The sequence below is a fragment of the Streptomyces sp. NPDC029169 genome (genome assembly GCF_055563935.1).
The window spans coordinates 169,829-281,565 of record NZ_JBVHXA010000005.1; the positions used below are offsets into that span (position 1 = coordinate 169,829).

101 protein-coding genes, 3 tRNA genes and 1 pseudogene (2 of these 105 running past the window's edge) are annotated in these 111,737 nt (G+C 72.1%); 56 read left to right on the forward strand and 49 right to left on the reverse strand.

Annotated features, from left to right (window positions below; genetic code table 11):
* Both ACZ4VI_RS12105 and ACZ4VI_RS12110 read right to left on the reverse strand, forming a co-directional pair.
* Positions 1–2,115, reverse strand: the 5' portion of a protein-coding gene (locus ACZ4VI_RS12105; RefSeq protein WP_467999083.1) for a phosphoribosyltransferase. Its footprint begins 417 nt before the window's first position; only the first 2,115 of its 2,532 coding nucleotides appear in the window; it begins with the start codon at positions 2,113–2,115; the stop codon falls past the left edge of the window.
* Between the two features lie 18 nt (positions 2,116–2,133).
* Positions 2,134–3,321, reverse strand: coding sequence for an HpcH/HpaI aldolase/citrate lyase family protein (locus ACZ4VI_RS12110; protein WP_467999084.1), 1,188 nt, complete (start codon positions 3,319–3,321; stop codon positions 2,134–2,136).
* Positions 3,322–3,544: 223 nt separating this feature from the next.
* Between ACZ4VI_RS12110 and ACZ4VI_RS12115 the strand changes: the two genes are divergently transcribed.
* Positions 3,545–4,474, forward strand: coding sequence for a TerD family protein (locus ACZ4VI_RS12115; protein WP_467999086.1), 930 nt, complete (start codon positions 3,545–3,547; stop codon positions 4,472–4,474).
* 9 nt (positions 4,475–4,483) lie between these two features.
* On the opposite strand, the gene ACZ4VI_RS12120 is transcribed toward ACZ4VI_RS12115, so the two are convergent.
* From ACZ4VI_RS12120 to ACZ4VI_RS12145, 6 genes are all read right to left on the reverse strand, one after another.
* A complete protein-coding gene (locus ACZ4VI_RS12120) occupies positions 4,484–5,221 on the reverse strand; it encodes a TerD family protein (protein ID WP_467999088.1) in 738 nt (245 codons plus the stop codon).
* 96 nt (positions 5,222–5,317) lie between these two features.
* Positions 5,318–6,463, reverse strand: coding sequence for a DUF475 domain-containing protein (locus ACZ4VI_RS12125; protein ID WP_467999089.1), 1,146 nt, complete (start codon positions 6,461–6,463; stop codon positions 5,318–5,320).
* Between the two features lie 30 nt (positions 6,464–6,493).
* Positions 6,494–7,069, reverse strand: a complete 576-nt coding sequence (locus ACZ4VI_RS12130; RefSeq protein ID WP_352192240.1) for a TerD family protein — start codon at positions 7,067–7,069, stop codon at positions 6,494–6,496.
* Positions 7,070–7,211: 142 nt separating this feature from the next.
* Positions 7,212–7,787, reverse strand: a complete 576-nt coding sequence (locus ACZ4VI_RS12135) for a TerD family protein (RefSeq protein WP_467999090.1) — start codon at positions 7,785–7,787, stop codon at positions 7,212–7,214.
* Between the two features lie 113 nt (positions 7,788–7,900).
* The gene (locus ACZ4VI_RS12140; RefSeq protein ID WP_467999091.1) at positions 7,901–8,359 is read right to left on the reverse strand and encodes a peroxiredoxin; all 459 of its coding nucleotides are present in this window, start codon (positions 8,357–8,359) and stop codon (positions 7,901–7,903) included.
* A gap of 200 nt (positions 8,360–8,559) precedes the next feature.
* Positions 8,560–8,982, reverse strand: coding sequence for a DUF3052 domain-containing protein (locus tag ACZ4VI_RS12145; protein ID WP_467999092.1), 423 nt, complete (start codon positions 8,980–8,982; stop codon positions 8,560–8,562).
* A gap of 411 nt (positions 8,983–9,393) precedes the next feature.
* On the opposite strand from ACZ4VI_RS12145, the gene aceE reads away from it, so the two are divergent.
* Entirely contained in the window at positions 9,394–12,126 is a 2,733-nt protein-coding gene (gene aceE, locus ACZ4VI_RS12150; RefSeq protein ID WP_467999093.1) for a pyruvate dehydrogenase (acetyl-transferring), homodimeric type, read from the forward strand.
* A gap of 122 nt (positions 12,127–12,248) precedes the next feature.
* Entirely contained in the window at positions 12,249–13,004 is a 756-nt protein-coding gene (locus tag ACZ4VI_RS12155; RefSeq protein ID WP_467999094.1) for a potassium channel family protein, read from the forward strand.
* On the opposite strand, the gene ACZ4VI_RS12160 is transcribed toward ACZ4VI_RS12155, so the two are convergent.
* Together ACZ4VI_RS12160 and ACZ4VI_RS12165 are read right to left on the reverse strand one after the other, a co-directional pair.
* Entirely contained in the window at positions 12,985–13,380 is a 396-nt protein-coding gene (locus ACZ4VI_RS12160; protein WP_467999095.1) for a peptidase inhibitor family I36 protein, read from the reverse strand. The two genes, ACZ4VI_RS12155 and ACZ4VI_RS12160, sit on opposite strands and share 20 nt — an antisense overlap.
* A gap of 161 nt (positions 13,381–13,541) precedes the next feature.
* On the reverse strand, positions 13,542–15,146 hold the full coding sequence (locus ACZ4VI_RS12165) for an MFS transporter (RefSeq protein ID WP_467999309.1): 1,605 nt from the start codon (positions 15,144–15,146) through the stop codon (positions 13,542–13,544).
* A gap of 144 nt (positions 15,147–15,290) precedes the next feature.
* Between ACZ4VI_RS12165 and ACZ4VI_RS12170 the strand changes: the two genes are divergently transcribed.
* From ACZ4VI_RS12170 to ACZ4VI_RS12200, 7 genes are all read left to right on the forward strand, one after another.
* On the forward strand, positions 15,291–15,920 hold the full coding sequence (locus ACZ4VI_RS12170) for a TetR family transcriptional regulator (protein WP_467999096.1): 630 nt from the start codon (positions 15,291–15,293) through the stop codon (positions 15,918–15,920).
* A 140-nt stretch (positions 15,921–16,060) separates the two neighbouring features.
* Entirely contained in the window at positions 16,061–17,272 is a 1,212-nt protein-coding gene (locus tag ACZ4VI_RS12175) for an alpha/beta hydrolase (protein WP_467999097.1), read from the forward strand.
* A gap of 86 nt (positions 17,273–17,358) precedes the next feature.
* The gene (locus ACZ4VI_RS12180; RefSeq protein WP_467999098.1) at positions 17,359–18,225 is read left to right on the forward strand and encodes a DUF4429 domain-containing protein; all 867 of its coding nucleotides are present in this window, start codon (positions 17,359–17,361) and stop codon (positions 18,223–18,225) included.
* 325 nt (positions 18,226–18,550) lie between these two features.
* Positions 18,551–19,780: a sensor histidine kinase gene (locus ACZ4VI_RS12185; protein WP_467999310.1), complete on the forward strand. Its 1,230-nt coding sequence runs from the start codon at positions 18,551–18,553 to the stop codon at positions 19,778–19,780.
* Positions 19,777–20,463, forward strand: coding sequence for a response regulator (locus ACZ4VI_RS12190; protein WP_467999099.1), 687 nt, complete (start codon positions 19,777–19,779; stop codon positions 20,461–20,463). The genes ACZ4VI_RS12185 and ACZ4VI_RS12190 overlap by 4 nt, the downstream gene beginning before the upstream one ends.
* A 675-nt stretch (positions 20,464–21,138) precedes the next feature.
* A complete protein-coding gene (locus ACZ4VI_RS12195) occupies positions 21,139–22,119 on the forward strand; it encodes an alpha/beta hydrolase (RefSeq protein ID WP_467999100.1) in 981 nt (326 codons plus the stop codon).
* A complete protein-coding gene (locus tag ACZ4VI_RS12200; protein WP_467999101.1) occupies positions 22,116–23,312 on the forward strand; it encodes an acyltransferase family protein in 1,197 nt (398 codons plus the stop codon). The genes ACZ4VI_RS12195 and ACZ4VI_RS12200 overlap by 4 nt, the downstream gene beginning before the upstream one ends.
* Here ACZ4VI_RS12200 and ACZ4VI_RS12205 read toward each other — a convergent pair.
* Both ACZ4VI_RS12205 and ACZ4VI_RS12210 read right to left on the reverse strand, forming a co-directional pair.
* Entirely contained in the window at positions 23,309–24,325 is a 1,017-nt protein-coding gene (locus ACZ4VI_RS12205; RefSeq protein ID WP_467999102.1) for an aldo/keto reductase, read from the reverse strand. The genes ACZ4VI_RS12200 and ACZ4VI_RS12205 overlap by 4 nt on opposite strands.
* The gene (locus ACZ4VI_RS12210) at positions 24,322–24,714 is read right to left on the reverse strand and encodes a MerR family transcriptional regulator (protein WP_467999103.1); all 393 of its coding nucleotides are present in this window, start codon (positions 24,712–24,714) and stop codon (positions 24,322–24,324) included. Before ACZ4VI_RS12210 ends, ACZ4VI_RS12205 begins: the two co-directional genes overlap by 4 nt.
* A 52-nt stretch (positions 24,715–24,766) precedes the next feature.
* Here ACZ4VI_RS12210 and ACZ4VI_RS12215 point away from each other — a divergent pair, with 52 nt between their 5' ends.
* Positions 24,767–25,594: a serine hydrolase domain-containing protein gene (locus ACZ4VI_RS12215; protein ID WP_467999104.1), complete on the forward strand. Its 828-nt coding sequence runs from the start codon at positions 24,767–24,769 to the stop codon at positions 25,592–25,594.
* Positions 25,595–25,604: 10 nt separating this feature from the next.
* Here ACZ4VI_RS12215 and ACZ4VI_RS12220 read toward each other — a convergent pair whose 3' ends face one another.
* The 3 genes from ACZ4VI_RS12220 to ACZ4VI_RS12230 are packed head-to-tail and all read right to left on the reverse strand — an operon-like array spanning position 25,605 to position 28,317.
* Positions 25,605–26,213, reverse strand: a complete 609-nt coding sequence (locus ACZ4VI_RS12220; RefSeq protein WP_467999105.1) for a hypothetical protein — start codon at positions 26,211–26,213, stop codon at positions 25,605–25,607.
* The gene (locus ACZ4VI_RS12225) at positions 26,210–27,733 is read right to left on the reverse strand and encodes an ATP-binding protein (protein ID WP_467999311.1); all 1,524 of its coding nucleotides are present in this window, start codon (positions 27,731–27,733) and stop codon (positions 26,210–26,212) included. Before ACZ4VI_RS12225 ends, ACZ4VI_RS12220 begins: the two co-directional genes overlap by 4 nt.
* Entirely contained in the window at positions 27,634–28,317 is a 684-nt protein-coding gene (locus tag ACZ4VI_RS12230) for a response regulator (protein WP_467999106.1), read from the reverse strand. Before ACZ4VI_RS12230 ends, ACZ4VI_RS12225 begins: the two co-directional genes overlap by 100 nt.
* Before the next feature lie 190 nt (positions 28,318–28,507).
* Between ACZ4VI_RS12230 and ACZ4VI_RS12235 the strand changes: the two genes are divergently transcribed.
* Complete coding sequence (locus ACZ4VI_RS12235) at positions 28,508–28,717, forward strand: hypothetical protein (RefSeq protein WP_467999107.1); 210 nt, start codon at positions 28,508–28,510, stop codon at positions 28,715–28,717.
* A 35-nt stretch (positions 28,718–28,752) separates the two neighbouring features.
* On the opposite strand, the gene murJ is transcribed toward ACZ4VI_RS12235, so the two are convergent.
* Both murJ and ACZ4VI_RS12245 read right to left on the reverse strand, forming a co-directional pair.
* The gene (gene murJ, locus ACZ4VI_RS12240; protein WP_467999108.1) at positions 28,753–30,582 is read right to left on the reverse strand and encodes a murein biosynthesis integral membrane protein MurJ; all 1,830 of its coding nucleotides are present in this window, start codon (positions 30,580–30,582) and stop codon (positions 28,753–28,755) included.
* Positions 30,579–31,751 (reverse strand): lipid II:glycine glycyltransferase FemX, encoded by a 1,173-nt coding sequence (locus ACZ4VI_RS12245; RefSeq protein WP_467999109.1) that lies wholly within the window; start codon positions 31,749–31,751, stop codon positions 30,579–30,581. Before ACZ4VI_RS12245 ends, murJ begins: the two co-directional genes overlap by 4 nt.
* 189 nt (positions 31,752–31,940) lie before the next feature.
* Between ACZ4VI_RS12245 and ACZ4VI_RS12250 the strand changes: the two genes are divergently transcribed.
* Positions 31,941–33,107 (forward strand): L,D-transpeptidase, encoded by a 1,167-nt coding sequence (locus ACZ4VI_RS12250; protein WP_467999110.1) that lies wholly within the window; start codon positions 31,941–31,943, stop codon positions 33,105–33,107.
* A gap of 280 nt (positions 33,108–33,387) precedes the next feature.
* On the opposite strand, the gene ACZ4VI_RS12255 is transcribed toward ACZ4VI_RS12250, so the two are convergent.
* The gene (locus tag ACZ4VI_RS12255; RefSeq protein ID WP_467999111.1) at positions 33,388–34,050 is read right to left on the reverse strand and encodes a pirin family protein; all 663 of its coding nucleotides are present in this window, start codon (positions 34,048–34,050) and stop codon (positions 33,388–33,390) included.
* 194 nt (positions 34,051–34,244) lie between these two features.
* Between ACZ4VI_RS12255 and fasR the strand changes: the two genes are divergently transcribed.
* From fasR to fabF, 5 genes are all read left to right on the forward strand, one after another.
* Positions 34,245–35,426 (forward strand): fatty acid biosynthesis transcriptional regulator FasR, encoded by a 1,182-nt coding sequence (gene fasR, locus ACZ4VI_RS12260; RefSeq protein WP_467999112.1) that lies wholly within the window; start codon positions 34,245–34,247, stop codon positions 35,424–35,426.
* An 89-nt stretch (positions 35,427–35,515) separates the two neighbouring features.
* Positions 35,516–36,433 (forward strand): ACP S-malonyltransferase, encoded by a 918-nt coding sequence (locus ACZ4VI_RS12265; protein WP_467999113.1) that lies wholly within the window; start codon positions 35,516–35,518, stop codon positions 36,431–36,433.
* Positions 36,434–36,449: 16 nt separating this feature from the next.
* Entirely contained in the window at positions 36,450–37,481 is a 1,032-nt protein-coding gene (locus tag ACZ4VI_RS12270; protein WP_467999114.1) for a beta-ketoacyl-ACP synthase 3, read from the forward strand.
* Positions 37,482–37,538: 57 nt separating this feature from the next.
* Positions 37,539–37,787: an acyl carrier protein gene (locus tag ACZ4VI_RS12275; RefSeq protein ID WP_467999115.1), complete on the forward strand. Its 249-nt coding sequence runs from the start codon at positions 37,539–37,541 to the stop codon at positions 37,785–37,787.
* Between the two features lie 78 nt (positions 37,788–37,865).
* Positions 37,866–39,128 carry a beta-ketoacyl-ACP synthase II gene (gene fabF, locus ACZ4VI_RS12280; RefSeq protein WP_467999116.1) on the forward strand — a complete coding sequence of 421 codons (1,263 nt, stop codon included), beginning with the start codon at positions 37,866–37,868 and terminating at the stop codon, positions 39,126–39,128.
* A 135-nt stretch (positions 39,129–39,263) separates the two neighbouring features.
* Here the strand turns inward: fabF and ACZ4VI_RS12285 are convergent, their stop codons facing one another.
* On the reverse strand, positions 39,264–39,758 hold the full coding sequence (locus ACZ4VI_RS12285) for a DUF3145 domain-containing protein (RefSeq protein WP_137989482.1): 495 nt from the start codon (positions 39,756–39,758) through the stop codon (positions 39,264–39,266).
* A gap of 282 nt (positions 39,759–40,040) precedes the next feature.
* On the opposite strand from ACZ4VI_RS12285, the gene ACZ4VI_RS12290 reads away from it, so the two are divergent.
* Positions 40,041–40,931, forward strand: a complete 891-nt coding sequence (locus ACZ4VI_RS12290) for an SGNH/GDSL hydrolase family protein (RefSeq protein ID WP_467999117.1) — start codon at positions 40,041–40,043, stop codon at positions 40,929–40,931.
* A gap of 11 nt (positions 40,932–40,942) precedes the next feature.
* Entirely contained in the window at positions 40,943–41,884 is a 942-nt protein-coding gene (locus tag ACZ4VI_RS12295) for an aldose epimerase family protein (protein ID WP_467999118.1), read from the forward strand.
* Positions 41,885–41,932: 48 nt separating this feature from the next.
* On the opposite strand, the gene ACZ4VI_RS12300 is transcribed toward ACZ4VI_RS12295, so the two are convergent.
* Positions 41,933–44,404, reverse strand: coding sequence for a glycoside hydrolase family 3 protein (locus tag ACZ4VI_RS12300; RefSeq protein WP_467999119.1), 2,472 nt, complete (start codon positions 44,402–44,404; stop codon positions 41,933–41,935).
* A 121-nt stretch (positions 44,405–44,525) separates the two neighbouring features.
* On the opposite strand from ACZ4VI_RS12300, the gene ACZ4VI_RS12305 reads away from it, so the two are divergent.
* Both ACZ4VI_RS12305 and ACZ4VI_RS12310 read left to right on the forward strand, forming a co-directional pair.
* Positions 44,526–45,134, forward strand: a complete 609-nt coding sequence (locus ACZ4VI_RS12305) for a TetR/AcrR family transcriptional regulator (protein WP_467999312.1) — start codon at positions 44,526–44,528, stop codon at positions 45,132–45,134.
* Positions 45,135–45,212: 78 nt separating this feature from the next.
* Positions 45,213–46,436: a pyroglutamyl-peptidase I gene (locus ACZ4VI_RS12310; protein WP_467999313.1), complete on the forward strand. Its 1,224-nt coding sequence runs from the start codon at positions 45,213–45,215 to the stop codon at positions 46,434–46,436.
* Here ACZ4VI_RS12310 and ACZ4VI_RS12315 read toward each other — a convergent pair.
* Positions 46,433–47,314, reverse strand: coding sequence for an NAD(P)-dependent oxidoreductase (locus ACZ4VI_RS12315; RefSeq protein ID WP_467999120.1), 882 nt, complete (start codon positions 47,312–47,314; stop codon positions 46,433–46,435). The genes ACZ4VI_RS12310 and ACZ4VI_RS12315 overlap by 4 nt on opposite strands.
* A gap of 58 nt (positions 47,315–47,372) precedes the next feature.
* Here ACZ4VI_RS12315 and ACZ4VI_RS12320 point away from each other — a divergent pair, with 58 nt between their 5' ends.
* Both ACZ4VI_RS12320 and ACZ4VI_RS12325 read left to right on the forward strand, forming a co-directional pair.
* Complete coding sequence (locus tag ACZ4VI_RS12320) at positions 47,373–48,293, forward strand: LysR family transcriptional regulator (RefSeq protein WP_467999121.1); 921 nt, start codon at positions 47,373–47,375, stop codon at positions 48,291–48,293.
* A gap of 43 nt (positions 48,294–48,336) precedes the next feature.
* Complete coding sequence (locus ACZ4VI_RS12325) at positions 48,337–49,059, forward strand: carbon-nitrogen hydrolase family protein (protein WP_467999122.1); 723 nt, start codon at positions 48,337–48,339, stop codon at positions 49,057–49,059.
* 8 nt (positions 49,060–49,067) lie between these two features.
* Here the strand turns inward: ACZ4VI_RS12325 and ACZ4VI_RS12330 are convergent, their stop codons facing one another.
* The 3 genes from ACZ4VI_RS12330 to ACZ4VI_RS12340 all read right to left on the reverse strand — a co-directional run bounded on the left by ACZ4VI_RS12330 (position 49,068) and on the right by ACZ4VI_RS12340 (position 51,476).
* Complete coding sequence (locus ACZ4VI_RS12330) at positions 49,068–49,877, reverse strand: EI24 domain-containing protein (RefSeq protein WP_467999123.1); 810 nt, start codon at positions 49,875–49,877, stop codon at positions 49,068–49,070.
* 93 nt (positions 49,878–49,970) lie between these two features.
* Positions 49,971–50,393: an organic hydroperoxide resistance protein gene (locus ACZ4VI_RS12335; RefSeq protein ID WP_467999124.1), complete on the reverse strand. Its 423-nt coding sequence runs from the start codon at positions 50,391–50,393 to the stop codon at positions 49,971–49,973.
* A 63-nt stretch (positions 50,394–50,456) separates the two neighbouring features.
* Complete coding sequence (locus ACZ4VI_RS12340; RefSeq protein WP_467999125.1) at positions 50,457–51,476, reverse strand: NADP-dependent oxidoreductase; 1,020 nt, start codon at positions 51,474–51,476, stop codon at positions 50,457–50,459.
* 98 nt (positions 51,477–51,574) lie between these two features.
* On the opposite strand from ACZ4VI_RS12340, the gene ACZ4VI_RS12345 reads away from it, so the two are divergent.
* Positions 51,575–52,009 (forward strand): MarR family winged helix-turn-helix transcriptional regulator, encoded by a 435-nt coding sequence (locus ACZ4VI_RS12345; protein ID WP_467999126.1) that lies wholly within the window; start codon positions 51,575–51,577, stop codon positions 52,007–52,009.
* Positions 52,010–52,037: 28 nt separating this feature from the next.
* On the opposite strand, the gene ACZ4VI_RS12350 is transcribed toward ACZ4VI_RS12345, so the two are convergent.
* Positions 52,038–53,033, reverse strand: a complete 996-nt coding sequence (locus ACZ4VI_RS12350) for an SCO2400 family protein (protein ID WP_467999127.1) — start codon at positions 53,031–53,033, stop codon at positions 52,038–52,040.
* A gap of 122 nt (positions 53,034–53,155) precedes the next feature.
* On the opposite strand from ACZ4VI_RS12350, the gene ACZ4VI_RS12355 reads away from it, so the two are divergent.
* The 6 genes and pseudogenes from ACZ4VI_RS12355 to ACZ4VI_RS12380 all read left to right on the forward strand — a co-directional run bounded on the left by ACZ4VI_RS12355 (position 53,156) and on the right by ACZ4VI_RS12380 (position 60,127).
* Positions 53,156–53,719 (forward strand): hypothetical protein, encoded by a 564-nt coding sequence (locus ACZ4VI_RS12355; RefSeq protein WP_467999128.1) that lies wholly within the window; start codon positions 53,156–53,158, stop codon positions 53,717–53,719.
* 384 nt (positions 53,720–54,103) lie between these two features.
* The gene (locus tag ACZ4VI_RS12360; RefSeq protein WP_467999129.1) at positions 54,104–55,147 is read left to right on the forward strand and encodes a rod shape-determining protein; all 1,044 of its coding nucleotides are present in this window, start codon (positions 54,104–54,106) and stop codon (positions 55,145–55,147) included.
* 38 nt (positions 55,148–55,185) lie between these two features.
* Positions 55,186–56,670 carry a GAF domain-containing protein gene (locus ACZ4VI_RS12365; RefSeq protein ID WP_467999314.1) on the forward strand — a complete coding sequence of 495 codons (1,485 nt, stop codon included), beginning with the start codon at positions 55,186–55,188 and terminating at the stop codon, positions 56,668–56,670.
* Between the two features lie 162 nt (positions 56,671–56,832).
* Positions 56,833–57,230 (forward strand): annotated as a pseudogene (locus ACZ4VI_RS12370) (MFS transporter); the annotation flags it as partial.
* A gap of 49 nt (positions 57,231–57,279) precedes the next feature.
* Positions 57,280–58,770 carry an acyl-CoA synthetase gene (locus tag ACZ4VI_RS12375; protein ID WP_467999130.1) on the forward strand — a complete coding sequence of 497 codons (1,491 nt, stop codon included), beginning with the start codon at positions 57,280–57,282 and terminating at the stop codon, positions 58,768–58,770.
* Positions 58,763–60,127, forward strand: a complete 1,365-nt coding sequence (locus tag ACZ4VI_RS12380) for a carboxyl transferase domain-containing protein (protein WP_467999131.1) — start codon at positions 58,763–58,765, stop codon at positions 60,125–60,127. Before ACZ4VI_RS12375 ends, ACZ4VI_RS12380 begins: the two co-directional genes overlap by 8 nt.
* Before the next feature lie 50 nt (positions 60,128–60,177).
* Here the strand turns inward: ACZ4VI_RS12380 and ACZ4VI_RS12385 are convergent, their stop codons facing one another.
* The 5 genes from ACZ4VI_RS12385 to ACZ4VI_RS12405 form a co-directional block, all read right to left on the reverse strand.
* Positions 60,178–60,360 carry a hypothetical protein gene (locus ACZ4VI_RS12385; RefSeq protein ID WP_467999132.1) on the reverse strand — a complete coding sequence of 61 codons (183 nt, stop codon included), beginning with the start codon at positions 60,358–60,360 and terminating at the stop codon, positions 60,178–60,180.
* 177 nt (positions 60,361–60,537) lie between these two features.
* A complete protein-coding gene (locus ACZ4VI_RS12390) occupies positions 60,538–64,206 on the reverse strand; it encodes a S8 family serine peptidase (RefSeq protein ID WP_467999133.1) in 3,669 nt (1,222 codons plus the stop codon).
* A 123-nt stretch (positions 64,207–64,329) separates the two neighbouring features.
* Positions 64,330–65,592, reverse strand: a complete 1,263-nt coding sequence (locus tag ACZ4VI_RS12395; protein ID WP_467999134.1) for an MFS transporter — start codon at positions 65,590–65,592, stop codon at positions 64,330–64,332.
* Positions 65,589–66,035 (reverse strand): GNAT family N-acetyltransferase, encoded by a 447-nt coding sequence (locus ACZ4VI_RS12400; RefSeq protein WP_467999135.1) that lies wholly within the window; start codon positions 66,033–66,035, stop codon positions 65,589–65,591. The genes ACZ4VI_RS12395 and ACZ4VI_RS12400 overlap by 4 nt, the downstream gene beginning before the upstream one ends.
* A gap of 90 nt (positions 66,036–66,125) precedes the next feature.
* Positions 66,126–66,617, reverse strand: a complete 492-nt coding sequence (locus tag ACZ4VI_RS12405) for a MarR family winged helix-turn-helix transcriptional regulator (protein WP_467999136.1) — start codon at positions 66,615–66,617, stop codon at positions 66,126–66,128.
* A 109-nt stretch (positions 66,618–66,726) separates the two neighbouring features.
* On the opposite strand from ACZ4VI_RS12405, the gene ACZ4VI_RS12410 reads away from it, so the two are divergent.
* The 4 genes from ACZ4VI_RS12410 (at position 66,727) to ACZ4VI_RS12425 (ending at position 68,851) form a co-directional block, all read left to right on the forward strand.
* Positions 66,727–67,143: an organic hydroperoxide resistance protein gene (locus ACZ4VI_RS12410; RefSeq protein WP_467999137.1), complete on the forward strand. Its 417-nt coding sequence runs from the start codon at positions 66,727–66,729 to the stop codon at positions 67,141–67,143.
* Positions 67,144–67,334: 191 nt separating this feature from the next.
* Positions 67,335–67,649, forward strand: a complete 315-nt coding sequence (locus ACZ4VI_RS12415; RefSeq protein ID WP_467999138.1) for a hypothetical protein — start codon at positions 67,335–67,337, stop codon at positions 67,647–67,649.
* A gap of 157 nt (positions 67,650–67,806) precedes the next feature.
* A complete protein-coding gene (locus ACZ4VI_RS12420; protein ID WP_467999139.1) occupies positions 67,807–68,196 on the forward strand; it encodes a DUF2267 domain-containing protein in 390 nt (129 codons plus the stop codon).
* A gap of 241 nt (positions 68,197–68,437) precedes the next feature.
* Complete coding sequence (locus ACZ4VI_RS12425) at positions 68,438–68,851, forward strand: DUF5133 domain-containing protein (protein ID WP_467999140.1); 414 nt, start codon at positions 68,438–68,440, stop codon at positions 68,849–68,851.
* 26 nt (positions 68,852–68,877) lie between these two features.
* Here the strand turns inward: ACZ4VI_RS12425 and ACZ4VI_RS12430 are convergent, their stop codons facing one another.
* Positions 68,878–71,769: an AfsR/SARP family transcriptional regulator gene (locus ACZ4VI_RS12430; RefSeq protein ID WP_467999141.1), complete on the reverse strand. Its 2,892-nt coding sequence runs from the start codon at positions 71,767–71,769 to the stop codon at positions 68,878–68,880.
* A gap of 155 nt (positions 71,770–71,924) precedes the next feature.
* Between ACZ4VI_RS12430 and ACZ4VI_RS12435 the strand changes: the two genes are divergently transcribed.
* From ACZ4VI_RS12435 to ACZ4VI_RS12450, 4 genes are all read left to right on the forward strand, one after another.
* Complete coding sequence (locus ACZ4VI_RS12435) at positions 71,925–72,461, forward strand: carboxymuconolactone decarboxylase family protein (RefSeq protein ID WP_467999142.1); 537 nt, start codon at positions 71,925–71,927, stop codon at positions 72,459–72,461.
* A gap of 87 nt (positions 72,462–72,548) precedes the next feature.
* Positions 72,549–73,133, forward strand: coding sequence for an NADPH-dependent FMN reductase (locus tag ACZ4VI_RS12440; protein WP_467999143.1), 585 nt, complete (start codon positions 72,549–72,551; stop codon positions 73,131–73,133).
* Positions 73,130–73,561: a nuclear transport factor 2 family protein gene (locus ACZ4VI_RS12445; protein ID WP_467999144.1), complete on the forward strand. Its 432-nt coding sequence runs from the start codon at positions 73,130–73,132 to the stop codon at positions 73,559–73,561. The genes ACZ4VI_RS12440 and ACZ4VI_RS12445 overlap by 4 nt, the downstream gene beginning before the upstream one ends.
* A gap of 46 nt (positions 73,562–73,607) precedes the next feature.
* The gene (locus ACZ4VI_RS12450) at positions 73,608–73,940 is read left to right on the forward strand and encodes a hypothetical protein (protein ID WP_467999145.1); all 333 of its coding nucleotides are present in this window, start codon (positions 73,608–73,610) and stop codon (positions 73,938–73,940) included.
* A gap of 411 nt (positions 73,941–74,351) precedes the next feature.
* Here ACZ4VI_RS12450 and ACZ4VI_RS12455 read toward each other — a convergent pair.
* The 3 genes from ACZ4VI_RS12455 to ACZ4VI_RS12465 all read right to left on the reverse strand — a co-directional run bounded on the left by ACZ4VI_RS12455 (position 74,352) and on the right by ACZ4VI_RS12465 (position 74,751).
* Positions 74,352–74,425 (reverse strand) — tRNA-Ile (locus ACZ4VI_RS12455).
* 175 nt (positions 74,426–74,600) lie between these two features.
* Positions 74,601–74,673, reverse strand: a tRNA-Asn gene (locus ACZ4VI_RS12460).
* 5 nt (positions 74,674–74,678) lie between these two features.
* Positions 74,679–74,751 (reverse strand) — tRNA-Asn (locus ACZ4VI_RS12465).
* Between the two features lie 169 nt (positions 74,752–74,920).
* Here ACZ4VI_RS12465 and ACZ4VI_RS12470 point away from each other — a divergent pair.
* From ACZ4VI_RS12470 to ACZ4VI_RS12485, 4 genes are all read left to right on the forward strand, one after another.
* A complete protein-coding gene (locus ACZ4VI_RS12470; protein WP_467999146.1) occupies positions 74,921–75,232 on the forward strand; it encodes a YtxH domain-containing protein in 312 nt (103 codons plus the stop codon).
* Positions 75,233–75,317: 85 nt separating this feature from the next.
* Entirely contained in the window at positions 75,318–76,757 is a 1,440-nt protein-coding gene (locus tag ACZ4VI_RS12475; RefSeq protein ID WP_467999147.1) for an FGGY family carbohydrate kinase, read from the forward strand.
* Positions 76,758–77,087: 330 nt separating this feature from the next.
* A complete protein-coding gene (locus ACZ4VI_RS12480) occupies positions 77,088–78,821 on the forward strand; it encodes an ABC transporter ATP-binding protein (RefSeq protein ID WP_467999148.1) in 1,734 nt (577 codons plus the stop codon).
* On the forward strand, positions 78,821–80,752 hold the full coding sequence (locus ACZ4VI_RS12485; RefSeq protein WP_467999149.1) for an ABC transporter ATP-binding protein: 1,932 nt from the start codon (positions 78,821–78,823) through the stop codon (positions 80,750–80,752). Before ACZ4VI_RS12480 ends, ACZ4VI_RS12485 begins: the two co-directional genes overlap by 1 nt.
* Here the strand turns inward: ACZ4VI_RS12485 and ACZ4VI_RS12490 are convergent.
* The 6 genes from ACZ4VI_RS12490 to ACZ4VI_RS12515 form a co-directional block, all read right to left on the reverse strand.
* Positions 80,749–81,951 (reverse strand): RNA polymerase sigma factor, encoded by a 1,203-nt coding sequence (locus tag ACZ4VI_RS12490; protein ID WP_467999315.1) that lies wholly within the window; start codon positions 81,949–81,951, stop codon positions 80,749–80,751. The two genes, ACZ4VI_RS12485 and ACZ4VI_RS12490, sit on opposite strands and share 4 nt — an antisense overlap.
* 84 nt (positions 81,952–82,035) lie before the next feature.
* The gene (gene dnaG, locus ACZ4VI_RS12495) at positions 82,036–83,961 is read right to left on the reverse strand and encodes a DNA primase (protein ID WP_467999150.1); all 1,926 of its coding nucleotides are present in this window, start codon (positions 83,959–83,961) and stop codon (positions 82,036–82,038) included.
* Between the two features lie 22 nt (positions 83,962–83,983).
* Positions 83,984–85,246, reverse strand: coding sequence for an NAD(P)/FAD-dependent oxidoreductase (locus tag ACZ4VI_RS12500; RefSeq protein ID WP_467999151.1), 1,263 nt, complete (start codon positions 85,244–85,246; stop codon positions 83,984–83,986).
* Positions 85,247–85,370: 124 nt separating this feature from the next.
* On the reverse strand, positions 85,371–86,720 hold the full coding sequence (locus ACZ4VI_RS12505; RefSeq protein ID WP_467999152.1) for a deoxyguanosinetriphosphate triphosphohydrolase: 1,350 nt from the start codon (positions 86,718–86,720) through the stop codon (positions 85,371–85,373).
* Positions 86,721–87,208: 488 nt separating this feature from the next.
* Positions 87,209–88,300: a sirohydrochlorin chelatase gene (locus ACZ4VI_RS12510; RefSeq protein ID WP_467999153.1), complete on the reverse strand. Its 1,092-nt coding sequence runs from the start codon at positions 88,298–88,300 to the stop codon at positions 87,209–87,211.
* An 89-nt stretch (positions 88,301–88,389) separates the two neighbouring features.
* Positions 88,390–89,076 carry a hypothetical protein gene (locus ACZ4VI_RS12515; protein ID WP_467999154.1) on the reverse strand — a complete coding sequence of 229 codons (687 nt, stop codon included), beginning with the start codon at positions 89,074–89,076 and terminating at the stop codon, positions 88,390–88,392.
* Between the two features lie 66 nt (positions 89,077–89,142).
* Here ACZ4VI_RS12515 and ACZ4VI_RS12520 point away from each other — a divergent pair, with 66 nt between their 5' ends.
* The 3 genes from ACZ4VI_RS12520 (at position 89,143) to ACZ4VI_RS12530 (ending at position 93,116) form a co-directional block, all read left to right on the forward strand.
* Positions 89,143–89,871: an aquaporin gene (locus tag ACZ4VI_RS12520; protein ID WP_467999155.1), complete on the forward strand. Its 729-nt coding sequence runs from the start codon at positions 89,143–89,145 to the stop codon at positions 89,869–89,871.
* A 31-nt stretch (positions 89,872–89,902) separates the two neighbouring features.
* Entirely contained in the window at positions 89,903–90,631 is a 729-nt protein-coding gene (locus ACZ4VI_RS12525; protein WP_467999156.1) for a SanA/YdcF family protein, read from the forward strand.
* Between the two features lie 97 nt (positions 90,632–90,728).
* Entirely contained in the window at positions 90,729–93,116 is a 2,388-nt protein-coding gene (locus ACZ4VI_RS12530) for a molybdopterin oxidoreductase family protein (protein WP_467999157.1), read from the forward strand.
* Here ACZ4VI_RS12530 and ACZ4VI_RS12535 read toward each other — a convergent pair.
* The 5 genes from ACZ4VI_RS12535 to ACZ4VI_RS12555 are packed head-to-tail and all read right to left on the reverse strand — an operon-like array spanning position 93,070 to position 97,969.
* Positions 93,070–93,465 carry a gamma-glutamylcyclotransferase family protein gene (locus ACZ4VI_RS12535; RefSeq protein WP_467999158.1) on the reverse strand — a complete coding sequence of 132 codons (396 nt, stop codon included), beginning with the start codon at positions 93,463–93,465 and terminating at the stop codon, positions 93,070–93,072. The genes ACZ4VI_RS12530 and ACZ4VI_RS12535 overlap by 47 nt on opposite strands.
* Positions 93,462–93,785: a divalent-cation tolerance protein CutA gene (gene cutA / locus ACZ4VI_RS12540; RefSeq protein ID WP_467999159.1), complete on the reverse strand. Its 324-nt coding sequence runs from the start codon at positions 93,783–93,785 to the stop codon at positions 93,462–93,464. Before cutA ends, ACZ4VI_RS12535 begins: the two co-directional genes overlap by 4 nt.
* A 15-nt stretch (positions 93,786–93,800) precedes the next feature.
* A complete protein-coding gene (locus tag ACZ4VI_RS12545) occupies positions 93,801–95,636 on the reverse strand; it encodes an ABC transporter ATP-binding protein (protein WP_467999160.1) in 1,836 nt (611 codons plus the stop codon).
* Positions 95,633–97,366, reverse strand: a complete 1,734-nt coding sequence (locus ACZ4VI_RS12550) for an ABC transporter ATP-binding protein (RefSeq protein ID WP_467999161.1) — start codon at positions 97,364–97,366, stop codon at positions 95,633–95,635. The genes ACZ4VI_RS12545 and ACZ4VI_RS12550 overlap by 4 nt, the downstream gene beginning before the upstream one ends.
* 9 nt (positions 97,367–97,375) lie before the next feature.
* Positions 97,376–97,969 carry an NADPH-dependent FMN reductase gene (locus ACZ4VI_RS12555; protein WP_467999162.1) on the reverse strand — a complete coding sequence of 198 codons (594 nt, stop codon included), beginning with the start codon at positions 97,967–97,969 and terminating at the stop codon, positions 97,376–97,378.
* Positions 97,970–98,054: 85 nt separating this feature from the next.
* Here ACZ4VI_RS12555 and ACZ4VI_RS12560 point away from each other — a divergent pair, with 85 nt between their 5' ends.
* The 3 genes from ACZ4VI_RS12560 to ACZ4VI_RS12570 all read left to right on the forward strand — a co-directional run bounded on the left by ACZ4VI_RS12560 (position 98,055) and on the right by ACZ4VI_RS12570 (position 100,319).
* Complete coding sequence (locus ACZ4VI_RS12560; RefSeq protein ID WP_467999163.1) at positions 98,055–98,813, forward strand: aminotransferase class IV; 759 nt, start codon at positions 98,055–98,057, stop codon at positions 98,811–98,813.
* Positions 98,814–99,082: 269 nt separating this feature from the next.
* Entirely contained in the window at positions 99,083–99,598 is a 516-nt protein-coding gene (locus tag ACZ4VI_RS12565; protein WP_467999164.1) for a hypothetical protein, read from the forward strand.
* Positions 99,599–99,698: 100 nt separating this feature from the next.
* Positions 99,699–100,319, forward strand: a complete 621-nt coding sequence (locus tag ACZ4VI_RS12570) for a class F sortase (RefSeq protein WP_467999165.1) — start codon at positions 99,699–99,701, stop codon at positions 100,317–100,319.
* 4 nt (positions 100,320–100,323) lie between these two features.
* On the opposite strand, the gene ACZ4VI_RS12575 is transcribed toward ACZ4VI_RS12570, so the two are convergent.
* Positions 100,324–101,106 (reverse strand): sulfite exporter TauE/SafE family protein, encoded by a 783-nt coding sequence (locus ACZ4VI_RS12575; RefSeq protein WP_467999166.1) that lies wholly within the window; start codon positions 101,104–101,106, stop codon positions 100,324–100,326.
* A 170-nt stretch (positions 101,107–101,276) separates the two neighbouring features.
* Here ACZ4VI_RS12575 and ACZ4VI_RS12580 point away from each other — a divergent pair, with 170 nt between their 5' ends.
* The 5 genes from ACZ4VI_RS12580 (at position 101,277) to ACZ4VI_RS12600 (ending at position 106,954) form a co-directional block, all read left to right on the forward strand.
* Positions 101,277–102,542: an NAD(P)/FAD-dependent oxidoreductase gene (locus ACZ4VI_RS12580; RefSeq protein ID WP_467999167.1), complete on the forward strand. Its 1,266-nt coding sequence runs from the start codon at positions 101,277–101,279 to the stop codon at positions 102,540–102,542.
* A gap of 1 nt (position 102,543) precedes the next feature.
* Entirely contained in the window at positions 102,544–105,066 is a 2,523-nt protein-coding gene (gene nirB / locus ACZ4VI_RS12585; RefSeq protein ID WP_467999168.1) for a nitrite reductase large subunit NirB, read from the forward strand.
* A 6-nt stretch (positions 105,067–105,072) separates the two neighbouring features.
* Positions 105,073–105,405: a nitrite reductase small subunit NirD gene (gene nirD / locus ACZ4VI_RS12590; RefSeq protein WP_467999169.1), complete on the forward strand. Its 333-nt coding sequence runs from the start codon at positions 105,073–105,075 to the stop codon at positions 105,403–105,405.
* A 97-nt stretch (positions 105,406–105,502) separates the two neighbouring features.
* The gene (locus ACZ4VI_RS12595; RefSeq protein ID WP_467999170.1) at positions 105,503–106,087 is read left to right on the forward strand and encodes a TetR/AcrR family transcriptional regulator; all 585 of its coding nucleotides are present in this window, start codon (positions 105,503–105,505) and stop codon (positions 106,085–106,087) included.
* 105 nt (positions 106,088–106,192) lie between these two features.
* Entirely contained in the window at positions 106,193–106,954 is a 762-nt protein-coding gene (locus tag ACZ4VI_RS12600; protein WP_467999171.1) for an SDR family NAD(P)-dependent oxidoreductase, read from the forward strand.
* 43 nt (positions 106,955–106,997) lie between these two features.
* Here ACZ4VI_RS12600 and ACZ4VI_RS12605 read toward each other — a convergent pair whose 3' ends face one another.
* Positions 106,998–107,408: a VOC family protein gene (locus ACZ4VI_RS12605; RefSeq protein ID WP_467999172.1), complete on the reverse strand. Its 411-nt coding sequence runs from the start codon at positions 107,406–107,408 to the stop codon at positions 106,998–107,000.
* Between the two features lie 278 nt (positions 107,409–107,686).
* On the opposite strand from ACZ4VI_RS12605, the gene ACZ4VI_RS12610 reads away from it, so the two are divergent.
* The gene (locus tag ACZ4VI_RS12610) at positions 107,687–108,109 is read left to right on the forward strand and encodes an SRPBCC family protein (protein ID WP_467999173.1); all 423 of its coding nucleotides are present in this window, start codon (positions 107,687–107,689) and stop codon (positions 108,107–108,109) included.
* A 165-nt stretch (positions 108,110–108,274) separates the two neighbouring features.
* Complete coding sequence (locus ACZ4VI_RS12615) at positions 108,275–109,435, forward strand: alkaline phosphatase PhoX (RefSeq protein WP_467999174.1); 1,161 nt, start codon at positions 108,275–108,277, stop codon at positions 109,433–109,435.
* Here the strand turns inward: ACZ4VI_RS12615 and ACZ4VI_RS12620 are convergent.
* Together ACZ4VI_RS12620 and ppdK are read right to left on the reverse strand one after the other, a co-directional pair.
* Positions 109,405–110,451, reverse strand: a complete 1,047-nt coding sequence (locus tag ACZ4VI_RS12620) for an ArsR/SmtB family transcription factor (RefSeq protein ID WP_467999175.1) — start codon at positions 110,449–110,451, stop codon at positions 109,405–109,407. The two genes, ACZ4VI_RS12615 and ACZ4VI_RS12620, sit on opposite strands and share 31 nt — an antisense overlap.
* Positions 110,452–111,039: 588 nt before the next feature.
* Positions 111,040–111,737, reverse strand: partial view of a pyruvate, phosphate dikinase gene (ppdK, locus tag ACZ4VI_RS12625; RefSeq protein ID WP_467999176.1) — the 3' portion only. 2,014 nt of this gene lie beyond the right edge of the window; the window shows 698 of its 2,712 coding nt (coding positions 2,015–2,712); the start codon falls outside the window, past its right edge; the stop codon is at positions 111,040–111,042.

The following is a 111,737-nucleotide window of genomic DNA, read 5'->3' on the forward strand; positions in this document are numbered from 1 at the left end:
CTCGCGGTAGAACTTGCCGCCGTGGAAGTCGTGCGGTCCGACGAGGTCGGCCCGCAGGACCGTACGCGATATCAGGCCGGACACGGTCGAGTTGAGGCAGGCGGAGGGGATGAGGAAGTCCTCGCGGGTGCCGTAGGTGCGCACGCAGGAGCCGGGGTCGGCGAGGACCGCGATCTCCGGGTCGAAACCGGCGATCCCCTCGCCGCGCTCGAACTCCTCGATCGCCTCGGCCAGTTCGCGGGTGATGGCGCCCTTGCCGGTCCAGCCGTCGACGAAGACGACGTCGGCCGGGTCGTGGTGGGCGGCGAGCCAGCGCAGCGCGTTGGCGTCGATACCGCGGCCGCGGACGATGGAGACGGCGTAGTGGGGCAGTTCGAGGCCGTGGCGGGCCTGGGCCCAGCGGCGCATCAGGACGCCGACGGGGGTGCCGGCCCGGGCGAGCGAGACCAGCACGGGCGTGCCGCTCCCCCGGCCGGACTTCTCGGCGAGGACGGTCTCGGTGACGGTGCCGACGGCGCGGGCGATCCGGGCGGCCGAGGTCTCCAGGGCGGCGTGGAAGAGCTCCTGGTACCGGTCGCTCGGCTGGTACTCGACCGGCAGCGACTCCGCGTAGTGGGCGCCGCCGCTCTGGATCGCCTCCTCGCGCTCCTCGGTCGGCGCCTCCAGCTCGACGTCCGAGAGGTCCTGGAGCAGCCAGCCGACCTCCTCGGGGGCGTACGAGGAGAAGGCGGGGCCGCGGAGGGGCTCGGGCAGCATGGAGCTCCTTTCGGGAGCTTCGAGGGCATGAAGAGCTTCGAGGGCGTGGGGAGCTTCGACGTCTTCGAGCGCTTCGGTGACGGGCACGGAGTCGTACGAGGGCACGGACGGCGGCACGTACGACGGGACGACCGCAAGGACCACGTGCGGGATGTGCGCCGCGAGCTGGGCCAGCAGGCCGTCCTGGGCGTGCAGCTCCGGGGTGTCGCCAACGGAGTCGACGACGGCCACGACCGCGTCGAAGCCGGCGCCCGCGACGTTGTACGCGTACCGCTCGCCGGGCCCGTCGGCCGGCGCGTCGTGGGCCGGGAAGACGAGCCGGGTGCGTATCGCGTAGCCGGGGTCGTCGACGGCGAGGACGGGCGAGCGGGTGGTGGTGGAGTACGAGACGTCCCGCCCGGCGCGCTCCAGGGCGACGGCGAGCCGCAACGGCGCGTACATCAGCTCCTCGAAGCCGAGGACCAGGATCCGCTGGGCGTCGCCGAGGGCCGCCGTCAGGCGCTCGGTCATGGCAGGCAGGGCGTCGTCCAGGGCGACGGCGTGGGGCGCGCGGAAGCCGTGGCGGCCGCCGTCCGGGACGGCGGTGGGCCAGCCGAGCTCGACCCGTACGGGGGCCGTGCGGGGCGTCCGGGGCGGCGGCACCGGAGCGGACCGGTACGCGGTCTCGTGCGCGGCGACCAGCGCCTGGCCCTTCTCCAGGACCCCGTCCGGCAGTCGTACGGTGCCGGCGGCGCCGGTCACCAGGTCGACGCGGGCGCCGATCTCCTGGGCGAAGCCCTCCAGGCGTCCGAGGTCGGCGGCCGAGCGCATGTCGACCAGGGCCACGATCACGTACCGCTCGCGCGGGAAGCGTTCGTGCAGGTCGCGGATGGTGTTGAGGACGGTGTTGCCGGTGGAGAACTCGTCGTCGACGAGGACGAGCGGGCCGTCACCGGCCAGCAGCTTCGGGTCCTCGGGGAGGAGAAGGTGCGAGGTGGCGTGCGAGTGGGACTCCTCGAAGCCGCCCGCGCTCGGCACGCTGTCGACGGGCCGCCGGGTGGAGTGCAGGTAGGGCGCGAAGCCGAGACCGTCGGCGACCGAGTGCCCAAGGCCGGTGGCCGTCTCCGCGTAGCCGACGACGACGCTGCGCGCGGCCTCCTCGCGGCCGAGCAGGTCGCGCACGCGCAGGCCGAGCGAGAACCCGGAGCCGTACACGACGCTCGGCCGCTGCGGCACGTGCTTGCCGAGCACGTTGGAGACCAGCAGGTGCGCCCGTCTCGGGTTGCGGCGCAGCGCGAGGCCCAGCAGGCCAGGAAGCCGCTCGTCGCCGTCCAGTTCGACGCCCAGCCGCTCGGCGACCCACGTTCCCGACCACACCACGTCGTCATACACCCTTCGTCAGCCGGACAGTCCGGCGGTGAGCAGATCCACGAAGCCGACGTCCTCCTTGGCGACGCCGAAGACCTCGGCGCGCAGGAGGGTCCGCTCGGCCCACGCGCGATGCGGCTTCACTTCGTTCATTTTGTTCGTATATGCGGAGCGCATCACTCCGCCACCGCCCCGCTCGGGCCGCACGATGTCCTGCGCGTCGCTGAACTCCTCGTGGCTGACCACGGAGAGTGCGTGCACCGGCACCACGTGGGTGGGGTGGATGCAGGTCTTGCCGAGCAGTCCGTTGGCCCGGTCGAGCTCGATCTCGCGCAGCAGCCCGTCGAGGTCGTGCTCGATGAGCGCGGTGCGCAGGTCCTCGGCGCGGCCCTCCAGGAAGGGGCTGCGGCGCAGCTGTGGCTTGAACATGCGCTCGCCGAGCCGGAAGTACTCCCAGACCGGTCCGGTGATCGTGAAGCCGGTGCCGTCGGAGCGGCCGAGGACGTTGACGACGTCGGCGATGACGTGGGCGACGAGCTGGACGTCGTACGCCGTCATGTCGGGCGAGCGGCGCAGCCCGTAGGCGGAGCAGAAGTCGGTGACGCCGAGGCGCAGGGCGAGGACCCGCTGCCGGTACTTGTCCACGGTCGTGGCGATGCCGGCGAGGGTCTCGGCGCGGGTCTCCAGGTGGAGCAGTTCGGGCGACTCGAGGACGGGCATGGCGAAGAGCCGCCGTCCGCTCGCCTTCTCGGCGACGGTGAGGGCCTCCAGGAAGGCCCGTCCGCGGTTCTCGGTGAACTTCGGCAGGACGAATCCGGACAGCAGGCGGACGGTGTCGCCGAGCCGCGCGACCAGATCGGTGATCTGGTGGGGCTCACGGACCCGGATGAAGAGCAGGGGCACATCCTGGGGGGCCTGTCCGTCGGCCGCGCCGCGGCCCCGCGCCAGCTCGGCGAACTGGTGGACGAGGTTGGCCTCGGCCGCCTCCACATCGGCGTCGGCGATGGAGTCCTCCAGGCACAGCACCATGGAGACGACCCCGCGTGCGGCCTGTTTGCGCACGTCGTCGGCGAGCCGCGGCCGGGTGGCCGGGCTGTAGAGGGTGGCCCCCAGGGCCACGGCGAGCGTGCTCGCGGGCGAGTCGGCCGTGAACTCGGCCGGCTCCTGGTGGAACAGCCCGGCCCGCGCGGCGGACGAGACGTGCCCGAAATGACGCATGTAACTCCCTCGACTGCCTCTGCGGGCCTGACGACATGTGGCCGGTAATAGTACGTAGGTGCGGGTGTCCTTAGTTCCCCTCACGTATGAAATCCAGGTAACCCGTCCGCATCGGTCGTATGCCTCGTACTTCGCGAGGTGCCTCGACGTACTTCGCGAGGTGCCTCGACGCGCACATCTGTTGCGGCCCCCGCGTTGTCCGGCGGTCGGCCGGGAAGGCAGGATGACCGTCATGACGCACGCGATGCTGAAGGGCTCCAACGTCCCTCTCGACACCGCGGCCGTACGGGCCGTGCTCCGCTGGACCCCGGGCCCCGGGGTCCCCGACGTGGACGCCTCGGCGCTGCTGCTCGGTGCCGACGGGCGCGTGCGCTCCGACGAGGACTTCGTCTTCTACAACCAGCCACGCCACCCCTCGGGGCTTGTGCGCCGGCTGCCGAAGAAGCGGGTGGCGGAGGGGCTGACCGACACGGTCGAGGCCGATCTCGGCGGGCTCGACCCGTCGGTCGACCAGGTAGTGATCGCCGCCTCCTCGGACGGGGACACCTTCCGCTCCGTCTCCGACCTGCGGATCCTGCTGTACGACGCGGGTGCGACGGACGGTGAGCCGCTGGCCCTGTTCGACGTGAAGGCGGAGACCGGCGAGGAGACGGCGATCATCTGCGGCGAGCTGTACCGGCGCGGGGACGGCTGGAAGTTCCGCGCGGTGGGGCAGGGCTATCCGACCGGGCTCGTCGGTCTCGCCACCGACTTCGGGATCTCGGTGGACGAGGACGCCGCGGCCGGTGCAACGCCGGACACCGGCGCGGTCCCGGACGCCGGTACGCCTGACACCGGTCGGCCGGACGTCGGCGCGGTCCCGGGGCAGGATCGCGGCCAGGACCGGGGGCCGGTTCCGGCCACCCCGGACCTCGACGCGACGGTCGTCCACGCGCCCCTGCCCGGCCCCGGCCCCGTAGCAGGTCCCGTACCCGTGTCCGTACCGCCCCGGCCGAGCACTCCCCCGGCTCCCGTACCGGCCTACGGGTATCCGCAGCCGGTCTCCTCCGACCGGCCCGGTTACGGCTATCCGCAGCCCGCCGAGGCCGCCGCGCCCGCCCCTGACCCGAACTTCCGGCTGCCGCCGATGGGCCCGCAGTTCGTCCGCCCGTAACCCCACGGGTCACGCCTTGGTTTTGTAGCCGCGCCCCCACTGCAGGCCCCATCCGTACAGCCGGTCCAGCTCCGCCTGGAAGCCGTACACGAACTTCACCTCACGGCGGACGATCAGTTCGTCCTTGACCTTCTCGACGGTGAAGACGGCGCAGGAACGGGCCTGCGGGGCGCGCTCGTCCAGTTCGATCTCGATCCGCGGCCCGTTGCTGGGGTAGAGCGTCACCTTGGCGTGGGTGCGGTCGAAGGCCGGGGTCTGGTCGTAGATGTAGACGAAGAACAGCAGACGCTTGATCTCGTCGCGGTGGTCGAGGTTGACGAAGATCGTCTCGCCGGACGATCCGCCGAACCGGTCGTCGCCGCTCAGGTTCACGTACGGCGGCGCGTTCAGGGATCCGAAGAAGCTGCCGAGCGGCTGCACGACGCCCTTGCTGCCGTCCGTCAGCTCGTACATGCAGCCGAGGTCGAGGTCGACGTTGACCATGCTCTGGGTGTGCGCCTGGACGACCTCGGGCTTGAAGAGCTTCGAGGGGTGGCGCAGCAGCTGCCCGCTCTGGCGGGAGCGGCCCTCGATGTCGGAGGTGCGCATCCGCCAGGAGAGGTTGACGCGCAGATTGCCGGTGGCGGCGCCCTGCTTGGTCAGGGAGACCGTCGGGCGCCGTTTGGTCAGGTCGATGGCGTTGCTGGAGGCGCTGCCCGAATCGAACTGCGCGGCCCTCCCCGGAAACAGGCCGTCGAAGAAGCCCATGTGCCCCACCCCCCACTCGAAACCTGGCCGTACGCCCGCGGGGCGGCCGGGTGCACCGGCCGCCCCGCAGTGAAGCGTTCCTCATTGCCGGGGGTGTCACACCCCGGACGACACCTCGGTCTTGTCCGAGGAGTCAGCTTTTCCCTCGGCCGCCGCCATGGCCTTGTTGCGGCGGACGGAGGACCAGAAGGACCAGGCGATGAGGGCGACACCGATGAGGCCGGTGACGACCTCGGGGATCTCATACCGGATGGTGATCATGAGGAGCACGGCGAGCGCGCCGATGGCGTAGTGGGCGCCGTGCTCCAGGTAGACGTAGTCGTCGAGGGTGCCCTGGCGGACCAGGTAGACCGTCAGCGAACGGACGTACATCGCGCCGACGCCGAGGCCGAGCGCCATGAGGATGATGTCGTTGGTGATGGCGAAGGCGCCGATGACACCGTCGAAGGAGAACGACGCGTCGAGGACTTCGAGGTAGAGGAACATGAAGAAGGCGGCCTTGCCGGCCATCTGCACGGCGGAGACCTTCTTGCCCTTGCGCTTGGCCTCCTCCTCGAGCTCGTGCTCGTGCTCCTCTTCCTCCTCCAGCTTGTTCTCGAAGTAGCCGGAGAGGCCGCCGACGACGAGGTAGGTGATGAGACCGAAGACGCCGGAGAGCAGGACGGTCGCCGCCTTGTCGACGTGGACGCCGCCGTGCTGGTGGGCCTGGGTCGCGAAGGTCATGGCGCTGACCGCCAGGACGATCAGGGCGATGCAGACCGAGAGCATGTCGATCTTGCCGAGCTTTGCCAGCGGGCGCTCCAGCCAGCCGAGCCACTTGATGTCACGGTCCTCGAAGATGAAGTCGAGGAAGATCATCAGCAGGAACATGCCACCGAAGGCCGCGATCGACGGGTGCGCGTCGGTCACGAGCTGTTCGTAGCGTTCGGCGTCGTTGAGCGCGAGATCGACGGCCTCGATGGGGCCGATCTTGGCGCTGATGGCGACGATCACGACGGGGAAGACCAGCCGCATGCCGAAGACGGCGATGAGCACACCGATGGTGAGGAAGATCTTCTGCCAGAAGGCATTCATCTTCTTCAGGATTCCGGCGTTGACCACCGCATTGTCGAAGGACAGCGAGATCTCGAGGATGCACAGGATCGCGACGATCCCGAACGCTTCCCACCCCCCGTAGAGCACCGCTGCGACCAGTCCGAGCGCCGTGATGGCGAACGACCAGCCGAAGGTTTTCAGAACCACTGTCTACCCCATCGTTTTTAGTACGCGGCTTTACGAAACGTTGACCCCGAAGTCTAGAGCGATGCCCCGGAGGCCGGACGCGTACCCCTGCCCTACCGCCCGGAACTTCCATTCACCCCCGTACCGGTACAGCTCGCCGAAGATCATCGCGGTCTCGGTGGAGGCGTCCTCGGAGAGGTCGTAGCGGGCCAGCTCCTGGCCGTCCGCCTGGTTCACCACGCGAATGAAGGCGTTACTGACCTGGCCGAAGGTCTGGCCGCGATTGTCGGCCTCGTGGATCGAGACCGGGAAGACGATCTTGTCGCAGTGGGCCGGGACCTTGATGAGGTCCACGATCAGCGACTCGTCGTCGCCGTCGCCCTCGCCGGTGAGGTTGTCGCCGGTGTGCTCGACGGAACCCTCGGGGCTCTTGAGGTTGTTGTAGAAGACGAAGTACTCGTCGCCGAGCACCCGTCCCGACTGGCACAGCAGGGCGCTGGCGTCGAGGTCGAAGGGCGCTCCTGTGGTGGAGCGCGCGTCCCAGCCGAGGCCGACCAGCACCTGGGTCAGGTTGGGTGCGGCCTTGGAGAGGGAGACGTTGCCTCCCTTGGCGAGCGTGACGCCCATGTGTGGTTCCTCCCCGGTGAAACTGCGATCGTGCTGCTGATGAGGCACGTCCGGCGCCGCACGGTGTGTGCGGCGCCGGACGATTCGACTGCCTGTCGGTGACTCAGACCTGTCGGTGCCGAATGACTCAGAACCGGGTCACTCAGACGTTGACGCCGAAGTCCTGCGCGATGCCGCGCAGGCCCGAGGCGTAGCCCTGGCCGACAGCGCGGAACTTCCACTCTTCGCCGCTGCGGTACAGCTCGCCGAAGACCATGGCCGTCTCGGTCGAGGCGTCCTCGGAGAGGTCGTACCGGGCGATCTCGGCTCCGCCGGCCTGGTTCACGACGCGGATGAACGCGTTGCGCACCTGGCCGAAGGACTGCTGACGGTTCTCGGCGTCGTAGATCGACACCGGGAAGACGATCTTGGCTACGTCGGCGGGCACCGTGGCCAGGCTGACCTTGACCTGCTCGTCGTCGCCCTCGCCCTCGCCGGTGAGGTTGTCACCGGTGTGCTCGACCGAGCCGTCCGCGCTCTTCAGGTTGTTGAAGAACACGAAGTCCTGGTCGTTGCGGACCTTGCCCTCCGTGTTGACCAGAATGGCGCTGGCGTCGAGGTCGAAGTCCGTCCCGGTGGTGGTGCGGACGTCCCAGCCCAGACCGACGGTGACGGCGGTCAGGCCAGGGGCCTCCTTGGTCAGCGAGACGTTGCCGCCCTTGCTGAGGCTGACTCCCACGAGTCCCTCCATATGGTTTCCAGGGGCAGCGCCCCCGTCGTGCGTTGGCATCGGATCAACGAGTGGATCCTAGTGAGGGGTTCCCGGCCTGGACAGGCGATTCGCCCCGATGTTCAGAGAGTGTCGAGCGCCTTGAGGTAGTCGTCGAGGTCGCGGGCGTCCGGCAGGGCGTTGACGACGCTCCAGCGGACGACGCCCTCCTTGTCGATGATGAACGTGCCGCGCACGGCGCAGCCCTTGTCCTCGTCGAAGACTCCGTAGGCGCGGGAGGCCTCGCCATGCTTCCAGAAGTCGGACAGGAGCGGGTACTCCAGGCCCTCCTGGTCGGCGAAGACGCGCAGGGTGTGGATGGAGTCGGTGGAGACGGCGAGGAGCTGGGTGTCGTCGTTGACGAACTTCGGCAGGTTGTCGCGCAGCTCGCGCAGCTCGCCGGTGCAGACGCCGGTGAAGGCGAAGGGGTAGAAGAGCAGGACCACGTTCTTCTCGCCCCGGTAGTCGGAGAGCCTCACGGTGCGGCCGTGGTTGTCCTTGAGCTCGAACTCCGGAGCCTTCGCGCCGACCTCGATCGCCATGGCGTGCGCGTCCCTTCACTGGACCGAACAGGTGAAGGCCCAGCTTAGGACCCTGCGGTGCGGACGTGCCGGGGGCAGGTGAGGACCTGCTGGGGGGCAGGTGAGGACCTGGCGGCGGGCGGGTGAGGACTGCCGGGGCCCACCACGCACAACGGCCCCCGCCGGTTTGCACCGGCGGGGGCTCCTGCTTGCTCGTTGGATCAGCGCTTGGGGGCGATGAGGCGGCTGCCCACCCAGTCCTTGGCCACGCTGATGCTCTTGGTCTGGGAGAGGCCGGCAGTCTGCGCGGCGTCGCTGATGTCGCTGGGCTCGACGTAGCCGTCACGGCCCGTCTTGGGCGTCAGCAGCCACATGAGCCCGCCGTCCTCCAGCAGGCCAATGGCATCGACCAGGGAGTCCGTCAGGTCTCCGTCCTCGTCGCGGAACCAGATCACGACAGCGTCGGCGACGTCGTCGTAGTCCTCGTCAGCGAGGTCCGACCCGATGATGGACTCGATGCCTTCGCGGAGATCGAAATCGACGTCGTCGTCGTAACCGATCTCCTGGACCACCTGTCCGGGCTCGAACCCCAGCCTCGCTGCCGGGTTGGTCCGCTCCTCCGCGTGGTCCGCGGTCGCGCTCACGGCTTGCCTCCTGATCATGTATCGGAAAATGCTTCGGCCACGCGCGTACGCGCAGCGCTGGCCGTAGTCCACACGGGCTGGGCGGATCGCGCAAGTACCCGGCCGCCGAGACCGCCGAAACGGTGACGTTTGGGGCCGTCTCGCCGCATCTTCCGGGCCGGTTCCACTCCGCTCCGTGACATACGGCACACGCTTCGTCCTGCTTTGCGGGGTTCCGCGACTTCAGTCTGCCGAACGTCCTGACGAAACGCATGCGCGGGTTGGGCGTAAGGTTGCGATTTGACCCAACCAGGCGTCCAGCGGGGGTTACCCCTCGGTAGAGATGACGTTTGACGCCGAGGGGGTACACGATGGACATCCCCGGCCGGCGTCCCGGCCTCCGTGGGCTCCACCGAACAGCGAAGGAACAGCGTGGCTTCCGGATCCGATCGCAACCCGATCATCATTGGCGGCCTTCCCAGCCAGGTCCCGGATTTTGATCCCGAAGAGACCCAGGAATGGCTCGACTCCCTCGACGCGGCGGTCGACGAGCGGGGCCGAGAGCGGGCCCGCTACCTGATGCTCCGCCTGATCGAGCGCGCCCGCGAGAAGCGCGTCGCCGTGCCTGAGATGCGTAGCACGGACTACGTCAACACGATCGCGACCAAGGACGAGCCGTTCTTCCCGGGCAACGAGGAGATCGAGCGCAAGGTCCTCAACGCGACCCGCTGGAACGCGGCCGTGATGGTCTCGCGCGCGCAGCGCCCGGGCATCGGGGTCGGCGGCCACATCGCCACGTTCGCCTCCTCCGCGTCGCTGTACGACGTCGGCTTCAACCACTTCTTCCGCGGCAAGGACGAGGGCGACGGCGGCGACCAGATCTTCTTCCAGGGCCATGCCTCCCCGGGTGTGTACGCCCGCGCCTATCTGCTGGACCGGCTGAGCGAGACGCAGCTCGACGCGTTCCGCCAGGAGAAGTCGAAGTTCCCGAACGGCCTGTCCTCGTACCCGCACCCGCGGCTGATGCCGGACTTCTGGGAGTTCCCGACCGTCTCGATGGGCCTGGGCCCGATCGGCGCGATCTACCAGGCCCGGATGAACCGCTACATGGAGGCGCGCGGTATCGCCGACACCTCCAAGTCGCACGTCTGGGCCTTCCTCGGCGACGGCGAGATGGACGAGCCGGAGTCGCTCGGCCAGCTCTCCATCGCCGCCCGCGAGGGCCTGGACAACCTGACCTTCGTCGTCAACTGCAACCTCCAGCGCCTCGACGGCCCCGTGCGCGGCAACGGCAAGATCATCCAGGAGCTGGAGTCGCAGTTCCGCGGCGCCGGCTGGAACGTGATCAAGCTCATCTGGGACCGCTCCTGGGACCCGCTGCTCGCCCAGGACCGCGACGGCATCCTGGTCAACAAGCTGAACACCACGCCCGACGGCCAGTTCCAGACGTACGCCACGGAGACCGGCGCGTACATCCGCGACCACTTCTTCGGCGACGACCAGCGGCTGCGCTCGATGGTCGAGTCCATGACGGACCAGCAGATCCTGCACCTGGGCCGTGGCGGCCACGACCACAGGAAGATCTACGCGGCCTTCGCGGCGGCCAAGGCCCACAAGGGCCAGCCGACCGTCGTCCTCGCGCAGACCGTCAAGGGCTGGACCCTCGGCCCGAACTTCGAGGGCCGCAACGCGACCCACCAGATGAAGAAGCTGACGGTCGACGACCTCAAGCGCTTCCGCGACCGGCTGCACATCCCGGTCACGGACGCGCAGCTGGAGAACGGCCTGCCGCCGTACTACCACCCGGGCCGGAACTCCGAGGAGATCCAGTACATGCACGACCGCCGCAAGGCGCTCGGCGGGTACGTCCCGACCCGTGTCGTGCGGTCGAAGCCGCTGATCCTGCCCGAGGACAAGACCTACGCCCCGGTGAAGAAGGGCTCCGGCCAGCAGTCGATCGCCACCACGATGGCCTTCGTCCGGCTGCTCAAGGAGCTGATGCGGGACAAGGAGATCGGCAAGCGGTTCGTGCTGATCGCCCCCGACGAGTACCGCACGTTCGGTATGGACTCGTTCTTCCCGAGCGCCAAGATCTACAACCCGCTGGGCCAGCAGTACGAGGCCGTGGACCGCGAACTGCTGCTCGCGTACAAGGAGTCCCCGACCGGTCAGATGCTGCACGACGGCATCTCCGAGGCCGGCTGCACGGCCTCGCTGATCGCGGCCGGTTCGGCGTACGCCACGCACGGCGAACCGCTGATCCCGGTCTACGTCTTCTACTCGATGTTCGGTTTCCAGCGGACCGGCGACCAGTTCTGGCAGATGGCCGACCAGCTCGCGCGCGGCTTCGTCCTCGGCGCCACCGCCGGCCGTACGACGCTGACCGGTGAGGGCCTCCAGCACGCGGACGGCCACTCGCACCTGCTCGCCTCGACGAACCCGGGCTGCGTCGCGTACGACCCGGCCTTCGGCTTCGAGATCGCGCACATCGTCCAGGACGGCCTGAAGAGGATGTACGGCCCGAACGCCGAGGACGTCTTCTACTACCTGACCGTCTACAACGAGCCGATCCAGCACCCGGCCGAGCCCGAGAACGTGGACGCCGAGGGCATCCTCAAGGGCATCTACCGCTTCAAGGCGGGCGAGGCCGGAGCGATCCCCGCGCAGATCATGGCCTCCGGTGTCGCCGTGCCGTGGGCGCTGGAGGCGCAGCGGATCCTCGCCGAGGAGTGGAACGTCCGCGCCGACGTCTGGTCGGCGACGTCCTGGAACGAGCTGCGCCGCGAGGCCGTCGAGGTCGACCGGCACAACCTGCTCCACCCGGAGGAGGAGCAGCGCGTCCCGTACGTGACGCAGAAGCTGTCCTCTGCCCAGGGCCCGTTCGTGGCGGTCTCCGACTGGATGCGCTCGGTCCCGGACCAGATCTCCCGCTGGGTGCCGGGCGCCTACACCTCGCTCGGCGCGGACGGCTTCGGCTTCGCGGACACCCGGGGTGCGGCCCGCCGCTACTTCAACATCGACGCCCAGTCGATCGTGCTCGCGGTCCTCACCGAACTCGCCCGCGAGGGCAAGGTCGACCGGTCGGCGCTGAAGCAGGCCGTGGACCGCTACCAGCTGCTCGACGTCGCGGCCGCCGACCCCGGCTCCGCCGGCGGAGAGGCGTAACGGCGCGGACGCGTCACGGCGGGTCCGTCGTCGCGTAACGGCGGGTCCGTCGCCTGACGGCGGGTCCGTGTGGTGCGGGTGCGGGGCGAGTGCGCCCCCGCACCACCCATACGATTCCCGGCATGAAGGAAAGCTGGGAGAAGCGCACCCAGACGCCACTGCTGATCCTGGCAGTGGCGTTCGGCGTTGCGTACGCCGTACCGATCGTGGCGCCGGATGCCACCCCATGGATCCATGAGCTGTGCCTGGCCGTGGAGTGGGTGGTGTGGGGGGCGTTCGCGCTCGACTACGCCGTACGGCTTGCACTGGCTCCCAGCAAGCGGCACTTCGTCCGCAACCACCCCCTGGACCTGCTGGCCGTGTTGCTGCCTCTGGTGCAGCCGTTGCGGCTGCTGCGGTTGGTCTCGACGCTCCTCCTCGTGGGCCGACGGGCCCGGATGGCCCCGCAGATAACGCTCACCACCTATGTGGCGGGCGCGGTGGTCGGGCTGATGATGTTCGGCTCGCTGGCCGTGCTCCACGTGGAGCGGTCCGCCCCGAACGGCAACATCAAGACGCTCGGCGACGCGGTCTGGTGGTCGTTCACCACGATGACGACCGTGGGCTACGGCGATCACGCCCCGACCACGGGCCTCGGCCGCATCCTCGCCGTGGGCCTGATGCTCTCGGGGATCGCCCTGCTGGGTGTCGTGACCGCCAACATCGCCGCCTGGTTCATCTCCCGCTTCGAGCGGGACGACGCCCAGGAGCGCCGGCAGACCGAACTCCTCGAGGCCCTGACCCGGGAGGTCCAGGAGCTGCGCGCCGAGGTGTCCCGGCTCTCGGCGCCGGCCCCCGTGCCGCCGCAGGGCGAGCTCCCTAGCGCTCCCAGATCTTGAACGCTCTGACCTGGTACGGACTCTGGGGAACCCAGGTCCCGCGCCCCGGATAGGTCTCGAACTCCCCTGTCTCCGCGCACGTGTCGGACTGGTACGTGGTGACCGGCCGCCCGGTCCGGTTGGCGAGGGCCTGCGCACTCGCGCCCGGAGGCAGAGCGACACAGCCCTCGACGTCCGTGTCGGCCAGCTCGTGCGTCCACGCCGTTCCCCGGAAGTCCGTCTTGGGCCACAGGCAGAGCTGACCGGGCCCGCAGGCGCCGAGCTTCGGCGCGGGTGCCGTGGATGCGGCGGGTGCGGCGGCCGCGGCGGCCGCGGCGGGCAGGGTGGTGAGCAGGACGGCCGCCAGCGCGGCCAGGAGTACGTGCTTCGTATACATGTCGATGTCCCCCCGATTTCGCTTTCGTCACTCTCTGTAATCAGAACTCTGACCGACGTCACCCCCTGTTGGGAAGAGGCCAAGGGTCGATTCACCCGGACAGGTGAAAGCCCCGCCGGACGAGGTCCGGCGGGGCCGCTCACACGCACATGAACGTGACGTCAGATGTGGGCGCCGCCCGCACCCGCCTCCGCGTTCTCGCCGCGCTTGGTCAGCGTGGCGACCAGGGCCGCGACGACGGCGACGGCACCCGCGACGGTGAAGGCCAGGCCCATGCCGTCCATGAAGGTGGCGTGGATGACGCCCCCGATCCGGTCGAACATGTCCGGGGTCATGTTCGGCGCCTGGGCCAGCTCCTGCGGGACCATGCCGAACTCGGCGGCCTGCTCAAGACCCGGAGCGGGCTTGCCCGGAATGCCGGCGGCCGTCCAGTTCTCCGCGAACGCGCCGGAGACCTTGGAGGACATGACCGCGCCGAGCACCGCCGTACCGAGCGCGCCGCCGACCTGCATCGCGGCCTGCTGGAGGCCGCCGGCCACACCGGAGAGCTCCAGCGGGGCGTTGCCGACGATGACCTCGGTGGCGCCGACCATGACCGGGGCGAGACCCAGGCCGAGCAGCGCGAACCAGAGCGACATCGCGAGCGTGCCGGTCTCCGAGGTGAGGCTGATCATGCCGAACATCGCGACGGCCGTGCACACCATGCCGCCGACCAGCGGGATGCGGGGGCCGAACTTGGTGATGAGCGCACCTGCCAGCGGCGAGGAGACGATCATCATCGCCGTCAGCGGCAGCAGGTGCAGTCCGGCGTCGATCGGGCCGAGCCCCTTGACGCCCTGGAGGTAGAAGGTCACGAAGAACAGGCCGCCCATGAAGGCGAAGGCCATCAGGACCATCAGCACCACACCGGCCGAGAGCGGCACGGAGCGGAACATGGCCAGCGGGATGAGCGGCTCCTTGACCTTGGTCTCCCAGAGGGCGAAGAGCGCGAAGAGCAGGACCGCGCCGGCCAGGCAGCCCCAGGTGTTGCCGCTCGCCCAGCCCCAGTCCGCACCCGCCTGGATGATGCCCCAGATGAGGGAGCCCATCGCGCCGGAGAGCAGCAGGATGCCGAGGATGTCGAAGGAGCGCGGGGCGTTCTCGGCGCGGATGTCCTTGAGGATCAGCAGACCCAGGACGAGCGCGAGCACACCGACCGGCACGTTGATGAAGAAGACCGACTGCCAGCTGACGTGCTCGACGAGGAAACCGCCGAGGATCGGACCGCCGGCGGTGGACGCGCCGATCACCATGCCCCAGATACCGATGGCCATGTTCAGCTTCTCGGCGGGGAAGGTGGCACGCAGCAGGCCGAGCGCGGCCGGCATGAGCAGGGCGCCGAAGAGGCCCTGGAGGACACGGAAGGCGATCACGAAGGCGATCGAGTCCGAGAGGCCGATCGCGGCCGACGCGGCGGCGAAGCCCGCGATGCCGATCAGGAAGGTCTGCCGGTGGCCGAAGCGGTCACCCAGCTTGCCGGCCGTGATCAGGGCGACGGCGAGCGCGAGCAGGTAGCCGTTGGTGATCCACTGGAGCTGGCCGAGCGTGGCTCCGAGGTCGGCCTGGATGGCGGGGTTGGCGATGGCGACGATCGTGCCGTCGAGCGCGACCATCATCACGCCGACAGCGACGCCGAACAGGGTCAGCCAGGGGTGGCCTCGCAGGCCTTTCGACGGAGCCGGTACAGGGCTCCGGTCACCCCCCTGACCCTGCGGGGTCTTTTCCATGGTGGTCTGACTAGTCATACGAGAGAGGCTAATGTCAGCGACTGACAATTGACAAAGCAATTCACACGCCGGTAACTGTCACTTGGCTCACAGGTACGCTGAGCGGCACGAAACATCGGAAAGTGGCGGAAAGAGGGCCATGAGGTGACGGTTTCCGGTCTCCGGGAGCGGAAGAAGCAGCGCACACGGAACGCACTGCTCCGAGTGGCCCTGGAGCTGTTCACGACGCAGGGGTACGAGCAGACCACCGTGGACGAGATCGCCGACGCGGTCGAGGTCTCCCAGCGCACGTTCTTCCGCTACTTCACCTCCAAGGAGGAAGTGGCCTTCGCCGTCCAGCAGATGGTCGAGGAGCACTTCGTCCAGGCGCTCGCGGAACGGCCCCCCGAGGAGGGCCCGCTCGACGCGCTGCGCAATGCCGTGCTCTCCGCCTGGGACACCATCGGCGAGGCGGTCATGGAGGTCGTGCCCGTCGAGCTGTATCTGCGGACCTTCCAGATGATCGAGTCCACGCCGGCACTGCTCGCCGCCCATCTGCGCCGCTCCGCCGAGGTCGAGGAGACCGTCGCCCGGCTCGTCGCCACGCGCGAGGGCGTCGACGTGGACCGTGACCCGCGCCCGCGGATCGTGGTCGCGGCCTTCAGCGGCGTGATGCGTGTGACGGGCCAACTCTGGGGCCGGGGTACGGATCTGACCCTGGAAGGCATCCGCGCGATGACCGAGGACTATCTGGACCACCTCGTCCCTGCCCTCGAACCGAACTGGCGGAGCTGACAATTCCGTAGGGCCCGTCCGTACATACACCTCAAGGCGTATGCCCCCGCGTACGGAGCGTCACCAGACCGCATCACCCCGCGTGATCCATGTCACTCGCCCACCCGCCCCGTCGCACCCGTCTCCTAGGGTGTGGCGCAGTGACTTCCTTCGACTCCTCCCCCACGCTCTCCCTCTGGCGCATGCTGCTCGCGCTGGCCGCGGTGTTCGTCATGCTGGCGACCACCGGCTGGACGACGATCAGCCATCAGCGCGGGCCAGGGGAGTCCCGCGAGGCCGCACTCGTCTCCTGGGCGCACGGCAGGATCGGCGACCGGGCGCTGCCCGACCCGTCCGCCCCGGCCCATACGGTCGCCGCTTTCTTCGCCTCGATCGGCCCGGCGCAGGGTGCCTTCCTCGCCGACGCGTACCCGCTCGTCGTCGGCAACCTCGACGGCGCCCCGGTCACACTCCGCTACCGCGCCAACCGGCTCTCCCTCGCCCGCGCCCTGGACGCCGAGCGGGACAGGGTCGAGGACACCCGGCTGACCGCCGACGGCCACCGCGAGGCCGTGCGCCGGGCGCACCGCTTCACCTCGCTGATGCGGCCCGACCGGCAGATCCTCGCCTTCGACCCGACGGGCGGCGGCAGGACGGCCGAGGTGCTGGGCGATCTGGAGCGGGCGCAGCGGGTCTCGGTGATCGTGCCGGGCGTCGACACCAATCTGCTCACCTTCCAGAAGACGAACCGCAAGTACACGGCCCCCGCCGGGATGGCCGAGTCGCTGTACGCCGCCGAGCGCAGGGCCGCGCCCCGGACCCGTACGGCCGTCATCGCCTGGGCCGACTACACGGCGCCCGTCGGGGTCGGCATCGACGCCGCGATGGGGCACCTCGCCGCGGCCGGCGCGGTACGGCTCGTCGGGATGACGACCGCCCTGCCCGGCGACGCGCGCGTCAGCCTGTTTTGCCACAGTTACGGCTCCGTGCTCTGCGGGGTCGCCGCGGCCCACCTGCCCTCCCGGGTGACGGACGTCGTCGTGGCCGGGAGCCCCGGGATGCGGGTCGAGCGGGCGGCCGAGCTGTCGACCCGGGCCCGGGTGTGGGCGATGCGGGACGCGGACGACTGGATCGCGGGGGTACCGCATCTCGCGGTCGGCGGGGTCGGGCACGGGGCGGACCCGGTGGAGCCGGAGTTCGGGGCGCGGCTGCTCTCGGCGGCCGGCGCGAACGGCCACACAGGCTATTTCGAGCCGGGCACCGGCAGCCTGGACAACTTCGCGGCCATAGGCGTCGGCTCGTACCGGAGTGTGACCTGCGCGAGCGCCGACAGCGCTTGCCGCAGGGGAATCTCCGGCGCGGAAGGGGTCTGACGCGCGTAGAGAGCGCGTAGAGCGAGCCAGGGCTGGGGATTTCGGCCGCCGGCGCAGGGGCGACGCACAGGCGTGCGCCGCTTACGATGAGGCACATGGGTGATGTGCTGGCCGGAATTCATGCCACCTGGGAGTTCGAGAGCGACGCCGTCGTCATCCGCTTCGAACGGGGGATCCGCACACCGAAACTGTTCCAGGCGCTGCGCGAACGGCGTATCCCGCACGAGGCGTTGGCGTCGGTGACGCTCGCCCCGGGCAAGCGGGGCACTGTCGTGCTGCACGCGGTGCCGAGACCGGGCGCCGATCCGCTGATGGAAGCGGCGGCGGGGCAGTTGAAGGAGGGGTACGACCCGTACCGGCTGGTGCTGCCGGCGGAACGGGAGACGCTGGCCGAGTACTACCGGGACGAGCTGCGGGAGAGGCTGGTCGGGGACGACGCGTCGTCCGACGGTTTCCTGGTGGCGGCGCCTCAGGGGCCTCAGTCCTTCAAGGCGTACGACGGTAAGGCGAGCTTCGACGGGACGTCGGAGGTCGCGTTCCGCTGGTTCTGGACGGGTGCGTCGTCGGAGAAGTGGAAGGCGGGCGACCAGACGTTCTCGGTACGGGAGCTCAGCGGGGTCGAGTGGCGCTCGCCGGACGTCTTCGACGGGTACCTGCGCCTGCTGCCCCGCTCCGGCGAACCACGCTCGCCCCAGGCGGACCGCGACCCGGCGGCCGTCGTCTTCGGCCTCGGCTACGGCCTGGTCCACGAGTCCCTGCCGTTCGCCGCGGCGGTCCTGGCGGCGATCCGGGGCGCGGGGCGGATGGTCGCCCCCGTGGACGCGCCGCCGGAGGGGCGCGATCCGGCGGGGGTCGCGGAAAGGATCCGGCACCTGGGGGAACTGCACCGGGCGGGCCTGGTGACGGACGAGGAGTTCACGGCGAAGAAGGCGGAGCTGCTGGCGGAGCTGTGAGGGCGCTGCCGCGATGACCCTGGAGCGGCGGTGACCGGGGATCCGGCCGGTGACCGGGGATCCGGCCGGCGGCCGCGCCGAGGCCGGGGGCGGCGGAGCTGTTTGCGGAGCTGTGAGGCGCCTGCGCCATGACCGGAGTTCCGGCCGGCGGCCGCGCCGAGACCCTGGAGCGGGGGTGACCCGGGATCCGGCCGGCTCCCCGCGTCATACCCCGGTATCACCCCTCGGCCAGGCCCTCGGTATGACGTGCGGCGGGGTGGGGGCTGCCTAACCTGGGCGGGCCATGAAGAAGACACGCTCCATGCTCGCGCCCGTCCGAGGGGTGATGCGGTCCTTCGGTACCGCGCTCGCGACCCCCACCGAACCGGGCGCCCCGCTGCTCGCCGAGGCGCGTACGCGCTGGCTGAGGCTGCTCCCTTACGTCGTCGCCTTCGCCTTCGTCGCGTCGCTGCTGCCCTCCACCATCACGGTCCTCGTCAACGACTACCAGGTCAACGGAGCCCTCGCCGGTGCCCTGGGCACCGCGCAGACCGCGCCGCTGCTGCTCGCCGTGACCCGCCCCCTCCAGGCCTGGTGGATCATCGGGATCGCCGACGTCGCCGGGGCGCTGGTCATGCTCGCCGCGGACGGTCTCGACGGGCGCACATGGCCGTGGACGCCGCCGGTCGTGGTCGGCTATCTCGCCCTGATGCTCGCCCTCGGGCTGCGCGAGCCGCGCCGGACGCTGCTCGGGGTATGGCTGGTGACCGGGGCCGCGGGGTTCGTCCTCACGGCGGTCGCGCCGGGGAACACCGGCGCCATCCACACCCTCCTCTTCGTCCTGAGCGGGGTGGTTCTGCTCGTCATGGCAACGCTCCGCGAGCGCGGGGACGCCGAGCGCCGCAGCCAGGAGGAGCGGGCCCGCGCCACGCTCCTGGAGGAACGGGCCCGGATCGCGCGCGAGCTGCACGACGTCGTCGCGCACCACATGTCCGTGATCACCGTGCAGGCGGACTCGGCGCCGTACCGGATCCCGGACCTGCCGGAGGCGGCGCGCGAGGAGTTCACCTCGATCGCCGCGAGCGCGCGGGAGTCGCTCACCGAGATGCGCCGCCTCCTCGTGGTGCTGCGCAGCGAGGGCACGGAGGGCGAACGGGCCCCGCAGCCGGGCCTCGACCGGGTGCAGCAGCTGATCGAGGCGACGGTACGGGCGGGGGTGCCGGCCGAGCTGTCCATGGCCGCCGAACTCGACGACGTACCGCAGGCGGTGGATCTGTCGGCGTACCGGATCGTGCAGGAGGCCCTCGCGAACGTGGTCCGGCACGCGCCGGGCGCGGAGACGCGGGTGTCGGTCCGGTCCGAGGACGGCGGGCTCCTCGTCGTGGTCGTCAACGGGCCTGCTCCCGGCCCCACTTCGCCGCTGGAGGGCGGGGACGGGACGGGGCATGGGCTGGTCGGCATGCGGGAACGCGTACGGTTGACCGGCGGCTCGCTGGACACCGGGCCGCTGCCGGACGGCGGCTTCCGGGTCGCGGCCCGGCTTCCGCTGCGTACGGGTACGGAGGACGGCTCGTGACCATCCGCGTGATCATCGTCGACGACCAGGCCATGGTGCGGGCGGGGTTCGCCGCGCTGTTGTCGGCGCAGGCCGACATCGACGTCGTGGGCGAGGCGCCGGACGGGCGGCAGGGCGTGGACGTGGCCCGGTCCACGCACCCGGACGTGGTGCTGATGGACGTACGGATGCCGGAGATGGACGGGCTGGCGGCGGCGCGGGAGATCCTGAACCCGCCGGTGGGGGTCGTGCACCGTCCGAAGGTGCTGATGCTGACCACCTTCGACGTGGACGACTACGTGTACGAGGCGCTGCGGGCGGGCGCGTCGGGCTTTCTGCTGAAGGACGCGCCGCCGGCGGATCTGATCGCGGCGGTACGGGTGGTGGCGGCGGGTGAGGCGCTGCTCGCGCCGTCGGTGACGCGGCGGCTGATCGCCGACTTCGCGGCGTCGCGGCCGGCCCCGCGCGCGGACCGGGCGGCGCTGCGGCTGAACGGGCTGACGCCGCGTGAGACGGAGGTGCTGGAGCTGATCGCGCGCGGGCTGTCGAACCAGGAGATCGCGGACCGGCTGGTGCTCGCGGAGCAGACGGTGAAGACGCACATCGGGCGCGTGCTGGCCAAGCTCGACCTGCGCGATCGGGCGCAGGCGGTGATCTTCGCGTACGAGTCGGGGCTGGTCACGCCGGGGGACGGGCGCCGGTAGCGCTTGGGCGCGCGGCGGGGCGGGGCGGACTGGGGCTGCCTCGCTGGGGCCCCCACCGCCGGGCGCACGGGGGCTCCCTGACCCCGGGGTCCCCCGGGCTGCCCCACGGGGTGTTCCCCCACCCCGCCCCTTCCCGAAACTCTGACGAGACCGGGGGCTCCGCCCCCGTCCCCCCCGCCCGCGGCAGCTTCGCGCCGCACCAAGCGCGTCGGTGCGAGCCGCCCGTGGGCGCACCGGCCTGCCCGCGCAGCGGCCACGAGCCCCGCCGGAGCAGCGCGCCGCGCGCACGGCGCGAACGACCCACGCACCTCCCCAGCCGGGGACGTTTCGCCCGCGCGCCGGAACGGGCACCACGAGGCCCACCGCGGGCAGCCCGGCACGAGCCCCGCCGGAGCAGCGCCACACGCACGCCGCGAACGACCCCGCACCTCCCCGGCCGGGGACGTTTCGCCCGCGCGCCGGAGCGGGCGCCACGAGGCCCCTCGCGCAGCAAAGCGCCACGCCTCGCCCCCTCGTGCGGGGGAAAACCCCACCCCCGACTGGGGGTTCGCTCGTCCTCCGGCCCCTACCCCGGTATCACTCACGACTTGGCTCCCCGGTGTGACGTACCGTCACCCACCCCCTTCCTACCTTCCTCTCGCCAGCGACGAGAGACACGAAGAGGGAGGGCGCCGCATGCGCCGCTATACGAGGACTCTGCTTGCCGCCGCGCTCGCCACGACCGTTGTGGCCGGGACCGCGGGGTGGGCGGCTGGGAGTGCGCAGCAGGCCGTGACCGGGGCGCCCGTCGGGGTGGAGGCCTGGCGGGGGGACGGGTTGCCTGATCCGGAGCGGACAGGGCCTGGCGACGTCGCGCGGTTCTTCGAGCGGTTGAGCGACGAGCGGCAGCAGGAGCTCGTGCGCGCCCACCCTTCCGTCGTCGGGAACCTCGACGGCATCCCGCCTCGGCTGCGGTACGAAGCCAACGCCCGTACCCTCGGCGGGCAGTACGCCGGTCAGCAGGTGCTCGCCTTCGACCCCCGAGGGCGGGGGCAGGTCGCCCTGGTCTACGGGGACCTCTCCCGCGCCCAGCACGTCGCCGTCCTCGTGCCCGGCTCTGACATCGACGCCGCGAACGTCGAGCCGCTGACCGACATGGCCGAGGCCCTGCGCCGCGCCACCCACGGCCGTACCGCCGTCATCGCCTGGGCCGGCTACACCACCCCCATCGGCGTCGGCGTCGACGCCGCCACCGGCGACCTCGCCGAGGCGGGGGCCGAGCGGCTGACCCGGCTGACCGACGGGCTCGCCGCGGTCGGGGCGCCCGCGCCGTCCCTGTTCTGCCACAGCTACGGCTCCGTGGTCTGCGGCCTCGCCGCCCACGGCCTCAAGGCCAAGGACCTCGTCGTCTTCGGCTCCCCCGGCATGCGCGCCGAGAACGTCGGCGAGCTGCGCACCTCCGCCCGCGTGTGGGCCGCCAAGGACCCGTCCGACTGGATCGACCGCGTCCCGAACGTCCAGTTCGCGGGGCTCGGGCACGGCGCGGACCCCACCGACCCCGCGTTCGGCGCCCGCCGCGTCCCCGCCGGCGACGCCCAAGGCCACAACGGCTACTTCGCGCCCGGCACGCAGTCCTTCCGTACCTTCGCCGCCATCGCCCAGGGGGATGTTCGATGAACCTCCTCACTCGAAAGATCGAGGCCTCCACCCCCGCCCACCGCGACCGCGCCATCGACGGCCTGCGCGCCCTCGCCCTGCTCGCCGTGCCGACCGGGCACTGGCTGCTCGGCGGGTTCACGCTCTCCGCCGACGGCGCGATCCACAACGCCAGCCCGCTCTCCGCCTTCGGCGGTCTCGCGCCGGTCAGCTGGATCCTTCAGATGCTGGGGATCTTCTTTCTCGTCGGGGGGTACGCCTCCGTGCTGTCCTACCAGCGGCATGAAGGCACTACGCGCGCGTGGCTCACCGGGCGCCTCGCCCGCCTCGGGCGGCCCGTCCTCGGTGTCACCGCCGTCTGGGCGGCCCTTCTCCCGCTCCTGCACTACGGGTTCGGCGTGCCCGGCGACACCTTGCGGACCGCCTCCACGCTGGTCGTCCAACCGTTGTGGTTCGTCGCGGTGTACGCCGTCGTCACCGCCCTCACCCCGCTGTGCGTGCGCGCCGCCCGTCGGGCGGGCGTCTGGGCCGCGGCGCCGCTGCTCGGCTCCGTCGCCGTCGTCGACTTCCTGCGCTACGGGCCGTACGCGGACACCATGCCGTCCTGGCTGAGCGTCCTGAACATCCTCCCCGGCTGGCTCTTCGCCTACCAGCTCGGCGTCTCCTGGGGCGAGGGCCGGGTCACCCGCCGGCACGCCTGGGGGCTGCTGCTCGGCGGCGCCGCGCTCTTCGCCGCGCTGCTGCTCGCCTTCGGCTACCCGGCGTCGATGGTCGGCGTGCCGGGCGAGGCGCGCACCAACTCCCACCCGCCGTCGCTGCTCGTCCTCGCCCTGGCCGCCGCGCAGAGCGGCGCCGCGATCCTGCTCCGCGAGCGGCTCGGGAAGCTGCTGAAGCGGCCCGCGCTGTGGGCGCCGGTCGTGGTCGTCAACCTGTCCGCGATGACGATCCTGTGCTGGCACCAGACGGCGATGCTCGCCGCCGCGATCCCGGCCTCGTACGGGGGTGAGCTGCCCGGTCTGCTCGGCGCGCCGGACTCGGCCGGCTGGATCCTCGCCCGGCTGGCCTGGATGCCGCTCTTCGCGGGCCTGTTGGTGCTGATCGGGCGGTACGCGCGCCGCTTCGAGTCCCCTTGGACCAAGACCGGCCCCGCCCGCCGCACCATCGCCGCCCTCCTCGCGGCGGGCTTCGCCGTCTTCGCCCTCGGCCTTGCCTAGACCTCCCGGGCCACCGACGTGAAGGTCATGTCCGGGTAGCGGTCGCCCGCGACCCGCTCCGCGATCGGCTCCAGTTCGGCGAGTTCCGAGGCGGTCAGCGTGATACGGGTCGCCGCCGCGTTCTCCTCCAGGCGGGAGCGCTTGCGGGTGCCCGGGATCGGGACGACCGTCAGGCCGTGGACGGAGGCGCGCTGCTGGACCCAGGCCAGGGCGACCTGCGCGGCCGTCGCGCCGTGGTCGGCCGCGATCTTGTGGACCGGTGCGAGCAGCGCCGCGTTCCGCACCGCGTTCTCGCCGGTGAAGCGGGGCTGGTGCGTGCGGAAGTCGCCGCCCGACAGGTCCTTCGCGGCGTCCGCGAACGCGCCGGTCAGGAAGCCCCGGCCCAGCGGCGAGTACGGCACGAACGTCACCCCGAGCTCCGCCGCCGCGCCCACCGCGCTGCGCTCCACGTCGCGCGAGAACAGCGACCACTCCGACTGCAGGGCCGCGATCGGGTGCACGGCGTTCGCCTCGCGCAGCTCCGGTCCGGTCACCTCGCTCAGGCCGAGCTGCCTGACCTTGCCCTCCCGTACGAGCTCCGCCATCGTCCCGACCGACTCCTCGAAGGGGATCTCCGGGTCGCGCCGGTGCATGTAGTAGAGGTCGATCGTCTCGACGCCGAGGCGGCGCAGGCTCGCCTCCACGGCCTGCCGGATGTACGCGCGGTCGTTGCGGATGCCCCGGTAGTGCGGGTCGTCCGCGCGCCGCTCCACGGCGAACTTGGTGGCGAGGGTGACCTCGTCGCGGTGCCTGGCGAGGAACGGCGCCAGGAACTCCTCGTTGGCGCCGCTTCCGTAGAGGTCCGCGGTGTCGATCAGGGTGACACCGGCCTCCAGCGCGGCGTCGAGGGTGTCGCGGGCGGCGGCCTCGTCCGTGTCGCCGTAGAACTCGCTGATGCCCATGGCGCCGAAGCCCTGGACGCCGATCTCGGGTCCGTCCTGGCCGCCGAGCCGTACGGTGTCGATCCTGGTCATGGGGTCGTGCCTCCGCAGGTGGTTCCGTAGTGACTGATCTTGATGTCGAGCACGGCGAGCGTGTCCTGGAGCTCGGAGATCCGGGACAGGACGTCCCTCCTCGTGGTCTCCAGGAGCTCGCGCCGTTCGTCCCGGGTGTGATCGCCCGCCCGCACCAGCTCCGCGTAGCGCACCATCGCGGCGACCGGCATCCCGGTCAGCCGGAGCTTGCCGACGAACGCCAGCCAGTCCAGGTCGCGCTGGGAGAAGCGGCGCTGGCCGGTGTGCGAACGGTCGACGTGCGGCATCAGGCCGATCCGCTCGTACCAGCGCAGGGTGTGGGCCGACAGCCCGGTCAGGGCGGCCACCTCGCTGATGGTGTAGTGGGCGCTGCTCTCGGTCACGCTCATGGGCCCCACGCTAGAACGCTAGAGCGCACTCCAAGCAAGTAGGCTCGGCACCATGTCCCTGCACAGCCTGGCGTTGATCGAGAACTGGCCCGTCCCCACCGCGGCCGCCGCCGTCGTCCGCGCGGACGGCACCCTGGCCGGGGCGCACGGCCCCACCGGACAGCGGTTCCCGCTCGCCTCGGTCACCAAGCCGCTGGCGGCGTACGCCGTCCTCGTCGCGTACGAGGAGGGGGCGATCGACCTCGACGAGCCCGCCGGGCCCGAGGGCGCGACGGTCCGGCATCTGCTTGCACACACCTCGGGTCTCGCCTTCGACGAGCCGCGGGTCATGGCCGCGCCGGGCACCCGCCGGATCTACTCCAACACCGGGTTCGAGGCGCTCGGCGACCATGTCGCCAAGGCGACGGACATCCCGTTCGCCGACTACCTCCACCAGGCGGTCCTGGAGCCGCTGGGAATGACCTCGACGACGCTGGAGGGCTCGCCGGCCAAGGACGGCGTCTCGACGGTCGACGACCTGGTGCGGTTCGCGGCCGAGGTGCAGGCGCCGCGGCTGCTCGACGCGCGCACGGTGCTCGACGCGATGACGGTGACGTACCCCGGTCTGGACGGCCTGCTGCCCGGCTACGGACGCCAGAAGCCCAACGACTGGGGGCTCGGCTTCGAGATCCGGGACGGCAAGTCGCCGCACTGGACGGGGGCTTCGTCCTCGCCGCGGACGTTCGGGCACTTCGGGCAGTCGGGCACGTTCCTGTGGATCGACCCGGACGCGCGCGCCGCGTGCGTGGCGCTGACCGACCGGCCCTTCGGGCCGTGGGCGGTCGAGGCGTGGCCGCCGTTCACGGACGCGGTGCTGGCGGAGCTGCGCGCCGGGGCCTGAGCGGGACCAGCTAGTCGGTTGATGGGCAGGACCGGGTGGGCAGTGTGCCGTCCCGGCCGGTGAGCACGACCGAGACACCGCCCGTGGGGTGCAGCGCGTAGACCGTCGTACAGACGATCTGCTGGACGGCGAGCGGGTCAAGGTCCGTCACCAGGCCGGTGAACCGCACCCGGAACACGGGTTCGCCGTCCTGTCCCCGCGTGATCGCGTCGTCGCTCACGTACAGCTCGTGCTGCCTGTGCTCCGGCCCCGGGAGGCGGGTGCGCAGGCCGACGGCGCGTTCGGCGGCCGTGGGGCCGCCCAGCAGGGCGCCGAGTGCCTTGAGGGGTCTGCCCGGGTCCTTCTCACGCATGTTGTCGGGGGGCTGCTCGACAGGGTGGGTGGGGCTGGGCTCCGGCACGATCGGCACGCCTGGTCCCTCCCGTACCACCGGCAGCAGACGCCCGTCGGCGCCGACGAAGAAGAGCGTCATCCGGAGCGCGGGCGGCGGGTGGACGGGCACGGCCGCCGCGTCACCGGCCTCGACGACGTCGCTGCCGCGGATGCCGCAGGCCCCGAGGGCGAGGAGCAGGACGGCGGTGAGCGTGATCCTGCGGTACCCGCTCAGGTTCACGCTCACAGGGGGATCCTCACCGTGAAGACGGCCCCGCCGTCGGGGTGGTTGGCGGCCAGGACGGTGCCGCCGTGGAGCCGTACGTTCTCCTGGGTGATCGCGAGCCCCAGGCCGCTGCCGGAGGAACGGGCGCGCGCCGGGTCGGCCTTGAAGAAGCGGTCGAAGACGTGCGGCAGCACCTCCGGCGCGATGCCGGGCCCCCAGTCGGCGACCTCGGTGACCAGGCAGGGGCCGTCGGTGAACAGCCGTACCGTCACCGGCGGGCGGCCGTGCCGCAGTGCGTTGCCGACCAGATTGGCGACGACGACGTCGAAGCGGCGCGGGTCGACCCGGGCGCGGATGCCGGGCGGGAGGTCGGGGACGATCTGCTCCGGGTCGGTCCAGTGGCGGCTCGACAGGGTCCGGCGGATCGTTTCCGCGACGTCCACCTCGTCCGTGTGCAGTTCGGCCGCGCGCGCGTCGAAGCGGGAGATCTCCATCAGGTCCTCGACGAGCACGGCGAGCTTGCCGGTCTCGGCGCTGATCAGCCGGACCGCGCGGGCGGTGTCCGTGTCGAGGGCGGCGGCGTCCTCGTCGAGGACCTCGGTGACGGCCAGCATCCCGGCGAGCGGGGTGCGCAGTTCGTGCGAGACGTCGGAGGCGAAGCGGCGGGCGCGGGCCTCGGCGCGCCGCAGCTCCTCGACCGAGCGCTGGAGTTCGGCGGCGGACTCGTTGAACGTCCGGGCGAGGTCGGCGAGTTCGTCGCTGCCCTTGGCGTCGATACGGGTGTCGAGCTCGCCCCGGCCCATGCTGTGCGCGGCGCGCCTGAGGTCCCGTACCGGACGCAGCACGCTCCGGGCGGCGATCAGGGCGGGGATGAGCGCGACGGCGAGGGCCGGCAGGGCGCCGCCGCGGGCCGCGGCCACCATGGCGTCGATGTTCTCCTGCTCGTTGCTCATGTCCACGACGGCGTAGAGGACCAGGCCGGTGGGCCGGCCGACGGCGCCGGGGCCCGGTTTGAGGAGGGCGGGGACGGCGATCGTGAGATAGGGGATGCCGTTCTTGACGACCCGCTGGAAGCTGCCGTGCCTGGTGCCCTGGGCGCGGGCGCGCAGTTCGGGGGTGAGGACGGTGGATGTGGGGCGGTCCGTGGAGGAGACCCAGAGGTCGCCGTATTCGGCGTAGACCCGCCAGGGGTTCGGCTTGCCCTGCTTGGCGATCAGGAAGAGCGAGTCGCGCAGCTGGTCCGGGTCGACGGGCAGCGGGGTGCTCAGCGTCCCGACCTGCTCGCGGAAGGCGGAGACGGCGGTGTCCTGGGCCTGTTCGAGGATGGCGTTGCGGGCGGCGCGGTAGGTGAGCGCGGCGGTGGTGCCGCAGCCGACGGCGGCGACGAGGAGGAAGGCGAGAACGAGCCGGGTGCGGAGCCCGAAGGGGCGGAGGCGGCGCTTCACAGCGGTCCGAAGCGGTAGCCGAAGCCGCGCAGGGTCTGGATGTAGCGGGGGGCGCCGGCGGGGTCCTCGATCTTGGTGCGGAGGCGGCGGACGCAGGCGTCCACGAGGCGGGCGTCGCCGTGGTAGCTGTGCTCCCAGACGTGTTCGAGGAGTTGCTGGCGGCTGAAGACCTGCTCGGGGTGGGCGGTCAGATGGAGGAGGAGCTTGAGCTCGGAGGGGGCGAGGGCGAGGCGTTCGCCGGACTTGGCGACGGTGAGTCCGGCGCGGTCGATGGCGAGTTCGCCGTGGAACTCGACGGCGGGGCGGCCGGCGCCCGGTTCCTCGATCCGCCGCAGCACAGCCCGTATCCGCGCTTCGATGACCTCGGTGCGGGCGGGTTTGACGATGTAGTCGTCGGCGCCGGCCTCCAGTCCGATGACGACGTCGAAGTCGTCACCGCGCGCGGTGAGCATGATGATCGGCAGCTGGCTGGTCTCCCGTATCCGGCGGCAGACCTGGACGCCGTTCATGCCGGGCAGCATCAGGTCGAGCAGCACGAGATCGGGCCGGAACTCGGCGAGCAGCGCGAGCCCCGCCTCACCGGTCGCGGCGCCCCTCACCTCATGCCCGCGCCGCCGCAGCCCGAGCTCGACCCCTTCGCGGACGGAGGGGTCGTCTTCTATGAGGAGCACGCGAGGCATTGGAGCAGTATCCCAACGTGAGGAGGGGGAGGGGTGGGGGGTGTCGTCCGAGGGCGTACGGGCCGGGCGCGAGGGGTTGGTGCCGTCGGGCCGGACGACGGGTGCCCGTCGGGCAGGCGCGGCGGGAGGGCGCCGTGGCGCCGACCGCGACGGCGGGTGCCGTCCGGCGGGCACACGGCGGGAGGCCACCGTGCCGACGGCCGATGCCGTACCGCAGGCGCGGCGGGAGGCCACCGTCCCGCCGGCCGCCACGGCGGGTGCCGCACCGCAGGCGCGCCGGGAGGCCACCGTCCCGCCGGCCGCCACGGCCGGGTGCCGCACTGCAGGCGCGGCGGGAAGGCGCCGTGCCGCCGACCGCGACGGCCGGTGGCGTCCGGTCGGCGTCAGCCGGGGCGCGTGAGGCCCCGCAGGTCGTGGTCGGCGCCCGCACAGGCGTCAGCCGTATCGCGTGAGGCCGCGCAGGCGGTGGCCCGCGGCCGTCAGCAGGGCCTGCACATCGGTGAGCCCGAGCGGGCGGGCCAACAGGCCGAAGACGGCGAGGACGACGAGCGCACCGGCCGCACCGGCGGGCAGCGCGCCCGCCGGGGCGGTCGTGTCGGCGACGAGCAGCCCGAACCCGGCTGCGGGCACGGCGGCCACGAGGAGCCGCGCGAGAGCGGTGGCCGCGCCGGGCGCGCGGCCCGCGCGAGGCGCATCAACGGTGCGGTCCTGCCCTCCCGCGCGGCCCGCGGTGCGGGGCTCCTCGCTCGGGCTCCCGCCCTCACCGTCAGCGGCGGCCGGCCGGCCGGGCACGGAGGCGCCGGGTGGGACGTCCCGCGCCGTCACGGGCGCGCCGGGTGGGACGTCCCGCGCCGGCCCGCCACGGGCACCCCGGCCCCCCAGCCGTCTCCGGAGCGCGTATGCCGTCGCCGCCCAGCCCGTCCACAGGGCCAGTGAGTAGCCGGCCGCCATGCCCGCGACCGCCCAGGTCGGGGGGAGCAGGCGGTACGCGGTCAGGGACAGGGCCGCGTTGAGGGCCGCGATCACCAGGTTCAGGAGGAAGGGGGTCCTGGTGTCGCGGAGCGCGTAGAAGGCGCGGGTGCAGACGTACTGGCCCGAGAAGGCGATCAGTCCCGGCGCGAACGCCATCAGGATCCAGGCCATCGCCCGGATGTCGTCCGCGCCGGTCCTGCCGTACTGGAAGACCAGGCCCATCAGCGGCACCGCGAGCGCGAACAGCGCGCAGGCCGCCGGGACGACGGCCGCCGCGGTCGTGCGGAGTCCGTACGAGACGTCCCGCCGTACCCCCGCCAGGTCGCCGTCCGCCGCCGCCCCGCTCATCCGCGGCAGCAGCGCCGTCACCAGCGAGACGGTGACGATGCCGTGCGGCACGGCCCACAGCAGATAGGCGTTGTTGTACGCGGCGAAGCCGAAGCCCCCGCCCGCCCCCAGCTCCTCCGCCCGCGTCCCCGCCGCCGTCGCGAGCCTCGTCGTCACCCAGTACGCGGCCTGGTTGGTGAGGACGAGGAGCACCAGCCAGCCCGCCGACCGCAGCGGCGCCGTCAGCCCGCTGCCGCGCCAGTCGAAGCGCGGGCGCCAGCGGAAGCCGGCCGCCCGCAACGACGGCACAAGGGCCAGCGCCTGGAGCGCGATGCCCGCCGTCGTGCCCCAGCCGAGCAGCGCCAGCTCGACTGCGGTCAGCTCCCCGCCCACCGCCGTCGCCAGATACAGCGCGAACACCGCGATGACGACGACGTTGTTGAGCACCGGCGTCCACATCATCGCGCCGAACCGGCCCCGCGCGTTGAGCACCTGCCCGAGCAGGGTGAAGAGCCCCAGGAAGAAGATCTGCGGCAGGCAGTACCGGGCGAACGCGACCGTCATCGACTCCCGCGCGCCGGTGTAGTCGGTGTACGCGTCGACGATCGCGGGCGCCGCGAGCACCGCGCCCGCCGTCAGCACGAGCAGCGCGCAGACGCAGACCGTGAGGAGACGGTCGGTGTAGGCGACGCCCCCGTCCTCGTGCTCCTTGGCCGCCTTGACCAGCTCGGGCACGAAGACCGCGTTCAGGGCCCCGCCCAGGAGCAGCATGTAGACGATGGTCGGGACCGAGTTGCCGACCGCGTACCCGTCGGCGATCCCCCCGACACCGAGCGCCGCCGCGACGATCGCCGACCGTACGAACCCGGTGGCGCGCGACACCAGCGACCCGGCGGCCATGACCGCGCCGCTGCGCAGCACCGAGGGGGTGCCCCGCTTCGGCTCCACGACGGCCGTCGCCGTCATCGGCGGGCCAGGTACGCCTGGAAGGCCCGGTACAGCGTGTGGTTCGTCGTTCCGCCCAACGGTGTCTCCCACTCCCCCAGCGTCTCGACGGCCTGCCCGCCCGTGCCGAGCTTCCAGCGCAGCAGACCGTGGGCGCGGTCGTCCGGGTCAAGGGTGGAGGGTATCCCGCGCATGTCGTAGACGTCGGCGCCGAGCGCGTGGGCGTCGAGCAGCATCCGCCACTGCAGGGCGTTGGAGGGGCGGACCTCGCGGCGGTGGTCGGCGGAGGCGCCGGTCTGGTACCAGACCCGCTTCCCGACCGTGATCATCGTGTGGGCGGCGAGGGTCTCGCCCTCGTGGCGGGCGAGGTAGAGCTTCATCCGGCCGGGTTCCTCGGCGTTGAGGACCGCGTACTGGCGTTCGTAGTACGCGAGGGAGCGGCCGAGCCGGAAGCCGTCGCGTTCCTCGGTGATCCGCAGGAGCCGGTAGAAGTCGGGCAGGTCGGCGGCCGAGCCGACGACGATCTCGACACCGGACTTCCGGGCCTTGCGGACGTTGCGCCGCCATTCCTGGTTGAGGCCGTTCCACAGGTCGTCGGCGCTACGGCCGGCCAGCGGGACCTGGTAGACGTGGCGCGGCTGGGCGTCGGCGCCGTCGGAGCCGCTGGTGGAGTCCCCACCGCAGCGGCGCCAGCCGCGGGCGCGGAGCCGTTCGGCGACGGCGGTGCCGAGCGGGTCGACCTCGTCGGCGAGGACGTCGGCGAGCCGGCGGCCCGGTCCGGTGTGCGCCTTGAGGGTGGCGGCGTTCCAGCGGCGGAAGGCGGGCGAGGGTCCGATGCGTACGGCGAAGGCCCCGGCGGCGCGCAGGTGCTGGAGCAGCGGGGTGAGCCAGCCGTCGATGTCCGGGTCGGACCAGTCGGCGACGGGCCCTTCGGGGAGGTAGGCGAAGTACTTGCGGGTGCCGGGGAAGGGGCGCAGCAGGACGAGGGCGACGCCGGTGAGGTCTCCGTACTCGGGCCCCCAGCCGAGGAGTTGATGGCTCCAGCCGTCCTTGACGTCGGCCCAGGAGGGGAGTTGGAGGAAGCCGGCACCCGCACCGCTCCTCGCGAGGAAGGCACGGTACGCCTCGGCGGTGACGGGGCCGAGGCGTACGGCGTGCTGAGGTGCGGCCGTCACGAGCAGAGCTGACACAACGTGAGCCTCCTTGTCTCCGCCCCTCGGTCGTGGGGCGCACAGGATGCTCACAGCCGTCCTTGACCGTGCCGCGGTCCGTCTGTGACCGGACGATGACCGTTCCTCTCCAGCCCTTGTCACAGAGCCTCCGAGGCGCTTCCGGCGGCCTACAGTCCGGGCAATTCCCACACTTTTTCGGAGGCTTCCGTGATTCGAATACGTCCGTTGCTCGCGGCCGTCGCCCTCTGCGGCTCCCTCACCGCGTGTACGGCGGGGGCGGTCGGCGCCCCCCGTACCGCGGAGAGCCCCCAGGCAGCGGAGTCGCCGGCGAAGGTGACCGTGGTGAAGCCCGTCGCGGGGCGGACCGTGACGGTCACCGTCACGGGCGGCACGCTGACGACGGTGAAGGTCGTCGACGCGGACGGCGGTGCGCTGGCGGGCCGTACCGGGGACGGCGGGACGTCCTGGGTCTCGGACCGGAAGGCGGTGCCGGGCACCTCGTACCGCGTGGAGGCGACGGCCCGTACGGCGGGCGGGAAGGAGACGACGACCCGGTCGACGTTCTCGACGGCGGAGGCGGCGCAGGTCAACAAGCTGGAGCTGGCGCCCGGGAAGAACACGACGGTCGGGGTCGCGCAGCCGCTGTCGATCGTGTTCGACCGGCCGGTGACGAACAAGGCCGAGGTGGAGAAGCAGCTCAAGGTGACGACGTCGACCGGCACCGTCGGGTCGTGGGGCTGGCTGACGGACTGGTCGGGCAAGGACCGGGTGGACTGGCGGCCGAAGGAGTACTGGAAGCCGGGAACGCGGGTGAGTCTCGACGCGACGCTGAACGGGACGGACTCGGGCGGGGGCTGGTTCGTACGGGACTACCGGACCGGGTTCACGGTGGGTGGCGTGAAGCAGGTGGTGAAAGTGGACCTGGACCGCAAGAGGCTGGTCCTGGAGCGCGACGGGCGGGCCGTGCGCACGATCCCCGTATCGGGCGGGACACCCGGCGGCGACAAGCGGTCGTGGCGGGGGACGGCGGTGCTGATGGCGAAGGAGGGCACGATCAACATGAACTCGGAGACGGTCGGGCTCGGCGACGCGTACGACAAGATGGTCGACTACTCGATGCGGCTGACCTGGTCGGGCATGTACGCCCACGCGGCCCCGTGGAACGCGGCGCACTTCGGCCGCGCCAACCGCAGTTCGGGCTGCATCGGCATGAGCGACGCCGACGCCGCCTGGTTCTACGCCCAGGTCCGCCCGGGCGACCCCTTCGAGATCACGGGCCGCGACACGAAGGGGACGGTGGCGGAGGGCAACGGCTACGGGGCGTGGAACGTGAGCTGGGAGGGGTGGCGCGCGAAGAGCGCGGCGGGCCGCTGACCCGTGTGGGCAATCGTCCCGCTGTGGGGGTCCCCCCAGGGCGAAGCCCTAGGGGGAGGGACGGGTGGGCACACGGGACGGCGCCCTGGCGGGTGCCTCCGCCCCGTGACCCGCACCACGAGGGCGCCGCGCTCGGGGGCGACGTCCAGGCACGGGAGCCTAGGCCCGGCAAGGGGCGCCGTCCGTTGTGCCCACCCTCCCCCAAGCTCTCGGCTTCGCTCGAGCAGGGGGGACCCCCATCGCCCCTGCGGAACGTATGCCCACAACCGGGGGGCGCGGGCTAAGCCGACCGCATTTCCCAGAGGAGGACCTCCGCGTTCGAGGTCGCGAGCAGGGCGAGGTCCTCCGCATCCGTGACGCGGGCCGCGTCGCCTGGGGCGAGTTCCTCGCCGTCCAGGCGGACCGTGCCCCGCACCACGTGCGCGTACACGAAGTCCGCGTCCGGGACCGCCGTCCGCTCCCCCGGTTCCAGTCGGCGGACGTGCAGCATCGCGGCCGCCTCCGGGAGGGCGTACGGCGTGGAGTCGGCGATGCCGCGGACGATCTCGTACGCGGGGTCGCCGCCGGGTTCCAGCGGGGCGAGCCACATCTGGACGAAGACCAGCTCCGCGTCACCGTCGTTGCGCTCCTCGTGCCGTACGCCGCCCGCGGAGCTGAGCCGCTGGACGTCCCCGGGGCGGACCACCGTCGTGTGGCCGGCGGCCGAGTCGTGGTGGGTCAGCTCTCCCTCGACGACCCAGGTGACGATCTCGGTGTGGCTGTGCGGGTGCTCCTCGAACCCGGCGCCGGGCGCGAGCCGCTCCTCGTTGCAGGCGAGCACCGCGCCGAAGCGGAGGTTGTCGGGGTCGTAGTGGCGCCCGAAGGAGAAGGCGTGGCGGGTCTCGATCCCGGCCGCCGGGTCACCCCCGGGGTAGCGCTCCGCAGCGCGCTGGATACGAATCACGGGAGTCACGGTACGACCTCGTCGCCACCGTTGTGGGCATACGTTCCGCAGGGCGGTCCCGGTCCCCGGCGCCCCGTGCACGCTGCGCGACCGGTGCCGGCCGGTGGTCCGGTGTGCCCACCCGTTCCGCCCCAGCGGAACGAATGCCCACACCGGGCGCGCATCCCGGTAGCCCGATGAGGCACCCTTAGTCCGTGTCTGAACCGACGAACGCCGCTCATCCGCACTCCGCGACCCTGAAGCGCCTCGAACAGTCCTCCGGGCGGCTCGCCGCCAATGCCATTGCCCGTATGGACGAGACGCTGCCGTGGTACCGGGCGATGCCGCCCGAGAACCGGTCGTGGATCGGTCTGGTCGCCCAGGCCGGTATCGCCGCGTTCACCGAGTGGTTCCGGCATCCGGAGACCCCGCAGGCCATCTCCACCGACGTCTTCGGGACCGCGCCCCGCGAGCTGACCCGCGCCATCACCCTGCGCCAGACCGTCGAGATGGTGCGCACCACCATCGAGGTCATGGAGGCCGCGATCGAGGAGGTCGCCGCCCCCGGCGACGAGTCCATCCTCCGCGAGGCCCTCCTCGTCTACGCCCGGGAGATCGCCTTCGCGACCGCCCAGGTCTACGCCCAGGCCGCCGAGGCCCGCGGCGCCTGGGACGCGCGCCTGGAGTCCCTCGTCGTCAACGCGGTCCTCTCCGGGGAGGCCGACGAGGGCGCCGTCTCGCGGGCCGCCGCGCTCGGCTGGAACTCCCCCGAGCACGTCTGCGTCGTCCTCGGCACCGCCCCCGACGGCGACAGCGAGCTGACCGTCGAGGCCATCCGCCGCGCCGCCCGGCACGCCAAGCTCCAGGTCCTCACCGGCGTCCTCGGCGACCGGCTCGTCGTCATCGCCGGCGGCAACGACAACCCGCTCGCCGTGGCGAAGGCGCTGATCGGGCCGTACGCCGCCGGGCCGGTCGTCGCCGGCCCCGTCGTCCCCGACCTGCTGGCCGCGACCCGGTCCGCGCAGGCCGCCGCCGCCGGACTGAAGGCGTGTTCGGCCTGGCAGGACGCCCCGAGGCCGGTCCTCGCGGACGATCTGCTGCCGGAGCGCGCCATCGCCTCCGACCCTTCGGCCCGCGAGCAGCTGGTGGAGGAGATCTACAGACCGCTGGAGGAAGCGGGCTCGGCGCTGCTGGAAACTCTGAGTGTCTACTTGGAGCAGGCGAGCAGCCTGGAAGGCGCGGCGCGGATGCTCTTCGTACACCCGAACACCGTGCGCTACCGGCTTCGACGTGTGACAGACGTCACCGGCTGGTCACCCTCCGATGTCCGCTCCGCGTTCACGCTGCGGATCGCGCTCATCCTGGGGCGCTTGGCCGACGGAGATTCACAGTCCTAGACTTTTGTCGAACACCAACAATTCCCCCGACGGTTCTTCGTCCTAGTCCCCACGGGCGCTGGGAGCCGTCCCCAAGAGAGAGTGTGAGGGTGCTCGTACTCGTCGCTCCCGGCCAAGGCGCCCAGACGCCCGGCTTCCTGACTCCCTGGCTCGAACTCCCCGGTGCCGCCGACCGTTTGGCGGCCTGGTCCGAGGCCATCGGGCTCGATCTCGCCCATTACGGCACGAAGGCGGACGCGGACGAGATCCGCGACACGGCGGTGGCCCAGCCGCTGCTCGTGGCCGCCGGTCTCCTCTCCGCCGCCGCGCTCGGCGACGTCTCCCCCGGCGCCGTCGCGGGCCACAGCGTCGGTGAGATCACCGCCGCCGCGTTCGCCGGCGTCCTCGACGACACCGCCGCCCTGCGTCTCGTACGGACGCGTGGACTGGCGATGGCCGAGGCCGCCGCGGTCACCCAGACCGGCATGTCCGCGCTGCTCGGCGGCGAGCCCGAGGTGACCGTCCCGCACCTGGAGAAGCTCGGTCTGACGCCGGCCAACGTCAACGGCGCCGGCCAGATCGTGGCCGCGGGCACCCTGGAGCAGCTGGCCGCCCTGGAGGCGGACAAGCCCGAGGGTGTGCGCCGCGTCGTCGCGCTGAAGGTCGCCGGCGCGTTCCACACGCACCACATGGCGCCCGCGGTGGCGAAGCTGGAGGCCGCCGCGAAGGAGCTGACGGTCGCCGCCCCGGCCGTGCGCTACGTCTCCAACAGGGACGGCCAGGTCGTCACGGAGGGCAGCGAGGTCGTCAAGCGCCTCGTCGGCCAGGTCGCCAACCCGGTCCGCTGGGACCTGTGCATGGAGACCTTCAAGGAGCTGGGCGCGACCGCGCTGATCGAGGTGTGCCCCGGCGGCACGCTGACCGGTCTCGCCAAGCGCGCGCTTCCGGGCGTCAAGACCGTGGCCCTGAAGACCCCCGACGACCTCGACGCGGCCCGCACGCTCGTCGCCGAGCAGACTGCAGCCTGAGAAGGAGCCGTAGAGCATGTCGAAGATCAAGCCCAGCAAGGGCGCCCCGTACGCGCGCATCTTGGGTGTCGGCGGCTACCGCCCCACCCGCGTTGTGCCGAACGAGGTGATCCTCGAGAAGATCGACTCGTCCGACGAGTGGATCCGCTCGCGCTCCGGCATCTCCACCCGCCACTGGGCGTCGCCCGAGGAGACCGTGACCGCGATGTCGGTCGAGGCCTCCGGCAAGGCCATCGCCGACGCCGGGGTCACCCCGGAGCAGATCGGCGCGGTGATCGTCTCCACGGTCTCGCACTTCAAGCAGACCCCGGCCGTCGCCACCGAGATCGCCGACAAGATCGGCGCCGGCAAGCCGGCCGCGTTCGACATCTCCGCCGGCTGCGCGGGCTTCGGCTACGGCCTGACGCTCGCGAAGGGCATGATCGTCGAGGGCTCGGCCGAGTACGTACTCGTCATCGGCGTCGAGCGGCTGAGCGACCTGACCGACCTGGAGGACCGCGCGACGGCCTTCCTGTTCGGCGACGGCGCCGGCGCGGTCGTGGTCGGCCCCTCCGACGTGCCGCACATCGGCCCCACGGTGTGGGGTTCGGAGGGCGACAAGTCCGAGACGATCAAGCAGACGGTGCCGTGGGACCAGTTCCAGGGCGGCGACGTCTCCAAGCTCCCCGTCAACCAGCAGGGCGAGATCAAGTTCCCCGCCATCACGCAGGAGGGCCAGGCGGTCTTCCGCTGGGCCGTCTTCGAGATGGCGAAGGTCGCCCAGCAGGCGCTGGACGCCGCCGGAATCTCGGCGGACGACCTGGACGTCTTCATCCCGCACCAGGCGAACATGCGGATCATCGACTCGATGGTGAAGACTCTCAAGCTGCCGGAGCACGTCACGGTCGCGCGTGACGTCGAGACCACCGGCAACACCTCGGCCGCCTCGATCCCGCTCGCGATGGAGCGGCTCCTGGCGACCGGCAAGGCGAAGAGCGGCGATACGGCGCTCATCATCGGCTTCGGGGCGGGTCTCGTCTTCGCCGCGACGGTCGTTACTCTCCCCTAGGCACTCCGGATCTTCCGGAAGCCCTTTTCCACAGCACATCACAGAAGGAGCGCCAACATGGCCGCCACCCAGGAAGAGATCGTCGCCGGTCTCGCCGACATCGTCAACGAGATCGCCGGCATCCCGACCGAGGACGTCCAGCTGGACAAGTCCTTCACGGACGACCTCGACGTCGACTCGCTGTCCATGGTCGAGGTCGTTGTCGCCGCCGAAGAGCGCTTCGACGTCAAGATCCCGGACGAGGACGTCAAGAACCTCAAGACGGTCGGCGACGCTGCCGACTACATCCTGAAGCACCAGGGCTGATTCGGTCCTTGCTGATTCGGTTCGCCACCCGGCGGTGGCGCCGTATTCGACCATCACACACGTGGAGAAAGAATTCCTGTGAGCTCGACCAATCGCACCGTGGTCGTCACCGGTCTCGGCGCAACCACACCGCTGGGTGGCGACTCCGCATCGACCTGGGAAGGTCTGATCGCGGGACGCTCCGGCGTCAAGCCCCTCGAGGGCGAACGATTCGCCGAACTGCCCGTCCAGATCGCGGCGCTCGCCGCGGTCGACCCGGGTGACGTTCTGCCCCGCCCGCTCGCCCGCAAGCTGGACCGCTCGGCGCAGTTCGCGCTGATCGCGGCCCGTGAGGCGTGGGCCGACGCGGGCTACACCGCCCCGGCCGGTGACGACGAGAGCATCGCGCCCGAGCGCCTCGGCTCCGTCATCGCCTCCGGCATCGGCGGTGTCACGACTCTGCTCGACCAGTACGACGTGCTGAAGGACAAGGGCGTACGCCGCGTGTCCCCGCACACCGTGCCGATGCTGATGCCGAACAGCCCCTCCGCCAACGTCGGTCTGGAGGTGAACGCCCGGGCGGGCGTGCACACCCCGGTCTCCGCGTGTGCGTCGGGTGCCGAGGCGATCGGCTACGCCGTCGAGATGATCCGTACCGGCCGGGCCGACGTGGTCGTGGCCGGCGGCACCGAGGCGGCGATCCACCCGCTGCCGATCGCGGCCTTCGCCAACATGATGGCGATGTCCAAGAACAACGACGAGCCGACGAAGGCCTCGCGTCCGTACGACAAGGGCCGTGACGGCTTCGTGCTCGGCGAGGGCGCGGGCGTGGTGGTCCTCGAGTCCGAGGAGCACGCGAAGGCCCGCGGCGCGCGGATCTACTGCGAGGTGCTGGGCCAGGGCCTGTCGGCCGACAGCCACCACATCGCGCAGCCCGAGCCGACCGGCCGGGGTATCGCCGCCGCGATGCAGAACCTGCTGGACTCGACGGACCTCAAGCCTTCCGAGGTCGTCCACCTCAACGCGCACGCGACGTCGACCCCGCAGGGCGACGTGGCCGAGATCAAGGCGCTGCGCAAGGTGCTGGGCGAGGACCTGGACCACGTCGCGATCTCCGCGACGAAGTCGATGACAGGTCACCTGCTCGGCGGCGCGGGCGGCATCGAGACCGTCGCGACGGTCCTGGCGCTCCACCACCGCCTGGCCCCGCCGACGATCAACGTCGACGACCTGGACCCGGACGTCGACGCGGACATCGTCCGCGACGAGCCCCGGCAGCTGCCGCAGGGCACGATCGCCGCGATCAACAACTCGTTCGGCTTCGGCGGCCACAACGTGGTGCTGGCGTTCCGCACGGTCTGACCCGAGATCACACGGGATCACATCTGAGGCCCACCCCCCGGCCGGGGGGTGGGCCTCAGCCGTATGCCGGCGGACGGCGAAGACGGACGGGGGCCTGGGCTTCCGGGCGTGTCGCGGCCGAAAGGCGCGTCGGCCTCAGACGACCTGGTGGAGCCAGCGGACCGGGGCGCCCTCGCCTGCGTAGCGGAAGGGCTCCAGTTCGTCGTCCCAGGGCTTGCCGAGGAGCTTGGCGATCTCCGCCTCCAGCTCCGTCTCCCCGCGTACGGAGCGGGCCAGGGCGGCCCGCAGACGGTCCTCGGGGATCAGGATGTCGCCGTGCATGCCGGTGACGGCGTGGAAGATGCCCAGTTCCGGGGTGGCGCTGTAGCGCTCGCCCTCGGCGGTCGGGCAGGGTTCCGCGGTGACTTCGAAGCGGAGCATCTGCCAGCCGCGCAGCGCGGAGGCCAGCTTGGAGGCCGTGCCGGTCTCGCCCTGCCAGGAGAACTCGGCTCTCCAGGTGCCGGGGGACGCCGGCTGGCGGATCCAGTCGAGCTGGACCCTCGCACCGAGGACACCCGCGACCGCCCATTCGACGTGCGGGCACAGCGCGCGCGGTGCGGAGTGAACGTAAAGGACTCCACGTGTCGTCACCGGGACCTCCAGTGTGGGACGAGGTTCGCCTTTCCCAGCGGCCTCAGTAAACAGCATCGGGAGTAAAGTCCGTAAACCCCCGAAAAGGGGACAGTATGTGACGTGATGTAATTTACCGGAGCCGATTGGCAAAGGTGCCTCTGGTTCGACGGGGGAAAAGCTACCGTGCCGCACCGCCCTTGGGGTGACGTACGGTCGGTCCGGGGGCCGGTGGACACGAAGCTTTCACTCGCCAGGACGCCGAACGGACGCCGGAGGAGGGCCAGGGGGATGCGCCGAGGGATGCGCGGCACACGCCGTATCCGTACCACCGTCGCCGCTGCGGGGGCCGCACTGCTGCTGTGCGCGGGCGCCCTGACGGGGTGTGAGACGGCCGGACCACGCGCGGCGAAGGCCACACCGACGCCGAGGCCCACGCCCGTCTGGGACCGCACCCCCGCCTCCCTCGCCGCCGTCGGCGACTCCATCACCCGCGCCTTCGACGCCTGCTCGGTCCTGGCGGACTGCCCCGAGGTGTCCTGGGCGACCGGCACGGACACCGGCGTCAACAGCCTGGCGCTGCGGCTCCTCGGCGCTGACCGGGTGACCGAGCGGAGCTGGAACCTGGCGCGGACCGGGGCGCGGATGGCGGAGCTCCCCGAGCAGATGGCGCGGGCGGGCGCCCGGAAGCCGGAGCTGGTGACGGTCATGATGGGCGCGAACGACGCCTGCCGGGACCGGGCCGAACTGATGACGCCGGTCGAGGAGTTCCGCGCGGACTTCGAGGCGGCGCTGGCCAGGCTGCGGGCCGGCGCGCCCAAGGCGCAGGTGTACGTGTCGAGCGTGCCGGACCTGAAGCGGCTCTGGTCGCAGGGCAAGGACAGCCCGATGGGCCGCCAGGTCTGGAAGCTGGGCATCTGCGCCTCGATGCTGGCGGACGCGGAGGATCTGAGCGCGCCGGCCGAGCGGCGCCGGACGCTCGTGCGGGACCGGGTGGTGGCGTACAACACGGTCCTGGAGGAGGTCTGCGCGAAGGACCGGCGCTGCCGGTACGACGGCGGTGCGGTGTTCGGCTTCCGCTTCGACGGCGGGCAGCTGAGCCCGTGGGACTGGTTCCACCCCAGCAGGGACGGCCAGGCGCGGCTCGCGGAGATCGCCCATCGGCAGGTGACGGCGCCGGAGCCGTCCGCGTAGGGTTCCGGATCATGAGGACCACGAGGATCACGAGCGAGCCGTTCGGTTCGGTCGACGGTACGGACGTGACGCGCTGGACGCTCCAGCGGGGCGCCGTGCGGGTGCGGGTGCTGACGTACGGCGGCATCGTGCAGTCGGTCGAGACGCCGGACCGGGACGGTGTCCCGGGTGACGTGGTCCTCGGCTTCCCGGATCTGGAGGGCTATCTGAAGCGCCCGGAGCCGTACTTCGGCGCTCTGGTGGGGCGGTACGCCAACCGGATCGGGGGCGGGTCCTTCGCCCTGGACGGCACGACGTACCGCCTCCCCCGCAACGGCGGGCCGAACTGTCTGCACGGCGGGGAGCGCGGCTTCGACAAGCGGGTGTGGGACGCGGAGGAGGTCACGGGCGGGGTCCGGCTGTCCCGGGTCAGCCCGGACGGCGAGGAGGGCTTCCCCGGCCGCCTGAAGGTCTCGGTGACGTACCGGCTGACGGCGGACGGTTCGCTGCGGATCGGCTACCGGGCGCTGACCGACGCCCCCACGGTGGTGGCGCTGACGAACCACTCGTACTGGCAGCTGGGCGGCGGGCCGCAGGAGCTGCGGGTGGCGGCCTCGCGCTGGACGCCGACCGACGGGACGGGCGTCCCGACCGGGGAGTTCACCGAGGTCACGGGCACGGAGCTGGACTTCCGTACCGGCAGACCGCTGTCCATCCCGCTGGACCACAACTTCGTCCTCGACGAGGGCGGTTCGTCGGCCGCCGAGCTGTACGCGCCGGACACCGGGCGGACGGTGACCGTGGACACGACCGAGCCCGGGCTCCAGGTGTACGCGAACCCGGAGCTGGGCGGGGTCGCCCTGGAGACGCAGGCCTTCCCGGACTCGCCCAACCGGCCGGAGTTCCCGTCGACGGTCCTCCGGCCGGGTGAGGTGTACGCCTCGGAGACGCGGTACGTCTTCGGCACGCGCTGAAGCCCCGGGGCGGCTGTCAGGTTCCGCCCCGGGGCTGGTCATCAGGGGTCAGACGTCCAGCGTGGCGGTGAGGCGCGCGTCGGTGAGCGAGTGCGCGGCCCTGACCTCGTACCTACCGGGCACAAAGGCCCAGTCGTTCTTCTCCTCGTCCCAGATCTCGAAAGCGCGGCGGGGCAGCGCGATCTCGGTCTCGACGGACTCGCCGGGGCCCGCCTCGACGCTCGCGAAGGCGGCCAGCCAGCGGGCGGGGCGCTCGACGCTGTCCGACTGCGGCGCGAGGTAGATCTGGACGACCTCGCGGCCGGTACGGGTGCCGGTGTTGGTGATGCGGACCTTCGCCGCCGTCGGGGTGACTTCGAGGGAGTCGTAGACCCACGTCGTGTAGCCGAGGCCGTGGCCGAAGGGGTACGCGGGGGTGGCGCCGGCCTTGTCCCAGGCGCGGTAGCCGATGAACACGCCCTCGGCGTAGGCGAGTTCGCCGTCGGTGGGGGTGACCTCGGTGACGGGGACGTCGGCGAGGGCGACGGGCCAGGTGGTGGGGAGCCGGCCGCCGGGCTCGGCGGCGCCGGTGAGGACGTCGGCGAGCGCGGCGCCGCCCTCCTGGCCGGGGAACCAGCTGAGCAGGACCGCGGCGACATCCTCGCGCCAGGGCATCGCCACCGGGGAGCCGGCGTTGACGACGACGACGGTGTTCGGGTTGGCGGCGGCGACGGCCCGGACGAGGTCGTCCTGGCGGCCGGGCAGGGCGAGGTCCTTGCGGTCGAAGCCCTCGGACTCGACGCGCTCGGTGGTGGCGACGACCACGACGGCGGTGTCGGCGGCGCGGGCGGCCTCGACGGCTTCGGCGATCAGTTCGTCGGGGTCACGGCGCGGCCCGAGGTGGACGAAGGAGAACATGACGGCCGGTAGCGGGGCCGCGAACTCCTTGTCCAGCGGGTGGAGCAGGGACACCTCGACGGTCTCGCCCGCGGTGAGGGCGACCTTGGCGCGCTCGACGGGGGAGCCGAAGAACGCCTCGAAGGGGTCGGTCTCCGGGCCCATCGCCTGGACGCCGTCGAAGACGGTCTCCCCGGCGACGCGGAGGGTGAAGGCGCCGAGGCCGCGGGTGCCGAAGGCGTGCTCGCCGGACTCGCGCGGGGTGAACGTGCCGATGATCTCGATGGAGGCGAGGGCCTCGTGGGTGACGCCTGCCGGGAGGTCGTCGCCGATCCACTGGACCTGGCCATTGGGCAGCGAGCCCTCGCCGAGGACGGCGCCGTCGGCGCCGCGGCAGACGGCGCGGAGGGTGAAGCCTTGGTCGGCGGGGGCGAGTTCGTCGCTGGGGTCGGCGCCGACGGTGTAGGTGACCTGGGGAAGTACGGCGGTGAGGCCGTCGAGCGGGGAGACGGTGTGGTCGGGGAAGACCTGGGCGGAGCCGCCGCCGAGGACCCGGGCGTCGCGGGCGGCGGCGCCGGACAGGGCGACCGTGCCGCCGCTCGCCAGGGGCAGCGCGGCGTTCTCGTTCCGTACGAGGACGAAGCCGCGGCGGGCGATCTCCCGGGCGAGCGCGTCGCCGTCGATCGTGTCGGGGGTCTCTGTGACGACCGGCGGGGCGCCTTCGAGGGCGCCGACGCGGGCGGCGAGCCGCAGCACGTTCCGTACGGCCGCGTCGACGGCCGACTGCTCGACCTCGCCGGCGCGGACGGCGGCGGCGAGCGCCTCGCCGTAGACGGTCTGGGGGCCGGGCATGGCGACGTCGAGGCCGCCCTCGATGTCGCCCTTGGTGGAGCGGGCGGCCATCCAGTCGGAGACGTTGTAGCCGTCGAAGCCCCACTCGCCGCGCAGGACTTCGTTCACGAGGTAGCGGTGCTCGGTCATCGTCACGCCGTTGACCTGGTTGTACGCGGTCATGATGCCCCAGGGGTGGGCGTTCTTGACGATGGCCTCGAACGGCGCGAGGTAGAGCTCGCGCAGCGGGCGCGGGGCGATCTTGTTGTCGACGGTGAAGCGGTCGGTCTCGGCGTCGTTGGCGACGAAGTGCTTGACCGTGGTGCCGACGCCGCCGTCCTGGACGCCCTGGACGTAGCCGGTGCCGATCTCGCCGGTGAGGTACGGGTCCTCGCTGTAGGCCTCGAAGTGGCGGCCGCCGAGCGGGGAGCGGTGCAGGTTGACCGTGGGGGCGAGGAGGACGTGGACGCCCTTGCGGCGGGCCTCCTGGGCGAGGAGGCGGCCGGCGCGGCGGGCGAGGGCCGGGTCCCAGGAGGCGGCGAGCGCGGTCGGGGACGGCAGGGCGACGGAGGGGTCGTCGGCGGTCCAGCGGACCCCGCGGACGCCGATCGGGCCGTCGGACATCACGATCGACCGCAGTCCGATCTCGGGCACCGCGGGCAGGGACCACATGTCCTGGCCGGCGAGCAGCCGCGCCTTGGTGTCCAGGTCGAGCTTGCCGAGCGCCGCCTCGACGGCCTGCTCGCGAACGGTGTCTGCGCTGATCTTCGCCACGGCCGTACCTCCTCGTTGAAGTGCTGGGTGCGGCCCCATGGTGGACCCGTTGCCTGTAGATCGGTAGGTTACGTTACTGTTTCGTAATGTTGTGATGCCGTACGGTCCTGGGGGAAGGGACCTTCGGCAGGCGACCGGCATGGAAAGGGGGGCCACGGCGATGGTGCGGGCCAGGAGCGAGGAGCGGCGCACGGACATCGTGCGCGCGGCCCTCGAAGTGATCGCCGAGCGCGGGTACCGGGGCGCCTCGCTCGGCGCCGTCGCCGAGCGGGTCGGTCTCACGCAGCAGGGCCTGTTGCACTACTTCCCCACGAAGGAGGCGCTGCTCGTCGCGGTCCTCGCCGAGCGCGACCGGTGGGACACGAGCGGTGCGGGGTCGCGCGAGGGCTGGCGGCTCGATCTGATCGACTCGCTCGTCGAGTACAACGCGATGCGGCCGGGGATCGTGCAGACCTTCTCGGCCCTGCTGGGCGAGAGCGTGACCGAGGACCATCCGGCGCGCACGTTCTTCACCGAGCGCTACACCCAGGTCCGCGAGGAGATGGCGAACGTCCTGCGCCTGGAGTTCGGCGAGCGCCTGCCGAGCGGACTGACCCCGGAGCGGGCGGCGCCGATCCTGACGGCCGTGATGGACGGTCTGCAGTACCAGTGGCTGCTCGACCCGGACGCGGTGGACATGCCGGCGGCGTTCCGGGACTTCCTGCGGCTGCTGTACGGAAGGTCCCCAGCGGGCGACGCGGGAAACACGGGCGACCCGGGCGACAAGTGAGGGCACCGTAGCGGGAGTTGCGGGTGAGCCGGGATACTGCGCGGGCCGGTTTCCGACGCGACGGAGGTCCCGCCCGTGCTGTCCCGCATACGTCATGCCTCACTCGGCCTCGCCCTGGTCACCGCCACGCTGGTCGCGATAACTCCCCCCGCCTCGGCGGCCGTCGGCACGATCGAGGAGGCGCGGCTCGACCGGGCCGTGCCCCAGGAGATCCTGCGGCGCGGCGGATTCGACGCCGTGGCACCGGAGTTCGCCCGCGCCCTCGACGGCGCGGAGTCGTTCGAGCAGGCCGAGCGGGCGGTCGTACGGCACGGGGCGCGGCTCTGGCGCGACGCGGTGGACCGGGCACAGGGGCGCCGGGTGCACGGCGACCTCAGCAAGGACGACGACCGGCCGCTGTACTGGGCGCGCCTGGCCATGACCCGTGAACTGCGCGGATGGCAGCCGGAGTTCACACTCGGCGAGGAGGGGCGGGCCCGGCTGCTCGACCGGCTCGAACGCTCCTCGCGCGGCCAGGACACGATCCGCTTCCCGGCGGGCAAGGGCGTGAAGCGGATCCTGATGACCGGCTTCGACCCGTTCACGCTCGACCGGGACGTCCGGATCAGCAATCCGTCCGGGGCCACCGCGCTGGCCCTCGACGGCACGTGGATCCGTACGGTGGACGGGAGCCTCGCGCGGATCGAGACGGCCGTCTTCCCCGTCCGCTGGGAGGACTTCGCCGACGGGACGGTCGAGCGGACCCTGCGGGAGCAGCTGCCGAAGGTGGACCTGTTCACCACGGTCAGCCAGGGGCGGATCGGCCGCTTCGACATCGAGCGGTTCAACGGGGCCTGGCGGGGCGGCTTCCCCGACAACGAGACCCTCGCGCGCCGGGAGACCGTGCCGGTCGACGACCCGGCCACGCAGCCCCAGTGGACGGCGACGACCCTTCCGTACGCCTCGATCGTCGCGGCGGACACCGGGCGTTTCCCGGTACGGGACAACACGGCGGTGACCGAGATCCCGGCGGGCGGCACCGAGGCCGTGGCCCGCCCGGACGGGCCGACACCGGGCTCCACGGCCCGTGCCGGCGGCGGCGGGAACTACCTCTCCAACGAGATCGCCTACCGTGCGACCCTGCTGCGCGACCGCCTCGGCCTGACCGGGCTTCCCGGCGGCCATGTCCACACCCCGGTACTGGAGTTCGGCGCGGGCAATACGGACCCGGCGACGGGCACGGTCACGGACCCGGAGTTCGTACGCAACCGGCTGGACATCATCGCCCAGGTCCGGGCGATCATCGCGGTGGCGGCCTCTTAGCGAACCACGGAGCGGACGACGGCGGCCGGGTGATGGCCCGCCACGGCGGCAGGGTCCTGGCCGGCCACGGCCGCCAGGTCCTCACCCGCGAGTGCCGGGTCCTCCGTCAGGGCCCGGTGCACCGCCTCCAGGACCGGGAGCTTCGTCGCCGCCGTGGCCAGGGCGACGTCCTTGGCCGCGAGGGCGACCGGGAAGTGCGCGCCGGTCGCGGTGGCCCGCGCGACGGCGCCCGCGAGGGGGCCCGAGGCCAGGCCGCGCAGGGCGAGGTCCCGGGGCAGTCCGAGCGCGTCGGAAAGGGCGAGGGCCTCGCCGACCAGGGCGACTCCGCCGATGGCCGCGTTGATCAGGACGAGCTTGAGGGCGGCACCCGTCCCCGGTCCGCCGCACTCGGTGGTCGTCCCGAGCCGGTCGAGGACGTCCCGTACCGGCGCGGTGTCACCGCCCGCGAAGATCAGCAGCTCCCCCGTCTCGGCCCGGTCGACGCTGCCCATGACCGGGGCGTCGATCAGCGTGACGCCCTCGGGGAGCCGGCCGGTCAGGGTGTGGACGGTGTCCGGGCCGATGGTGGAGGTGTCGACCCAGTACGTGCCGGGGCGCAGCACCGGAAGCATCGCGTCCGCGACGGCGAGGGCGGCCGCCGGATCGGCCAGCATCGTGAGGACCACGTCGGCGTCCCGGACGGCGTCGGCGGGGGTCGCGGCCCGCACGGCGCCGGCCTCGACCAGGGTGTCGGCCTTGGCGGCCGTACGGTTCCACACCGTCAGCGGGTGCCCGGCGGCGAGGAGGCGGCGGGCCATCGGCAGGCCCATGCCGCCGAGCCCGAGGAAGGCGATCTTCTGCTGGGGGTCCATGGCGTTGTCCATGGCTTCGACGTCCATGGCTTCGACACTAGAAGCGGCACGACCATGCGACAAGCGAATGCCTAGCATGGCATCCATGCCTCACACTCATGGCTTGTACGAGGTCTTCCTCGCCGTCGCCCGGGACGGCTCCTTCACCGCCGCCGCCCGCGCGCTCGGCTACACCCAGTCCGCCGTCTCCCGCCAAGTCCAGTCCCTGGAGGACGAGATCGGGGCGGCGCTCTTCGAACGGCTGCCGCGCGGGGTGCGGCTCACCGACGCCGGGCGGGTGCTGCTGCCGCACGCGGAGGCGGTACGGGACCGGCTCGCCCTGGCCCGTACCGAGCTGGACGCGCTGCGCACCCTGGACGGCGGTCTGCTGCGGCTCGGCGCGTTCTCCAGCGCCACGGCGGCGCTCGTACCGCGGGCGCAGGCGGTCTTCCGCGAGCGGCACCCGGGCGTGGCCGTCACCCGCACCGAGGGCCCTTCGGTCAAGCATCTGGGCCTGATCGTGGCCGGCGAGGAGGATCTCGCGGTGGTCGCTCCGGCGGTCGGCGCCTCGGGGGCGGACGGGGTGACGCTGCATCCGCTGCTCGACGAGCCGATGCTGGTGGCGCTCGAGCGCGGGCATCCGTACGCGGGGCGGCGGGACGTGCGGCTCGCCGCACTCGCCGACGAGGAGTGGATCGTCGGCGACGAGCGCCTGGAGGACACCCTGTTCCGCCCCGCCGTCGCCGCCGGGCTCCGCCCGCGCACGGGCCTGATCGCGTCCGACTGGATCGCCAAGCTGGGCGCGGTCGCGGCCGGGCTCGGCGTCACGCTCGTGCCGGCGCTGGCCGCGGCGTCCGTGCGGCCGGACGTGGCGCTGGTGACGATCCACCCGGACGACGTCCCGTACCGGCGGATCTGCGCGGCGGTCCCGCCCGCTCCCACGGTGGCGGCGACGGCGTTCCTGGGGCTGCTGCGCGAGACGGCGGAGGAGCTCGCCCGGCCGTGGACCTCCCGAGCGGGGGGCTAATACCCCCGGCCGTCTATTGCTCCTTACAAGGGAACGCGGGAGGATGACGGCCATGATCGTCGCCGCCACGCAGTTCGCCCCGGCCGCCGGGGACATCGCCGCCAACGTCCGCACCATCGCCGAGCTGATCCGCGCCGCCGGGGCCGAGGGGGCCCGCCTGGTGGTCTTCCCCGAGCTCTCCCTCACCGGCTACGAGCCGAGCCTCATCGGCGCCACCCCCGCGCTGCACCTCACCGAGGACGATCCCCGGCTCGAACCCGTACGGGAGGCCTGCCGGGCGGTCTCGGCCGCGGCCGTCGTCAACGGCCCGGTGCGCACCGCGCACGGGCGGCCCGGCGTCACCTCGCTGGTGATCGGCCCGGACGGCTCGCTGCTCACCCGCTACGACAAGCAGCATCTGTACGGGATCGAGCTGGAGGTCTTCGAACCGGGCGCCGCCGACGGGCGGTTCGAGCTCGACGGTGTGCGCTTCGCGACGGCGACCTGCTACGACAACCGCTTCCCGGAACTCGCCGAGCGGGCCGCGGCCGACGGCTGCACGGTCTATCTGGCGAGTTCGGTGCTCTCCGCCGACAACGACTCGTTCGAGAAGGTCTACCCGGCGCGGGCCCGGGACTTCGGCCTGTACGTGGTGCTGAGCAACGCCCTCGGCGCCAGCGAGGACGGTGTCGCGGCCGGCGCGGCGGGCACCTGGTCCCCGACCGGCGAACGGATCGCCGACGCGGGCCCCGACCGCGAGGGCTTCGCCCTGGCCGAGGTGGGCTGAGCGACCGGCTAGGCGCCCTGGTGCTTCCGCAGGTCAGGGGCGCCTGCCGGTGCGGGCTCAAGCTCCTCGTCGTCCGTGTTCGTCTCGCCCGTCAGGTCGCGGACCATCAGGGTCGCGCCGGCGACGGCACCCGGCATGAGGAAGACGGCCACGAAGGGGATCAGGAAGGAGAGGGTCAGCGGGACGCCGAAGCCCAGGGCGAGCATGCGGCGGCCGCGCAGCAGGGTGAGGCGGTCCTTCAGTTCGACGCGGCGGCGCTGGAGGGCGACGGCCGTCAGCTCCTCGGCGAGGAAGAAGCCGGAGACGCAGAAGCCGACGACCGGGACGACCGTCTGGCCGACGACGGGGATGAAGCCGCAGGCGAAGAGCAGGACGCCGTACAGGGCGACCCGCACCAGGACGCGCAGGCTGTCGCGTGCCGAGATCCACAGCTCGCGCCAGAGCGGCAGGCCGGACTCGGGGACGTCGCCGCCCTCGGTGCGGTCGACCTGCTCGGAGAGCGACTCGTAGAACGGCTGGCCGACGAGCAGGGTCACGGCGGTGAAGGTGATGACCGCGAGGAAGAGCCCGAAGGCGATGACGAGGCCGGTGAGGAAGCCGCGGAAGAGGCCCTGCCAGGGGGAGGTCCAGTCGTCGGCGAAGGGCGTCGCCCAGGCGGCCAGGTCGTCGGCGCCGTACCCGAGACCGATGAGCGCGCCCACGTACAGGACGAGGGTGACGAGCCCCGGCAGCAGTCCGAAGCCGAACCACCGGCCGTGCCGGCCGACCCACTTCTGCCCCTGCACCAGATAACCGAACCCAGCCCCGAAATCACGCATGTCGATCACCCTATCGGGCGGCCGAACCGGTCCGGACGCAGAGAGCCGCACCCCGGTCGGTCGGGGTGCGGCCCTCTTCATCGTATGCGTAACTCAGACGGCGAGCTCCACCGTGATGTTCCCGCGGGTCGCCTTGGAGTACGGGCAGACCTGGTGGGCCTTCTCGATCAGGCTCTTCGCGGTCTCGGCGTCCACGTTCGGAATGGTCGCCGAGATCTTGACGATGATGCCGAAGCCGTCGTCGTTCTTGCCGATGCCGACCTCGGCGGTGACCGTCGAGCCCGAGACGTCGGCGTTCTCGTTGCGGGCGACGACGCCCAGCGCACCCTGGAAGCAGGCGCTGTAGCCGGCGGCGAAGAGCTGCTCGGGGTTGGTGCCCGCACCGGAGCCACCCATGGCCTTCGGCGGGTTCACGACGACATCGAGCTGACCGTCGTCGGTCGCGACCCGGCCGTCGCGACCGTTCTCAGCGGTGGCGATGGCCGTGTACAGGACGTCGGAGTGCTGGATGGACATCTGGGTCTTCCTCTTCCTCGTTCGCCGCGACTCGCGCCCACGATCGCGACGGCTGAGGGAAGACTAGCGGGTCGTTGAAACGATCATCTTTCCGGTGTTCTCGCCGCGGAGCAGGCCGAGGAAGGCCTCCACGCCGTTCTCGATGCCCTCGACGACGGTCTCGCCGTACTTCAGCTCGCCGGAGCGCAGCCAGCCGCCGACCTCCTGGACGAACTGCTCCTGCAGGCCGTAGTGGTCGCCGACGAGGACGCCCTGGAGGCGCAGCCGCTTGCCGATGATCATGGCCATGTTGCGCGGTCCGGGCACCGGCTCGGTGTCGTTGTACTGCGCGATCATGCCGCAGATGGTGGCGCGGCCGTGCACGTTGAGCGAGGAGATCGCGGCTTCGAGGTGGTCGCCGCCGACATTGTCGAAGTACACGTCGATGCCGTCCGGGGCGGCCTCGCGCAGCTGGTCCTTGACCGGGCCGTTCTTGTAGTTGAAGGCGGCGTCGAAGCCGTACTCCTCGACGAGCAGCTTGACCTTCTCGTCGGAGCCGGCCGAGCCGATGACCCGGGAGGCGCCCCTGAGCTTCGCCATCTGGCCGACCTGGCTGCCGACGGCACCGGCCGCGCCGGAGACGAAGACGGCGTCGCCCTCCTTGAAGGAGGCCACCTCGAAGAGACCGGCGTAGGCGGTCAGGCCCGTCATGCCGAGCACGCCGAGGTAGCTGGAGAGGGGGGCCAGGTCCGGGTCGACCTTGGTGGCGTGCTGGGCGGGCACGTCGGCGTACTCGCGCCAGCCGAGGCCGTGCAGGACGTGGTCGCCGACGGCGAAGCCCTCCGCGTTCGACGCGACGACCTCGCCGACCGCGCCGCCGTCCATGGGCTGGTCCAGCTTGAACGGCGGTATGTAGGACTTCACGTCGTTCATCCGGCCCCGCATGTACGGGTCGACGGAGAAGTGCAGGTTCTTGACCAGGATCCGGCCCTCGGCGGGCTCGGCGACCGGGGTCTCACGGAGCGCGAAGTCCGCGGGGGTGGGCCAGCCGTGCGGGCGGGCGACGAGGTGCCACTCACGGCTGGACGCGGGAAGTACGGACATCGGCTCTGCCTCCTGGAACGAAGAAACTACTTCAGCATCTGAAACAACCATGCCCCTGGATATTTCATGTTGTCAAGTATCTGGGTACGATGGATCCCATGGCCACCTCACGCACAGACCCACTGACCCTCGAAGTCGTCGAGCTGATCGGCGCGGTCGTGTCGCGGTACCACCAGGAGTACGAGCAGGCGGCCGCCGATCACACGCTCACCGGCGCCCAGGCGCGGGTCCTCGGACTTCTCTCCCTGGAGCCGGTCCCGATGCGGAAGATCGCCCAGAAGCTGCACTGCGAGCCGTCGAACGTCACGGGGATCGTCGACCGCCTCGAATCGCGCGGCCTGGTGGAGCGGCGCCCCGACCCGGCCGACCGCCGCGTCAAGCTGGCCGCGCCCACGCCGGAGGGGCTGGACACCGCGCGCCGGCTGCGGGAGTCGCTGGACTTCGCGCGCGAGCCGCTCGGGCAGCTCACGGAGGTCGAGCGGACGCTGCTGCGGGATCTGCTGAAGCGGATGCTGGGCGAGGACGCGCCGTAGCGGCCGGCTCGTCCGCCTACCAGCAGAACTACCAGCAGAAGAAGAGGAAGCAGCTCGGCTCGGGGCTCGGCGTGGGCGCCGGGGGCGTCGGCGAGCCGCCCGGCGGCGGCGCCGTCGGGCTGCCGCTGCCCGAGGCGGTCGGTGTGGGGCCGGACTGCGACGCGGACGGGGAGCCCGTCGGCGGAGCGCTCGACGGGTCGCCCTGACCGCCGTCCGAGCCCTGTGGGCCCCCGCCCCCGCTCCCCGAGCCGTTCCCGCCCCCGGAGGCCGGCCCGCCGGACCCCTGGCCCGGTATGCCCGTGTGGCCGAGCGCGGGCGTGCCCGTGTCCTTCGGGGTGGCGGACTTCGTCACCTCGGCCGGACTCGGCCCGCCCGACGGCGGGGCGCTCTCCGAAGGCACGGGCGGCAGCGAGGTCTCGACGACCTCCTCCTCCTGTACGGCGGTGGCGGCGCCGCCCTCCTCCGGGGGCTCCAGGGCCACCTTCGCCAGGCTCAGCGAGCCGGCCGCGATGACCAGGCCCAGCGTGCCCACCAGGACGTTGCGCCCCTTGCGGCTGCGCGCCCGGCGGCTCCGGCGGCCACCCGCCCTCGCCGAGGCCGGGCCACGGCGCGCGGCACGACCGCCCGGAGCGGCGCCGCGGGGCGGTTCGAGCGGGTCCAGTTCGTAGACGTGCTCCCCACGCTCACCGGACTCGGCAGGCTCACGGTGCTCACCGGGCTGGAGGTACTCGGCAGGCTCACCGGGCTGGACGTAGTCAGCAGGCTCACCGGGCTGGACATACCCCACAGGCCCACCTGGCTGGACATACTCCACAGGCCCACCTGGCTGGACGTACCCCACAGGCCCACCTGGCTGGGCGTATCCGCCCCGCTCGGCGTACTCCGCGTACTGGACACGCTCGGCCGCGACCGCACGCGCGGCCGGCTGAGGGGTCTCGTACCGCAGCTCCTCGACGGGGGTCCCGCATCCGGCACAGGCAAGAGCGCCGTTGAGGTGCCGTCGGCACTGGTGGCAGTAGTCCATGGCTGCCGCAGAGTATGTGTCGGCAGGCCACAGGAGGTAGGCGGGAAGGTGAGGATCCTGTGAGGAAACCCCTGGTCGACGGCGTGGCGTCGTGATTCTCCCGCTTCGGGCAGGATGGGCTCATGACACCGTCCGAGCCTTTCGGGCCACGTGAGTTCCAGCTCGTCCTGCTGCGCCGTATGGCCGACCACCAGCCGGACCTGGTGGAGGACGCGCTACGACGGCTCGGAGCGAGCCACGCCGAATCGCGGGAGGCGAACCGCCGCTGGCAGGCGTGGGCCCATGCGCGCCGGGGCCCCGGTGAACTGGCCCGTTACCGCTCCGTCCTGGGTGAGCCCCTCGCGCGCCGCCCCGTCCCCGAGCTCGACGCCGAGCTCCTGGAGTGGGAGCTTCCGCCCTGGCCCGAGCTGCGCTGGCAGGTGATCGCGGGGGCCGCGGCGGGCCGCGGCGCGGCGGTCTGGGGCTGCGGGCTTGTCCGCGCCCCCGGCTCCCCCGTCCCCGACCTGCGTACCGAGGCCGATCTGCGGCCCTGGAGCTGCACCCTCGCCGAGGTCGGCAACGCCTTCCCGCCGGCCCGGGCCCGCGACGGCAGCGCCCCGACGCGGCTGCGCCTGGACTTCACCCTCCCCGACGGCACCCCGCGCGCCGCCGAGTTCACCTGGGGCCTCCTGCAACGCCTGCTCTGAGGTGACGGCGCATCGCGCCGACGCCCGGGCCCGTCATCATGCCGCGCCGGCCGACCCGCGCCGAACCCCGCTGCCCCCCGCCGAACCCCGCCACCCCCGCTACCTCCACCGAACCCCGCCCCGGCCGCCCCATTGCTGGAACCCGCCGCCCACGCTGACCAGCTGACCCGGCTGGGTCGGCTGAACCCGCGGACCCCGCTGAACCTGCCGTCCTCGCCGACCCCCGCCGCCCCCGCTGACCCGCCGTCAGGCGTACCGCACCCCCGGGCGGCGCAGCCCAGCGCGCGCTGCGCCGGAGCCGGTCGCACGATGCGAACAGAACGCCGCAACACCGAACACACCACACTTCGCTCCGTGCCAGCACCGCACTCCGGAGGATCTGCCGTGACCGTCAGCCTTGAGCAGCTGCGCCGTTGCCATGTCGCCGTCGACCTGGGGGCCGCCCGGACCCGGGTCTTCGTCAAGGGCGCCGGACTCGTCGTCGACGAGCCCAGTGTCGCCGCCGTGAACACCCGTACCGGCGCGCTGATCGCCGTCGGCGCGCTGGCCGAGAAGATGACCGGCCGCACCCCCGACTACATCCGGGTCGTCCGGCCCGTCTCCGGCGGCACCGTCGTCGACATCGAGATGGCGCAGCGGATGCTCCGTCACCTCCTCGGCGAGAAGCTCCGCCGTCAGCTGCGCCGCAAGCCCCGGCTGCGCGCCGCCGCCAGCACCCCGCACGACAGCGACCCGCTCGCCCAGCGCGCCGCCGTGGAGACCCTCGTCGGTCTCGGCGCCCGGCGGGTCGAGCTGGTCGACACCCTGATCGCGGCCGCCGTGGGCTGCGGACTCCCCGTCGAACAGCCCACCGCGACGATGATCATGGTCTGCGGGGCGGCGACCACCCAGGTCGCCGTGCTCTCGCTGGGTTCGATCGTGACCGCCGAGCGGATCCCGGTGGGCGGTGACGCGATCGACCACGCGGTCATCCAGCACCTGCGCCACCAGCACGAGCTGATGCTGCCCAGCCAGTCCGTCCGGCCGCTCCAACTCGCCCTCAGCGGCAACGGCCTGACCCTCCAGGGCCCGTCCTCCACCGAGATCCACGGCCGGGACGTGGCCACGGGCCTCGCCCGCTCGGTGACCGTCGACACCGCCGCCGTACGGGAGGCGATCCACACCCCGCTGACCGCCGTCCTCGACGGCATCGGCAAGATCCTGCGCGACTGCCCGCCCGACCTCGTGGCCGACCTCGCCGAGCGCGGCGTCATGATGGTCGGCGGCAGCGCCCTGCTCCCCGGGCTCGACCAGATGCTGCGCGAGGCGACCGGGATGCCCGTGCACATCGCCGAACGGCCCGACGTGTGCGCGATCCTCGGGCTCGGCGCGATGCTGGAGGGCAAGATCCAGCCGATGGTCCTCGACCCCCTGACCCACACGGAGTGACCGTCGGCCAGGACGACGAACCGGCGCCCCGTCTGCCGATGCTGCTCCAGGCGGTCCTGAGTGTCGGCACCGAACTCGAACTGCGGGCCACGCTCCAGCATCTCGTGGACTCCGCGACCGAACTGATCGGGGCGCGCTACGGAGCGCTCGGGGTCGTCGACCCCGAGCGCGGGCGGCTCACCGAGCTGTTCACGGCCGGGATGACGGAGGCCGAGCGGCAGCGGATCCCCCGGCTGCCGGACGGGCGCAGCGGCGTCCTCGGCGTCCTCCTCCGGGATCCGCAGCCGCTGCGGCTCGACGATCTGACGGCCGATCCGCGCTCCTCCGGAGTGCCCGAGGGCCATCCGGAGATGCACTCCTTCCTCGGTGTCCCGATCCGCGTCCACACCGAGGTCTTCGGCAACCTCTATCTCACCGAGAAGCGCGGCGGCGGCCCGTTCACCGAGGAGGACCTGGCCATGCTGCGGGTGCTCGCCTCGCAGGCCGGGATCGCGATCGGCAACGCCCGGCTGTACGAGACCGTCCGGCAGCGCGAGCGCTGGATCGACGGCGCGGCGGCGGTGACGACGGCCCTGCTCGCCGGGGAGGCCGCGGCGGACGCGCTGACGACGGTCGCCGAGCGGGCGCGGCTGCTCGCCGACGCCTCGGCCGGGGTCGTCCTGCAGCCCACCGAGGAGGGCGGGATGGAGATCGTGGCGGCCTCGACGGTGGACGACCCGGGTGACCTGGTGGGGACGACGATCACGCCGGGCTCGCCGGTCCTGGAGCAACTGCTCGGCGGGGAGCCGGTGTTCATCGAGGACTCGGCGACCGATCCGCGGATGACGACGCATGTACGGTCGCGGTTCGGGCCCTCGATGATGTTGCCGCTGCAGAGCGGCGGCCGGCTCATCGGCACGCTCGCCCTCCCCCGGCGGCGCGGCGGACGGCCGTACACGGCGGTGGAGCGGCTGCTCGCCTCGCAGTTCGCCTCCCAGGCGGCGCTCGCGCTGGTCCTCGCGGACGCGCAGCACAACAGGGAACAGCTGGCCGTGTACGAGGACCGCGACCGGATCGCCCGCGACCTGCACGATCTCGTGGTCCAGCGGCTCTTCGCGACCGAGATGATGCTGGAGTCGACCCGGCGGCGGGCCGCGGAGTCGACCGACGAGAACGCGCTGCTCGGGCGGGCGGTGGACGAGCTGGACTCCACCATCCAGGAGGTACGGACGACCATCTTCGCCCTCCAGCAGCCGCCCACGGACGCGCCGACGACGTTCCGCGGGCGCGTGCTGCGCGAGACGGGCGGCGCATCGGTGCTGCTCGGCTTCCAGCCCTCGGTGCACTTCTCGGGCGCGGTCGACACCCTGATCACGGAGGCCGACGCCGAGCGGCTGCTCGCCGCGCTGCGCGGGGCGCTGGCGGCGGCCCACCGCCGGCCGGGCGTCACCGCGATCACGGTCGAGGTGGCGGTCACGCCCGAGGGCCCGCACCTGGTGGTGGCGGACGACGGCCGACCGCCGACGACGGTGACGTGGCCGTAGGCCCTGAGGCCCCGTACGGCCCAATCCCGCGCGCCCCGCCCTGCGCCGCGACCTTGACTGGTCGGGTGGACACCCTCGAGAAGCCCTCCGGTGCCGCCTACCGGAACCTCGTCATGGCCACGATCGGGTTCGCGCTCACCTTCTGGGCGTGGGCCCTGATCGGCCTCCGGTTTCGCCCTCGTCACCGTCGTCTTCCGGCCGATCGGCGGCCGGCTCTCGGACCGGGTCCATCCGGCTCTCGTCACCGCCGCCGCGCTCGGCTTCGTCGCGCTCCTCGCCGTCGTGCAGGCCTTCGACCCGCCGCTGAACCCGGGCGGCACGATCGTCCTGCTCTGCATGGCCGCCGGCCTTGGCACCGCGAGCGGCTCGGTCTTCGCGCTGGTCTCCCAGGTCACTCCGCAGCCGCAGGTCGGCAGTGTCACCGGCATCGCTTCATGCTCCTGTCCGATCTGGCGCTCGCGGGCTGCGTGTACGCGTACGGGCGGATGCGGACCCTCCGGCCCACCGGGGAGGACGACCCGGTCCGGGAGGTGAGCAAGGTCGCAGCGCGCCGCCCCTGACGGGCGGGGAGAATGCCCTCGGCATCCCGCTACGCGAGGAGGACGACCCGTGAACGCGCTGTTCCCGGCCCTGAAGGCCCGCTCGGACCGGCCCGCACTGCGCTTCGGCGCCGAGACGCTGACCTACGACGAACTGGGCAGGGCGGCCGGGGCCTTGGCGGTGCGGATCGTGGGCGCGGGCCGGGTCGCCGTCTGGGCCACGCCGACCGCCCGGACGGCGGTCGCGGTGGTGGCCGCGCTGCTCGCCGGCGTGCCGGCGATTCCGCTCAACCCGCGTACGGGCGAACGGGAGTTGGCGCACATCCTCGGGGACAGCGCCCCGGGGGCGGTACTTGCGGGAGCGGACGACGTACTGCCGGTGGGGCTCGCGGAACTGCCACGGATCGACGTGGACGTACGGGATCGGGGGCCGGCCGTCGCTTCCGCCGACGGGCCGGACGACCCCGAGTCCGCCGCGCTGATCGTCTACACCTCCGGCACCACCGGCCCGCCGAAGGGTGTCGTCCTCTCCCACCCTGCGATCGCCGCCTCCCTCGACGCACTGGAGGAGGCCTGGGCGTGGACCGCGGACGACGTCCTCGTGCACGCGCTGCCGCTCTTCCACGTGCACGGGCTGATACTGGGCGTCCTCGGGCCGCTGCGGCGCGGCGGATCGGTTCGGCACCTCGGTTCGTTCTCCGTCGAGGGCGTGGCCCGGGAGCTGGGCGCGGGCGGCGGCACGATGCTGTTCGGCGTACCGACGATGTACCACCGGATCGCGGACGCGCTGGCCGGCGATCCGGCGCTGGTACGGGCGCTGGCCGGAGCGCGGCTGCTGGTCTCGGGCTCGGCGGCGCTGCCGGTCCACGACCACGAGCGGATCACGGCGGCGACGGGCCGGACGGTGATCGAGCGGTACGGCATGACCGAGACACTCATGCTGTGCTCTCTGGGGGTGAACCCCCAGACCCCCGCGTCCGTCCCCGTGGGCTCCGAGCCCCGCCCGGGGTCCGTCGGGCTCCCCCTCCGCGGAGTGGAGCTGCGGCTGGTGGAGGAGGACGGCACGGAGCTCGGGGCGTACGACGGGGAGAGCGTCGGCGAGATCCAGGTCCGGGGCCCGAATCTCTTCACCGCGTATCTGAACCGGCCGGACGCCACGGAGGCCGCCTTCGACGGGGGCTGGTTCCGCACCGGCGACATGGCGGTCCGTGAACCCGACGGGTACGTACGGATCGTGGGCCGGAAGGCCACGGACCTGATCAAGAGCGGCGGGTACAAGATCGGCGCGGGCGAGATAGAGAACGCGCTCCTGGACCACCCGGCGGTGCGGGAGGCCGCGGTGACCGGGGAGCCGGACCCCGACCTGGGGGAGCGGATCGTGGCCTGGGTGGTGCCGGTGGACGCGGAGCGCCCGCCGGCGGCCGGGGAGCTGGCCGACCATGTCGCCGCGCTCCTCGCCCCGCACAAGCGCCCGCGCACGGTCCACTTCCTGCGCGCGCTGCCCCGCAACGACATGGGCAAGCTCCTGAAGAAGGCCCTCCCGGAGGCTCTCCATGACTGACCGCCTCACGGCCCGCGAGGTCATCGCGCTGGTCACCGACGACTTCGTCCCGTCGGCGGAACCCCCGCGGGCGTCACCGGTCCCGGACGGTCCGATCGGCTGGGCCGGATACGACGCGGCACGCGCGCGTGCCGCCGAGAAGACCGGCGAGGAGGAGTCCGTCCTGCACGGCAGGGCCACGATCGGGGGTCGCCGAGTCGTCCTGGTCGCCTTCGAGTTCGGCTTCCTCGGGGGCTCGCTCGGGCGGGCGGCCGGCGACCGGCTCGTCGCGGCGTACGGCACCGCCATCGCCGACCGGGTCCCGCTGGTGTCGCTCGTGGCGACGGGCGGCAGCCGGATGCAGGAGGGCATGATCGCCCTCGCCCAGCTCCAGCGCGTGGCCGAGGCGACCGTACGGCTGCGGAGGGCCGGCGTCCCCCATGTCACGGTCCTGCGCGACCCGTCCACCGGCGGCGGCTGGGCGACGGTCGGCGCGGGCGCGGACGTGGTCCTCGCCCTCCCCTCCGCCCAGGTGGCCTTCGCCGGCTCACGGGTCCGCCCGCCGGACGCCGACCCGACCGCGTACACGGCGGAGGGCCAGTGGCAGCACGGCCACGTGGACGCCCTCGTCACCCCTGCCGCCCTACGGACGACGCTGGGCCTGTGGCTACGACTCCTGACGGGCGGCGACCCGTCCGGTACCCCGTCCAGCATCCCGTCTCGTGAGACTCCCGCTCCCCCGCCCCGCGCTCTCGCGGAAGCCACGCCGCCCGGGACCGGGTGGGAGGCCGTCGGGCGGGCGCGGGCTGAGGGGCGGCCCCGGGCCGGGGCCTATCTGGACGCCTACTTCAGCGTGCGGGCCGCGATCCGTGGGGACCGGGCGGGTGGGGTGGACGGCGGGGTGGAGTGCGGGTTCGGGCTGTATGAGGGGCGGACGGTCGCGTACGCCGCGCAGGACGGCTCGGCGACCCGCCCCGCGGGATTCCGGACCGTGGCCCGTCTGGTCCGGCTCGCCGACCGGCTCGGGATCCCCGTGCTCACCCTCATCGACACGCCCGGCGCCGCCAACGACGCCGAGGCCGAGCGGGCCGGGGCGGGCCCGGCGATCGCCGACGCGTTCGTCGCCGTGGCCGAGGCGCGGGTCCCGGTGACCTCGCTCCTCGTCGGCGAGGGCGGTTCGGGCGGGGCGCTTGCGCTGGCCGCGCGGGACAACACCTGGGCCACGCCTGACGGTTACTTCTCCGTCATCGCCCCGGAGCTCGCCTCGGCGATCCTCAAGAGGTCCCCCGACCAGGCCCCGGTCACCGCCGACCAGCTCCGGCTGCGCCCTCAGGACCTGGTGGAGCTGGGCATCGTACGAGGGATCGTCGGGCGGTAGCACGAAGCCCCCTCGGAGTGAGGGGGCTCCATGGTGGCTCAGGAAACGATTCAGTCGCCCTGGCAGTCGCTGAAGTCGCCGCAGACGACGAACGTGATGTCCACGGGGCCGTGCTCCACGAAGTAGCTGGAGTTGTCGTCGCCGAAGTCCGGACCGCCGTGGGCGAAGGCCGTACCGGAACCGGCGAGGACGGCCGCGGCGGCCAGGGCGAGGGTTGCGATGGTCTTGCGCATGAAAACCTCCTGACGAGCGGGGTTGCTCACCTCGGAGCCTCGCCGGGGCATAGGACAGCGGCAAACGCTGACGGGCGTTCGGGGCATGGGATCGTCCATCCGAGGGGGCGCCCCCGGAGGTCGGGCGGGCGTCCTGGGGCATGCGCCGGGACGCCCGTCGGCCGTCAGGCTGCCGCGCTACCTCACCCCCACCGCCCGGATGATCTCCTGCTCGACCGCGCCACCACGGTCGTCGGACGCCCCCGCCCGGAAGGAGACGTACCGCGCGCCGTCCGGCACCCGCAGCTCCCCCGTCCAGGACGCCCCGCGCGAGGAGGGGCGCAGGGCAACGCTCTGCCAGGTCGCGCCGTCGTCGTACGAGACCTCCAGCGCGCCGCCGCCGATCGTGCCGGTGCCGGCCGCGCCCTTCACGTACTCCGCCGAGATCCCGACGGGCACCCGGCTGCCGCCGCGCACATCGCCCTTGATGTCGGTGTCGACGTCGAACCCGAGGTTGATCAGCGGGAGGAAGGTGGAGCGGTCGGACGGGGTCTCCTTCGAGCGGAAGGTCCACTCGGCGTGACCCCTCGTCGACAGCCGCCAGCGCGCCGGGTCCAGCGTGGTGTCGGTGACGACCTTGAACTCGGCCTCCTCCGCCGGGGCTTCCCAGGCGTAGGCACCGGAGCTCATCCTGCGGTCGACCCGCGTCCCGTTCACCCACACCTCGGTGAACTGGGTCATCGAGTCGTCGCTCCACACGTTGCCGAAGCCGGTGTGGTCGGGTCCGGAGTCGCCCCAGCCCGGGGTGTTGAAGCGCGCCTGGTTTCCGGAACGCTCCTGGCCCCAGCCGAGCCCGGTGCCGAGCCACGGGTGCCAGACCGGCTTGAACCACTCGCGGTGCGTCGAGCTGTCCGCCCGGTAGGAGACGATCCCGCCGCGCTGTTCGAGGGAGTCCTCGAGGTCGACGGACTCGTGCCAGCCCTGCCCGGGGCCGGTGGAGACGTACTCGGTCCGCTCGGCCGGGAAGGCGATGTACTCCTTGAAGCCGAAGCCGACCGGGAACGTGTCGGTGATCGAGTAGCGGAACTCGCCGCCGAGCTCCTCGCGCCCGGTGGGCATGTGGAACGTGGAGCGTACGGTGGCGAGTTCGTCCTCGTCGGGCCGGAAGACCAGGTCGGACGGGATCGCGCCCGGGTGCCCCTCGGAGAGGTCGTAGACGTACGGCGGGTACGGCGTGCCGGTCACGTCCACGCGGTCGCCGCGCGCGGCGGCCGAGGCCAGCCGGGCGCCGTCGGCGGAGTTGACGGTGGCCACGGTCAGCGGCCTGTCCTGGTAGTCGGCGGTGCCGAACCAGGCGTTCAGCCGGCCGGGGGCGTCGTCGGTGACGAACAGGAGGGCGGCGCCCGCGTCCTGGGCGATCTGCGCGACGGCGACGGGCGTCAGCGCCCCGGCACGGACCAGGACAGCCTTCCCCTTCACGTCCTTGCCCGCGTACTCGGCGGCGGTTCCGGTTCCCGCGTCGACGACTCCGAGTCGCGACCGGCCTTCCCGGGTGGCCGTGCCGGGCTGCTGGACGACGTCAGAGAGCCCCACGCCACCGGTCACCGCCTCCAGGCGCGGCGTGCCGAGCCGCCAGACCGTGCGGTACTCGAAGGTGCCGGTGGCGGGCTTGCGGGTGGGCGCGGCGAAGACCGAGTCGTACCTCACGGGCAGCTGGACGGCGCCGCCGTAGGAGGCCCCGTTCGCCTCCCGGTCGAACTCCATCACGAGCTGGCGGGTCTCGGTCCGCTTCTCGACCTCGGCCCTGATCTCCTTCAACTGCCGCCCGTCGAGGGTTATCTCACGGTCGCGGTCGAGGACGATCTCCGGGTCGGTGAGGAAGCCGAGGCCGAGGGAGTCCTTGCCCTTGGAGCCGCGCACGTCGAGGAAGGACGAGACGGTGTACGTGCCGGGCGGCAGGCGCAGTTCGAGCGTGCCGGACTCGCCGACGGTCGCTGGGAACGGGTCGTAGCCCTCGGCGAGCCGCTGGACGCCCAGGAGGGCCGAAGTCGGGGCGCCGTCACGGTCCTTGACGCGGACGGTGAGGTTATAGCGCTCCTCCTCCTTGACCAGACCGAGCGCGGTGTGCGCGACGGGCATGCCGGCGGCGGAGGCGGTGATCCGTCCGCAGGAGTTGCCGACGGAGGCCTTCGTGCCGTCGCCGGTGACCGTGGTGCTCGCGCTGGAGCGGGCCGGGACCGTGAGGGTGGTGTCGGCGAGGGCGGCGACGCCCGCGGGCATGCCCTCGACGGCGAGGTTCAACTCCACTGCCGCGTCGGAGTGGTTGGTGTACGTGACGGTCCTGGTGACCGGCTTGTTCGCCTCGTACGGCCAGGAGAAGAAGCCCAGGTCGGCGGAGCCGGTGGCGGTGACGTCCCCGTTGATCGCGGCGGCCACGTCGATCCGGCCGGCGCCGAGCGCGTACGCCGAGTCGGTGAGCGTCTTCGACGAGGACATCAGCGCGTCCTTCAGCTGCGCGCCGGTCCAGTCGGGGTGCTTCTCGGCGAGGAGCGCGGCGACACCGGCGACGTGCGGGGTCGCCATCGACGTACCGCTCATCGAGGTGTAGAGGCCGGTGCCGGGGACCAGTTGGGAGCGGGCGGCGAGGATGTCGACGCCGGGCGCGGAGAGGTCGGGCTTGAGTGCCTGGTCGCCGAAGCGCGGACCCTGGCTGGTGAAGTACGCGGCCTGGTCGGCGGAGTCCACGGCGCCGATGGTCAGCGCGGAGTCCGCGGCGCCGGGCGAGCCGATGGAGCCGGGGGCGCCGCTGTTGCCGGCGGCGATGACGAACAGCGCGCCGGTCTCGGCGCTGAGGCTGTTCACGGCCTGGGCCATGGGGTCGGTGCCGTCGCTCGGCTCGCGCGAACCGAGGCTCATCGAGACGATCTTCGCGTCGATGTCCTTGGCGGCCCACTCCATGCCGGCGATGATCTCGGACTCGCTGCCGGAGCCCTCGTCGCTGAGGACCTTGCCGACGGCGAGGGTCGCGCCGGGCGCGACGCCCTTCTCCGCGGCGCCCTCGGAACCGGCGCCGCTGCCGCCGACGGTGGAGGCGACGTGCGTGCCGTGGCCGTTGCGGTCGGCGACCTCCTGCCCCTCGATGAAGGACCGGGACTCGGTGACCCGGCCGACGAGGTCGGGATGGGCCAGGTCGGCCCCGGTGTCGAGGACGGCGACCTTGACACCCTTGCCGGTGAGCCCGGCCTCCCACGCCTTCGGGGTGCCGATCTGAGCGTTCGACTGGGCCATCGTGGCCTCGACGCGGCCGTCGAGCCAGACCTTGCCGCCCGCCGAGCGGGCGGTGGGCGACGTGAACGACCGCCAGAACGCGGCCGGGTCCGTCGCCTCCACCGCCGCACCGCCGATGCTGGGCAGCGCGCGGACGGTCTCGGTGCCGCGCGGCGCGGCGGCGCGCGCGCCCCTGCCGTACGTGACGATCAGCGGCAGCTCGTCGGTGATGCCCTGCTCGACGAGGCCGCTGACGTCGAAGAGCCGCTTGTCCAGGGCCCCCGAGTCCAGGTAGGGACGGGCCTCGTCGGGGACGACGGTGACCCGGCCGTCCGATATCTCGCTGCGTACGGCTCCGGTGGCGCCCTTGGCCCGGTCGACGGTGATGGCCTTCTTGCCGCCGCCCAGTTCGGTGACGGTGACGCGGTCTCCCGTGATGAGGGTGACGGTGGTGCTCTGCGCCGCGGCGCCCGTGAAGGTGTCGGGTACGGCGGGGTCGGTGGTCCCCCCGGCAGCGGCGGTCTGCCCTGCCGAGAGCAGCACCAGGGAGATGCCGGCGGCGAGCAGCCCGGCCCTTCCTCCTGCGGAAGGTCTGATCATCGACGCACTCCTCGGCGCCCGGGGGAAGGGTGGTTCCGGGCGCCGCGAGGAGTCTGTTCCTGACGGAGGCAGTTGAATACGGAACGGACAGGCGGCTATGTGCCGTGGCGGCCAACCGCCAGTTCAGGCAGAGGGGTTGAGGGAGTCGTACCGTCGGAAACCCCGCCCGTAGAGGGCAAGGACGCCAATTGCCAGAACACAGGCGATACCACCGCCGGTGATGGCGACGGCCGGGGAGGTCAGATCGGCGACCGCGCCGGCGAGGAAGTCGCCGAGGCGCGGCCCGCCCGCGACGACCACGATGAAGACGCCCTGGAGCCGGCCGCGCATCTCGTCCGGCGCCGCGACCTGCATCATCGTGTTGCGGAAGATCATCGAGACGGTGTCGGAGTAGCCCGCGAGGGCGAGCAGGAGCAGCCCGAGCCAGAGGTTCCGGGTGAGCCCGAAGACGGCGATCGCGGTGCCCCAACAGGCGACGGCGACCAGGATCGCCTGCCCGTGGTGCCGGATGCGCCCCTGCCAGCCGCTGAGGACTCCGCCGAGCAGCGCTCCGGCCGCGGGGGCGGCCGCGAGCAGTCCGGTGGTGGTGGCGTCGCCGTCGTACCAGAGGACGGCGACGACGGGGAACAGCGCGCGGGGGTGGGCGAGGATCATCGCGCAGAAGTCCGAGAAGAACGTCATGCGCAGGTTGGGGCGGGTGGCGAGGAAGCGGAGCCCGTCGAGGACGGAGGCCCGCTTGGTGCCGGTCCGGCCGCCGGTTCGCTCGGGGAGCATGGAGGGCAGCCGCCACATCGCGTACAGCGCGGCGGAGAAGGCGACGGCGTCGATGAGGTACGCGATCTGGAAGCCGCCGACGCCGACGATGAGGCCGCCGAGGCTCGGCCCGACGAGCGTCCCGAAGGTCATGACCATCGAGTTGAGCGCGTTGGCGGCGCGCAACTGCTCGGGCGGCAGCAGGCGCGGAATCATCGAGCTGCGGGCGGGCGAACTGAGCGCGGCGCAGACCGACTGCAGGGCCACGATCGCGTACAGGAACCAGACCCGGTGGAAGCCGGCGAACGCGGCCGTGGCGAGGGCGGCGGAGAGCACGGCGGAGCCGGTGGCGCTGGCGAGCCCGAGCTTGCGGCGGTCGACGGTGTCGGCGATGGCGCCGCCGTAAAGACCGAAGACGATCAGCGGCACGAGCGAGAACAGCCCGACGAGCCCGACGGAGAACGGCGAGCGGGTGATCTCGTACACCTGGAGCGAGATCGCGAGCGCGGTCATGCCCTGGCCGACCCAGGAGACGGTGTTGCCGAACCAGAGGCGGCGGTAATGGGCGGAGGTACGCAGCGGGGTGAGGTCGGCGAAGACGCGGCGGCGGTCGGCCTGTTGGGTGTCGCTCATGCGACGTCGAACCGGAGCTCGGGCCGGTCCCAGTGGATCCGCCCGGTGGCCTTGACGGTCCCGGTCCGGCGGGCACCTGCCCGCAGATAGAACTCCTCGGAGGGCGGATGCGCGACGACTCGTATGGACGTGAGCCCGGCGGCACGGGCCTGCCCGACCATGTGCTCCATCAGGAGCCGCCCGATGCCGCGCCCCTGGGCCTCGTCGGCGACGAAGGCGAGGTCGAGCTCGGCCTCGTCGAGGAGGAGGGCGTAGAACCCGAGCACGCGGTCCCGCTCGTCGACGGCGACGAATACGGCGTGGTGCTCGATGTACGCCGCTCCGACCGTGTACCCGTCGACCATGGCGGCGTAGTCCCCGCGGTAGGCGCGCGACTTCCGGACGAGGCGGGTGAGCCGCCGTGAGTCGTCGGCGGTGGCGCGCCGGATGGTGAGGGAGGACATGATCGGAGTATAGGGATGGTGTCCAGGAAGGGGCCTTACATTTTTTCCCGGGTGACTAGCCGGGTGACTGGCCGGGTGCCCACCCGGTGACTAGCTGAGGGCGCCCAGCGCCCCCAGGGCCTCCGGGTCGGCGGCGTCGAGGCGGGCGGCCAGGGCGTTGAGCTGGGTGCGCAGGCCGCGGATCTCCTCCAGGTCGAGGCCGGTCGCGGCGGCGATCCGCTTCGGCACCCCGAGGGCCTTCTCGCGCAGCGCGATCCCGGCCTCGGTGGGGCGCGCGGTCACGGACCGCTCGTCCTCGGGGCTGCGCCGCCGCTCGACGTATCCGGCCGCTTCCAGTCGCTTGAGCAGCGGGGACAGCGTGCCCGAGTCAAGGCGCAGCCGCTCCCCGATCCCCTTCACCGGCAGCTCGCCGTGCTCCCAGAGCACCAGCATGACCAGGTACTGAGGGTAGGTGAGCCCGAGCTCCTTGAGCGCGGCGCGGTAGACGCCGTTGAAGGCGCGGGTGGCGGCGTGCAGTGAGAAGCAGATCTGGTGGTCGAGCCGGAGGAAGTCTTCGTCGCGGACGGTGTCGAGCGTCTCCATGCCTCCAGGGTACGGGACACCTCATCGCGAGCCATTCAGTTGTGCACAACTGAATTGCACGCTACTGTCTACCTCAGACCCCGACCGAGAAGCACGGAAACGAGGACCCATGAACGCGATCTACACCGCCGTCGCCACCGCCAACGGCCGCGAAGGCCGCGCCGTCAGCTCCGACGGCCACATCGACCTCCCGCTCGCCCACCCCCAGGCCCTCGGCGGCAACGGCCAGGGCACCAACCCGGAGCAGCTCTTCGCCGCCGGCTACGCGGCCTGCTTCGCCAGCGCGATGGGCGTCGTGGCACGCCAGGAGAAGATCGACATCGCGGACGCCTCGATCACCGCCGAGGTCTCCATCGGCAAGGACGAGACGGACGGCGGCTTCGGCCTCGCGGTCGTCATGCGCGCCGAGTTCCCCGACCACCTCCAGGGCGAGCCGGGCCGCGAACTCCTCGAGAAGACCCACGCGTTCTGCCCGTACTCCAAGGCGACCCGCGGCAACATCCAGGTCGAGCTCGTCGTCGAGTAGTCGCGAGAACGGCGCCGGCGTCACTCTTAGTGACCGATGGAGCGATCTGATGCTGATCGCCCGACGATGCGGCGGAGGTGACGGCATCCTCAGGTCGTCACCTCGGTGCGGCTGTGGCGGAACGCCCTCTCGGTGCGGCTGTGGCGGAACGCCCTCCGCATGCGCGAGCCGTTTCCTCCTACGCTCGACCCATGACCGAGAACGAGATCCAGCTCAAGGCCATCGCGGCCCTCACGGCACTGCGGGGTGGCGTCGGAGCGGATTACGTCTCCGACCTGCTCGGCGAGGTCATTCCCACGCAGTTCGTCGTCCCCGACACCGACGACCCGGCGGAGGTCGGTATGGCCGTACTCGGCCAGCTCTCCGACCCGCTGAGCGCCTTGATCAACGGCTTCGTGCTGGCCTTCGAGACGGTCGCTGACGCATACGACCGGACCGAGCCCGAAGCGCCCACGGACGCGATCCTGCAGGCACTCGCCCTGGACATCGCACGTGACTCCGACTGACCTTGTCGTCATATGGATGACGTGCTAGAAGGGAGTCAGGTGAGGCCATGCGGCCGGATGCCCGCTCACCGGGCATCACGTCGAGGCGGAGGACGAGGGAACGGCTCCCCTCCCCCTCCCGCACCCCGTCCTCCGCCCCTCACAAGGGGATGAAGCGATGCTCACGGACGTGTTCCTCAAGGAAGTCCGGGAACGCGGGGAGTACGACGCCGACCACGAGGCCGACCGCGCCGCCCGTGTCGTCCTGGCGCTCCTCGGCGCCCATCTGGTCGGCAACGAACGCGCCGAACTCGCCGCCCGCCTCCCCGAGCTGTACGCGTTGATCCTGCTCAACCCGCTCCAGGCCGCCGAACCGCTGCCTCCCGATCGTTTCGTGCGCGCCACCGCCGCATGGATCGAGGGCGCCACGGACGAGACCGCCCAGTGGGACATCGGCGCCGTGCTCAGTACGGTTGCGGACGCCGCCGGCAGTGAGCTCACGCACCGCATCCTGATGCAGCTCCCCCCTGGGTACGACGTGCTCTTCGGTCGTCCGTCGTCACCGTGAGCGCCCCGGTGGCGGGGCTGGTGTCCGTCCCTGAAACTGGGCATACCTCTCGTGCTCGCGTTGCCGCCGCACCTGTGCCGGCCCTGAGACGAAGGGACACCAGATGGCGATGATGCCTCCCCCCGAAGCAGAAACGTCCAGACCTGCTGCGCCCGACCGGACTCCGAGCCCCGCAGACGAGAACACCCACGGACCCCACATCGTCGGACCGGCCACCCAGGCCACGGCGATCGGCATCCTGATGGCCAGGACGCCCTGCACCGCCCCCACCGCCCGCGAGATCCTGGCCGCCGCCGCGCACAGAGGCGGTGTCACCGTGCCCTTGATGGCCCGGGCCATCGTCGATCGCTCACGCGGTCTACCGCTGCCGAGCGGCATCGACCGGGGACTCCGCGTCGCCATCGAAGCAGCCCGCGCTCCCGCGGCCGGCATGTTGCACGGACTCATCCCAGGACGAGGCAGTACAGCGGCCGTGCTGAACCGCTTCCGCGAGTGCCAGGCACGACTCCACCGGGCTCCGGGAGACGCGACCGCACACGCGGCCATGGACGACATCGCGTACACCCTGTGTGTACTCATGGCCCGACGCACGGTGCACGACGCCGTCACAGCGGCGGAACAGCACCTCTCCACGTCTCCTCACCACGCACCCTGAAAAATCGGATCGCTCGGGTAGGTGGTCTACGCCGGGGCGTCCAGGACCTCGTGGAGTTCGTGGAGCTCGCTCGCGGCCTCCATGCCGAGGTCGGCGTACTGGTCGAGGGCCTGACGTGCGTAGGAGCGGGCCTTGTCGGGATCGCCGAGGTCGTGGTGGGCGCGGGCGAGGCCGTGGGTGGCGCGGGCTTGTTCGGGCCGGTTGCCGGCGTCGGTGGCGAGGGTGAGGGCCGTCGTGTGGGAGTCGAGGGCGAGGGCGGGTTCGCCGAGGGCCTGTGCGGCCTCGCCGAGGCCGTTGTGAGTCTCGAAGTCGTAGCCCTGCTGGTGGTGTTCGCGGTGGACCCGCAGGGCCTGGCGGTGATGGTCGAGGGCTTGGCCGGGGCGGCCGAGCCGGCGGTGCACCACCCCGAGGTAGTCCAGGGTCGTGGCCTCGCCCAGGTGGTGGCCGACGGCGCGGTAGAGGTCGAGGGCGCGGCGGAGGTGGTCGAGGGACTCCTCGTAGTGGGCTTTCTGTTCGAGGATCAGTCCGATTCTGGCGAGGCTCGCGGCCTCGCCGACCTTGTCACCGGCCTCGCGGAAGAGGGGGAGCGCTCTTCGGTAGTGGTGGTCGGCCTGCGGGGACCGGCCCTGTCTGCGGTGGAGGTCGCCGAGGTGGTTCAGCACCCGTGCCTCACCGGCCCGTTCGCCGGCCTCGCGATAGAGGCGGAGGGCTCGGTCGAAGGCGTCGAGCGCCTCGGCGTGACGGCCCTGGTGCGAGTTCAGCCGTCCGAGGTCGGTGAGTGCCCGCGCCTCGCCGGACGTGTCTCCGGCGCTCCGGCACGCCTGGACGGCGTGCGAGTGCAGGGTTCTGGCGTCCTGGTGATGGGCCGACACGTCGAGGTAGTGGTACAGCGCGAGGGCCAGGCCGCTGGTGTACGCGGATCCGCCACACTCGGCGGCGTGGACGCCGGCGGCGACGAGATTGGACCGTTCGGCCGCCAGCCACGCGGTGGCGTGGGCGGTCGTTTTGAGCGGCACCGCCGGGGTACCGGGCGGGGACACCTGGGGCCGCCGCCACCGGCCCTCGGGGAAGAGCACGTCCATCGCCGCGCACGTGCTGTGGAGGAGGTGGTCGAGGAGCCGGGTGAAGGCCCCGCGCCGCGACTCCTCGGGCTCCTCCGCCTCCGCCGTCGTGCGGGCGTGCTCGCGCAGCAGGTCGTGGAAGGTGTAGCGGCCGGGGACGTGCTGGGCCAGGACGTGCGCGTCCAGCAGGTCCTCCAGGAGGGTCTCGGCCCGGTCCAGGGGCAGGTCGGCGAGCGCTGCGGCGGCGTAGGCGTCGAGGTCGGTGCCGGGGTGCAGGGCCAGGAGACGGAACATCCGCCGCTGTGCCGGGTCGAGTTGCTCGTACGAGAGCGTGAAGGCGGCGGCGACGCCCCGGTCGGCGGTGGCCAGTTCGGTCAGCCGCCGTGACGCGTCCGCGAGGCGGTCGGCGAGGTAGGCGACGGTCCAGCGTGGCCGGTGGTGCAGGCGGGCCCCGGCGATCCGTACCGCGAGCGGCAGCAGGCCACAGAGCCGTACGACGGCCAGGACGGCGTCGGGCTCCGTGACGGCCCGGTCGCCCACGATCGCGCGGAACAGGGCGAGGGCGTCCTCGACGGGCGGCACGTCCATGGACAGGGCCCGCGCGCCGTCCAGGTCGACGAGCCGTCGCCTGCTGGTGATGAGGACAAGGCTGCTCGACGGACTGGGCAGCAGGGGCCGGACCTGTGCCGCGGCGGCCGCGTTGTCGAGGACGATCAGGACCCTCCGGCCGGCCAGTTCAGCCCGCCACAGCGCCGACCGGTCCGCCAGCGAGGCCGGGATGCGTTCGGCGGGTACGCCGAGCTGGCGCAGCAGGACCTCCAGTGCGGCCTCGGCGGTCAGCGGTTCCTGTCCCGCGGTGTGTGCGTGGAGGTCGACGAACAGCCGGCCGTCGGGGTATTGGCCGGCCAGCCGGTGGGCGACGTGCACGGCGAGCGCGGTCTTGCCGATCCCGGCCATGCCGCTGATCGCGGAGATCGTCACTGTTCCGCCGTCGTCCGGGTGCCCGGTGACGAGCCGTTCCAGTTCGTCGGCGCGCCCGGCGAAGTCCGGTAGGTCGAACGGCAGGAACGACACGCCTCGCGGCGCGGGAGGCGGTCCCGGCTGCGGTTCGGCCGGGACCGGTACGGAGTCGGCGAGGGCGAGCGCGGGGTCGTCGCGCAGGATGCCGGTCTCCAGCGCGGTGAACGCCCGGCCCGGGTCGAGTCCCTGCTGGTCGGCCAGGAGCGTACGGAACGCGCGGGCGGCGCCGAGCGCCTCCGTCTGCCGTGCCGAGCGGTGCAGCGCGAGCATCAGTTGGACGTTGGCGCGCTCCCGCAGAGGGTGAGTCGCGACGCGCGCGGCAAGCTCGTCGACGAGCTCGTGGTGACGGCCCGCCGCAAGGTCGAGGTCGGCCAGCCTCTCGGCGACCGTCAGACGCCGCTCCTCCAGCCGCTCGCGGGCCCCGGCGACGTAGTCGCCGTTCACGTCGGCGAGCGCCTGCCCCCGCCACAGCCCGAGCGCGGCGCGCAGCCCGTCCGCGTCGGCGGCCGAGGACAGGCGGGTGAACTCCGCGAGGTCGAGCTGCCCGGGCTCGGCCCGGATCACGTATCCGCCCGAGCGGGTCAGCAGCGTGTCGCCGGCGCCCGCCTCGCGCAGGACCCGGCGGATCATCGCGATCGAGGCATGGATCTGCGCCCGGGCGGAGTCCGGCGCGGACGGCCCCCACATCGCGCCGATCAGCCGTTCGGTTCCGATGACGGTGCCGGCGTGCAGAAGCAGGTAGGCGAGTACGGCGCGGTGCCGGGGCTCGACCCGGGACACCGGCACACCCGCGGCCGACACCTCCACCGGCCCGAGAATCGTGTACCGCACACCCATGCAAGCCCCCCGCCCCGACAGCCGTCCCCGCCCTTCCTCCAAGGCCTCCAGAGGGGCCCATGGAGAAGGCATGGAGAACCTATCAACCACCACTCCCAAGATCGGTCCCATCAGGAAAGCCCGCCCCGGGCACCTTACGAAGGAGAGAACCGATCATGTCCCGTCTGCCCCTGATCCAGCCCGAGAACGCGACCGGTGCCGCCGCCGACCTGCTGGCCGGTGTCCAGAAGGCGCTGGGTGTCACCCCGAACATGACCAAGGCGATGGTCAACAGCCCGGCCGTGCTCAAGGCCTACCTGGACTTCTCCGGCGCGCTGAGCGGCGGCAGCCTCTCCGCCCCGGTGCGGGAGCGGATCGCGCTGCTCGTCGCCCAGGAGAACGGCTGCGACTACTGCCTCTCCGCGCACACCTACATCGCCACCAACATCGCCGGGCTCGACGCCGACGAGGCCGACCGCGCCCGCGCCGGTCACGCCTCCGACGCGAAGGCCGAAGCGGTCCTCGCCTTCGCCACGGCCGTCGTCCGCGCCAAGGGCGGGGTGGAGGACTCCGACCTCAAGACCGCCCGTGAGGCCGGCCTGAGCGACGGCGACATCGCCGAGGTCGTGGCCAACGTCGCCCTCAACGTCTTCACCAACTACCTCAACAAGACGGCCGACACCGACATCGACTGGCCCGTCGTCCGCCACTGACCCACTGACCCACTGACCCGGCTGGTCACCTCCCGGGGCCGGATCCGTCCGGCCCCGGGCCTCCCCACCGACACGATGAGAGGTCCCATGAGGATCCTGCTGGTGTGCGGCAGCGTCCGTACAGGATCGGTGAACGAAGCGACGCTGCGGACCGTACGCGCCGTCCTGCCGGACGGCGTGACCGCGCGGTTCGCCGCTCCCCTCGACGCCCTGCCCCACTTCAACCCCGACCACGATCACGACCCGCTCCCGCCCTCCGTCGCCGACCTGCGCGGACGGATCGCCGAGGCGGACGCGGTGCTGTTCTGCACCCCTGAGTACGCCGGCGCCCTGCCCGGAGCGTTCAAGAACCTCCTGGACTGGACGGTCGGCGGCACGGAGATCAACGACAGGCCCGTCGCCTGGATCAACGTCTCCACCGCCGTGACCGGCGCGCTGCCCGCGCACGACTCGCTGCGCCGGGTCCTGACGTACGCCGGAGCCCGGATCGTGCCGGAGGCGTGCCTCCGGCTCCCCGTACCCCGCCAGCTCATCAGCTCCGACGGGCTGATCCACGACCCGGCCCTGCGCGCCGAGCTCCTGTCCGGCCTCACCCGGCTGACCGCAGCGAGCCGCGCCCTCGCGTCCTCCGACGCGACCCCGCCCGTACCAGACCGAGGAGTCCTTCGATGAGCAACGACCGTCCCCCGCTTCCCCCGTTCACCGCCGAGACCGCCGCCCTCAAAGTCCAAACCGCGGAAGACGCCTGGAACACCCGCGACCCCGAGAAGGTCGCCCTGGCCTACACCCCGGACTCCGTCTGGCGCAACCGCGACGAGTTCCTCACCGGACGCGACGAGATCCGCGCCTTCCTCCGCCGCAAATGGGACAAGGAGCACGACTACGCGCTCCGCAAGAACCTCTGGGCGTTCACCGAGAACCGGATCGCCGTCCGGTTCACCTACGAGTGGCGCGATGCGAACGGCCAGTGGTGGCGCAGCCACGGCAACGAACTCTGGGAGTTCGCCCCCGACGGCCTGATGCGACGGCGCGAAGCCAGCATCAACGACCTGCGCATCACCGAGACCGACCGCACGATCTTCGGACCGCGCGACCGCTGACGTCCAAGATCCAGCACGAATCAAGTGAAGCAAGGGGGAGTGGGACATGTTCGCGGTGATCTACCGGTGGCGTCTCCATCCGGGCAAAGAGCGGCTGCTCATGGACGGCTGGCATCGGGTGACGTTGGCGATCCGCCGGGAATGCGGCAGCTACGGGTCGCGGCTGCACCAGGCGGACGACGGCACATGGGTGGCATACGCCCGCTGGCCGGACGAGGAGACACGTGCACAGTGCACCGTCCCCGACCCGGAGGGTGAAGCGATGATGCGCGAGGCCATAGCGGAGTCCTTCCCCGAGACCCGGCTACGCCTCCTCGACGACCTGCTCGCGGAACCGCGGGCATATCCGTCCAGGGCGGGGAGGCGAGAGCGGGCTTAGGTTCGCGATCTGGCTCACCGACGGCCGTCGGCCGCCGATCGCCGCCCCGGCCGCCCCACTCCACTGCCGCGCCAGCCCACCCCCGGACTCGCCGCCCCCGTTCCGCTCACCGCGACAGCCTGCGTGAGCGATGCCGCGCCGGCCCGTGACCGCTACGGGCGCTTGACCACGACCACCGCGTTGCTCACCGCGCGCTCGCGCGGTGCGGTGACGTCGCCTAAAGCCCCGTGATGAAGAAACGACTGTGGCCCCTGGATCGAATCCAGAGGCCACAGTCATGAGTGCGATGAAGTACATCCGGGTGACCCCGGCGTGTCGCTACGGGATCCCCGGCCACCCGGGGTGCACCGTGGGACGCAGGCGCCGCTGGTAGAGGTCAGGCGAAACCTTCCTGCGTCCACGAGCAGTCGGTGGGGCGGGTGGGACTCGAACCCACGGCCGACGGATTATGAGTCCGCTGCTCTAACCGGCTGAGCTACCGCCCCTGACGGTGGCGCGCGTACATGTGTGCGCGCCGTCTGCCGCAGCATAGCCGCTCATACGATCTCCTGCTCCGGATGGTCGGCTCTGCCACGCGCTGCTCGACCATGAGGACCGCGCAGCGTGGTGGATGGTTCCCGGACATAAGAAAAAGGACCCCTCAGGGTCCTTTTTCGCTTGCTCCCCCGGCTGGACTCGAACCAGCAACCCTCCGGTTAACAGCCGAATGCTCTGCCAATTGAGCTACAGGGGATCGCGCTCCCCCGACTGGACTCGAACCAGTAACCTGCCGGTTAACAGCCGGCTGCTCTGCCAATTGAGCTACAGGGGATTGCTGCGTTGCACCGAACGGATCCACCTCGGGTGTTCCCAGGCGGCGCGCGCTCGCTGCGACACATACATTAGCGCAAGCAGGGGGGTGCTCCGCCAATCGGTATGCCGTGGGCGCTCGTGGGCACCAGTGAGGCAACAGGGAAGCTCAAGGGAAGGGTGGTGCCGCCGTGCGGTACAAGCTGACGTTCGTCGTGGGGCTGGCCCTCGGTTACGTCATCGGCACGCGCGCCGGGCGCGAGCGCTACGAGCAGATGAAGAAGTCCGCGAAGGACTTCTCGCAGAACCCGGCGGTGCGCAACGCCGCCGAGTCCGCGGCGCAGACCGGGCGCGAGGTCGCCGGCAAGGCGTTCCACGCCGTGAGCGACAAGGTCGGCGACAAGCTGCCCGCGTCGGTCACCGACCGGATCCACTCGCTGCGCCACCACAACGGCCAGGTGGGCCAGGTGATCGAGGACGACTGGGGTGTGAGCAACACCTGAGCCGCGCGGGCAACCCGCCCGAAAGCGCGTCTCCTACCCCGCACACGCTCCCCCTACTCCTCCGCGTGCGGCAGAATCTCCCCCCATGGGGATAGTCGCCGGCTTGGACAGCTCTGCCGAGTTCACACGCATCGTCGTCTGCGACGCGGATACGGGTGCCGTACTGCGCCACGGGTACGCCCCGCACCCGGGGGAACCCAAGGCCACCGATGTCGACCCGCAGGCCTGGCTGCTCTCGCTCGGCGAGGCGGCCGGCGGCGGGCTGCTCGAAGGGGTGCAGGCCATCGGGGTCTCCGCCCAGCAGCACGGGCTCGTGCCGCTCGACCCGCAGGGCGGGCTCGTGCGGCCCGCGATGGTCGGCAACGACAAGCGCGCACAGGTCGCCGCCGCGGATCTGATCGAGGCGTTCGGCGGACGGCAGGCCTGGGCCGAGGCCGTCGGCTCCGTACCGCAGGCCGGGCAGCCGGTCGCCAAGCTCCGCTGGCTGGCCCGCGCCGAGCCGGAGAACGCCCAGCGCGTCGCCATGCTCCTCCAGCCGCACGACTGGCTGGTCTGGCAGCTCCTCGGCCGGCCCCTGCGCCGTACGACCGACCGTGGCGCCGCCTCCTCCACCGGTTACTGGTCCGCCGGCGCGGGCGCCTATCGACCTGATCTTGTCGAGTTGGCACTGGGGCATCAGGCCGTGCTGCCCGAGGTCATTGGGCCCGCCGACGCCGCCGGAACGACCCCCGAGGGGCTGCTGATCTCCGCCGGCACGGGCGAGACGATGGCCGCCGCCCTCGGTCTCGGCCTCGGGCCCGGCGACGCGGTCGTCTCCCTCGGCGCCTCCGGCTCCGTGATGGCCGTGCACCACGAGGCGCTCGCCGACCCGCAGGGCCTGATCACCTCCTTCGCCGACGCGACCGGCATGCACCTCCCCGTCGTCCACACCTCCAACGCGGTGCGGGCCCTCCGCGGTACCGCCGAGATGCTCGGCGCGGAGAGCCTGGAGGAGCTGTCGGCGCTGGCGCTGAAGTCCACGCCGGGCTCCTCCGGGCTCGTCCTGCTCCCCTACCTGGAGGGCGAGCGCACCCCGCAGCTGCCGCACACCGCCGGCACGCTCAGCGGGCTGCGCCGCGAGTCGATGAAGCCCGAGCACCTCGCGCGGGCCGCGTTCGAGGGCATGCTTTGCGCGCTCACCGACGCCATGGACGTACTGCGCGGACGCGGTGTCGAGGTGCGCCGGGTGTTCCTGCTGGGCGCCGCGGCCGGACTGCCCGCCATCCAGGCCATCGCCCCGGCGGTCTTCGGCGCGCAGGTCGTCGTCCCGCAGCCCGCGGACTACGCGGCCCTTGGCGCCGCCCGGCAGGCCGCGTGGGCGCTCGGGGTCTCGCGGGGCACGCTCTCCCCGGCCGCTCCCCCGGCCTGGCAGGGCGCCGCGGCCCAGGTCTTCGAGCCGGGCGAGGAGCTGGCCGTCGGTCAGGCGGTACGGCAGCAGTACGTGGCCACGCGGGAGCAGATCCACCCGGGTGCCTTCGCCTCGTAGCGGCATCAGTACGTGGCCACCCACACGTGGCCACCACGCGGGAGCAGATCCACCCGGGCGCGTCCGGCTGCGTGCGGGAGCGGGTGCGGGAGCGCGTCCGGCTGGGTGCGGCAGCGCGTCCGGCTGCATGCAGGAGCCCGTCCGGCTGCGTGCGGGAGCGCGTCCGGCTGCATGCAGGAGCCCGTCCGGCTGCGTGCGGCAGCGCGTTCGGCTCGTAGCGGGAGCACCTTCGCCCCGTAGCCCAACCGCGTTCGGCTTGTAGCGGAGTTGCTTCACGACTCGACAAAACCCGGTCGTAACGTCGCGGGGGCGCGGGCGATAGTAGGACCCGTGCTCCTACGACTTCTCCGAACCCACCTTCGACCGTACAAGAAGCCCATCGGTCTGCTGGTCCTGCTGCAGTTCCTGCAGACCTGCGCGTCCCTCTATCTGCCGACCCTGAACGCGGACATCATCGACAACGGTGTCGTCGACGGGGACACCGGCTACATCCTGCGGTTCGGCGCCGTGATGATCGCCGTCTCCGTGGTCCAGGTCGTCTGCAACATCGGCGCCGTCTACTACGGGGCGCGGACCGCCTCCGCGCTCGGCCGGGACGTCCGCGCCGCGATCTTCGGGCGGGTGCAGTCGTTCTCCGCCCGTGAGGTCGGGCAGTTCGGCGCGCCGTCGCTGATCACCCGTACCACCAACGACGTCCAGCAGGTCCAGATGCTGGTCCTGATGGCGTTCACGCTGATGGTCTCCGCGCCCATCATGTGCGTCGGCGGCATCGTCATGGCGCTCGGGCAGGACGTGCCGCTGTCGGCGGTGCTGCTCGCGGTCGTGCCGGTCCTCGGCATCTCGGTCTCGCTGATCGTGAAGAAGATGCGGCCGCTGTTCCGGACCATGCAGGAGCGGCTCGACACGGTGAACCGGGTGCTGCGCGAGCAGATCACCGGCAACCGGGTGATCCGCGCGTTCGTGAAGGACGGCTACGAGCGGGAGCGGTTCAAGGTCTCCAACACCGAGCTGACCGACGTCTCGATGGCGACGGGCCGGCTGATGGCGCTGATGTTCCCGACCGTGATGACCGTCGTGAACATCTCCAGCGTCGCCGTGGTCTGGTTCGGAGCGCACCGCATCGACAGCGGCGGGATGGAGATCGGCGCACTCACCGCCTTCCTCGCCTATCTGATGCAGATCGTCATGGCCGTCATGATGGCCACGTTCATGTTCATGATGGTGCCGCGGGCCGAGGTGTGCGCCGAGCGCATCCAGGAGGTCCTCTCCACGGAGAGCAGCGTCGTGCCGCCGACAGAGCCGGTCCGTGAGCTGGCGCAGCGCGGTCATCTGGAGGTGCGGAACGCGGACTTCCGCTACCCGGGTGCCGAGGAGTCGGTCCTGAAGGACGTGGAGCTGGTGGCCCGGCCGGGCGAGACGACGGCGATCATCGGTTCGACCGGCAGCGGCAAGTCGACGCTGCTCGGACTGGTGCCGCGGCTGTTCGACGTGACCGGCGGCGAGGTGCTCGTCGACGGCGTGGACGTACGGAAGCTGGATCCGGAACTGATGGCGCGGACCGTGGGGCTCGTGCCGCAGAAGCCGTACCTCTTCTCCGGGTCGGTAGCGACGAACCTCCGGTACGGCAAGCCCGACGCGACCGACGACGAGCTGTGGCACGCCCTTGAGGTCGCGCAGGCGGCCGACTTCGTGAAGAAGCTGGAGAACGGGCTGCACGCGCCGATCGCGCAGGGCGGCACGAACGTCTCCGGCGGGCAGCGGCAGCGGCTCGCGATCGCGCGGACGCTGGTGCAGCGGCCGGAGATCTATCTCTTCGACGACTCGTTCTCGGCGCTCGACTACCAGACCGACGCGTTGCTGCGGGAGGCGCTGAAGGCGGAGACGGCGGACTCGACCGTCGTGATCGTCGCCCAGCGGGTGTCGACCATCCGGGACGCCGACCGCATCGTGGTCCTGGACGAGGGCCGGGTCGTGGGCACCGGGCGCCATCACGACCTGATGGCGGGCAATGAGACGTACCGGGAGATCGTGCTCTCCCAGCTGACCGAGGCGGAGGCAGCCTGATGGCCGGTCCTGGCGGACGAATGATGGCCGGTGGCGGCCCCGACCAGCGGTCGGTCGACTTCAAGGGCTCCAGCAAGCGGCTGCTGAGGCAGCTGGCTCCCGATCGTGGCGCGCTGTGGCTGATGCTGATCGCCGCGCTGCTCAGCGTGGCGGCCTCGGTGGTCGGTCCGAAGATCCTCGGCAAGGCGACCGACCTGGTCTTCGCGGGTGTGGTCGGGCGGCAGATGCCCGACGGCACGACGAAGGCCCAGGCCATCGCGAGCCTGCGGGCCAAGGGCGATGACGGGATGGCCGACATGCTGTCCGGGGTCGACTTCACCCCCGGGCAGGGCATCGACTTCGCCGCCGTCGGCGAGGTGCTGCTGTGGGTCCTGGCCATCTACGTGGCGGCCGGTCTCCTCATGCTGGTGGCGACCCGGATGTCGATCAAGGTGATCAACCGGACCGTCTACCGGATGCGGGAGGACATCCAGGCGAAGCTGGCGCGGCTGCCACTGTCGTACTTCGACAAGGCCAAGCGCGGCGAGGTGCTGAGCCGGGCCACCAACGACATCGACAACATCTCGCAGACGCTCCAGCAGTCGATGGGGCAGCTGATCAACTCGCTGCTCACCATCGTCGGTGTGCTGGCGATGATGTTCTGGATCTCGCCGCTCCTCGCGCTCGTCGCGCTGGTGACCGTGCCGGTGTCGGTGGTCGTGGCGACGAAGGTCGGCAAGCGGTCGCAGCCGCACTTCGTGCAGCAGTGGCGGTCCACGGGCACGCTCAACGCCCATGTGGAGGAGATGTACACCGGCCACGCCCTGGTGAAGGTCTTCGGGCGGCAGGACGAGTCGGCCGCCGACTTCCGCGAGCAGAACGAGGCGCTGTACGAGGCCGGCTTCAAGGCCCAGTTCAACAGCGGTCTCATGCAGCCGGTGATGTTCTTCATCTCGAACATCAACTACGTGCTCGTCGCCGTGGTCGGCGGGCTACGGGTGGCGAGCGGCACGCTGTCGATCGGTGACGTGCAGGCGTTCATCCAGTACTCCCGCCAGTTCTCGATGCCGCTGACGCAGGTCGCGTCGATGGCGAACCTGCTGCAGTCGGGTGTCGCCTCGGCCGAGCGGATCTTCGAGCTCCTCGACGCCGAGGAACAGGAGCCGGACGCCCCGGCGGCCGGCGAGAGGCCCTCGGAGTCGCTGGGCAAGGTCGCCCTGGAGGAGGTGTCCTTCCGCTACGAGCCCGACAAGCCGCTCATCGAGGATCTGTCCCTGACGGTGGAGCCGGGGCAGACGGTCGCGATCGTCGGCCCGACGGGCGCCGGCAAGACGACCCTGGTCAATCTGCTGATGCGGTTCTACGAGGTGACGGGCGGCCGGATCTCCCTCGACGGGGTCGATGTGGCGAAGATGTCCCGCGAGGACCTCAGGTCCGGGATCGGCATGGTGCTCCAGGACACCTGGCTCTTCGGCGGCACGATCGCCGAGAACATCGCGTACGGAGCGGGCGGCGAGGTCACCCGGGAGCAGATCGAGGAGGCGGCGCGGGCCGCGCACGCCGACCGGTTCATCCGTACCCTGCCCGACGGCTACGACACCGTCATCGACGACGAGGGCTCGGGCGTCAGCGCCGGCGAGAAGCAGCTGATCACCATCGCGCGGGCGTTCCTGTCCGACCCGGTGATCCTGGTCCTGGACGAGGCGACCAGCTCGGTCGACACGCGTACGGAGGTGCTGATCCAGAAGGCGATGGCGCGCCTCGCCCACGGGCGGACGTCCTTCGTGATCGCCCACCGGCTCTCCACCATCAGGGACGCGGACGTGATCCTGGTGATGGAGAACGGCTCGATCGTCGAACAGGGCACGCACGACGAGCTGTTGGCCTCGCAGGGCGCGTACGCGCGGCTGTACGCGGCCCAGTTCGCGGAGGCGGTCGCGGAGGTCGACTAGTCCAGGTAGCCGCGCAGTTGGTCCGCGAAGGCGTGGTCCCGCAGCTTGTTGAGGGTCTTCGACTCGATCTGGCGGATGCGTTCGCGCGTCACGCCGAAGAGCCGGCCGATCTCCTCCAGGGTGCGGGGTCTGCCGTCGTCAAGGCCGTAGCGGAGCTGGACCACCTTGCGTTCGCGCTCGCCGAGGGTGGAGAGGACCGCCTCCAGGTGCTCGCGCAGCAGCAGGAACGCGGCCGACTCCACGGGGCTCGTGGCGTCGCCGTCCTCGATGAGGTCGCCGAGCGCGACGTCGTCCTCCTCGCCGACGGGGGCGTGCAGGGAGACCGGTTCCTGGGCGAGGCGCAGTACCTCGCCGACGCGCTCGGGGGCCAGGTCGAGCTGGGCGGCGACCTCTTCAGGGGTGGGTTCGTAGCCGCGTTCCTGGAGCATGCGGCGCTGCACCCGGACCACCCGGTTGATCAGTTCGACGACATGGACGGGGACGCGGATGGTCCGGGCCTGGTCGGCGAGGGCCCGGGACATCGCCTGGCGGATCCACCAGGTCGCGTACGTCGAGAACTTGTAGCCCCGCGCATAGTCGAACTTCTCCACGGCCCGGATCAGGCCCAGGTTCCCCTCCTGGACCAGGTCGAGCATGGTCAGCCCGCGCCCGACGTACCGCTTGGCGACGGAGACGACGAGCCGCAGATTGGCCTCGATGAGCCGCCGCTTGGCCATCCGGCCGAGGACGACGAGCCGGTCCAGGTCGAGCGCCAGCTGCGAGTCCAGGTCGGGGGTGCCCGCGAGCTTCGCCTCGGCGAAGAGCCCGGCCTCGACGCGGCGGGCGAGTTCGACCTCCTCGGCGGCGGTGAGCAGCGGGATACGGCCTATCTCCCGCAGGTACTGGCGGAAGAGATCGGAGGAGGGCCCGTTCCCGCCGACATCGACGCGGCGCGGAACCGGCTCCGGTTCGGGCGTGTCGTCCACGAACTCGGCGGGCTCGGGCGGATCGGAGGCCTCTGGCGGATCGGGGGCCTCTGCCGGCCCGGGTGGACCGGAGGCCTCTACCGGCTCGGAGGCCTCGGCCGGCTCCTCGGAGGCCGGTGCCTCCGGGTGGTGGGCGGCCGGGCGCTGCCCGGGCACGACATCCGTCGGGGACAGGGTCTGGGTCTGCACGGGGGCGACCTCCAGGTGATCGCTGCCGGTGCTCCGGGGGCTCAGGCACCGCTCCCCAGTGTGGGGTACGACACATCACCGCCACGAGGGGCGTGCGGTGACTTTTTGAGTTCGCCGGGTGACCGAACGTCAGAGCGCGGCGGCGCCGTTGGTGCGCAGCGACTGGGCGTACTGCGTGAGGACCCACAACTCGTTCTGTACGGCGGCGAGTTGGGCCGGGTCGGCGTGTGCGCCGAGGCGGGCCAGAGTGCCCTGGATGTCGCGGATGCGGCGGTCGACCGCGCGCAGCCGGACCGAGACGAGCTGGGCGCCCGCGTAGACCTCGTCGACGACCTTGGCGAAGATCGTCTCGACGGCGAGTTCGGTGACGAGCGCGCGGACGGTGTCGTTGGGCGCGGCCTCGCGGACGGCGGACAGGTAGTCGGCGGGCGCGCCGGTGGCGCCGCCCGCGTCCTGGACGCACTGGCGGACGGCCGCGTAGGGCGGGGCGGTGAACTCGTCGACGCCGTACGCGTCGAAGGCCGGGGAGACGAGCTCTGGGTGCTGGAGGGCGAGCTTGAGCAGTTCGCGCTCGGTGCGGTGCGCGGGGCTGCGCAGGTTGAGCGCCGGGCCGGAGGGCGCGGTGGGCGCCTGGGTGGTCTCGTACTCCCCCGTAGCCCTTCGGGCACGGGAGGCACCCCCATGCTGCGGGGCCGCCGGCCCGGGCGCGCCCCGGCCGCCGCGGTCGCGCTGCCAGCGGGCGATCTGCCCGACGCGCTTGACGACGAACTGGGTGTCGAGGATGCCGAGCATGCCGGCAAGCTGGACGGCGACCTCGTGCTGCGAGGCGACGTTCTTGATCCGGGCGACGATCGGCGCGGCCTCGTCGAGGGCGGCCGCGCGGCCGGCCGGGGTCTCCAGGTCGTACCGCTTCACGATCTGGCGGAGCGCGAACTCGAACAGCGGGGTGCGCGGCTCGACCAGTTCGGCGACGGCCTGGTCGCCCTTGGCGAGCCGCAGCTCGCAGGGGTCCATGCCGTCGGGGGCGATGGCGATGTACGTCTCGGCGGCGAACTTCTGGTCGTCCTCGAAGGCGCGCAGGGCGGCCTTCTGGCCGGCCGCGTCGCCGTCGAAGGTGAAGATGACGCGGGCCGAGCCGTTGTCCATCAGGAGCCTGCGGAGGATCTTGATGTGGTCGCCGCCGAAGGCGGTGCCGCAGGTGGCGATGGCGGTGGTGACCCCGGCGAGGTGGCAGGCCATGACGTCGGTGTAGCCCTCGACGACGACGGCCCGGCTGACCTTGGCGATGTCCTTCTTCGCCAGGTCGACGCCGTAGAGCACCTGGGACTTCTTGTAGATCGGCGTCTCGGGCGTGTTCAGGTACTTGGGCCCGTTGTCGTCCTCGCGGAGCTTGCGCGCGCCGAAGCCGACGACGTCGCCGCCGACGTCCCGGATGGGCCACATGAGCCGGCCGCGGAAGCGGTCGATGGGGCCGCGGCGGCCGTCCTGGGAGAGCCCGGAGAGGATCAGCTCCTTGTCGGAGAAGCCCTTGCCGCGCAGGAAGCGGGTGAGGTGATCCCAGCCGGCCGGGGAGTAGCCGACTCCGAAGTGCGTGGCTGCGGCCTGGTCGAAGCCGCGCTCGGCGAGGAACTTCCGGCCGATCTCGGCCTCGGGCGAGCCGAGTTGGTCGATGTAGTACTGGGTGGCGGCCTTGTGCGCCTCGACCAGCCGGATGCGCTCGCCGCGCTGGTGGCCCGGGTTGTAGCCGCCTTCTTCGTACCGCAGCATGATGCCCGCCTTGGCGGCGAGCCGCTCGACCGTCTCCGAGAAGGAGAGGTGGTCGATCTTCATCACGAAGGCGATGGTGTCGCCGCCCTCCTGGCAGCCGAAGCAGTGGAACAGGCCCTTGCTCGGGCTGACCTGGAAGGAGGGCGACTTCTCGTCGTGGAAGGGGCACAACCCCTTGAGGTTGCCGCCGCCGGCGTTGCGGAGCTGGAGGTACTCGGACACGACGGCGTCGATCGGGACCGCGTCCCGTACCGCCTTCACGTCGTCATCGTTGATCCTGCCGGCCACGCGGGAATTCTACGGGGGCGAATCACCCGACGAGGCTCTCCAGAGGGACGGAGGGGTCTCCGAGGGCCTCGGTGTCCACCGGGGACTGGGCGCGGATGAGCCGCTGGATCGGCTCTGTGACGTCCCACACATTCACGTTCATCCCGGCGAGCACCTTGCGGTCCTTGAGCCAGAAGGCGATGAACTGCCGCTTGCCGACGTCGCCGCGCAGCACGACCTGGTCGTAGGAGCCGGGCGGCGCCCAGCCCGAGTACTCCATGCCGAGGTCGTACTGGTCGGAGAAGAAGTACGGCACGCGGTCGTACGAGACGTGCTGGCCGAGCATCGCGCGGGCGGCGGCCGGGCCGCCGTTGAGGGCGTTGGCCCAGTGCTCGACGCGCAGCCGGGAGTGCAGGAGCGGGTGGTGGGCGGCGGCGACGTCGCCGGCGGCGAAGATCTCGGGGTCGGAGGTGCGCAGCGACTCGTCGACAGCGATGCCGCCGCCGTGCGCGCGGTCGACCAGGGCGAGGCCCGCGGCTTCGGCCAGCGCGGTGCGCGGGGCGGCGCCGATCGCGGCGAGGACGGCGTGGGCGGGGTGCTCCTCGCCGTCGTCGGTGCGGACGGCGAGGACCATGCCGTCCTGGCCGACGATCTCGGTGAGCCGGGCGCCGAAGACGAAGCGGACGCCGTGCTCGGTGTGCAGATCGGCGAAGAGCTGGCCGAGCTCGGGGCCGAGGACGTGGTGGAGCGGGGTGGGCTCGGACTCGACGACGGTGACCTCGGCGCCGTAGCCGCGGGCCGCGGCGGCGACCTCCAGGCCGATCCAGCCGCCGCCCGCGATCACCAGATGGCCGTTGTCGCGCCCGAGGGCGGCCAGGACCTGGCGCAGCCGGTCGGCGTGGGCGAGCCGGCGCAGGTGGTGGACGCCGGCGAGTCCGGTGCCGGGGATGTCGAGGCGGCGCGGCTCGGCGCCGGTGGCGAGGAGGAGCCGGTCGTAGCGGATGGTGGTGCCGTCGCCGAGGCGTACGGTGCGGGCCTCGCGGTCGACGGCGGTGACGGGCTGCCCGAGGTGGAGCTCGACCTCGGCGCGGGCGTACCAGGCGGGCTCGTGCACGAAGACGCTGTCGCGCTCCTCCTTGCCGGTGAGGTAGCCCTTGGAGAGCGGTGGGCGTTCGTAGGGGTGGTCGCGCTCGTCGCCGATGAGGATCACGCGGCCGGTGAATCCCTCGGAGCGGAGCGTCTCCGCCGCCTTGGCTCCGGCCAGTCCCCCGCCGACGATGACGAAGGTCTGATCTGCGTCGACCACTTGATGCCTCCTCGTTGCGACCGCTTCTACGCTACGCCTCCGGGCGTTGGGCGAGCCGTACCGCCTCGGGCCCTCAGCCGAGCGTCCCGCACGGAGCGTGATGGCGGAAGGGGGCGGGGGGTCATCACGGGCGGGGGTGGCGGAGGCGGGCGTGGAGGGTGCGGGCGGAGGCGTCGGTGAGGGAGGCGATCTGGTCGATGATCACCCGCTTGCGTGACCTGTCGTCGTCCGCCGCGTCGAAAAGGGCCCGGAACTGCGGGTCGAGGCCCTCGGGGGCGCGGGCGGTGAGCGCCTCGGCGAGTTCGGCGAGGACGATGCGCTGGTCGGCGCGGAGCGCCTCCTGCTCGGCGCGCTGCATCACGTACCGGTCGGCGACGGCCTTGAGAACGGCGCATTCGTTGCGGGTCTCGCGGGGGACGACGAGCTCCGCCGCGTACCGGGTGAGGCGGCCGGAGCCGTACGTCTGGCGGGTGGCGCCCTCGGCGGCGAGGCAGAAGCGGCCGATCAGCTGGCTGGTGGCGTCCTTGAGGCGGGCCTGGGCGACGGCCGATCCGTCGTAGCCGTGCGGCCACCAGTCCTGGTCGATGAGCCGGTCGAGGGCGTCGGCGAGCTCCTGCGGATCGGTGTCGTCCGGTACGTAACGGCCGATGGCGACGGCCCAGATGTCGGCGCGCTCGGGCTCCGAGAAGAGCATGTTCGGGTCGATGTGGCCGGCGTGCAGGCCGTCCTCGAAGTCGTGGACGGAGTACGCCACGTCGTCGGACCAGTCCATGACCTGGGCCTCGAAGCACTTGCGGTGCGCGGGGGCGCCCTCGCGGGCCCAGGCGAAGACGGGCAGGTCGTCCTCGTACACGCCGAACTTGGGCGAGTCGGGGTTCTCGGGGTGGCCGCCGCGCGGCCAGGGGTACTTGGTGGCGGCGTCGAGGACGGCACGGGTGAGGTTGAGGCCGACGCTGACGGGCCGGCCGGTGGCGGGGTCGGCGATGAACCGCTTGGGCTCGATACGGGTCAGGAGCCGGAGGGACTGGGCGTTGCCCTCGAAGCCGCCGCAGTCCTTGGCGAACTCGTTGAGCGCGACCTCGCCGTTGTGCCCGAAGGGCGGATGGCCCATGTCGTGGGCGAGGCAGGCGGCCTCGACGAGGTCGGGGTCGCAGCCGAGCGCGGCGCCCAGCTCGCGCCCGACCTGGGCGCACTCCAGGGAGTGGGTGAGCCGGGTGCGGGGGCTGGCGTCCCAGGCGTGAGTCTGCGAGCCGGGGGTGACGACCTGGGTCTTGCCCGCGAGTCTGCGCAGGGCGCTGGAGTGCAGCACCCGCGCCCGGTCCCGCTGGAAGGCGGTCCGCCCGGGCCGCTTGTCGGGCTCGGCGGCCCAGCGGTCGGTGGCGGTGTCGTCGTAACCGGGGGTGTCCGTGATGCCGGAGGTATCGGTGAAGTCAGGGGTGTCCGTGGTGCCGGGGGTGTCCGTGAAGCCTTCCATGCACCGAAGGTAACGGGCGGGGCGGACAGTGGGAGGTAGGGCGGGTGTCTTTCGGCCCGGGGCGCCGGGGCGCGCCGGCGGGCGGGTCGGGCCGCTCGGCCGGGGTGCCGGGACACCGGCCGGTGGGTCGGGCCCGCGGGTCGGCGCGGGTGCCGGACACCGACCAGGCGGGTCGGGCGCGCTCGGCCAGGGTGCCGGGACATCGGCTGGCGGGGTTGGGCCCGCGGTCGGCCGGGGTGCCGGACACCGGCAGGTGGTCGGGCCCGCTCGGCCCGGGCGCCGGGACACTGGCAGGCGGGGTGGGTCCGCTCGGCCGTGCCGGGACACCTGCCGGTGGGTCGGGCCCGCGGGTCGGGGTGCCGGACACCGGCAGGCGGTCGGGCCCGCTCGGCCCGGGCGCCGGGACACTGGCAGGCGGGGTGGGTCCGCTCGGCCGTGCCGGGACACCGGACACCGACAGGCGGTCGGGCCCGCTCGCGTCGCCGCCCTCACGCGGAGGCGAGTTCGCGCGAGGGGGTCAAGGGCGTCGTGGCGAGGGACTGGTCGTAGCGGTGGAGGACCAGGCGGGCGAGGGCGGGGTGCGCGCCGAGCGGGGGCGCGGCGATCCAGGGGGCGTGAGCGGCGGCGCGGCCGGCGAAGAGGCCGGGGGCGGTGAAGCAGGAGGCGACGGCGACCCGGTGGCGGCCCCGGGCGGCGAGGACGCGCAGCGCGTCGGGGACGGTGGGCGTGGCGGCGGAGGCGTACGCGGGGACGACGGGCACCCCGCCGAGCCGCTCCCCCAGCGCGGCGGCGATCCGGCGCACGGCGGCGAGGGCTTCTGGGTCGCGGGAGCCGGCCGCCGCGAGGACGACGCCGGTGGAGCGCGAGGCGCTGTCCGCGGAGGTCCAGCCGGCTTCGGCGAGGCGGTCGGCGAGGGCCTCGACGAGCAGCGGGTGGGAGCCGAGGGGCTCGGCGATCCGGACCCGGCCGTCGGGCACGGCGGCGGCCGCGGCGGGCAGGTCGTACTTCACGTGATAGCCGGGGCCGAAGAGCAGCGGGACGAGGACGGCCCCGGGGTCGGCCAGGCCCGCCGAGGCCACGGCGTGCGCCGTGCCGGCCGCGTGCCCCGTCCCAGCCGCGTGCACCGTGCCGGCCGCGTGCGCCGTCCCAGCCGCGTGCCCCGTCCCGGCCGCGTGCACCGTCCCAGCCGCGTGCCCCATCCCGGCCGCGTGCACCGTGCCGGCCGCGAGCCCCGCCCCGGCGTGCACCGTCCCGGCGAGCCCCGCCGCCGTCCCCGGGGCGGCGGCCTCCGTCGTCAGTTCGGCGAGGACGTCCGGCAGGAGCGGGGTGTTCAGTTCGATGTGGGCCAGGCGGACGTCGAGGCCGGGGCGGAGTTCGCGGATGCGGTCGATCAGGTGGGCGAGGGTGGCGGCGGCCCGTGGGTCGCGGCTGCCGTGGCCCACGGCGACGAGGGCGGGGGCAGGGCGCCCGGTCACGCGGCGGCCGTACGGCCGGACGTGACTGAGCCGCTCGCCGAGCCGCGTCGTGATCGTGCCGAGCAGCTCGGCGGTGCTGTCGAACGTGCTGTCCGCCTCCGTCATGCCCTGATCCTGACGGCGGCTCGTTGCCTCCCCGTTGCGTGGGCGTCACGAGTGTTTTCCGTGGCCTCACCGGCACCCGGTCCGCGCTGTCAGGCGTCCAGCCAGACCCGCAGGGAGCCGATCTCCTCGAAACCGGCGGACAGCGCGGGCGGCAGGTCGTCGCCCGACTCGTAGCCGACGACGGCGCGGCCGCCCCGTACGAGGCTCAGGCAGCCGGACCAGGACGCGGCCGGGTCGGTGCCGTCGGCGGCGAAGAGGTTGGAGACGCCGGTCACCCGGCCGCTCTCGCTGAGCACCGCTCCCCCGACGATCCGGCCGTCCGCCCCGTACCCCGCGACGACCGTCGTGGCCGTGTCGGCGAGCAGCTCCGCGCGGAAGAGTGCGGCCTCGTCCTCGTCCCCTCCGCTCCAGGCCGCCGCCCAGTCGGCGAGCGCCGCCGCGGTACGGACGGGACGCCAGGACGCGTCCGACGACGGCACGGGGAGGCCGGCGGGCCGGTGGATCCAGCGCGCCTCGAACAGCAACCGGAAGCCCTCGGCGGACAGATCGAGACGGGCGAAGCTGTCCTTGACCGAGGCGCCGGGCGCGCTCCGGTCGATGCCGTCGAGGACGTCCCGTACGGACGCGTCGGCGGTCAGTGTCACGGCGTCGGGGTAGTACGGCGGCGTGCGGCGCCCGTTGGTCCAGGCGCGCGGCCCGAAGGCGCCGGGGCGGCCGTGGGAGCGGCACATCGCCTCGCACCACGCGGCGTTGTTGCGGACAGCCTCGGTGATCATCTGCGGATCGTACGGCTTTCCCCCTCCCTTCCTCATTCTTTTGTCTAGCGGAATATCTTTTCCGCCATGCGAATGACTCCCTCTCCTCTCCCCGGGCTGTCCAGACGGGCCGTCGCCGAACTCGTCGGCACCGCCGCGCTGGTGGCCGTCGTCGTCGGATCGGGCATCCAGGCGGCCGCGCTCAGCCAGGACACCGGGGTGCGTCTGCTGGCCAACTCGCTCGCCTCCGCCCTCGGGCTCGGCCTGCTCATCGCCCTCCTCGGCCCCCTCTCCGGTGGCCACCTCAACCCGGTCGTCACGCTCTCCGAGTGGTGGGCCCGGCGGGGCGAGGACGGCGCCCCGGACGTCCGCGAGATCGCCGTCTACCTCGCCGCCCAGTTCGCCGGGGCCGTCGCCGGGGCCCTGCTCGCCGAGGCGATGTTCGGGCGGACGCCGGGCACCTGGTCCACCGCGGTCCGCTCGGATCCCCACCTGCTGCTCGGCGAGACCGTCGCCACCGCCGGGCTCGTCCTGCTCGTCCAGGGGCTGCGCCGCATCGGCCGCTCCTCGCTCGCCCCGGTCGCCGTCGGCGGGTACCTCCTGGCGGCGATCTGGTTCACCTCCTCGGGCTCCTTCGCCAACCCGGCCGGGACGGTCGGCCGCGCCTTCTCCGACTCCTTCACCGGAATCGCCCCCTCCTCGCTGCCCGGATTCGTCGGGGCGCAGCTCGTCGGCGGGCTGCTCGGGATGGTCCTCGCCACCGTTCTGTACGGCCGGAGCGAACCGAAGGGCCCGTTTCCGCGTCGGACAGGGTGACGGGGCAGGCAAGATCCACGGAGGTTCGTCCATGCGACGCGTACGCGTACCGGCCCGGGTGGCCGCCCGGCTGAAGCGGGTCACGCCACTGCCGCTGCTGCCGCGCACCCGGCGAGCCCGCCGCCGTACCGTCCAGGCCGTCATGCTGGGCGCCGTCCTCGCCCTCACCCCCGCCACCTGGATGCACGCCGTCGCCGACAGCCGGCTCCGGACCACCGCCGAGGTCCCCGCGCAGGACGTCGCCGTCGTCTTCGGCGCCGGCCTCTGGAAGGGGCGGCCCACGCCGTACCTCGCGCACCGGCTCGACACCGCCGCCGAGCTCTACCGCGCGGGCAAGGTCAAGGTCGTCCTCGTCACCGGCGACAACAGCCGCGCCGAGTACGACGAGCCCGACGCGATGCGCGCGTACCTCGCCGGGCGCGGCGTGCCGGACGGCCGGATCGTCAGCGACTACGCGGGCTTCGACACGTGGGACAGCTGCGTCCGCGCGAAGAGGATCTTCGGGGTGGACCGGGCCGTCCTCGTCACCCAGGACTTCCACATCAAGCGGGCGGTCGCGCTCTGCCGGGCGGCCGGAATCGAGTCGTACGGAGTGAAGGTCGTCGAACCCCACGACTCCGTCTTCTACTACGGCGGCGTCCGGGAGCTCGTCGCGGCGGGCAAGGCGGCCGTGGACGCGACGCTGCGGCCGGATCCGCACTTCCTGGGGGAGCGCGAGAAGGGCGTGACGGAGGCGCTGGCGTCGGCGGAGACCCGCTAGCGCCTCACCTCGGGGGCGGTGTCCGGCGGAGCAGTACGCCCGGGGTCTGTAATCCGGTGCACCCCTTCCCGTAACACGCCTGTCGTAAGGTCTCCGCATGTCCGAGGCTGTCACCACCCCCACGCACTGTCCCTACTGCGCTCTCCAGTGCGGCATGTCGCTGCGCCCGGCGGACGGCTCTGTGGAGGTGGTCACGCGCCCGGACTTCCCCGTCAACCGGGGCGCGCTGTGCGGCAAGGGCCGTACCGCCCCGGCCGTACTCTCCTCCCGGGTCAGGCTGACCGGGCCCCTGGTCCGTTGCCCTGACACAGGCGCCCTGAAGTCGGCCACCTGGGAGGAGGCACTCGCCGCCGTCGCCGACGGGCTGCGCCGGACCCGCGCCGACCACGGACCCGATGCCGTGGGGGTCTTCGGCGGCGGCGGCCTCACCAACGAGAAGGCGTACACGCTGGGCAAGTTCGCCCGGGTCGTGCTCGGCACCTCTCAGATCGACTACAACGGGCGCTTCTGCATGTCGTCCGCGGCGGCCGCGCACCAGCGGGCGTTCGGGCTCGACCGGGGGCTGCCGTTCCCGCTGGAGGACATACCGCGCACCGGCTGCGTGATCCTCGTCGGCTCCAACCCGGCCGAGACGATGCCGCCCGCGCTGCGCTACTTCACCGAACTGCGGGCGAACGGCGGGAAGCTGATCGTCGTCGACCCGCGCCGCACCCGCACCGCCGAACAGGCCGACCTCCACCTCGCGCCCCGCCCCGGCACGGACCTCGCGCTGGCCCTGGGGCTGCTCCACCTCGTGGTCGCCGAGGGGCGGGTGGACGAGGAGTTCATCGCGACCCGCACCTCCGGCTGGGAGGCGGCCCGTGCCGGGGTGATGGCGCACTGGCCGGAGCTGGTCGAGCGGATCACCGGCGTGCCGGTGCCGCAACTCCGCGACGCCATGCGGATGTTCTGCGACGCGGAGAGCGGGATGGTGCTGACCGCGCGCGGCCCGGAGCAGCAGTCGAAGGGCACGGACACGGTCGGCGCGTGGATCAACCTGTGCCTCGCGACGGGGAAAGCGGGCCGGCCGCTCTCCGGCTATGGCTGTCTCACCGGGCAGGGCAACGGGCAGGGCGGCCGTGAGCACGGCCAGAAGGCGGACCAGTTGCCCGGCTACCGGAAGCTGGACGACCCGGCGGCGCGGGAGCACGTGGCGCGGGTGTGGGGCGTGGACCCCGACTCGCTGCCGGGTCCGGGCCGCAGCGCGTACGAGCTCCTGGACGCGCTGGGCGGCGACGTGAAGTCCCTGCTCCTCATGGGCTCCAATCCCGTCGTCTCGGCGCCGCGCGCCGCGCACATAGAGGGGCGGCTGCGCTCGCTGGACTTCCTGGCCGTCGCGGACGTGGTCCTGTCGGAGACGGCGGAGCTGGCGGACGTGGTGCTTCCGGTCACCCAGTGGGCGGAGGAGACGGGGACCACGACGAACCTGGAGGGCCGCGTGCTGCTCCGGGAGCGCGCGATCACCCCGCCGGACGGTGTCCGCACCGACCTGGAGGTCCTGAACGGCCTCGCGGCCCTCCTCGGCTGGGAGAAGGGCTTCCCCACGGACCCGGAGGAGGTCTTCGACGAACTCCGCCGCGCGTCGGCGGGCGGCCCGGCGGACTACTCGGGCATCAGCTACCGCCGCATCCGCGAGGAGAACGGCGTCTTCTGGCCCTGCCCGGAGGAGGCGTCGGCATCTGGGTCGGCCGAGGCCGGAGCCGCACCGGAACCCCAGGCGGGAGCTGGGGCGAAGCCCCGCGACACCGCGCCGAGCGACGCGGCCGCCGCAGCAGCGGGGGCAAGCGCCGCACGAGCACGAGGCGCGGCTGAAGCCGCTGCCACGCACGCGGGCGGCGCGGCTCAGCAGACGGGCGGGCCGGCCGGGGCCAGGGCGGAGGCCCGCGATGACGCGCCGGGCGCCGAGCCGGGCGCCGAGTCCGACCCGTCGGACCGGCTCCGCGACACCGCGCCGGGCGCCCCGACCTCACGCCCCCACCCCGGGACCCCCCGGCTCTTCCTCGAGCGGTTCGCTACCGCCGATGGGCGGGCGCGGTTCGTGGCCGTGGTGCATCGGCCGGCGGCTGAGGAGACCGATGACGAGTATCCGGTCGTGCTGACGACCGGGCGGGTCGTCGCGCAGTACCAGTCCGGTGCGCAGACGCGGCGCGTCGAGGGGCTGAACGCCGCCGCGCCCGGGGCGTTCGTGGAGCTGCATCCGCGGCTCGCCGAGCGGATCGGGGTGGGCGAGGGCGAGCGGGTCGCCGTCGTGTCGCGGCGCGGGCGGGCCGTCGCGCCCGCGCGAATCACCACGGCCATCCGCCCGGACACGGTCTTCATGCCGTTCCACTGGCCCGGCGAGGGCCGGGCCAACACCCTCACCAACCCGGCGCTCGACCCCATCTCCCGCATGCCCGAGTTCAAGACGTGCGCGGTCCGGGTCGAGCCCGCCAGTCCCCGCCCCTGATGAGCGGCCCGTACGGGGTGCCGGGCGCGGCGAAGTAGACCCAGGCCCGGACGGCCGCCCCGTCCCGGACCCGTACCACCTCGCGCTCGGCCCGCTCGTACCCGGCGGGCAGCTCCACCAGGTCCAGTACGGCGAGGAGTTCGGCGTACGCGCCGGGCGCGGCGGTCACCAGGTCGCCCGCGATCTGGCCCTCGCCCGGTACGGCGTACGGATAGCCGGGGCCGTCGTACAGCAGCGCGCCCGCCAGACGCGCCGGTTCCTCCCGTGCCGTGCGGCCCAGGAGGAAGCGGTCGTGGTTGTGCTCACCCGGCCGGAGCGTGCCGTAGACGAAGAACGGCAGCTCGGTCATGCGGTGGTCGTCTCGGTCTCGAGCCACGCCAGATACGCGGCCGAGACCCGGACCGCCGGAGTGGCGATGATCTCCGGCGTGTCGTAGTCGTGCGCGGCGAGGAGGTGCGCCTCCAGGTCCTCGTAGCGCGCGTCGGTCGTCTTGAAGACGACCTGCCACTCCTCCTCCGTCTCGATCGCCTTCCGCCAGCGGTAGACGGAGGTGATCGGCCCGGAGACCTGCGCGCAGGCGGCGAGGCGGGCCTCGACCGCCCCGCGCGCGAGCTCCTGTGCCTTGGCGGCGCTGTCGGTGGTGGTCAGTACGGTGAGTGCGAGCGTCACGCCGTCACCGTACCGTCAGGCCGCCGCCGCGAACTGGGCCGCGTGCAGCCGCGCGTACGCCCCGCCCGAGGCAAGGAGCTCCTCGTGCGAGCCCTGCTCCACGATCGAGCCGTTCTCCATCACCAGGATCACGTCCGCGTCCCTGATGGTGGAGAGCCGGTGGGCGATCACGAACGACGTACGGCCCTTCCTGAGCGAGGACATGGCCCGCTGGATGAGGACCTCGGTACGGGTGTCGACCGAGCTGGTCGCCTCGTCCAGGACCAGGATCACCGGCTCGGACAGGAACGCCCGGGCGATCGTGATCAGCTGTTTCTCGCCCGCGCTGAGCCCGGCGCCGTCCTCGTCGAGGACCGTGTCGTAGCCGTCGGGCAGGGTGCGGATGAACCGGTCGGCGTGCGCGGCCATGGCGGCCTCGACGACTCGTTCGCGCGAGACCTCGCCCGGCACCCCGTACGCGATGTTCTCGGCGATCGTGCCGCCGAACAGCCAGGTGTCCTGGAGCACCATGCCGATCCCCGACCGCAGGTCCTCGCGCGACATGCCCGCCACGTCCACCCCGTCGAGCAGGATCCGGCCGCCCGTCACCTCGTAGAACCGCATCAGCAGATTGACCAGCGTCGTCTTGCCGGCGCCCGTCGGCCCGACGATCGCGACCGTCTGCCCCGGCTCCACCGTCAGGGACAGATCCTCGACGAGCGGCTTCCCCGGCTCGTAGCGGAACGCCACCTTCTCGAAGGAGACCCGCCCGGTGACCGTCTCCGGGCGCCGCGAGCCGGCGGGCGCCGGGGACTCCTCCTCCGCGTCGAGGAGGTCGAAGACCCGCTCGGCGGAGGCGACTCCGGACTGGAGCAGATTGGCCATCGCCGCGACCTGGTTGATCGGGCCGCTGAACTCGTACGAGTACTGGATGAACGCCTGCACGTCGCCGACGCTCAGCGTTCCGCTCGCCACCCGCAGTCCGCCGACGACCGCGATCAGGACGTAGTTGAGGTTGCCGACGAAGGTGAGCGCCGGCTGGATGAAGCCGGAGATGAACTGGGCCCGGAAGCTCGCCCCGTACAGCTCCTCCCCGAGCTCGTCGAAGCGCGCCACGGCCGCGTCGCGCCGCCCGAAGGCGACGACCTCCGCGTGTCCGGTGATCATCTCCTCGACATGGCTGTTGAGGCGGCCGGTGACGGCCCACTGCCGCACGAACTGCGGCTGGGCGCGCTTGCCGATCCGGGCCGCGACCAGCAGCGAGACGGGGACGGTCGCGAGGGCCACGAGGGCGAGCAGCGGCGAGATCCAGCACATCATCACCAGCACGCCGACGATCGTGAGCAGCGCCCGGACCATCTGGCTGAAGGCCTGCTGGAGGGTCTGGGTGATGTTGTCGATGTCGTTGGTGGTGCGGCTGAGCACCTCGCCGCGCGGCTGCCGGTCGACGTACGAGAGCGGCAGCCGGGCCAGCTTGCTCTGGGCCTCGGCGCGCAGCCGGTGCCCGGCGCGCTGGACGACGGTCGTGGCGAGCCGCTGCTGGAGCCAGTTGAGCCCGGCGGAGCCGGCGACGACGGCGAAGGCGGCGGCCAGCGCCCCGCCGACCGCGCGGAAGTCGACGCCGGCCGGGCTCGCGGCGCCCCTCACGACGAGGTCGGTGCCGTGGCCGAGGATCAGCGGGCTGAGGACGGCGAGGGAGACACCGGCCGCGGCGGCGGCGAGCACACCGAGGAGCAGGGGGCGTTCGGGGGCCATGGTGCGCAGCAGGCGCAGGCCGGAGGAGCGGAAGTTCAGGGAGCGTTCGAGGGACGGGGTGGCGATGCCGGGACCGCGCTGCTGCACGGCGGGTCCCCGGCGCTGAGGGGCACTCACGCTGCTTCCTCCTCGGTGAGCTGGGAGAGGACGATCTCCCGGTAGGTGGCGTTGTCCCGCATGAGTTCCTCGTGGGTGCCGCTGCCGACGGCCCGGCCCTGGTCGAGGACGACGATCCGGTCGGCGTCGCGGATGGTGGAGACGCGCTGGGCGACGATGACGACGGTCGCGTCGGCGGTCTCGGCCTTCAACGCCTCCCGCAACAGCGCGTCGGTGCGGTAGTCCAGGGCGGAGAAGGAGTCGTCGAAGAGGTACACCTGGGGGCGGGCGACGAGGACCCGGGCGATGGCGAGCCGCTGGCGCTGTCCGCCGGAGAGGTTGGTGCCGCCCTGTGCGACCGGCGCGTCGAGCCCCTCGGGAAGCTCGCGTACGAAGTCGGCGGCCTGGGCGACCTCCAGAGCGTGCCACAGCTCGTCGTCGGTCGCCTCGGGCCTCCCGTACCGCAGATTGCTCGCGACAGTGCCGGAGAAGAGGTACGGCTTCTGCGGGACGAGTCCGACGGTACGGGCGAGCAGCGCGCGGTCCATGGCGCGGACATCGACCCCGCCGACCCTGACCTCGCCGCCGGTCGCGTCGAAGAGGCGCGGGACGAGGCCGAGGAGGGTGGTCTTGCCGCTGCCGGTGGAGCCGATGACGGCGGTGGTGCGGCCGGGGCGGGCGCTGAGGCTCACGGAGCGGAGGACGGGTTCCTCGGCGCCGGGGTAGCTGAAGTCGGCGCCCTGGATGTCGAGTTGTCCCGGGCCACGCAGCTCGCGGACGGGGGCGACCGGGGCGGTGACGGACGGTTCGGTGGCGAGGATCTCCTGGATGCGTTCGGCGCTGACCTCGGCGCGGGGCATGTGCATCATCAGGAAGAGGACCATCATCACCGACATCATGATCTGGAGCAGATAGCCGAGGAACGCGATCAGCGAACCGGCCTGCAGCGCCCCGGACTCGATCCGGTCGGCGCCCACCCAGATGATGGCGACGGTCGCGAGCTCCCAGACGATCAGCACGATCGGGAACATCATCGACTGGAGCCCGCCGACCCGCAGTCCGACCTCGCGCAGTTCGTCGTTGGCGGCGGCGAACCGGTGCTGCTCGTGGCGGTCCCGGACGAAGGCGCGGACGACCCGGACGCCGGTGATCTGCTCGCGCATCACCCGGTTGACCCCGTCGACCCGCTCCTGCATGCCGCGGAAGAGCGGCCGCATCCGCAGGACGACGGTGCCGACGGCCCCGGCCATGAGCGGGACGAAGAGCAGGAGCAGCAGCGCGAGCGGGACGTCCTGGTCGAGCGCCATGACGACCCCGCCGACGCACATCAGGGGCGCCGCCACGAGCATCGTCAGGACGAGGACGGCGAACGTCTGGACCTGCTGGACGTCGTTGGTGGTGCGGGTGATGAGGGAGGCGGTGCCGAAGCGGCTCATCTCCCGGGCGGAGAAGTCCTGGACGCGGCGGAAGGCGGCGGCGCGCAGGTCGCGGGCGACCCCCATGGCGATCTTGGCGCCGAAGTAGACGGCGGCCGCCGCGGCGGCGGCCTGGAGGAGGGTGACGGCGGCCATCAGGCCGCCGCCGGTGAGGACATGGGCGGTGTCGCCGCGCAGCACGCCGTTGTCGATGACGTCGGCGTTGAGGGTGGGCAGGGCGAGGGAGGCGAGGGACTGGACGAGCTGGAGGAGGACGACGAGGGCCAGGGTGCGGCGGTAGGGCCGGAGCCGGCCGCCGACGAGTCGGAGCAGCATGTCGGCCTCTCAGGCGCCGTACGGGCGGACGGACTTGGCGTCGCGCAGGGACTGCGCCCACCAGGCGAGCTGGTCGAGCATCGACTTGGCGGCGGCGTCGGGACCGGTGGGGTCCTTGTGGCGCCCGTTCTCGTCGAAGTGCCCGTGCGCGTTGTGGAAGGAGACCGTGTCGCGGACGGTCACGGCGTGCATCTCGGCGAAGACCTGGCGCAGTTGCTCCACGGCGCGCAGGCCGCCGGACATCCCGCCGTACGAGACGAAGCCGACGGGCTTGGCCTGCCACTCGGTGAAGTGCCAGTCGATGAGGGACTTGAGGGCGGCGGGGAAGGAGTGGTTGTACTCGGGGGTGAGGACGACGAAGGCGTCGGCGGCGGCGAGGACCGGGGAGACCTTGGCGAGTTCGGCGCGGACGGTGGCGTCGGGGTGGTGGGAGAGGGCCGTGGGCAGGTCGACGTCGGCGAGGTCGACGACGTCGACGGTGAAGTCCGTGCGTTCGTCGAGACGGGCGCGGAACCAGTCGGCGAGGACGGGGGCGAACCGGCCTTCGCGGTTGCTGGCGACGATGAGAGCGAGCTTGAGGGATGCGGAGTTCGTGATGTCCATGCCGAGGATCCTGGTACCTCAAGTTTGGTTGAGGTCAAGCGGAGTTTTTCCGCGTGCGTCGCCGCTCGCCGCATACGGTGAGGGCATGACGACGCCTCCCCCTTACATCGAGATCGACGGCGTACCGGCGACCGATCCCGCGCTCCTCGCCACCCTGATGAGCGGCTTCGGCCACTTCACCGCGATGCAGGTACGGAACGGGCGGGTGCGCGGCTTCGGCCTGCACGTCGACCGCCTCGACCGCTCGACCCGCGAGCTCTTCGGCCAGGGCGTCGACGGCGAGCACGTCCGCCGGCTCCTGACCGGCGCCCTGAAGGCGGCGGACCTGCGGGACGCGACGGCGCGGGTGTACGTGTACGAGGGCGTCCGCCTCGCGGTCACCCTCCGAGGCCCGGCCACGGCGCCCCCGACCCCGCAGCGCCTGAAGTCCGTCGACTACTGGCGCCCCGCGCCCCACATCAAGCACCTGGGCGGCTTCGGCCAGTCGTACTTCGGCGAGGCCGCCCGCCGCCTGGGGTACGACGACGCCCTCCTGACCTCCTGGGGCGGCGAGATCGCGGAGGGCGCGACCACCAACATCGCCTTCTGGAACGGCACTTCGGTGATCTGGCCCTCGGCCCCCTGCCTCACGGGCATCACCATGGCGCTCCTGGAACCGCGCCTGGGGTCGGTACGGCGCCGGGTCACGCTGGCCGACCTCCGGGGGATGCGGGCGGCATTCGTGACGAACTCCCGGGGGATCTCCCCGGTGGGCGGGATCGACGACGTCACGTTCGAGGTGGACGAGGAGCTGATGGGGCGGGTGTACGGGGCGTACGAGTCGGTGGGGTGGGAGGAGCTGTAGAGCGGCCCCACGCGGAGGCGGCGGCCGGCGAGGTCGCCGCGGTTCACCCGTTCGACACGGGCCGTCAGCTGACACTACGTAACCCGGTCTGACCTGCGTAAATACCTGTCACGCAAGGCGACACACCGCACCGGACGGCGTAATTCTGACCCTCCATCAGCAGGCGCGGGGCGCGGGGCGGCTCTTATCTCGGTCTAAGAGGCCGGTCCCGGGAAGTCCCTCCCAGGAGGCCTCCCCGGCATGACCGCTCGCGCGCCCCGGAGGACCCCATGCGCACCACTGCCCGCCTGCTCACCGGTACCGCGCTGACGGTCGCCGCGATCGGCGCCCTCGGCGCCCCCGCCGCCCACGCCGCCCACGCCGGGAACTCCGAAGCCCTCGAGGTCTACCCGTCCTCCGCGACCCCGGGCACCACCGTCACCGTCAACACCCTCGCCTGCGGCTCGCACGGCCACGGCATCGGTGACGCGAAGTCCCTCGGCGCGGGCGACTTCCAGCTGAACCCGAGCACGCACAAGGAGGTCGTGGTCGGTCAGTTCACGGTCCCGCAGCACGCCAAGCCCGGTACCTACTGGATCAGCGTGGCCTGCGACAACGGAAAGACCGCTCGCGGCGAGCTCGTCGTCAAGCACAAGAGCCCGAGCGGGCATGTCCGGACCGGTGTCGGGGGCAGCGTCGGCCCCGACACCGCCCAGATCGCGGCGGGTGCGGCGGTGCTGGCCGTGGCTGCCGTGGGCGGTACCTGGCTCCTGCGCCGCCGGGCGAGCGGCGCGCAGGACGGCTGAGTCGTACCGCACGTCCTGCCCCCGCCGCGCGCCCGTACACGGCCCGGCGGGGGCAGGGCCACACCCTCAGAGGGCCACATCTCCCCCGGAGGCACGCACCGTGAGCAGCAAGAGCAAGGGGTGGGGCATAGCCGTCGCCGTGTGCGTCGGCGTCTGGCTCGTCCAGAACGGCTCGGAGAACGTCACCCCGCCGATACCGTCCGCCGCGCAGGCCTTCGCCGCGGGCCCGAACGCGCACACCACCGCCGCTGCCGACCCGCTGCCGCCCTCCGCGCCCGTCCGGCTCCGCATCCCCGAGATCGACGTCGACACGCCCATGATGCGGCTCGGCCTCGGCCCGGACGGCACCCTCGACGTACCGCCCGCGGGCGACCGCAACATGGCCGGCTGGTACGAGGACGGCACCCCGCCCGGCGCCGAGGGCACCGCGATCGTCGCCGGCCATGTCGACAACGCGCGGGGCCCCGCCGTCTTCTACGCCCTCGGCGCGCTCAAGAAGGGGAACAGGATCGAGGTGGACCGCCAGGACGGCCGGACCGCCGTGTTCACGATCGACGCCGTCGAGGTGTACGAGAACAAGGCCTTCCCCGACCAGAAGGTATACGGAGAGACGGACGACCGGGCCGAGATCCGGGTCATCACCTGCGGCGGCGGCTTCTCCAAGAAGTCCGGCTACCAGGGCAACGTGGTCGCCTTCGGCCACCTCATCGGGGTGCGGTAACTCCTTAGGACCACTGGTCGAAGGCGAGCTTCGCGACCAGCGAGAAGACGACGAACAGCAGCACCCCGCGCACGAACTCCGCGCCCTTGCTCAGCGCCATCCGCGCCCCGACCATCCCGCCGGCCAGGTTGAAGACCGCCATGACGGCGGCCAGCTGCCACAGCACGCTGCCCTGGTAGGCGAACATCGCGAGCGCGCCCGCGTTGGTGCACACGTTGACGATCTTAGCGGTGGCGGAGGCGGTCACCAGGTCCAGATGGAGTACGGCGGTGAGCGCGAGGACCAGGAAGGTGCCGGTCCCCGGCCCGAAGAGCCCGTCGTAGAAGCCGATCCCGCCGCCGACGAGCACGATCGCGGTGACGACCCGCGCCCGGCCGACGGGCGCCCTGTCCTCCCCCTGGGTCCCGAAGGACGGCCGGAGCATCACGAACGCGGCGACACCGAGCAGCACCACCATGATCACCGGGCGCAGCACGTCGCTGCTGATCCCGGCCGCGAAGAAGGCGCCGCCCATGGACCCGGCGAGGGCCGCGAGCCCGATCCGTACGGCCGTCCTCACCTGCACGGGCGCCTTACGTACGTACGTGACGGCGGCCCCGGACGTGCCGACGATCGCGACGGCCTTGTTGGTGCCGAGGATCTGCGCCGCCGGGACCTGCGGGAGCCCGAGCAGCAGCGCGGGCAGCAGCAGGAGCCCTCCTCCGCCGACCACGGCGTCGATCCAGCCCGCCACGAGAGCGGCGGCGCAGAGCAGGAGGACGGTGGTCAGGGAGATGTCAGGCGGCATGCGCGCGAGCCTAGGGAGGGGATGGGTGTGCCGTCCATCGATCTCTGGAGTCTTGAGCTACGTCTGAGGTTGTGCCTCACAGCGCGATCCCCCCAAGGCGGAGATCAGCGTTCCGCAGGAGAAACAATCGGGATGCCGCCGGGTAACACCCGCCCCGCACTCTTCGAGACATGAGTACACGGATCGTGGTGGTCGGAGGCGGAACGGCGGGCGTCCGGCTCGCCCAGCGCCTGCCCGTCACCCTCCTCGGCGAGGAGCCGCACGCACCGTACAACAGGGTGCTGCTCGCGGACGTCCTCGCCGGGCGGTACGAGCCAGAGGTGATCGCGCTGCCCGCTCCCCAGGAGCCGGTGCGGCGCGGGGTGCGGGCGGTGCGGATCGACCGGGCCGCCCGGATCGTGGAGTGCGAGGACGGTACGGCGGTCGGTTACGACCGGCTCGTCCTCGCGACCGGCTCGAACCCGGTGCTGCCGCCGCTGCGCGGACTGCGCGGCTCGCGGCTGCCCTCGGGTGTGCACCCCTTCCGGACGCTCGACGACTGCCTGGAGCTGCGGGCCCTCGTCCGGCCCGGCGTCCGCGCGGTCGTCATCGGCGGCGGGCTGCTCGGCGTCTCGGCGGCCCGTGCACTGGCCGCGCTCGGCGCCGAGGTCGTGCTGACCCAGCAGGGCGAGCGGCTGATGGAACGGCAGCTGGACGTCCAGGCCTCTGCACTGCTCCGCGAGCACGTGGAGTCGCTGGGCGTGGAGGTCCACACCGAGTGCCGGGTCAGCGGTCTGCGCCAGGAGGACGGCGCGGTGACGGCCGTCGAGCTGGCCGACGGTTTCGTGCTGGACGCGCAGGTCGTGGTCCTGGCGTGCGGGGTCAGGCCGCGGGTCGGCCTCGCCCGGGACGCCGGTCTGGACGTCCACAAGGGCATCGTCGTCGACGACGAGCTGCGGACGTCGGACCCGTACATCCACGCGATCGGCGACTGCGCGGAGCACGCGGGGCGGGTGTACGGGTTGGCGGGCCCGGCCCTGGAACAGGCGGATGTCCTGGCGGAGCTGCTCGCCCAGGAAGTTGTGGGCAATCGTTCCGCCGGGGCGGAACGGGTGGGCACAACGGACGGCGCCCTTGCGGGCGCGTCCGCCCCCGGTGCCTCGGTCCGCTACACCGGCACCCGCGCCCTCACCCGCCTCACGCTAGGCGGCCCCGTGGCGCTCGACCTCGCCTCGTTCGGCGAGGCCACACCCCTCCCCGGCGACGACGTCGTGCAGCTGACCGACGCCACCCGCCGCGCCTACCGCAAGGTCGTCGTCCGCGGCGACCGGCTCGTCGGCGGTGTGCTGCTCGGCGATCTCGCCGCGGTCGGCACGCTCGCCCGGGCGTGGGAGGGCGACGAAGCCCTGCCCGACGCTCCCCTGCTTCATCTGCTCACCCATGACGGAGGCTCCTGAGATGCACACCCCCACCATCGTCCTGGTCGGCCACGGCATGGTCGGCCAGCGGTTCCTGGAGGCGCTCGCGGACCGGGGCGTCACCGGGCGCGCACGGGTCGTGGTGCTCTGCGAGGAGCCGCGCCCCGCCTACGACCGCGTCCAGTTGACCTCGTACTTCAGCGGCCGCACCCCCGACGACCTGTCGATGGTCGAGGACGGCTTCATGGCGAAGCACGGCATCGAGCTGTACGTCGGCGACCCGGCGGAGACGATCGACCGCGACGCCCGTACGGTCACCGCCCGCTCCGGGCAGGTCTTCGCGTACGACACGCTGGTCCTGGCCACCGGCTCGTACCCCTTCGTACCGCCCGTCCCCGGCAAGGACGCGCGCGGCTGTTTCGTGTACCGGACGATCGAGGACCTGCTCGCGATCGAGGAGTACGCCAAGACGGCGACGACCGGCGCGGTCGTCGGCGGCGGCCTGCTCGGCCTGGAGGCGGCCGGCGCGCTCAAGGGGCTCGGACTCGACACGCACGTCGTGGAGTTCGCACCCCGGCTGATGCCCGTGCAGGTCGACGAGGGCGGCGGCGCGGCGCTGCTGCGCACGATCGAGCGGATGGGGCTGACCGTCCACACCGGCACCGGTACGCAGGAGGTCGTGACCGCGGACGGCGCGGTCACCGGGATGCTCCTGTCGGACGGTTCCGAACTGGCCACGGACATGGTGGTGTTCTCGGCGGGCGTACGGCCCCGGGACCAGCTGGCCCGCGACTGCGGTCTGACGGTCGGCGAGCGGGGCGGTATCGCGGTCGACGAGCAGTGCCGGACGTCCGACCCGGCCGTGTACGCGATCGGCGAGTGCGCGCTCGCGGCCGACGGCCGGGTGTACGGCCTGGTGGCGCCCGGCTACGAGATGGCGCTGACGGCGGCGGCGACGATCGCCGACGAGGCGGGCGCTGGGTTCACCGGTGCCGACATGTCGACCAAGCTGAAGCTCCTCGGTGTGGACGTGGCCTCGTTCGGCGACGCGCACGGCACGACCGAGGGCTGCCTCGACGTCGTCTACTCCGACTCGCGCTCCGGCGTCTACAAGAAGCTCGTGGTCGACGGCGAGGGCGTGCTGCTCGGCGGCGTCCTGGTCGGCGACGCCGACTCGTACGGCATGCTGCGCCCGCTCACCGGCTCCGTACCGCCGGTCTCTCCCGAGCAGTTGGTGCTTCCTGCGGGCGCGGGCGCGCCGGTCGCGCTCGGCCCGTCCGCGCTGCCGGACGACGCCGTCATCTGCTCCTGCCACAACGTCACCAAGCACGCGATCACCCAGTGCTCGTCGCTGCCGGAGGTGAAGAAGTGCACCAAGGCGGGGACGGGCTGCGGCAGCTGCGTCAAGCTCATCGGGCAGTTGCTGCCGGAGCCGGAGGACAAGGGGCTGTGCGCCTGCTTCTCGTACACCCGCAGTGAGCTGTACGAGATCACCCGCACGCTGCGGCTGACGTCCTTCGCCGAGCTGCTTGACTCGCACGGCCGGCCGGAGGCGCGCGGCGGCGAGGGCTGCGAGGTCTGCAAGCCGACGGTCGGCTCGATCCTGGCCAGTCTCGCGCCGGCGATCGGAGTGGGCGGTTACATCCTGGACGGCGAGCAGGCCGCCCTTCAGGACACCAACGACCACTTCCTCGCCAACATGCAGCGCAACGGCTCGTACTCGGTCGTGCCCCGCATCCCCGGCGGCGAGGTCACCCCGGAGAAGCTGATCGTGATCGGCGAGGTGGCCCGCGACTTCGGGCTCTACACCAAGATCACGGGCGGTCAGCGGATCGACATGTTCGGCGCCCGGGTGGAGCAGCTGCCGGCGATCTGGACCCGGCTGGTCGACGCGGGCTTCGAGTCGGGGCACGCGTACGGCAAGTCGCTGCGCACGGTGAAGTCCTGTGTGGGGCAGACCTGGTGCCGCTACGGCGTGCAGGACTCGGTGAAGATGGCGATCCAGCTCGAACTGCGCTACCGGGGCCTGCGCTCCCCGCACAAGCTCAAGTCGGCGGTCTCCGGCTGCGCGCGGGAGTGCGCGGAGGCGCAGTCGAAGGACTTCGGCGTCATCGCCACGGCCAGCGGCTGGAACCTGTACGTGGGCGGCAACGGCGGCGCGACCCCGCGGCACGCGGACCTGCTGGCGCAGGATCTGTCGGACGCCGAACTGGTGCGGCTGATCGACCGGTTCCTGATGTTCTATATCCGGACAGCTGATCGCCTGGAGCGCACCTCGACCTGGCTGGAGCGGCTCGAGGGCGGCCTTGACCATTTGCGGGACGTGGTCGTGCACGACTCGCTGGGGCTCTGCGACGAGCTGGAGTCGCTGATGGCGGCCCATGTCGAGGACTACCAGGACGAGTGGGCCGCGACCCTGGACGACCCGGACCGGCTGCGCCGCTTCGTGTCGTTCGTGAACGCGCCGGACGCGCCGGACCCGTCGGTGCGGTTCGTGCCGGAGCGCGACCAGATCAAGCCGGACCTGACCGTCCTCACCATCGGAACTCTGGAAGGGGTCTGAAGCCCGATGAACCTCGAACTCTCCCACGACGTCGAGGCCGACGCCTGGACGACGGTCTGCGACACCTCCCGGCTGACGCCGGGCCGGGGCGTGGCCGCGCTGCTCCCCGACGGCCGCCAGGCGGCGCTGTTCCTGGACCGGGCGGGGCGGGCGTACGCGATCGAGAACCGCGATCCGTTCACCGGGGCGCAGGTGCTGTCCCGGGGGCTGCTCGGCTCGGCGGGCGGGCGGCCGTTCGTGGCCTCGCCGCTCCTGAAGCAGCGCTTCGACCTGGAGACGGGGAAGTGCCTGGACGACGAGGCGGTGTCGGTGGCGGTGTTCCCGGTGCGCACGGTGTGACCGGGTGGCCGGTGCGACCGGGTGGCCGGTGCGACCGGGGTGCCGGTGCGACCGGCTTACTTGACCGCTCGTTCCGGATACTCGTAGAGTCGATCACGTGGCCAGGACCAAGGAATTCGACCCGGACGCCGCGCTCCAGGCAGCCCTTGAGCTGTTCTGGGCGCGCGGCTACGAGGCGACGACGATGGCCGATCTCGTCGAGCACCTCGGGATCGGCCGCGCCAGCATCTACGCGACCTTCGGCAACAAGCACGATCTGTATCTGAAGGCGCTGGACCGCTACCAGGGCTCGCGCGACCTGCTCATGCTGGAGGAACTGTCCGCGCCGGGGCCGGCACTCCCGCCCGTCAGGGCTCTGCTCCGGCGCTTCGCCGCGGAGGCGGGGGCCGAAAGGACCCGCCTGGCCGGCTGTTTCGTCACCAACTCGGCCGCCGAACTGGGGCCGCACGACGGGGCGGTGGCGCGGAAGGTGGAGCTGAGCTGGGAGCAGATCGAGACCCTGCTCCACGCCTCGCTGGTCCGGGCCCGCGCCCAGGGCGAGCTGCCGCAGGACCGCGATCCGCAGGCGCTGGCCCGGATGCTCCTCGTCCTGATGCAGGGCCTCCGCGTTGTCGGCAAGGCGTCCAGCGACCCGTCCCGGGTCCATGACGCGGCGGAACAGGCCCTGGCCCTGCTGGACTGAGACCTGCCGAGAGACGGGCGCCTTCGGGCGCCCTTTTCCCGGCCCACATATTGGAACGTACGGTCAAGAACGCCCACCCCCGCTTCGCCCAAGGAGTCGTCACCCATGTCCGCACGCTTCACCGACAGGACCGTTCTCGTCACCGGCGCCGGCACCGGCCTCGGGCGGGCCATCGCGCTCGCCTTCGCCGCCGAGGGCGCGAAGGTCGTCGTCTCCGGCCGCAGCGCGGCCACCCTCGCCGAGACGGTCTCCCTCATCGAGGCCGCCGGCGGCACCGCGGCCGCCGTCACTGCTGACGTGTCCCGCGCCGAGGACACCCGCCGTCTGGTCCGGGAGACCGTCGAGACCTTCGGCGGGCTGGACGTCGCCGTGAACAACGCCGGGATCTTCCGGGGCGGCGCGTCCGCGGCCGACTTCCCCCTGGAGGACTGGCAGGCCCTGCTCGACACCAACGTCACCGGTGTCCTGCACTCCCTCCAGGCCGAGGTAGCCCATATGAGGGCCAACGGCGGCGGCGCCATCGTCAACATCTCCTCCAACCTCGGGCCGCATGTGCGCATCCCCGGGGTCTTCGGCTACCAGGTCTCCAAGGCCGCGGTCTCCGCGATGACCCGCGCCGCCGCCCTCGACCACATCGCCGAGGGGGTCCGGATCAACGCGGTCAGCCCGGGGGCCTCGGAGTCCACGATGTCGCTGCGGCCGGGCGAGACGGAGGCCGAGCGGGCGGTCCGGATGAAGGACGAGTCGCCGCTCGGCCGGATCTCCGCGGCCTCCGAAGTGGCGGCGGCGGTGCTGTACCTCGCCTCGGACGCCGCCGGCGCGGTCGTCGGCACCGACCTGGTGATCGACGGCGGCGTCTCGGCCTGAGGCGACGCACGACGACGGCCTGAAGGGCTGAGCCGGCCGCTGATCAGCCCTGGACGGCGGCGGGGTCCATCCACATGACCTCCCAGTGGTGGCCGTCGGGGTCCGTGAACGAGCGGCCGTACATCGTGCCGTAGTCCATGGGCTCCTTCGCCGCCGAGCCGCCGGCAGCGAGAGCGCCGTCCGCGAGCTCGTCGACCTTCTCGCGGCTCTCGGCGCTCAGCGCGATGAGGACCTCGGTCGACTTCGTCGCGTCGGCGATCTCCTTGCCCGGCTTGGTGAACTCCTTGAACTTGGCCTCGGTGAGGAGCATCGCGAAGATCGTGTCGCTGATGACCATGCAGGCGGCCGTCTCGTCGGTGAACTGCGGGTTGAAGGAGTAGCCCAGCTTGCTCCAGAAGGCCTTCGAGGCCTCCAGGTCCTTCACGGGCAGGTTGACGAAGATCATCTGGTTCATGGCGGTCGCTCTCTCTGTCTCTCGTGTGTCTCGTGCGTCTCGTGTGCGCTTTCGAGAGTTAAGACGGCGGGGCCCGTCGGAACTCATCGGCGCGCGGGAACTTTCTTCGGGACCGGGCTAGCGTCGGATGTATGAGCCCCGCAGGCAGGAAGATCACCGAGCGATTGTCGGACGACGCCCTGGCCTCCGCCACCGGAAGGGACTGGGCGGGCTAGTTCGCGCTGCTCGACGCCTGGGGCGCCGAGCGGCAGAACCACGCCGCGATCGCCCGCCATCTGGTGGACACGCACGGCGTCAGCGGCTGGCACGCCCAGTCGATCACCGTCGGGTACGAGCAGGAGCGCGGGCTGCGCGAGGTCGGCCAGTCCTCCGGCGGCGGCTGGCAGGTCAGTGCGAGCAAGACCGTGAACGCCCCGGCCGACCGCTGCACGGCCGCCTTCGCCGACGAGGAGCTGCGCCGCCGCTGGCTCCCGGACGGCGAGCTGGAGGTGCGCACCCACCGGCCGGGGAAGTCGGTGACGGCGGACTGGGACGGCGGGACGAGCCGGATCGAGGTCTACCTGACGCCGAAGGGCGACACGAAGACCCAGATCGGCCTCGGCCACACGAAGCTCCCGGACGCGGACGCGGTCGCCGCCTACAAGGAGTTCTGGCGCGAGCGCCTCGCCGTGCTCAAGATGCTGCTGGAGTCGGAGGCGTGAGCCCCCAGCGGCTGAACCCCACAGAACATTCCGACCGACGCTTCCCCTTCATCGGTTGTTGCTGCACCGTCAACTCCGTACCAACTCCGTACTCCTAGGTTCCGAAAGCGCGCGACCCCGCCGCAGACCGTGCGGCGGGTTCACCCACCCACTCTGGAGTGAGACGTGGAGCGACGCAGTTTCCTGCGCGGAGCGGTCATCGGCACGTCGGCAGCCGCCTTCGGCGGCACCCTGATGCGCGGGGCGGCCTACGCGGCCCCCGCCCAGCCCGGCGCCGGCCCCTACGGGGCTCTCGGCGCGGCCGACGCCAACGGCATCCTGCTGCCGAGCGGATTCAGCAGCCGGGTCATCGCCCGGTCGGGACAGACCGTCCCCGGCACCTCGTACACCTGGCACAACGCCCCCGACGGCGGCGCCTGCTTCGCCGACGGAACCGGCTGGATCTATGTCTCCAACTCGGAGATCTCCACCACCGGCGGCGCGAGCGCCATCAAGTTCAACTCGACGGGTTCGGTCACCTCCGCCTACCGCATCCTCTCCAACACCAACCGCAACTGCGCGGGCGGCGCGACCCCGTGGAACACCTGGCTCTCCTGCGAGGAGGTCAGCACCGGTTACGTCTACGAGACCGACCCGTGGGGTGTGAACGCGGCGGTGCGCCGGTCCGCGATGGGCCGGTTCAACCACGAGGCCGCCGCCGCCGACCCGGTCCGCAAGGTGATCTACCTGACCGAGGACGCGTCCGACGGCTGCTTCTACCGCTTCGTCCCGAGCACCTGGGGCAACCTCTCCTCGGGCACTCTCCAGGTGCTCAAGGCCGGTACCGCGACCTCCGGTTCCTTCACCTGGGCCACCGTCCCCGACCCCGACGGCTCGCCCACCCCGACCCGTGACCAGGTCTCCGGCGCGAAGTTGTTCAACGGCGGCGAGGGCTGCCACTACGCCAACGACACCGTCTGGTTCACCACCAAGGGCGACAACCGCCTCTGGCAGGTGAACCTCGCCACCAGCACCTACGAACTGGCCTACGACGACTCGCTGGTGGTCGGCGGCGGCGCCCCGCTGACCGGTGTCGACAACGTCACCGGCTCCTCCTCCGGCGACCTGTTCGTCGCCGAGGATGGCGGCAACATGGAGATCTGCATCATCACGCCGGACGACGTCGTCGCCCCCTTCCTGCGGATCAGCGGCCAGTCCGGTTCCGAGATCACCGGACCGGCCTTCTCCCCCGACGGCAGGCGGCTGTACTTCTCCAGCCAGCGCGGCACCTCCGGCAGCTCCTCGGGCGGCATCACCTACGAGGTGACGGGCCCGTTCCGCGCGTAGAGACGCTCCACCGGGGCCGCTGAGACGGCCCCCGCGACCCTCCGCTGGGCGCCGCCGAGAAGGGCGGCGCCCAGCGGTGTCAGGGTGTGCAGGACCGCGTTGCCGTACCGCAGCGTCGAGACGAGCCCCGCCTCGCGCAGCACGCCCGCGTGCTGGCTGGCCGAGGCGAGCGACACCCCCGCCCTGCGGGCGAGTTCGCTGGTGGTACCGCCGTCTCCTATGGCGTGCAGGACCGCCGAGCGGGTGTTGCCGACCAGCTTGGCCAGCGAGGAGCCGCCCGGCTCGTGCACGGTCGGCGCGTCGTAGTGCGTCGTCGGGTAGACGAGCACCGGGGGCAGCGTCGGGTCGCGCAGGACGACCGGCGTCCCGCGGCAGAAGTACGAGGGCTGGAGCAGCAGGCCCCTGCCGTCGAGGTGCAGGTCGCGCGAGACGGGATAGTCGGCCTCCAGGACGGGCGCGCGCCAGCGGAACATCGGCGGCAGCGAGGCGAGGAGTTCGCCGGCGCCGCCGTCGAGCAGGGCCCGGCCGCGCAGCGCCCGGTCGGCCTCGACCCGGGCGCGGATGTGCGGCCAGTACGGCTCGATCGCCGCCCGGTGGTAGCTGCGCAGGGCCCCGACGAGCCGGCTGAACGGTTCGTCACCGCCCTCGGCGAGGGCGCGCAGCGAGTGCGGCACGGTCCGGCCCCCGGGCCGGTGGGCGCCCAGGAGGGCCAGCTCCGCGTGGAGCCGGTCCCCCGGGGTCGCGCGGACCGCCTGGAGGCCCTCGTCGAGGCCGTGCACGCCCTCGGCAGGTGTCAGGAAGTCGGGGAAGTAACCGCGACTCGGGACGAGCGCGGCGAGCAGCCGCGTCTCCCCGTTGAGCCGGGGCCGGGTGTCCGAACGCCATTCTCCGTACACGAGCGACCCGCGTCGGTCTCTAAGCCGATGAAAGCTGAGAATCGTTTCCCACAGAACGTCGGGCCGCGCCGCCATCCGGACCCCGGCCATGTCGCTCGCGGTGAAATGAATCCGCAGCATTTGAACCCCCACCTGTGCACTCGCAACCGCCCCCGTCGATGAGTATGCACATCATCACAGCACGTTACCAGGGTGTTTCAGCCACACTTGAAAAGCATCGCGGCGACTGTGGGCAAACGGAAAAGCTGTGGGTGTCGGGCAGGAAACCTTCAGGACCGAGGTGGCGTGGCGAAGACCGTGGGGGGCTTTGCGCGTCCGGCGGCGGTCGGCGAGGGTTGCGGCTCACCTGCCCGGCATGGGTAATGGGCGCGGCCACCGGGTGGGGATCCGGGGGTCGCGCCCGCTCCGTTCTTTGCGGGACCAATCGTGGAAAGTTCAATCCGGAAAGTTCAACGGCGAATAATTCGCCCGGCCTTGATTGAACACAAACTCACATCTCGCGAACATCCCGGGGTCGCTTCGGGTTGCTTCGGGGTGGACGAAATACGACGGGGCGGACACCTCCGCACAAGGTGTCCGCCCCGTCTCTCTTTGGGACCCGGAGTCGCCGCCCATCGGTTGAGGGTCGGGGACGAGCGGCGACTCCGGTGATCTTTGCTACTGAACGTTCGGTCAGCCGAAGCCCAGCAGGGGGGTTAGCCCGAGGGCTCAGCGGCTGTCGGAGCCCTTCGCCTCGGCCGCCGCACGGCCGGCCTCCAGGCGCGCCACCGGGATCCGGAACGGCGAGCAGGAGACGTAGTCGAGACCCACCTCGTGGAAGAAGTGCACCGACTCCGGGTCGCCGCCGTGCTCGCCGCAGACGCCGAGCTTGATGTCCGGGCGAGTGGCCCGGCCGGCCTCGACGGCGCTGCGGACCAGCGCGCCGACGCCGTCCTTGTCGATGGTCTCGAACGGCGAGACACCGAAGATGCCCTTCTCCAGGTACGCGGTGAAGAAGCTGGCCTCCACGTCGTCCCGGGAGAAGCCCCACACGGTCTGGGTGAGGTCGTTGGTGCCGAAGGAGAAGAACTCGGCGGCCTCGGCGATCTGACCGGCGGTCACGGCGGCGCGCGGCAGCTCGATCATGGTGCCGAGCGCGAGCTTCAGCTCCACGCCGGTCTTGGCCTGGACCTCGGCGATGACCTGCTCGGCCTCGTCGCGGACGAGCTCCAGCTCCTGGACGGTGCCGACGAGCGGGATCATGATCTCGGCGCGCGGGTCGCCCTTGGCCTCGATGCGCTGGGCCGCGGCCTCGGCGATCGCCCGGACCTGCATGGTGAACAGGCCGGGGATGACCAGGCCGAGGCGGACGCCGCGCAGACCCAGCATCGGGTTCTGCTCGTGCAGCCGGTGCACGGCCTGGAGCA

What these genes read in the sequence shown, in the direction of transcription:
- ACZ4VI_RS12300 (WP_467999119.1), bottom strand. Translation starts at nt 44,404, where the DNA reads ATGGGGCCGCACCCAGCACTTCAACGAGGAGGTACGGCCGTGGCGAAG.
- ACZ4VI_RS12155 (WP_467999094.1), top strand. Translation starts at nt 12,249, where the DNA reads ATGAAGGAAAGCTGGGAGAAGCGCACCCAGACGCCACTGCTGATCCTG.
- ACZ4VI_RS12550 (WP_467999161.1), bottom strand. Translation starts at nt 97,366, where the DNA reads ATGCTGCTCCGACTCGTCGGCGGCCGGCTCCGGCCCTACCGCCGCACC.
- ACZ4VI_RS12230 (WP_467999106.1), bottom strand. Translation starts at nt 28,317, where the DNA reads ATGCCTCGCGTGCTCCTCATAGAAGACGACCCCTCCGTCCGCGAAGGG.
- ACZ4VI_RS12200 (WP_467999101.1), top strand. Translation starts at nt 22,116, where the DNA reads ATGAACCTCCTCACTCGAAAGATCGAGGCCTCCACCCCCGCCCACCGC.
- ACZ4VI_RS12620 (WP_467999175.1), bottom strand. Translation starts at nt 110,451, where the DNA reads ATGCTGCGGATTCATTTCACCGCGAGCGACATGGCCGGGGTCCGGATG.
- ACZ4VI_RS12325 (WP_467999122.1), top strand. Translation starts at nt 48,337, where the DNA reads ATGACGGCCATGATCGTCGCCGCCACGCAGTTCGCCCCGGCCGCCGGG.
- ACZ4VI_RS12320 (WP_467999121.1), top strand. Translation starts at nt 47,373, where the DNA reads ATGCCTCACACTCATGGCTTGTACGAGGTCTTCCTCGCCGTCGCCCGG.
- nirD (WP_467999169.1), top strand. Translation starts at nt 105,073, where the DNA reads ATGAACCTCGAACTCTCCCACGACGTCGAGGCCGACGCCTGGACGACG.
- ACZ4VI_RS12440 (WP_467999143.1), top strand. Translation starts at nt 72,549, where the DNA reads ATGAGGATCCTGCTGGTGTGCGGCAGCGTCCGTACAGGATCGGTGAAC.
- ACZ4VI_RS12505 (WP_467999152.1), bottom strand. Translation starts at nt 86,720, where the DNA reads ATGGAAGGCTTCACGGACACCCCCGGCACCACGGACACCCCTGACTTC.
- ACZ4VI_RS12355 (WP_467999128.1), top strand. Translation starts at nt 53,156, where the DNA reads ATGACACCGTCCGAGCCTTTCGGGCCACGTGAGTTCCAGCTCGTCCTG.
- ACZ4VI_RS12400 (WP_467999135.1), bottom strand. Translation starts at nt 66,035, where the DNA reads ATGTCCTCCCTCACCATCCGGCGCGCCACCGCCGACGACTCACGGCGG.
- ACZ4VI_RS12380 (WP_467999131.1), top strand. Translation starts at nt 58,763, where the DNA reads ATGACTGACCGCCTCACGGCCCGCGAGGTCATCGCGCTGGTCACCGAC.
- ACZ4VI_RS12130 (WP_352192240.1), bottom strand. Translation starts at nt 7,069, where the DNA reads ATGGGCGTCACGCTCGCCAAGGGAGGCAACGTCTCCCTCTCCAAGGCC.
- ACZ4VI_RS12365 (WP_467999314.1), top strand. Translation starts at nt 55,186, where the DNA reads ATGCTGCTCCAGGCGGTCCTGAGTGTCGGCACCGAACTCGAACTGCGG.
- ACZ4VI_RS12305 (WP_467999312.1), top strand. Translation starts at nt 44,526, where the DNA reads ATGGTGCGGGCCAGGAGCGAGGAGCGGCGCACGGACATCGTGCGCGCG.
- ACZ4VI_RS12315 (WP_467999120.1), bottom strand. Translation starts at nt 47,314, where the DNA reads ATGGACGTCGAAGCCATGGACAACGCCATGGACCCCCAGCAGAAGATC.
- ACZ4VI_RS12525 (WP_467999156.1), top strand. Translation starts at nt 89,903, where the DNA reads ATGCGACGCGTACGCGTACCGGCCCGGGTGGCCGCCCGGCTGAAGCGG.
- ACZ4VI_RS12180 (WP_467999098.1), top strand. Translation starts at nt 17,359, where the DNA reads ATGAGGCACATGGGTGATGTGCTGGCCGGAATTCATGCCACCTGGGAG.
- ACZ4VI_RS12580 (WP_467999167.1), top strand. Translation starts at nt 101,277, where the DNA reads ATGAGTACACGGATCGTGGTGGTCGGAGGCGGAACGGCGGGCGTCCGG.
- ACZ4VI_RS12475 (WP_467999147.1), top strand. Translation starts at nt 75,318, where the DNA reads ATGGGGATAGTCGCCGGCTTGGACAGCTCTGCCGAGTTCACACGCATC.
- ACZ4VI_RS12430 (WP_467999141.1), bottom strand. Translation starts at nt 71,769, where the DNA reads ATGGGTGTGCGGTACACGATTCTCGGGCCGGTGGAGGTGTCGGCCGCG.
- ACZ4VI_RS12395 (WP_467999134.1), bottom strand. Translation starts at nt 65,592, where the DNA reads ATGAGCGACACCCAACAGGCCGACCGCCGCCGCGTCTTCGCCGACCTC.
- ACZ4VI_RS12485 (WP_467999149.1), top strand. Translation starts at nt 78,821, where the DNA reads ATGGCCGGTCCTGGCGGACGAATGATGGCCGGTGGCGGCCCCGACCAG.
- ACZ4VI_RS12410 (WP_467999137.1), top strand. Translation starts at nt 66,727, where the DNA reads ATGAACGCGATCTACACCGCCGTCGCCACCGCCAACGGCCGCGAAGGC.
- ACZ4VI_RS12450 (WP_467999145.1), top strand. Translation starts at nt 73,608, where the DNA reads ATGTTCGCGGTGATCTACCGGTGGCGTCTCCATCCGGGCAAAGAGCGG.
- ACZ4VI_RS12110 (WP_467999084.1), bottom strand. Translation starts at nt 3,321, where the DNA reads ATGCGTCATTTCGGGCACGTCTCGTCCGCCGCGCGGGCCGGGCTGTTC.
- ACZ4VI_RS12115 (WP_467999086.1), top strand. Translation starts at nt 3,545, where the DNA reads ATGACCGTCATGACGCACGCGATGCTGAAGGGCTCCAACGTCCCTCTC.
- ACZ4VI_RS12575 (WP_467999166.1), bottom strand. Translation starts at nt 101,106, where the DNA reads ATGCCGCCTGACATCTCCCTGACCACCGTCCTCCTGCTCTGCGCCGCC.
- ACZ4VI_RS12215 (WP_467999104.1), top strand. Translation starts at nt 24,767, where the DNA reads ATGTCCCTGCACAGCCTGGCGTTGATCGAGAACTGGCCCGTCCCCACC.
- ACZ4VI_RS12530 (WP_467999157.1), top strand. Translation starts at nt 90,729, where the DNA reads ATGTCCGAGGCTGTCACCACCCCCACGCACTGTCCCTACTGCGCTCTC.
- ACZ4VI_RS12160 (WP_467999095.1), bottom strand. Translation starts at nt 13,380, where the DNA reads ATGTATACGAAGCACGTACTCCTGGCCGCGCTGGCGGCCGTCCTGCTC.
- ACZ4VI_RS12205 (WP_467999102.1), bottom strand. Translation starts at nt 24,325, where the DNA reads ATGACCAGGATCGACACCGTACGGCTCGGCGGCCAGGACGGACCCGAG.
- ACZ4VI_RS12520 (WP_467999155.1), top strand. Translation starts at nt 89,143, where the DNA reads ATGCGAATGACTCCCTCTCCTCTCCCCGGGCTGTCCAGACGGGCCGTC.
- ACZ4VI_RS12600 (WP_467999171.1), top strand. Translation starts at nt 106,193, where the DNA reads ATGTCCGCACGCTTCACCGACAGGACCGTTCTCGTCACCGGCGCCGGC.
- ACZ4VI_RS12385 (WP_467999132.1), bottom strand. Translation starts at nt 60,360, where the DNA reads ATGCGCAAGACCATCGCAACCCTCGCCCTGGCCGCCGCGGCCGTCCTC.
- ACZ4VI_RS12275 (WP_467999115.1), top strand. Translation starts at nt 37,539, where the DNA reads ATGGCCGCCACCCAGGAAGAGATCGTCGCCGGTCTCGCCGACATCGTC.
- ACZ4VI_RS12335 (WP_467999124.1), bottom strand. Translation starts at nt 50,393, where the DNA reads ATGTCCATCCAGCACTCCGACGTCCTGTACACGGCCATCGCCACCGCT.
- ACZ4VI_RS12420 (WP_467999139.1), top strand. Translation starts at nt 67,807, where the DNA reads ATGCTCACGGACGTGTTCCTCAAGGAAGTCCGGGAACGCGGGGAGTAC.
- ACZ4VI_RS12390 (WP_467999133.1), bottom strand. Translation starts at nt 64,206, where the DNA reads ATGATCAGACCTTCCGCAGGAGGAAGGGCCGGGCTGCTCGCCGCCGGC.
- murJ (WP_467999108.1), bottom strand. Translation starts at nt 30,582, where the DNA reads ATGACGGCGACGGCCGTCGTGGAGCCGAAGCGGGGCACCCCCTCGGTG.
- ACZ4VI_RS12120 (WP_467999088.1), bottom strand. Translation starts at nt 5,221, where the DNA reads ATGGGCTTCTTCGACGGCCTGTTTCCGGGGAGGGCCGCGCAGTTCGAT.
- ACZ4VI_RS12405 (WP_467999136.1), bottom strand. Translation starts at nt 66,617, where the DNA reads ATGGAGACGCTCGACACCGTCCGCGACGAAGACTTCCTCCGGCTCGAC.
- ACZ4VI_RS12295 (WP_467999118.1), top strand. Translation starts at nt 40,943, where the DNA reads ATGAGGACCACGAGGATCACGAGCGAGCCGTTCGGTTCGGTCGACGGT.
- ACZ4VI_RS12350 (WP_467999127.1), bottom strand. Translation starts at nt 53,033, where the DNA reads ATGGACTACTGCCACCAGTGCCGACGGCACCTCAACGGCGCTCTTGCC.
- ACZ4VI_RS12185 (WP_467999310.1), top strand. Translation starts at nt 18,551, where the DNA reads ATGCGGTCCTTCGGTACCGCGCTCGCGACCCCCACCGAACCGGGCGCC.
- ACZ4VI_RS12445 (WP_467999144.1), top strand. Translation starts at nt 73,130, where the DNA reads ATGAGCAACGACCGTCCCCCGCTTCCCCCGTTCACCGCCGAGACCGCC.
- ACZ4VI_RS12605 (WP_467999172.1), bottom strand. Translation starts at nt 107,408, where the DNA reads ATGAACCAGATGATCTTCGTCAACCTGCCCGTGAAGGACCTGGAGGCC.
- ACZ4VI_RS12555 (WP_467999162.1), bottom strand. Translation starts at nt 97,969, where the DNA reads ATGGACATCACGAACTCCGCATCCCTCAAGCTCGCTCTCATCGTCGCC.
- ACZ4VI_RS12345 (WP_467999126.1), top strand. Translation starts at nt 51,575, where the DNA reads ATGGCCACCTCACGCACAGACCCACTGACCCTCGAAGTCGTCGAGCTG.
- ACZ4VI_RS12535 (WP_467999158.1), bottom strand. Translation starts at nt 93,465, where the DNA reads ATGACCGAGCTGCCGTTCTTCGTCTACGGCACGCTCCGGCCGGGTGAG.
- ACZ4VI_RS12195 (WP_467999100.1), top strand. Translation starts at nt 21,139, where the DNA reads ATGCGCCGCTATACGAGGACTCTGCTTGCCGCCGCGCTCGCCACGACC.
- ACZ4VI_RS12510 (WP_467999153.1), bottom strand. Translation starts at nt 88,300, where the DNA reads ATGACGGAGGCGGACAGCACGTTCGACAGCACCGCCGAGCTGCTCGGC.
- ACZ4VI_RS12415 (WP_467999138.1), top strand. Translation starts at nt 67,335, where the DNA reads ATGACCGAGAACGAGATCCAGCTCAAGGCCATCGCGGCCCTCACGGCA.
- ACZ4VI_RS12330 (WP_467999123.1), bottom strand. Translation starts at nt 49,877, where the DNA reads ATGCGTGATTTCGGGGCTGGGTTCGGTTATCTGGTGCAGGGGCAGAAG.
- nirB (WP_467999168.1), top strand. Translation starts at nt 102,544, where the DNA reads ATGCACACCCCCACCATCGTCCTGGTCGGCCACGGCATGGTCGGCCAG.
- ACZ4VI_RS12425 (WP_467999140.1), top strand. Translation starts at nt 68,438, where the DNA reads ATGGCCAGGACGCCCTGCACCGCCCCCACCGCCCGCGAGATCCTGGCC.
- ACZ4VI_RS12560 (WP_467999163.1), top strand. Translation starts at nt 98,055, where the DNA reads ATGACGACGCCTCCCCCTTACATCGAGATCGACGGCGTACCGGCGACC.
- ACZ4VI_RS12165 (WP_467999309.1), bottom strand. Translation starts at nt 15,146, where the DNA reads ATGGAAAAGACCCCGCAGGGTCAGGGGGGTGACCGGAGCCCTGTACCG.
- ACZ4VI_RS12515 (WP_467999154.1), bottom strand. Translation starts at nt 89,076, where the DNA reads ATGATCACCGAGGCTGTCCGCAACAACGCCGCGTGGTGCGAGGCGATG.
- ACZ4VI_RS12210 (WP_467999103.1), bottom strand. Translation starts at nt 24,714, where the DNA reads ATGAGCGTGACCGAGAGCAGCGCCCACTACACCATCAGCGAGGTGGCC.
- ACZ4VI_RS12565 (WP_467999164.1), top strand. Translation starts at nt 99,083, where the DNA reads ATGCGCACCACTGCCCGCCTGCTCACCGGTACCGCGCTGACGGTCGCC.
- ACZ4VI_RS12270 (WP_467999114.1), top strand. Translation starts at nt 36,450, where the DNA reads ATGTCGAAGATCAAGCCCAGCAAGGGCGCCCCGTACGCGCGCATCTTG.
- ACZ4VI_RS12340 (WP_467999125.1), bottom strand. Translation starts at nt 51,476, where the DNA reads ATGTCCGTACTTCCCGCGTCCAGCCGTGAGTGGCACCTCGTCGCCCGC.
- ACZ4VI_RS12140 (WP_467999091.1), bottom strand. Translation starts at nt 8,359, where the DNA reads ATGGCGATCGAGGTCGGCGCGAAGGCTCCGGAGTTCGAGCTCAAGGAC.
- ACZ4VI_RS12435 (WP_467999142.1), top strand. Translation starts at nt 71,925, where the DNA reads ATGTCCCGTCTGCCCCTGATCCAGCCCGAGAACGCGACCGGTGCCGCC.
- ACZ4VI_RS12290 (WP_467999117.1), top strand. Translation starts at nt 40,041, where the DNA reads ATGCGCGGCACACGCCGTATCCGTACCACCGTCGCCGCTGCGGGGGCC.